99 protein-coding genes and 1 riboswitch (2 of these 100 cut by a window edge) are annotated in these 113,643 nt (G+C 67.4%); of the genes, 60 read left to right on the top strand and 39 right to left on the bottom strand.

Annotation, left to right across the window (positions count from 1 at the left end; all coding sequences use genetic code 11):
• From uvrB to AGI3411_RS02915, 11 genes are all read left to right on the top strand, one after another.
• Positions 1-1,497: the 3' portion of an excinuclease ABC subunit UvrB gene (uvrB, locus tag AGI3411_RS02965; protein ID WP_244240237.1), read on the top strand. It extends 627 nt beyond the left edge of the window; the window shows 1,497 of its 2,124 coding nt (coding positions 628-2,124); its start codon lies beyond the left edge, outside the window; the stop codon is at positions 1,495-1,497.
• Between the two features lie 249 nt (positions 1,498-1,746).
• The gene (locus tag AGI3411_RS02960) at positions 1,747-2,238 is read left to right on the top strand and encodes a low molecular weight protein-tyrosine-phosphatase (protein WP_042794076.1); all 492 of its coding nucleotides are present in this window, start codon (positions 1,747-1,749) and stop codon (positions 2,236-2,238) included.
• 194 nt (positions 2,239-2,432) lie between these two features.
• On the top strand, positions 2,433-2,972 hold the full coding sequence (iscR, locus tag AGI3411_RS02955; RefSeq protein WP_043547640.1) for a Fe-S cluster assembly transcriptional regulator IscR: 540 nt from the start codon (positions 2,433-2,435) through the stop codon (positions 2,970-2,972).
• A 21-nt stretch (positions 2,973-2,993) separates the two neighbouring features.
• A complete protein-coding gene (locus AGI3411_RS02950) occupies positions 2,994-4,205 on the top strand; it encodes an IscS subfamily cysteine desulfurase (RefSeq protein ID WP_129525927.1) in 1,212 nt (403 codons plus the stop codon).
• Between the two features lie 33 nt (positions 4,206-4,238).
• Complete coding sequence (gene iscU, locus AGI3411_RS02945) at positions 4,239-4,643, top strand: Fe-S cluster assembly scaffold IscU (protein ID WP_129525926.1); 405 nt, start codon at positions 4,239-4,241, stop codon at positions 4,641-4,643.
• Between the two features lie 2 nt (positions 4,644-4,645).
• Positions 4,646-4,969, top strand: coding sequence for an iron-sulfur cluster assembly protein IscA (gene iscA, locus AGI3411_RS02940; protein WP_062682797.1), 324 nt, complete (start codon positions 4,646-4,648; stop codon positions 4,967-4,969).
• A gap of 3 nt (positions 4,970-4,972) precedes the next feature.
• Positions 4,973-5,485 (top strand): Fe-S protein assembly co-chaperone HscB, encoded by a 513-nt coding sequence (hscB, locus tag AGI3411_RS02935; protein WP_129525925.1) that lies wholly within the window; start codon positions 4,973-4,975, stop codon positions 5,483-5,485.
• Between the two features lie 64 nt (positions 5,486-5,549).
• Complete coding sequence (gene hscA / locus AGI3411_RS02930) at positions 5,550-7,400, top strand: Fe-S protein assembly chaperone HscA (protein ID WP_129525924.1); 1,851 nt, start codon at positions 5,550-5,552, stop codon at positions 7,398-7,400.
• 9 nt (positions 7,401-7,409) lie between these two features.
• Positions 7,410-7,751 (top strand): ISC system 2Fe-2S type ferredoxin, encoded by a 342-nt coding sequence (gene fdx, locus AGI3411_RS02925; protein WP_129525923.1) that lies wholly within the window; start codon positions 7,410-7,412, stop codon positions 7,749-7,751.
• Positions 7,751-7,945: a Fe-S cluster assembly protein IscX gene (gene iscX, locus AGI3411_RS02920; protein ID WP_129525922.1), complete on the top strand. Its 195-nt coding sequence runs from the start codon at positions 7,751-7,753 to the stop codon at positions 7,943-7,945. The genes fdx and iscX overlap by 1 nt, the downstream gene beginning before the upstream one ends.
• A gap of 627 nt (positions 7,946-8,572) precedes the next feature.
• The gene (locus AGI3411_RS02915; protein ID WP_129525921.1) at positions 8,573-9,457 is read left to right on the top strand and encodes a methylglyoxal synthase; all 885 of its coding nucleotides are present in this window, start codon (positions 8,573-8,575) and stop codon (positions 9,455-9,457) included.
• Here the strand turns inward: AGI3411_RS02915 and AGI3411_RS02910 are convergent.
• Positions 9,450-10,412: a LysR family transcriptional regulator gene (locus AGI3411_RS02910; protein ID WP_129525920.1), complete on the bottom strand. Its 963-nt coding sequence runs from the start codon at positions 10,410-10,412 to the stop codon at positions 9,450-9,452. The two genes, AGI3411_RS02915 and AGI3411_RS02910, sit on opposite strands and share 8 nt — an antisense overlap.
• 122 nt (positions 10,413-10,534) lie before the next feature.
• Here AGI3411_RS02910 and AGI3411_RS02905 point away from each other — a divergent pair, with 122 nt between their 5' ends.
• Genes AGI3411_RS02905 through AGI3411_RS02895 form a run of 3 tightly spaced genes read left to right on the top strand, consistent with a single transcriptional unit; the run spans position 10,535 to position 13,517 of the window.
• On the top strand, positions 10,535-11,506 hold the full coding sequence (locus tag AGI3411_RS02905) for a Bug family tripartite tricarboxylate transporter substrate binding protein (protein WP_129525919.1): 972 nt from the start codon (positions 10,535-10,537) through the stop codon (positions 11,504-11,506).
• A 5-nt stretch (positions 11,507-11,511) separates the two neighbouring features.
• Complete coding sequence (locus AGI3411_RS02900; protein ID WP_129525918.1) at positions 11,512-12,741, top strand: CaiB/BaiF CoA transferase family protein; 1,230 nt, start codon at positions 11,512-11,514, stop codon at positions 12,739-12,741.
• Entirely contained in the window at positions 12,738-13,517 is a 780-nt protein-coding gene (locus AGI3411_RS02895; RefSeq protein ID WP_129525917.1) for an enoyl-CoA hydratase/isomerase family protein, read from the top strand. The genes AGI3411_RS02900 and AGI3411_RS02895 overlap by 4 nt, the downstream gene beginning before the upstream one ends.
• A 2-nt stretch (positions 13,518-13,519) precedes the next feature.
• Here AGI3411_RS02895 and AGI3411_RS02890 read toward each other — a convergent pair whose 3' ends face one another.
• Positions 13,520-14,323, bottom strand: a complete 804-nt coding sequence (locus tag AGI3411_RS02890) for an enoyl-CoA hydratase/isomerase family protein (protein ID WP_129525916.1) — start codon at positions 14,321-14,323, stop codon at positions 13,520-13,522.
• A 285-nt stretch (positions 14,324-14,608) separates the two neighbouring features.
• Here AGI3411_RS02890 and AGI3411_RS02885 point away from each other — a divergent pair, with 285 nt between their 5' ends.
• From AGI3411_RS02885 to AGI3411_RS02850, 8 genes are read left to right on the top strand one after another with little or no spacing between them, the layout of a single operon-like run.
• Positions 14,609-15,433, top strand: a complete 825-nt coding sequence (locus tag AGI3411_RS02885) for an ABC transporter ATP-binding protein (protein ID WP_165359045.1) — start codon at positions 14,609-14,611, stop codon at positions 15,431-15,433.
• Positions 15,433-16,311 carry a branched-chain amino acid ABC transporter permease gene (locus AGI3411_RS02880; RefSeq protein ID WP_129525914.1) on the top strand — a complete coding sequence of 293 codons (879 nt, stop codon included), beginning with the start codon at positions 15,433-15,435 and terminating at the stop codon, positions 16,309-16,311. Before AGI3411_RS02885 ends, AGI3411_RS02880 begins: the two co-directional genes overlap by 1 nt.
• A 3-nt stretch (positions 16,312-16,314) precedes the next feature.
• Entirely contained in the window at positions 16,315-17,352 is a 1,038-nt protein-coding gene (locus AGI3411_RS02875; protein WP_129525913.1) for a branched-chain amino acid ABC transporter permease, read from the top strand.
• A 55-nt stretch (positions 17,353-17,407) separates the two neighbouring features.
• Positions 17,408-18,589 carry an ABC transporter substrate-binding protein gene (locus tag AGI3411_RS02870; RefSeq protein ID WP_129525912.1) on the top strand — a complete coding sequence of 394 codons (1,182 nt, stop codon included), beginning with the start codon at positions 17,408-17,410 and terminating at the stop codon, positions 18,587-18,589.
• A gap of 46 nt (positions 18,590-18,635) precedes the next feature.
• Complete coding sequence (locus AGI3411_RS02865; RefSeq protein ID WP_129526125.1) at positions 18,636-19,430, top strand: ABC transporter ATP-binding protein; 795 nt, start codon at positions 18,636-18,638, stop codon at positions 19,428-19,430.
• Positions 19,427-21,286 carry an AMP-dependent synthetase/ligase gene (locus AGI3411_RS02860; RefSeq protein WP_129525911.1) on the top strand — a complete coding sequence of 620 codons (1,860 nt, stop codon included), beginning with the start codon at positions 19,427-19,429 and terminating at the stop codon, positions 21,284-21,286. Before AGI3411_RS02865 ends, AGI3411_RS02860 begins: the two co-directional genes overlap by 4 nt.
• The gene (locus tag AGI3411_RS02855; protein ID WP_129525910.1) at positions 21,283-22,437 is read left to right on the top strand and encodes a thiolase family protein; all 1,155 of its coding nucleotides are present in this window, start codon (positions 21,283-21,285) and stop codon (positions 22,435-22,437) included. Before AGI3411_RS02860 ends, AGI3411_RS02855 begins: the two co-directional genes overlap by 4 nt.
• Before the next feature lie 27 nt (positions 22,438-22,464).
• The gene (locus tag AGI3411_RS02850; protein WP_208748009.1) at positions 22,465-23,091 is read left to right on the top strand and encodes a TetR/AcrR family transcriptional regulator; all 627 of its coding nucleotides are present in this window, start codon (positions 22,465-22,467) and stop codon (positions 23,089-23,091) included.
• Between the two features lie 9 nt (positions 23,092-23,100).
• Here the strand turns inward: AGI3411_RS02850 and AGI3411_RS02845 are convergent, their stop codons facing one another.
• The 4 genes from AGI3411_RS02845 to prfB form a co-directional block, all read right to left on the bottom strand.
• Positions 23,101-23,421 carry a preprotein translocase subunit TatB gene (locus tag AGI3411_RS02845; RefSeq protein ID WP_129525908.1) on the bottom strand — a complete coding sequence of 107 codons (321 nt, stop codon included), beginning with the start codon at positions 23,419-23,421 and terminating at the stop codon, positions 23,101-23,103.
• A gap of 15 nt (positions 23,422-23,436) precedes the next feature.
• Positions 23,437-24,960: a lysine--tRNA ligase gene (gene lysS / locus AGI3411_RS02840; RefSeq protein WP_129525907.1), complete on the bottom strand. Its 1,524-nt coding sequence runs from the start codon at positions 24,958-24,960 to the stop codon at positions 23,437-23,439.
• A 10-nt stretch (positions 24,961-24,970) separates the two neighbouring features.
• Complete coding sequence (locus AGI3411_RS02835) at positions 24,971-25,726, bottom strand: SDR family oxidoreductase (RefSeq protein ID WP_129525906.1); 756 nt, start codon at positions 25,724-25,726, stop codon at positions 24,971-24,973.
• A gap of 41 nt (positions 25,727-25,767) precedes the next feature.
• Positions 25,768-26,872, bottom strand: a protein-coding gene (gene prfB, locus AGI3411_RS02830; RefSeq protein ID WP_129525905.1) for a peptide chain release factor 2 whose coding sequence is annotated in 2 segments (ribosomal slippage) — positions 25,768-26,790 and positions 26,792-26,872 — 1,104 coding nt in all. Because the reading frame shifts where the segments join, the coding sequence is not laid out codon by codon here.
• A 256-nt stretch (positions 26,873-27,128) separates the two neighbouring features.
• On the opposite strand from prfB, the gene AGI3411_RS02825 reads away from it, so the two are divergent.
• A complete protein-coding gene (locus AGI3411_RS02825) occupies positions 27,129-28,439 on the top strand; it encodes an MFS transporter (protein ID WP_129525904.1) in 1,311 nt (436 codons plus the stop codon).
• 360 nt (positions 28,440-28,799) lie between these two features.
• Here AGI3411_RS02825 and recJ read toward each other — a convergent pair whose 3' ends face one another.
• The gene (gene recJ / locus AGI3411_RS02820; protein WP_129525903.1) at positions 28,800-30,500 is read right to left on the bottom strand and encodes a single-stranded-DNA-specific exonuclease RecJ; all 1,701 of its coding nucleotides are present in this window, start codon (positions 30,498-30,500) and stop codon (positions 28,800-28,802) included.
• Positions 30,482-31,426: a hypothetical protein gene (locus AGI3411_RS02815; protein ID WP_129525902.1), complete on the bottom strand. Its 945-nt coding sequence runs from the start codon at positions 31,424-31,426 to the stop codon at positions 30,482-30,484. The genes recJ and AGI3411_RS02815 overlap by 19 nt, the downstream gene beginning before the upstream one ends.
• Before the next feature lie 200 nt (positions 31,427-31,626).
• On the opposite strand from AGI3411_RS02815, the gene AGI3411_RS02810 reads away from it, so the two are divergent.
• The 3 genes from AGI3411_RS02810 to AGI3411_RS02800 are packed head-to-tail and all read left to right on the top strand — an operon-like array spanning position 31,627 to position 34,399.
• Positions 31,627-32,859, top strand: a complete 1,233-nt coding sequence (locus AGI3411_RS02810) for a lipoprotein-releasing ABC transporter permease subunit (protein ID WP_244240243.1) — start codon at positions 31,627-31,629, stop codon at positions 32,857-32,859.
• A complete protein-coding gene (gene lolD, locus AGI3411_RS02805; protein WP_129525900.1) occupies positions 32,852-33,541 on the top strand; it encodes a lipoprotein-releasing ABC transporter ATP-binding protein LolD in 690 nt (229 codons plus the stop codon). The genes AGI3411_RS02810 and lolD overlap by 8 nt, the downstream gene beginning before the upstream one ends.
• Positions 33,542-33,580: 39 nt before the next feature.
• The gene (locus AGI3411_RS02800; protein WP_129525899.1) at positions 33,581-34,399 is read left to right on the top strand and encodes a TatD family hydrolase; all 819 of its coding nucleotides are present in this window, start codon (positions 33,581-33,583) and stop codon (positions 34,397-34,399) included.
• Between the two features lie 6 nt (positions 34,400-34,405).
• On the opposite strand, the gene AGI3411_RS02795 is transcribed toward AGI3411_RS02800, so the two are convergent.
• Together AGI3411_RS02795 and AGI3411_RS02790 are read right to left on the bottom strand one after the other, a co-directional pair.
• The gene (locus AGI3411_RS02795) at positions 34,406-35,797 is read right to left on the bottom strand and encodes a sensor histidine kinase (RefSeq protein WP_129525898.1); all 1,392 of its coding nucleotides are present in this window, start codon (positions 35,795-35,797) and stop codon (positions 34,406-34,408) included.
• Entirely contained in the window at positions 35,797-36,507 is a 711-nt protein-coding gene (locus AGI3411_RS02790) for a response regulator transcription factor (protein WP_129525897.1), read from the bottom strand. Before AGI3411_RS02790 ends, AGI3411_RS02795 begins: the two co-directional genes overlap by 1 nt.
• A gap of 211 nt (positions 36,508-36,718) precedes the next feature.
• On the opposite strand from AGI3411_RS02790, the gene AGI3411_RS02785 reads away from it, so the two are divergent.
• From AGI3411_RS02785 to AGI3411_RS02765, 5 genes are read left to right on the top strand one after another with little or no spacing between them, the layout of a single operon-like run.
• Positions 36,719-38,734 (top strand): ligand-gated channel protein, encoded by a 2,016-nt coding sequence (locus AGI3411_RS02785; RefSeq protein ID WP_129525896.1) that lies wholly within the window; start codon positions 36,719-36,721, stop codon positions 38,732-38,734.
• 41 nt (positions 38,735-38,775) lie between these two features.
• The gene (locus AGI3411_RS02780) at positions 38,776-39,726 is read left to right on the top strand and encodes a siderophore ABC transporter substrate-binding protein (protein WP_129525895.1); all 951 of its coding nucleotides are present in this window, start codon (positions 38,776-38,778) and stop codon (positions 39,724-39,726) included.
• Between the two features lie 30 nt (positions 39,727-39,756).
• The gene (locus tag AGI3411_RS02775) at positions 39,757-40,746 is read left to right on the top strand and encodes an ABC transporter permease (protein WP_244240236.1); all 990 of its coding nucleotides are present in this window, start codon (positions 39,757-39,759) and stop codon (positions 40,744-40,746) included.
• Positions 40,739-41,722: an iron chelate uptake ABC transporter family permease subunit gene (locus tag AGI3411_RS02770; protein ID WP_208748007.1), complete on the top strand. Its 984-nt coding sequence runs from the start codon at positions 40,739-40,741 to the stop codon at positions 41,720-41,722. The genes AGI3411_RS02775 and AGI3411_RS02770 overlap by 8 nt, the downstream gene beginning before the upstream one ends.
• Positions 41,719-42,477, top strand: coding sequence for an iron ABC transporter ATP-binding protein (locus AGI3411_RS02765; protein WP_129525893.1), 759 nt, complete (start codon positions 41,719-41,721; stop codon positions 42,475-42,477). The genes AGI3411_RS02770 and AGI3411_RS02765 overlap by 4 nt, the downstream gene beginning before the upstream one ends.
• A 3-nt stretch (positions 42,478-42,480) precedes the next feature.
• On the opposite strand, the gene AGI3411_RS02760 is transcribed toward AGI3411_RS02765, so the two are convergent.
• The 4 genes from AGI3411_RS02760 to AGI3411_RS02745 form a co-directional block, all read right to left on the bottom strand.
• Positions 42,481-44,592, bottom strand: coding sequence for a 5'-nucleotidase C-terminal domain-containing protein (locus AGI3411_RS02760; protein ID WP_165359044.1), 2,112 nt, complete (start codon positions 44,590-44,592; stop codon positions 42,481-42,483).
• An 85-nt stretch (positions 44,593-44,677) separates the two neighbouring features.
• Complete coding sequence (gene thiM / locus AGI3411_RS02755) at positions 44,678-45,499, bottom strand: hydroxyethylthiazole kinase (RefSeq protein WP_129525892.1); 822 nt, start codon at positions 45,497-45,499, stop codon at positions 44,678-44,680.
• Between the two features lie 75 nt (positions 45,500-45,574).
• Positions 45,575-45,705: riboswitch (TPP riboswitch) on the bottom strand.
• A 52-nt stretch (positions 45,706-45,757) separates the two neighbouring features.
• Entirely contained in the window at positions 45,758-46,252 is a 495-nt protein-coding gene (locus tag AGI3411_RS02750) for a MarR family winged helix-turn-helix transcriptional regulator (protein ID WP_129525891.1), read from the bottom strand.
• Positions 46,253-47,275 (bottom strand): NADP-dependent oxidoreductase, encoded by a 1,023-nt coding sequence (locus tag AGI3411_RS02745; RefSeq protein ID WP_129525890.1) that lies wholly within the window; start codon positions 47,273-47,275, stop codon positions 46,253-46,255.
• Between the two features lie 136 nt (positions 47,276-47,411).
• Here AGI3411_RS02745 and AGI3411_RS02740 point away from each other — a divergent pair, with 136 nt between their 5' ends.
• From AGI3411_RS02740 to AGI3411_RS02710, 7 genes are all read left to right on the top strand, one after another.
• Positions 47,412-47,864 (top strand): MaoC family dehydratase, encoded by a 453-nt coding sequence (locus AGI3411_RS02740; RefSeq protein ID WP_129525889.1) that lies wholly within the window; start codon positions 47,412-47,414, stop codon positions 47,862-47,864.
• A gap of 49 nt (positions 47,865-47,913) precedes the next feature.
• Positions 47,914-49,080, top strand: coding sequence for an acyl-CoA dehydrogenase family protein (locus AGI3411_RS02735; protein ID WP_129525888.1), 1,167 nt, complete (start codon positions 47,914-47,916; stop codon positions 49,078-49,080).
• Positions 49,081-49,172: 92 nt separating this feature from the next.
• Entirely contained in the window at positions 49,173-50,378 is a 1,206-nt protein-coding gene (locus tag AGI3411_RS02730) for a CaiB/BaiF CoA transferase family protein (protein ID WP_129525887.1), read from the top strand.
• 1 nt (position 50,379) lies between these two features.
• Positions 50,380-51,153 (top strand): enoyl-CoA hydratase/isomerase family protein, encoded by a 774-nt coding sequence (locus AGI3411_RS02725; RefSeq protein ID WP_129525886.1) that lies wholly within the window; start codon positions 50,380-50,382, stop codon positions 51,151-51,153.
• A 10-nt stretch (positions 51,154-51,163) separates the two neighbouring features.
• Complete coding sequence (locus AGI3411_RS02720) at positions 51,164-52,039, top strand: HpcH/HpaI aldolase/citrate lyase family protein (protein WP_129525885.1); 876 nt, start codon at positions 51,164-51,166, stop codon at positions 52,037-52,039.
• Positions 52,040-52,126: 87 nt separating this feature from the next.
• On the top strand, positions 52,127-53,101 hold the full coding sequence (locus tag AGI3411_RS02715) for a Bug family tripartite tricarboxylate transporter substrate binding protein (protein WP_129525884.1): 975 nt from the start codon (positions 52,127-52,129) through the stop codon (positions 53,099-53,101).
• 322 nt (positions 53,102-53,423) lie between these two features.
• Positions 53,424-55,820, top strand: a complete 2,397-nt coding sequence (locus AGI3411_RS02710) for a DNA internalization-related competence protein ComEC/Rec2 (protein ID WP_244240235.1) — start codon at positions 53,424-53,426, stop codon at positions 55,818-55,820.
• 88 nt (positions 55,821-55,908) lie between these two features.
• On the opposite strand, the gene AGI3411_RS02705 is transcribed toward AGI3411_RS02710, so the two are convergent.
• Both AGI3411_RS02705 and AGI3411_RS02700 read right to left on the bottom strand, forming a co-directional pair.
• A complete protein-coding gene (locus AGI3411_RS02705) occupies positions 55,909-57,150 on the bottom strand; it encodes a CaiB/BaiF CoA transferase family protein (protein WP_165359043.1) in 1,242 nt (413 codons plus the stop codon).
• 109 nt (positions 57,151-57,259) lie between these two features.
• Entirely contained in the window at positions 57,260-58,219 is a 960-nt protein-coding gene (locus AGI3411_RS02700; protein WP_129525881.1) for a LysR substrate-binding domain-containing protein, read from the bottom strand.
• Positions 58,220-58,361: 142 nt separating this feature from the next.
• Here AGI3411_RS02700 and AGI3411_RS02695 point away from each other — a divergent pair, with 142 nt between their 5' ends.
• The 4 genes from AGI3411_RS02695 to AGI3411_RS02680 are packed head-to-tail and all read left to right on the top strand — an operon-like array spanning position 58,362 to position 62,001.
• Positions 58,362-59,051 (top strand): glutathione S-transferase family protein, encoded by a 690-nt coding sequence (locus AGI3411_RS02695; RefSeq protein WP_129525880.1) that lies wholly within the window; start codon positions 58,362-58,364, stop codon positions 59,049-59,051.
• A 31-nt stretch (positions 59,052-59,082) separates the two neighbouring features.
• Positions 59,083-60,360: a CaiB/BaiF CoA transferase family protein gene (locus tag AGI3411_RS02690; RefSeq protein WP_129525879.1), complete on the top strand. Its 1,278-nt coding sequence runs from the start codon at positions 59,083-59,085 to the stop codon at positions 60,358-60,360.
• Between the two features lie 33 nt (positions 60,361-60,393).
• Complete coding sequence (locus tag AGI3411_RS02685) at positions 60,394-61,359, top strand: tripartite tricarboxylate transporter substrate-binding protein (RefSeq protein WP_129525878.1); 966 nt, start codon at positions 60,394-60,396, stop codon at positions 61,357-61,359.
• Between the two features lie 24 nt (positions 61,360-61,383).
• Entirely contained in the window at positions 61,384-62,001 is a 618-nt protein-coding gene (locus AGI3411_RS02680; RefSeq protein ID WP_129525877.1) for a 2-hydroxychromene-2-carboxylate isomerase, read from the top strand.
• 67 nt (positions 62,002-62,068) lie between these two features.
• Here the strand turns inward: AGI3411_RS02680 and AGI3411_RS02675 are convergent, their stop codons facing one another.
• The 5 genes from AGI3411_RS02675 to AGI3411_RS02655 are packed head-to-tail and all read right to left on the bottom strand — an operon-like array spanning position 62,069 to position 67,978.
• On the bottom strand, positions 62,069-63,052 hold the full coding sequence (locus AGI3411_RS02675) for a Bug family tripartite tricarboxylate transporter substrate binding protein (RefSeq protein WP_129525876.1): 984 nt from the start codon (positions 63,050-63,052) through the stop codon (positions 62,069-62,071).
• A 48-nt stretch (positions 63,053-63,100) separates the two neighbouring features.
• Positions 63,101-64,189 carry an isocitrate/isopropylmalate dehydrogenase family protein gene (locus AGI3411_RS02670; RefSeq protein ID WP_129525875.1) on the bottom strand — a complete coding sequence of 363 codons (1,089 nt, stop codon included), beginning with the start codon at positions 64,187-64,189 and terminating at the stop codon, positions 63,101-63,103.
• A 60-nt stretch (positions 64,190-64,249) separates the two neighbouring features.
• Positions 64,250-65,698 (bottom strand): NAD-dependent succinate-semialdehyde dehydrogenase, encoded by a 1,449-nt coding sequence (locus AGI3411_RS02665; protein ID WP_129525874.1) that lies wholly within the window; start codon positions 65,696-65,698, stop codon positions 64,250-64,252.
• Positions 65,699-65,724: 26 nt separating this feature from the next.
• Positions 65,725-66,951 carry an iron-containing alcohol dehydrogenase gene (locus AGI3411_RS02660; RefSeq protein ID WP_129525873.1) on the bottom strand — a complete coding sequence of 409 codons (1,227 nt, stop codon included), beginning with the start codon at positions 66,949-66,951 and terminating at the stop codon, positions 65,725-65,727.
• 31 nt (positions 66,952-66,982) lie between these two features.
• Positions 66,983-67,978: an Ldh family oxidoreductase gene (locus AGI3411_RS02655; protein ID WP_129525872.1), complete on the bottom strand. Its 996-nt coding sequence runs from the start codon at positions 67,976-67,978 to the stop codon at positions 66,983-66,985.
• Positions 67,979-68,107: 129 nt separating this feature from the next.
• Here AGI3411_RS02655 and AGI3411_RS02650 point away from each other — a divergent pair, with 129 nt between their 5' ends.
• The 4 genes from AGI3411_RS02650 (at position 68,108) to AGI3411_RS02635 (ending at position 72,294) form a co-directional block, all read left to right on the top strand.
• Positions 68,108-68,830 (top strand): GntR family transcriptional regulator, encoded by a 723-nt coding sequence (locus AGI3411_RS02650; protein WP_129525871.1) that lies wholly within the window; start codon positions 68,108-68,110, stop codon positions 68,828-68,830.
• Positions 68,831-68,888: 58 nt separating this feature from the next.
• Positions 68,889-69,809: a LysR substrate-binding domain-containing protein gene (locus tag AGI3411_RS02645; protein ID WP_129525870.1), complete on the top strand. Its 921-nt coding sequence runs from the start codon at positions 68,889-68,891 to the stop codon at positions 69,807-69,809.
• A 130-nt stretch (positions 69,810-69,939) separates the two neighbouring features.
• Positions 69,940-70,929, top strand: a complete 990-nt coding sequence (locus AGI3411_RS02640; RefSeq protein WP_129525869.1) for a Bug family tripartite tricarboxylate transporter substrate binding protein — start codon at positions 69,940-69,942, stop codon at positions 70,927-70,929.
• Positions 70,930-71,016: 87 nt separating this feature from the next.
• Positions 71,017-72,294 carry a M28 family peptidase gene (locus AGI3411_RS02635; RefSeq protein WP_129525868.1) on the top strand — a complete coding sequence of 426 codons (1,278 nt, stop codon included), beginning with the start codon at positions 71,017-71,019 and terminating at the stop codon, positions 72,292-72,294.
• A gap of 14 nt (positions 72,295-72,308) precedes the next feature.
• Here AGI3411_RS02635 and AGI3411_RS02630 read toward each other — a convergent pair whose 3' ends face one another.
• From AGI3411_RS02630 to AGI3411_RS02605, 6 genes are all read right to left on the bottom strand, one after another.
• Positions 72,309-73,211 carry an energy transducer TonB family protein gene (locus AGI3411_RS02630; protein ID WP_165359042.1) on the bottom strand — a complete coding sequence of 301 codons (903 nt, stop codon included), beginning with the start codon at positions 73,209-73,211 and terminating at the stop codon, positions 72,309-72,311.
• 83 nt (positions 73,212-73,294) lie between these two features.
• Positions 73,295-74,644: a four-carbon acid sugar kinase family protein gene (locus tag AGI3411_RS02625; protein ID WP_129525866.1), complete on the bottom strand. Its 1,350-nt coding sequence runs from the start codon at positions 74,642-74,644 to the stop codon at positions 73,295-73,297.
• Positions 74,641-75,918 (bottom strand): ribulose-bisphosphate carboxylase large subunit family protein, encoded by a 1,278-nt coding sequence (locus AGI3411_RS02620; protein WP_129525865.1) that lies wholly within the window; start codon positions 75,916-75,918, stop codon positions 74,641-74,643. Before AGI3411_RS02620 ends, AGI3411_RS02625 begins: the two co-directional genes overlap by 4 nt.
• A 34-nt stretch (positions 75,919-75,952) precedes the next feature.
• Complete coding sequence (locus tag AGI3411_RS02615; protein ID WP_129525864.1) at positions 75,953-76,492, bottom strand: VOC family protein; 540 nt, start codon at positions 76,490-76,492, stop codon at positions 75,953-75,955.
• Positions 76,493-76,561: 69 nt separating this feature from the next.
• Positions 76,562-78,442 carry a TRAP transporter large permease gene (locus tag AGI3411_RS02610; RefSeq protein ID WP_129525863.1) on the bottom strand — a complete coding sequence of 627 codons (1,881 nt, stop codon included), beginning with the start codon at positions 78,440-78,442 and terminating at the stop codon, positions 76,562-76,564.
• A 9-nt stretch (positions 78,443-78,451) separates the two neighbouring features.
• The gene (locus AGI3411_RS02605; protein WP_129525862.1) at positions 78,452-79,471 is read right to left on the bottom strand and encodes a TRAP transporter substrate-binding protein; all 1,020 of its coding nucleotides are present in this window, start codon (positions 79,469-79,471) and stop codon (positions 78,452-78,454) included.
• 112 nt (positions 79,472-79,583) lie between these two features.
• On the opposite strand from AGI3411_RS02605, the gene AGI3411_RS02600 reads away from it, so the two are divergent.
• The 3 genes from AGI3411_RS02600 (at position 79,584) to AGI3411_RS02590 (ending at position 82,827) form a co-directional block, all read left to right on the top strand.
• Positions 79,584-80,645 (top strand): LacI family DNA-binding transcriptional regulator, encoded by a 1,062-nt coding sequence (locus tag AGI3411_RS02600; protein ID WP_129525861.1) that lies wholly within the window; start codon positions 79,584-79,586, stop codon positions 80,643-80,645.
• A 103-nt stretch (positions 80,646-80,748) separates the two neighbouring features.
• On the top strand, positions 80,749-81,204 hold the full coding sequence (locus AGI3411_RS02595) for a MarR family winged helix-turn-helix transcriptional regulator (RefSeq protein ID WP_208748005.1): 456 nt from the start codon (positions 80,749-80,751) through the stop codon (positions 81,202-81,204).
• A 75-nt stretch (positions 81,205-81,279) separates the two neighbouring features.
• Entirely contained in the window at positions 81,280-82,827 is a 1,548-nt protein-coding gene (locus AGI3411_RS02590) for an MFS transporter (protein ID WP_129525860.1), read from the top strand.
• A 25-nt stretch (positions 82,828-82,852) separates the two neighbouring features.
• Here AGI3411_RS02590 and AGI3411_RS02585 read toward each other — a convergent pair whose 3' ends face one another.
• The 7 genes from AGI3411_RS02585 to AGI3411_RS02555 form a co-directional block, all read right to left on the bottom strand.
• A complete protein-coding gene (locus AGI3411_RS02585; protein ID WP_129525859.1) occupies positions 82,853-84,112 on the bottom strand; it encodes a nitrate- and nitrite sensing domain-containing protein in 1,260 nt (419 codons plus the stop codon).
• A gap of 27 nt (positions 84,113-84,139) precedes the next feature.
• Positions 84,140-84,907 (bottom strand): uroporphyrinogen-III C-methyltransferase, encoded by a 768-nt coding sequence (gene cobA, locus AGI3411_RS02580; protein WP_129525858.1) that lies wholly within the window; start codon positions 84,905-84,907, stop codon positions 84,140-84,142.
• 17 nt (positions 84,908-84,924) lie between these two features.
• A complete protein-coding gene (locus AGI3411_RS02575) occupies positions 84,925-86,673 on the bottom strand; it encodes a bifunctional protein-serine/threonine kinase/phosphatase (RefSeq protein WP_129525857.1) in 1,749 nt (582 codons plus the stop codon).
• A gap of 12 nt (positions 86,674-86,685) precedes the next feature.
• Positions 86,686-87,498, bottom strand: a complete 813-nt coding sequence (locus AGI3411_RS02570; protein ID WP_129525856.1) for a formate/nitrite transporter family protein — start codon at positions 87,496-87,498, stop codon at positions 86,686-86,688.
• Between the two features lie 53 nt (positions 87,499-87,551).
• Positions 87,552-87,902: a nitrite reductase small subunit NirD gene (gene nirD / locus AGI3411_RS02565; protein ID WP_129525855.1), complete on the bottom strand. Its 351-nt coding sequence runs from the start codon at positions 87,900-87,902 to the stop codon at positions 87,552-87,554.
• Positions 87,902-90,451, bottom strand: coding sequence for a nitrite reductase large subunit NirB (gene nirB / locus AGI3411_RS02560; protein ID WP_129525854.1), 2,550 nt, complete (start codon positions 90,449-90,451; stop codon positions 87,902-87,904). Before nirB ends, nirD begins: the two co-directional genes overlap by 1 nt.
• 334 nt (positions 90,452-90,785) lie before the next feature.
• Positions 90,786-91,673 (bottom strand): LysR family transcriptional regulator, encoded by an 888-nt coding sequence (locus tag AGI3411_RS02555; RefSeq protein WP_129525853.1) that lies wholly within the window; start codon positions 91,671-91,673, stop codon positions 90,786-90,788.
• Between the two features lie 210 nt (positions 91,674-91,883).
• Between AGI3411_RS02555 and AGI3411_RS02550 the strand changes: the two genes are divergently transcribed.
• Positions 91,884-93,533, top strand: coding sequence for a GMC family oxidoreductase (locus tag AGI3411_RS02550; protein WP_129525852.1), 1,650 nt, complete (start codon positions 91,884-91,886; stop codon positions 93,531-93,533).
• A gap of 702 nt (positions 93,534-94,235) precedes the next feature.
• On the opposite strand, the gene cfa is transcribed toward AGI3411_RS02550, so the two are convergent.
• Complete coding sequence (cfa, locus tag AGI3411_RS02545) at positions 94,236-95,417, bottom strand: cyclopropane fatty acyl phospholipid synthase (protein ID WP_129525851.1); 1,182 nt, start codon at positions 95,415-95,417, stop codon at positions 94,236-94,238.
• 339 nt (positions 95,418-95,756) lie between these two features.
• On the opposite strand from cfa, the gene AGI3411_RS02540 reads away from it, so the two are divergent.
• The 3 genes from AGI3411_RS02540 (at position 95,757) to greB (ending at position 98,259) form a co-directional block, all read left to right on the top strand.
• On the top strand, positions 95,757-96,692 hold the full coding sequence (locus AGI3411_RS02540) for an alpha/beta fold hydrolase (RefSeq protein WP_129526121.1): 936 nt from the start codon (positions 95,757-95,759) through the stop codon (positions 96,690-96,692).
• Positions 96,693-96,789: 97 nt separating this feature from the next.
• Positions 96,790-97,635 carry a 3',5'-nucleoside bisphosphate phosphatase gene (locus tag AGI3411_RS02535; RefSeq protein ID WP_129525850.1) on the top strand — a complete coding sequence of 282 codons (846 nt, stop codon included), beginning with the start codon at positions 96,790-96,792 and terminating at the stop codon, positions 97,633-97,635.
• 72 nt (positions 97,636-97,707) lie between these two features.
• Positions 97,708-98,259 (top strand): transcription elongation factor GreB, encoded by a 552-nt coding sequence (greB, locus tag AGI3411_RS02530; protein ID WP_129525849.1) that lies wholly within the window; start codon positions 97,708-97,710, stop codon positions 98,257-98,259.
• 349 nt (positions 98,260-98,608) lie between these two features.
• Here greB and AGI3411_RS02525 read toward each other — a convergent pair whose 3' ends face one another.
• From AGI3411_RS02525 to AGI3411_RS02515, 3 genes are all read right to left on the bottom strand, one after another.
• Positions 98,609-99,637 carry a DctP family TRAP transporter solute-binding subunit gene (locus AGI3411_RS02525; RefSeq protein ID WP_129525848.1) on the bottom strand — a complete coding sequence of 343 codons (1,029 nt, stop codon included), beginning with the start codon at positions 99,635-99,637 and terminating at the stop codon, positions 98,609-98,611.
• Between the two features lie 79 nt (positions 99,638-99,716).
• Positions 99,717-101,015 carry a TRAP transporter large permease gene (locus AGI3411_RS02520; RefSeq protein ID WP_129525847.1) on the bottom strand — a complete coding sequence of 433 codons (1,299 nt, stop codon included), beginning with the start codon at positions 101,013-101,015 and terminating at the stop codon, positions 99,717-99,719.
• A complete protein-coding gene (locus tag AGI3411_RS02515; RefSeq protein WP_129525846.1) occupies positions 101,012-101,569 on the bottom strand; it encodes a TRAP transporter small permease in 558 nt (185 codons plus the stop codon). Before AGI3411_RS02515 ends, AGI3411_RS02520 begins: the two co-directional genes overlap by 4 nt.
• Before the next feature lie 362 nt (positions 101,570-101,931).
• On the opposite strand from AGI3411_RS02515, the gene purL reads away from it, so the two are divergent.
• Positions 101,932-105,981 carry a phosphoribosylformylglycinamidine synthase gene (purL, locus tag AGI3411_RS02510; protein WP_129525845.1) on the top strand — a complete coding sequence of 1,350 codons (4,050 nt, stop codon included), beginning with the start codon at positions 101,932-101,934 and terminating at the stop codon, positions 105,979-105,981.
• A 109-nt stretch (positions 105,982-106,090) separates the two neighbouring features.
• On the opposite strand, the gene AGI3411_RS02505 is transcribed toward purL, so the two are convergent.
• Positions 106,091-107,017 carry a LysR family transcriptional regulator gene (locus AGI3411_RS02505; RefSeq protein ID WP_129525844.1) on the bottom strand — a complete coding sequence of 309 codons (927 nt, stop codon included), beginning with the start codon at positions 107,015-107,017 and terminating at the stop codon, positions 106,091-106,093.
• 222 nt (positions 107,018-107,239) lie between these two features.
• On the opposite strand from AGI3411_RS02505, the gene AGI3411_RS02500 reads away from it, so the two are divergent.
• The 6 genes from AGI3411_RS02500 to AGI3411_RS02475 form a co-directional block, all read left to right on the top strand.
• Positions 107,240-108,400: an ABC transporter substrate-binding protein gene (locus AGI3411_RS02500; RefSeq protein WP_129526120.1), complete on the top strand. Its 1,161-nt coding sequence runs from the start codon at positions 107,240-107,242 to the stop codon at positions 108,398-108,400.
• 30 nt (positions 108,401-108,430) lie between these two features.
• Positions 108,431-108,946: a thiamine pyrophosphate-binding protein gene (locus AGI3411_RS02495; protein WP_129525843.1), complete on the top strand. Its 516-nt coding sequence runs from the start codon at positions 108,431-108,433 to the stop codon at positions 108,944-108,946.
• A gap of 13 nt (positions 108,947-108,959) precedes the next feature.
• Positions 108,960-109,556: a thiamine pyrophosphate-dependent enzyme gene (locus AGI3411_RS02490; protein WP_129525842.1), complete on the top strand. Its 597-nt coding sequence runs from the start codon at positions 108,960-108,962 to the stop codon at positions 109,554-109,556.
• Positions 109,557-109,587: 31 nt separating this feature from the next.
• The gene (locus AGI3411_RS02485; protein ID WP_129525841.1) at positions 109,588-111,018 is read left to right on the top strand and encodes an aldehyde dehydrogenase family protein; all 1,431 of its coding nucleotides are present in this window, start codon (positions 109,588-109,590) and stop codon (positions 111,016-111,018) included.
• Positions 111,019-111,070: 52 nt separating this feature from the next.
• Positions 111,071-111,985 (top strand): NAD(P)-dependent oxidoreductase, encoded by a 915-nt coding sequence (locus AGI3411_RS02480; RefSeq protein WP_129525840.1) that lies wholly within the window; start codon positions 111,071-111,073, stop codon positions 111,983-111,985.
• A 103-nt stretch (positions 111,986-112,088) separates the two neighbouring features.
• On the top strand, positions 112,089-113,643 hold the 5' portion of the coding sequence (locus AGI3411_RS02475) for a methyl-accepting chemotaxis protein (RefSeq protein WP_129525839.1). It continues 74 nt past the right edge of the window; only the first 1,555 of its 1,629 coding nucleotides appear in the window; it begins with the start codon at positions 112,089-112,091; the stop codon falls past the right edge of the window.

Here is a 113,643-nt window from a genome sequence, read left to right as displayed (position 1 = left end):
CGCCGTGAGATCCTGGCTCGCCTGGTTGCCATGCAATACACCCGCAACGACGCCGATTTCACGCGCGGCACGTTCCGGGTGCGCGGCGAGACGATCGACATCTTTCCGGCCGAAAGCCCGGAACTGGCGCTGCGGCTGACGCTGTTCGACGACGAGGTCGAAAGCCTGGAGCTGTTCGATCCCCTGACCGGCCGCATCCGCCAGAAGCTGCCGCGCTTTACCGTCTATCCCGGCTCGCACTATGTAACGCCGCGGGACACCGTGCTGCGCGCCATCGAAACCATCAAGGAAGAGCTGCGCGAGCGCGTCAAGCGCTTCATCGACGACGGCCACCTGGTCGAGGCCCAGCGGCTGGAGCAGCGCACCCGCTTCGATCTGGAAATGCTGCAGGAGCTGGGCTTCTGCAAGGGCATCGAAAACTACTCCCGCCACCTGTCGGGCGCGGCCGCGGGCGAACCGCCGCCCACGCTGATCGACTACCTGCCGGCCGATGCGCTCATGTTCATCGACGAAAGTCACGTCACGATCGGCCAATTGGGCGGGATGTACCGCGGCGACCGCTCGCGCAAGGAAACGCTGGTGCAGTATGGCTTCCGGCTGCCGTCGGCCCTGGACAACCGGCCGCTGCGGCTGGAGGAATTCGAAGCCCGGATGCGCCAGTGCGTGTTCGTGTCGGCCACGCCGGCCGCCTACGAGAAGGAACACGCCGACAACGTCGTGGAGCAGGTTGTGCGGCCCACCGGCCTGGTCGACCCGCTGGTCGAGGTACTGCCCGCACGCACGCAGGTGGACGATCTGCTCGGCCAGATCAAGGAGCGCGTGGGGCAGGGCGAGCGCGTGCTGGTCACGACCCTGACCAAGCGCATGGCCGAGGACCTGACGGACTTTTTGAGCGAGCACGGCGTGCGGGTGCGCTACCTGCATTCCGACATCGACACGGTCGAGCGCGTGGAAATCATCCGGGACCTGCGTCTGGGCACGTTCGATGTGCTGGTGGGGATCAACCTGCTGCGCGAGGGCCTGGACATTCCTGAAGTGTCCCTCGTCGCGATCCTGGATGCCGACAAGGAAGGCTTCCTGCGGTCGGAGCGCAGCCTGATCCAGACCATCGGGCGCGCGGCGCGCAACCTGAACGGCCACGCCATTCTCTATGCGGACCGCATCACCGATTCGATGCAGCGCGCCATCGAGGAAACCAGCCGCCGGCGGAACAAGCAGTTGCAGTTCAACGTCGACCACGGCATCACGGCGCGCGGGGTGCACAAGGCCGTACGCGAGTTGATCGACGGGATTGTCGCGCCTGCCCAGCACGATGCGCTCGAGGCGGCGGTGCCGGCGGAATTCATGAAGGACGAAAAGGCCTTGGCGCGCGAGATCAAGCGCCTGGAAAAGCTGATGATGGACCACGCCCGCAACCTGGAGTTCGAGCAGGCCGCTGCGGCGCGGGACGCCTTGACCGCGCTGAAACAGCGGGTGTTGCTGGACGGCGCCGTGTAGCGGCCTGGACGTATCCTGGTGTATCTTTTTGCTGACAGTTAGCTGAATCGCCCGGAAATCTGCTGCGCTGCAATTGCGCTGTCGCAATCCGGGCGAATATCGAAATGCAGACCTCATGTTTTGCATTTAAATATGAGTCCAACTAATTGAATTTATTTGAAAATTCAAAGGGACGTATTCACGTGGTTCTAATTGCGCGGACGCAAAAAAAGCTTGCCTTATCTCGGGTTTTCCCGCACACTTACTTCCATGATGACCAAGGTACTTTTCGTTTGCATGGGCAATATCTGTCGCTCGCCGAGCGCAGAGGGCGTGTTTCGCCATTTGGTGAACGACGCGGGTTTGAGCGATGTTGTTCGCATCGACTCCGCGGGCACGCACGCGTTTCACATCGGCGAGGCGCCTGATGCCCGGGCGCAGGCCGCAGCGCGCAAGCGCGGCTACGAGATCACGCACTGCGAAGCGCGTCAGGTCACCGCGGAAGATTTCCGCGATTTCGACCTGATCCTCGCCATGGATTGGGACAATCTGTCTGCCATGCAGCAGCAGTGCCCCAAGGCCTACCAGCACAAGCTGATGCTGCTGATGCGCTTCGCCAACGAGTTCGAAGAGGCTACCGTGCCTGATCCGTACTATGGTGGCGCCGACGGTTTCGGCAAGGTGCTCGACTACCTCGAAGATGCCTGTCAGGGGGTTCTCGAGCTGGTGCGCAAGCGCGCCACCCAGTACCAGGCGGCTTGATCCGCTGCTGCGGTGGGGCCGCCGGCGTGCGGTTCTCGGAGATGCTTGGCAGTGAAAAAACCGCGCAAATGCGCGGTTTTTTCTAGCCGGGAGCCATACCAAATTAGTCGGGAATAGGCTATACTTGAGCCAATTACTCGGGTATTGGCCGCTGGATTCGCTGGCGGTCATTGCCGAATCACAGGGAACCTACCATGCGGCTAACTACCAAAGGGCGTTTCGCCGTGACTGCCATGATCGACCTGGCTATGCGGCAGCATAGCGGCCCGGTCACGCTTGCGGCCATCAGCCAGCGTCAGAATATCTCGTTGTCCTACCTGGAACAGCTGTTCGGAAAACTGCGTCGCCATGAACTCGTGGACAGCGTGCGCGGCCCGGGCGGCGGCTATTCGCTTGCCAGGCTGGCGCGCAACGTGACTGTCGCCGACATCATCTTCGCCGTCGACGAACCCCTGGACGCCACCAGCTGCGGCGGAAAGCGGGACTGTACGAGCGGCAACGACGGCAAACCCGGCAAGTGCATGACGCACGAGCTCTGGGCAACGTTGAATCGCAAGATGGTCGATTACCTGGATTCGGTGTCCCTGCAAGATCTGGTCGATCAGCAGCGAGTGCGCCAGTTGCAGGAAGCCAACAATCAAGCGCAGGCCTGCGCGGTGCACGTGAGCAGGGTGGGAGGCGCCAATGCCGCCAACGCCCCGACCGCCACCGTCGCTGCCAATGCCACCGTATAAGAAGTATCAGGAGCTGTAGAAATGACCACTCGCCCTATCTATCTGGACTATTCGGCCACGACGCCCGTCGATCCCCGCGTCGTGGAAAAGATGGTGCCCTGGCTGTACGAGAACTTCGGCAACCCGGCCTCCCGCAGCCATGCATTCGGCTGGGAATCGGAAGAAGCCGTTGAGCGTGCCCGCGAGGAAGTCGCCAAGCTGGTGAACGCCGACCCGCGTGAAATCGTCTGGACGTCCGGCGCCACGGAATCCGACAACCTGGCCATCAAGGGTGCCGCCAACTTCTACGCTGAACGCGGCAAGCACATCATTACCGTCAAGACCGAGCACAAGGCCGTGCTGGACACCTGTCGCGAACTCGAGCGCCAGGGGTTCGAAGTGACCTACCTGGACGTAAAAGACGACGGCCTGATCGACCTGGACACCTTCAAGGCCGCGTTGCGCCCCGACACTGTGCTGGTGTCCGTGATGATGGTGAACAACGAAATCGGCGTGATCCAGGACGTGGAAACGCTGGGTGAAATCTGCCGCGAAAAGGGTATCGTCTTCCACGTGGACGCCGCGCAAGCGACCGGCAAGGTGGAAATCGACCTGCAGAAGCTCAAGGTCGACCTGATGTCGTTCTCCGCCCACAAGACCTATGGCCCCAAGGGCATCGGCGCCCTGTACGTGCGCCGCAAGCCGCGTATTCGCATCGAAGCCCAGATGCACGGAGGCGGCCACGAGCGCGGTTTCCGCTCGGGCACGCTGGCAACCCACCAGATCGTCGGCATGGGCGAGGCCTTCCGCCTGGCCCGCGAGGAAATGGGCACCGAGAACGAGCGCATCCGCATGCTGCGCGACCGCCTCTGGAACGGCCTGTCGCAGATCGAAGAGGTTTACCTGAACGGCGACATGGACCAGCGCGTTCCGCACAACCTGAATGTCAGCTTCAATTATGTCGAAGGCGAGTCCCTGATCATGGCGATCAAGGAACTGGCCGTGTCCAGCGGCTCGGCCTGCACCTCGGCCAGCCTGGAGCCGTCCTACGTGCTGCGCGCCCTGGGCCGCAACGATGAACTGGCGCACAGCTCGATCCGTTTCACGCTGGGCCGCTTCACGACCGAACAGGAAGTCGATTTCGCCGTGGAGCTGATCAAGAGCCGTGTCGGCAAGCTGCGCGATATGTCGCCGCTGTGGGAAATGGCCAAGGAAGGCATCGACTTGAACACCGTGCAATGGGCCGCGCACTGAGCGCCCGCGCCAAGAAATCCGTGGAGAAATAGCATGTCTTACAGCACCAAAGTTCTGGATCACTACGAAAACCCGCGCAATGTCGGCTCGTTCGACAAGTCGGACGAATCGGTGGGCACCGGCATGGTCGGCGCGCCGGCCTGTGGCGACGTCATGAAGCTGCAGATCAAGGTGAACGAAGCCGGCGTCATCGAAGACGCGCGCTTCAAGACCTACGGCTGTGGTTCGGCCATCGCCTCCAGCTCGCTGGTGACGGAATGGGTCAAGGGCAAGACGCTCGACGAAGCCATGAAGATCCGCAACACCCAGATCGCCGAAGAACTGGCACTGCCGCCCGTGAAGGTGCACTGTTCCATCCTGGCCGAAGACGCGATCAAGGCCGCGGTGCAGAACTACAAAGAAAAGCACTCGGCTCCGGCCGAAGCCGTGGCGGGCTGAACATGTCCGTTACCCTGACCCAACAGGCCGCCACCCATATCGGCCGCTACTTGCAGAAGCGCGGAAAGGGTATCGGCTTGCGGCTCGGCGTTAGGACGACGGGCTGCTCCGGCATGGCCTACAAGCTCGAGTACGTGGACGACGCCGCGTCGGAAGACGTGGTGTTCGAAAGCTTCGGCGTGAAGGTCTTCGTGGACCCGAAGAGCCTGGCCTACCTGGACGGCACCGAGCTCGACTACGCCCGTGAAGGCCTGAACGAAGGCTTCAAGTTCCGCAACCCCAACGAGAAGGCGACCTGCGGCTGCGGCGAGTCGTTCACGGTGTAAGTCTTGGCTGGAGACGATCACTTCAGCCTGTTCGGCTTGCCGGCTCGCTTCGACCTGGACCCTCAATCGCTGGAAACCGCGTGGCGCACCGTCGCCGCGCAGGTGCATCCCGACCGCTATGCCACGGCAAGCCCCGCGGAGCGCCGCGTGGCCATGCAATGGGCGGCGCGCGCGAACGAGGCCTATCGCCAGCTGCGGGATCCGCTGCTCCGGGCGCGCTACCTGTGCGAACAGGCGGGCGTGGACCTGCAGACCGAAAGCAATACGTCCATGGACGGCGCTTTCCTGATGCAGCAGATGACCTGGCGCGAGATGCTGGACGATGCCCGCGGCGACGCGGCGGCCCTGGCCGCCCTGCAGGCGGAATTGCAGCAGGCACGCGCTTCCATGCGCGCCACGCTCGCCCGCCTGCTGGACCAGGAACGAGATTACGTCACGGCCGGGGTCAAGGTGCGGGAATGGATGTTCGTGGAAAAGCTGGCGGAAGAGCTGGCGCACGCGCAGCCCGCCGAATAGCCCAAGACGCGCCTGGGCGTCCGCGAAGCGGCCGCCGGCGCCTATCGACCAGAAAAACAGAATCATGGCCTTATTGCAGATATCCGAACCCGGTGAGTCGCCCGCGCCCCACCAGCGCAAGCTGGCGGTCGGGATCGACCTGGGCACTACCAATTCTCTAGTCGCGGCCGTGCGCAGCAGCGTTGCCGAAGTATTGCCGGATGCGCAGGGCCACGCCTTGCTGCCGTCCGCGGTGCGCTATTTCCCCGACGGGAAGGTCACCACCGGCCGTGAGCCGCTGGGCCAGCAGGCCCTGGATCCGTTGAACACCGTCGTGTCCGTGAAGCGGTTCATGGGCCGGTCGCTGGAAGAAGCGCGCGCCATGCGCGCACCCTATGAATTCGTAGATGCGCCCGGCATGGTCCGGATCCGCACGGTCCAGGGCGACCTGAGCCCGGTCGAAGTGTCGGCACAGGTTCTGGCGGTGTTGCGCCAGCGCGCCGAAGACGTGCTGGGCGACGACCTGGTCGGCGCCGTCATCACGGTGCCTGCGTATTTTGACGATGCCCAGCGCCAGGCGACGCGCGACGCGGCCCGCCTTGCCGGGTTGAACGTCTTGCGGCTGCTGAACGAACCGACCGCCGCCGCGATCGCCTACGGCCTGGATAATGCCGCCGAGGGCGTGTACGCCGTGTACGACCTGGGCGGCGGCACATTCGATATTTCCATCCTGCGCCTGACGCAGGGCGTGTTCGAAGTGATTTCCACGGGCGGCGACACCGCCCTGGGTGGCGATGATTTCGACTCGCTGATCGCCGACCACGTGGTTGCCGGTGAACTTACCCCGTCGGACCGCCGCGGCCTGCTGATGGCGGCCCGGGCGGCGCGCGAAGCGCTGTCGGACGCCAACGAGGCCAGGCTGCAGCTCACGCTGTCGGATGGCCGCGCGGTCGATGCGGTCCTGACGCGCGCCGAATTCGAAGCGTTGGCCCAGCCCTTGATCGGGCGCACGCTGGACTGCGCGCGGCGCGCGCTGCGCGACGCTTCGCTGACGCCGGCCGATGTGCGCGGCGTGGTGATGGTGGGCGGCGCCACCCGCATGCCTGTCGTGCGCGAGGCCGTGGGGCAGCTGTTCGGCACGCAGCCCCTGACCGACCTGGACCCTGACCAGGTGGTGGCATTGGGCGCAGCCCTGCAGGCCAACCTGCTGGCGGGCAATCGCGCGCCGGGCGAGGACTGGCTGCTGCTGGACGTGATCCCGCTGTCGCTGGGCCTGGAAACCATGGGCGGCCTGGTGGAGCGCATCATTCCGCGCAATAGCACCATTCCGGTGGCCCGCGCCCAGGAATTCACGACGTTCAAGGACGGCCAGACCGCCATGAGCATCCACGTGGTCCAGGGCGAACGCGACCTGGTCGCCGATTCGCGCTCGCTGGCGCGGTTCGAGCTGCGCGGCATTCCGCCCATGGTGGCGGGCGCGGCGCGCATCCGGGTGACGTTCCAGGTGGACGCGGACGGGCTGCTGAGCGTGACCGCGCGCGAACAGAGCAAGGGCGTCGAGGCGATGGTGTCCGTCAAGCCGTCGTACGGACTGTCGGACGACGAGATCGCGCAGATGCTGGCCGACAGCGTGGCGCAGGCGGACACGGACGCGAAGGCCCGCATGCTGCGCGAGCAGCAAGTGGACGCGCGCCAACTGGTGGAATCCGTGCAGGCCGCGCTGGCCGTGGACGGCGACCTGCTGGACGCGGACGAGCGCAAGCGCGTGGACGAGTGCCTGCAGGCCGCCATCGCGGCCCAGGATGCGCCGGACGCGGATACCGTGAAGGATGCGGTGCAGGCCCTGTCGGCCGCGACCGACGACTTCGCAGCACGGCGGATGGACCGGAGCATCCGTGCTGCGCTGGCCGGCCGCAAACTTGATGAGATCGCCTGATAAGACGTTATGCCGAAACTGACTGTATTGCCTCATCCCGACTACTGCCCGGAAGGCGCCGTGATCGAAGACGCGCCCAAGGGCGTGTCGATCTGCCGCGTGCTGCTGGATAACCATATCGATATCGAGCACGCATGCGAACTGTCCTGCGCGTGTACGACCTGTCACGTCGTGGTCAAGCAGGGTTATGCTTCGCTGGAAGACGCCACCGATGACGAAGAAGATTTGCTGGACAAGGCCTGGGGCCTGACCCCTACCTCGCGCCTGTCCTGCCAGGCGGTGGTGGCGGACACCGACCTGACGGTCGAGATCCCCAAGTACACCATCAATCACGCGAAAGAGGGCCATTGATGAAGTGGACCGACACCTACGAGATTGCCGCCGCGCTGGCGGATGCGTATCCGGACGTTGACCCCAAGACGCTGCGTTTCATCCAGCTGCGCGAGTGGGTCCTGGCCTTGCCGGGCTTCAGTGACGACCCGGCCCATTGCGGTGAGAAAATCCTGGAAGCCATACAGATGGCCTGGATCGACGAGGCCGACTGAAAAAAAGCTCCCCGCGGGGAGCTTTTTTTGGCGTCGGCAGGGCGGGGCGGGGACACGGAGAATGGCGTACGAGGACATGGAGAAAAGTGTCTGACACCCTTACGAGACGGTCGCTCATGCTGAAGCTGGCGCTCCCGGGGGGCTGACACCTGATCGTGCCTTGGCTGACACCAGATTCAGTTCCCGGGCCGCCGGCCACGGCGGGAGCCTGGGCCGCGCGGGTCAACGATTGCGGTCCGGAGCCTTCGCTCCGGACTCCCCCATCGTCATCCTCGTCCGCCTTCGGCTCCCTTCGGATTCCCTCGGGCTTATCGACTCCCCGCGCAACCCAGGCCCCCGCCGCGGCCGGCTCGGGCGGCGTTACTTCCTCGATCGCCGGGGAGGGCGGTGTGCTTGGCGTTTTGGTGGACGGTGGTTGCGCCGCGAACGATCTTGCGATGCCGGCCCCAGGCCGGCCGCGCAGGCGGCCTTTTGGGGCTTACGTGGTGTCTTGCGGTTGCGGGGTTTCGTCCGCATCGCGGTTTTGCGTTCGCGGTTCGTCGGTGTCTGACTCCAGCGTCGGTCTGGTCCGTCCACGCTTTCCCGGTATCATGAAGGATCCCGTCGTTCTCCTTCCCGAGTCTATAGATGCCCGCTGCCCAATTGCGTTTTGGCCTGGCCGCCAACCGGCTCCACCACGAAACTCCCGACGCCGCCTTGTTCACCTGGTTGCGCGCGTGCTCGTCCACCATACGCGAACTGGGCGTGCAGTTGCATACGGTGGGCCGCACGCACGACGCGATCGTGCGCGAAGGCATGCTGCAGGGCTACAGCGGGCTGATCCGCTATCCCTATGGCCGCGAGGGCGGCCTGATGAAGCTGGTGGCCCGGGTCACTGAAGGCCGCGACGGAAACGCGCCGTTCGACGGCGCGATCTACCTGATCGACCCGGTGGATCCTTCCTCGATCTTCCCCGAGGCGCTGGCGCTCAAGCGGCAGTGCATCACTCATGGCCGGCCGTTCATCTCGACGCTGGCAGGCGCCATCGAATGGATGGAAGTGGAGCGCGTGCACGCCGGCCTGGCGCCCGACGCTTCGGCTTCGCGGCTGTTCAACTTCACCGGCCAGACCCTGGCGCTGATCGCGCACGATGCCTTGAAAGACGAGATGGTGGCCTTCGCGAGCGAGCATTTCGACGTCCTGTCGCGCTTTGCGCGGCGCGTGGCGACGGGCACGACCGGCGGGCGGCTCAACGATCTGGCGTGGTCGCGCGGATGGCCCAAGGATACGCCGTGGGTACACCGCTACCTGAGCGGCCCGCTGGGCGGCGATGCGCAGATTGCCGAGCTGGTGCTGGAGCACCAATGCCAGCGCGTGATCTTCTTCGAAGATCCGCACGTGGCGCGCCAGCATGAGGCGGATATCCAGTTGCTGGAGCGCGCCGTCCGTGTGGTGACGGAGTCGGCCACCTGCGCGACCTCGCCCGTGGTGGCGCGGCGCTGGGCTCAGGCCGTGGAGAAGCGCGTCATCTGACGCGGGGCCGTGCAGGCGCCGCTTCGGCCGGCCCGCAAGCGGCAATGATCCGGCCGACCTGGTCGGCCACGGCCGAGGCCGCCATCGACAACGGCAGCACATCCGAACGGCACAGAAACACTGGCCGCGTCATGCGCGGCTTGCCGATACGGTGCAGCACGACGTCGCCGCGCTCTGCTTCCTGGCGCACCGCTTCGTACGACAGGATCGTGTGCGCGACGCCAGCCTGGGCCAGCTCGATCAGCTGCGGAATGGCGTTGGCCTCGGCAATGACGCGGAATGCCACGCGCTCGCGCTGTTGGTATTGATCCAGCAGGCGGCGCAGGCTGTGCGGATTGCCCGGCAGCACTAGCGGCAATTCCGCCACCGCGTCGAGGCTCATGGCGGGCAGGGCGCGCAGCGCCGCGGGCCGGGGCTGTCTTGCGCGCCTTGCTGCGGGCGGCGAAACCACCACCAGTTCTTCGTCGATCAGATGCTGGAAGCGCAGGTCGGCCGAGGCGTCGTCGCTGAAGGTCAGGCCCAGGTCGGCATGGCCGGAACTCACGAAGCCCGGGATGTACCCGGTGCTGGATTCGATGATCTTGAGATAGACGCCCGGCCAGTGTTCCAGGCTGAACCGCAGCAGCGGAACGGTCAGCAGCTTGGCCATCGACATCGACATCGCCAGCGAAACGGTTCCGCGCGGCGTGTTCGGATCTTCGCGCACGTCCGCGCGCGCGGCATCGATGCGGCCCAGGATTTCGCGCGCGTGCGCCAGCATGCGCGCGCCGGCCGCGGTGGGGGTGACGCCCCGGGCGCTGCGATGCAGCAGCACCACGCCCAGGTCTTCCTCCAGGTTGCGGATAAGCAGGCTCAGCGCAGGCTGCGCCACATGCAGCGTTTCGGCGGCGCGGCTGATCGATCCGGTGGAAACCACCGCCACGAAGCACTGCATTGCGCGTATGGACATCGACATGGAGAGGCTCCGGACAGGCTGGGATATCACAATTTTATTATGGCCTGCATATTGAAACGGTATTTCTAATATGGACGGTGGCTTCGCATAATTCAGCCCATGACAATGACTATGGAGACATCATGGCGCTGAAGAAAATCCTGGCCGCCTGCCTCGCGGCAGCCAGCCTGTCCGCCCCGGCATTCGCCGACAACTGGCCTTCCAAGCCCATTACGCTGCTGGTGCCGTTCTCGGCCGGCGGCCCCACGGACTTCATTGCGCGCCTGGTGGCCGAGCCCCTGGCGCGCGAGCTCGGGCAGCAGGTCATCGTGCAAAACAAGCCGGGCGCCAGCGGCAACGTGGGCTACCAGAGCGTGCTGAACGGGCCGGCCGACGGCTATACGCTGATGCACAACACCGTGGGCATGCAGGCCATCAACCCGCTGATGTATCCCGGCGCGAAAATGCATCCCCTGCAGGACTACGTGCCCGTGGGCACCACGGGCGCCATGCCCAACCTGCTGGTGGTCAATCCCGAGCGCACGCCTGTCGGCTCGCTGGGTGAGCTCGTGGAGCGCGGCCGCGGCACGGCGAACGGATTGAGCTACGCGACGTTCGGACCCGGCAGCTCGCCGCACGTCTACGGCGCTCTGTTGCAGAAGCTCGCCAAGTTCCAGGCGGTGGGCGTTGCCTACAAGGGCAGCGCCAACGCCGTCACCGACGTGATCGGCGGCCAGGTCGATTTCCTGTTCGACAGCATGTCCACCAGCATCGGCCAGGTCCAGGGGGGCAGGCTCAAGGCACTGGCGATCACCTCGGCCGAGCGTTCGCCGCTGCTGCCCGGCGTGCCCACGCTGAAGGAGGCCGGTTATCCCGGCCTGGACCTCAAGTTCTGGTTTGCATTGCAGGTGCCGGCCGGCACGCCCGCCGAGGTGGTGCAGAAATTGCGGGAAGCCATCGCGCGGGTCGTGGCGAGCGACGCCTACCGCCAGGCAATGCAGGAGCGCGGCGCGGAGGCGCTGCAGGTGGCGCCGGCCGAACTGGACGCCTTCTTCAAGCGCGAGACCGCCCAATGGACCGAGGCGGCCGGCAGCATCGGCCTGAAGGCCGAGTAATCGCCATGTCCGACTCCATGCGCATGACGCCGCTCAAGAACATCACGGTCCTGGATCTGAGCAAGGTGCTGGCCGGCCCGCTTTGCGGACAATACCTGGGCGAACTGGGCGCCAGGGTGATCAAGGTCGAACCGGTGGGCACGGGCGACGACACGCGCGCTTGGCTTCCGCAGGACGCGGGCCAGTCCGCGACGTTCCTGGCGGTCAACCATAACAAGCGCAGCCTGGCCGTGGATTTGAAAACGGCCGAAGGGCGTGGCGTGGTGCACCGGCTGGCCGCGCAGGCGGACGTGGTGCTGCAGGGCTTCGGCGGCCGCACCGCCGCGCGTCTGGGCGTGGATTACGAGACGCTGAGCGCCATCAATCCAACGCTTGTGTATTGCGAGATCTCGGGCTATGGCCGGGAAGGGCCGATGGGCGAGGAGCCGGGATACGACGTCATGCTGCAGGCCTTCAGCGGCATGATCAGCACTATGGGCGAGCCGGACGGAAATTTCGCGCGCGCCAGTTTCTCGCCGGTCGACCTGGGCACGGGTTCGTTCGCGTTGAGCGGCATTCTCGCGGCGCTGCTGGAACGCGGCCAGACCGGCAAGGGCCAGTACCTGGACGTCTCGCTGCTGGATACGTCGCTGGGCCTGATGTCGTACATGGCGCAGAACTACTGGCGCACGGGCCGGATCCCGCGCCGCATGGGCACCGGGCATCCGGCGATGTGCCCGTACCAGGCCTTTCGCGCGGCGGATGGCGACATCATGCTCGGCGTGGGCAATGACGCGCAATGGCAGCGCTTTTGCGCGGTGGCGGGCCTGCAGGATTACGTGGACGCGCCCGAGTTTGCGCGCAATGCCGACCGGGTCGGCAATTTCGACGCGACGGTGGCCCTGGTGCAGTCGCGCATGGAGACACGGACCGTGGCGCAGTGGCTGGAAACGCTGAAGCCGGCCGGCATTGCCTGTTCGGCCATCCATACCTTGGACCAGGCCCTGGCCCACCCGCAGGTCGCCGCGCGCGACCTGATTGTGAAGAGCCGGCACCCGGTGCTGGGCGAGGTGCGGAACGTCGGGCTGCCGGTGCGCTTCGGACGACAGCCGAGAGAAGCCGCGTTGCCGGCGCCCCTGTTGGGCGAGCACAGCCGCGAAATCCTGGCTGAACTCGGCTATGCCGACGCGGAGATCGCTGCGATGCTCGCCGCCGGCAGCGTGCAAGTCCATGCCCCTTCAGGAGAAAATGCATGAAGTTTCTGCGTTATGCGGTCCGCGAGCAGGTCGCGGAAATCCATCTCTGCCACGCGCCGGTCAACGCGCTGGACGTGGAAATGCTGGACGAACTGATCGCCGCGCTGGCGCAGGCCGATGCCGACCCCGGCGTGCGCGCGGTGGTGCTGGCCAGCGATCTGCCGGGCCGGTTCTGCGCCGGCCTGGACATGAAGAAGCTGCTGGATAGCACGCCGGCACGGATCCACCGGTTGCTTTCGACGCTGTACGTCAAGCTGTACGACGCACAGTTCAATCTGAGCAAGCCGTCGATCGCGGTGGTGTCGGGCGCCGTGCGCGGCGGAGGCATGACGGTGGCCGTGTCCTGCGACATGATCGTCGCGGCCGATACCGCCACCTTCGGCTACCCCGAAATCGACGTCGGCGTTTTGCCTGCCGTCCATTACGTGCATCTGCCGGGCGTCATCGGCAAGCATCGGGCGTTCGATCTGCTGTTCACGGGCAGGACCTTCGATGCCGCGCAAGCGCAGGGCCTGGGCCTGGTGGCGCGTGTGGAGCCGGAGGCGGAACTGCTGGAGCAGGCGCGCGGGCTGGCGCGGTCCCTGGCGGCCAAGCCGCCGCAGGTCCTGGCCATGGGGCGGCGCGCCTTCGTCTTCAGCAACGACAATGACTACCGGCGCCGCGTGGCGACGGCGGTGGAGGTGTTCTGCAATGCGGCCGCCACGCCCGAAGCCCGCGAGGGCCTGCGCGCCTTCGTGGAAAAGCGCGCGCCGGACTGGCAGGCCGCGGCGCGGTAGGGTTACTTGCCGGTGAATTGCGGCGGCCGCTTTTCGCGGAAGGCCTTGACGCCTTCCGCGAAGTCGGCGCGCGCGGCGGAATCCAGGAAGCGCGCGGTTTCCTCGGCCAGCTGGGTTTCCAGCGTGGCGCTTGCCGCTGAACGCAGCAGCGCCTTGGCGCCCGCGATGCCGTGCGGCGCGTTGAGGGCGATGTCGCGCGCATAGGCGAGCGTCGCGCCGGCGAGTTCGGCGGCGGGCGCCGTGCGCGTGACGATGCCCCAGGCCAGCGCGTCCGAAGCGGCGAAGCCGTCGGCGCGCAGCAGCAGGTCCAGCGCGCGGCGGGCGCCCAGCACCCGGGTCAGCCCGTGCGTCATTCCGGCGTCGGGCGTGGCGCCGAGCTTGAGATAGGCCGTCATGTAGCGGGACTCCGCCGCGGCGATGGCCAGGTCGCAGGCGAGCACCAGCGACAGCCCGGCGCCCGCCGCGATGCCATGCACCTGCGCGAGCCACACCTTGTCCATGCGCGGGATGCGGGCGATGAAATCGTTGAGCGGGGTGAACAGATCGAGCAGCGTGCCGCGCACCTGCCCGGCATCGCCTTCGAACATGGCGATGTCGCCGCCGGCGCAGAAAGCCTTGCCCGCGGCGCGCAGCAGCACCACCCGGATATCGTTGCGGGCCTCCAGCCATTGGGCGGCCTGTTGCAGGTCTTGCGCCATCGCGACGTCGATGGCGTTCAACGCATCGGGGCGGTTCAGCGTCACGGTCGCGATTGCGCCGTCGATGTCCAGAAGCAGCGTTCGGAAGGCTGGAAGTCCAGGGGTCATGGCGTGTCTCCGTTATCGGGTAAATACCAACTGTCGATCCAAAAACCGCGATGCTATGGTCTGAACCGAGCGCTTGCTTGGTTTTCTTTTAAGCACGCTTAGCGTAACGCATAGAACGATTTTCCGGCGCTGTACTGGCGTAGGTAAAGACAGGTTCGTTGCATCTCCTGCCTCGCGGGTTCGCCAGACTGACGTCCATAAAAAAAGCCTCTATGCCGCGCCTCCGGCTTGTTGCCCTGGCGCGGTCCGGCGGCGAAGAACTTCGCGGCAAAAGCGAGGAGACAGATGGTGGATCAGTCCGATAGCCCTCCCTTGCTGGAGGTCGATGGAGTCACGCTGGCGTTTGGCGGGGTCAAGGCGCTCACGGATGTGGGGTTCCGCGTAGCGCCCGGATCCATCACCACGGTCATCGGTCCCAACGGCGCCGGCAAGACCTCGCTGTTCAATACCATTTCCGGTTTCTACAGGCCCGCCGCCGGGCAGATCCGCTTCCTGGGGCGCGACATCACGCGCGTGGCTGCGCCGGAACGCGCCAGGCTGGGCCTGGCCCGCAGCTTCCAGAACATCGCGCTGTTTCGCGGCATGACCGTGCTGGACAACATCAAGCTCGGCCGCCATGCCCATTTGCGCAGCAACGTGCTGGACGCCTTGCTGTACCTGGGGCGGGCGCGGCGCGAAGAGATGGCGCTGCGCGCCGACATCGAAGAACGCATCATCGACTTCCTGGAGATCGACCACATCCGCCACGCGCCGGTGGCGGCGCTGTCTTATGGCCTGCAGAAGCGCGTGGAGCTGGCGCGCGCGCTGGCGATGAATCCGAAGGTGCTGATGCTGGACGAACCCGTGGCCGGCATGAACCGCGAAGAAACCGACGACATGGCGCGCTTCATCCTGGACGCGCGCTCCGAATGGGGCGTCACGGTGCTGATGGTGGAACACGACATGGGCATGGTGATGGATCTGTCGGACCACGTGGTGGTGCTGAACTTCGGCCAGGTGATCGCCGACGGCACGCCCGCCGAGGTGCAGGCGGATCCCCAGGTGATCCAGGCCTACCTGGGCGCAGGCGACGTGGGCGACCTGCGCCGCCGGCTGACGGAGGCGGCCTGATGGACATGCTGTTCTTCCTGGAGGTCTCGCTGGCCGGCCTGGGCAGCGGCGGATTGTATGCGCTGGCGGCCCTGGCGTTCGTCATCGTCTACAAGGCCACGCGGGTCGTGAACATCGCCATCGGCGAATTCCTGATGCTGGGCGCCTATATTTTCTATGCGTTCGCCGCGGGCATGGATTGGCCCATCTGGCTGGCCATCGCGGGCGCCGTCGTGGCGTCGGGCGTGTTCGGCGCGGTGGTCGAGCGGTTGACCATCCGGCCCATGCTGGGCGAAGCGCCGATCTCGGTTTTCATGATCACGGTGGGGCTGGCGTCCATCCTGGTGGGCGCGGTGGAACTCATCTGGACGGCGGACCAGCGGCGCCTGCCGGAATTCATGCCGCGTTCGCCCGTGATGGTGGGCGAGGCATTCGTCGCGCCCAAGGTCTTCTACGGCTTCTGGGTCGCCGTGGCGCTGGCCTTGCTGGTGCTGGCGGTGTTCCGCTATTGGCGCGGCGGGGTGGCGCTGCGGGCCACGGCGTCGGACCAGGGCGCGGCGTATGCCATGGGTATCAACGTGCCGCGCGTGTTCTCGCTGGCGTGGGTCGCGGCGGGCGCGATCGCCGCGGTCTCGGGCGTGATCGTGGGCGCGATCGGCGGCATTTCCTCGTCGATGGGTGTGTTTGGCCTGTCGGTGCTGGTAGTGGTGATCGTGGGCGGGCTGGACAGCGTGGCCGGCGCTCTGGTGGGCGGCATCTTCATCGGCCTGCTGGAGGCCTGGGCAGGTGCCTACATGGGCGGCGAGTACAAATTGCTGGCTACTTTCATCGTGCTGGTCGTGGTGCTGATGGTCAGGCCATATGGCCTGTTCGGCACCCGTGAAATCGAGAGGCTGTGACCGATGCGCATCGCGACTGCCAAGCAGACCTATCTTGCCGACGAAGCGCTATTCGATACCCGCACGCAGCGGACCTGGCTGGCGTTGCTGGCCGCGTCGCTGGCGACGTTTCCCTTCGTGGCCGACGCCTATTGGCTGTATCTGGCCTGTCTCGTGGCGATCAACGTCGCCAGCGCAACGGGTCTGAACATCCTGACCGGCTATACCGGCCTGGTCAGCCTGGGCCAGGCCGCTTTCATGGGCCTGGGCGCCTACACGGTGGCGGTGATGGAGCTGCGCCTGGGCACGCCCGTGCTGGTCAACCTGCTGGGCGGTGGCGCGGTAGCCATGGCGGGCGGGCTGCTGGTCGGCATTCCGTCCCTGCGGGTGAAGGGGCTGTACCTGGCCATCTCCACGATCGCCGCATCGTTCATTGCGCATTTCATCTTCGCGAACTGGGAGTTCACGGGCGGCACCACGGGGCTGCAGGTGCCGCCGGCGCGGGTGCTGGGCGTGGACCTGGACACGTCATTCAAGATCTATTGGCTGATCGTGCCCGTGACGGCGCTGATGGTGCTGGGCGCCGCGAACCTGTTCCGCACGCGCATCGGACGCGCATTCATCGCCATCCGCGACCGCGACATCTCGGCGGAAGTGCTGGGCATCCGCCTGCTGCGCTACAAGCTGCTGTCCTTCGGCCTGTCGTCGTTCTACGCGGGCGTCGCGGGCGGCCTGTGGGCGTACTTCTTCCGCGTCGTCACGCCCGAGAGTTTTCCGCTGATCATGTCGATCTTCTTCCTGGCGGCCATCATCGTGGGCGGCATGGGCTCCATCCTAGGGTCCATTCTGGGCGCCATCTTCATGACGATGGTGCCGGAACTGCTGAAGCTCATCGTCGGGTGGCTGCCCGTGGGCGGCGACGCGCTGCGGCTGATCTCGCCGGTGCGCACCATTGTTTTCGGCCTGCTGATCGTAGGCTTTCTGATCTTCGAGCCGCACGGGCTCGCGGAAATCTGGCGGCGCGTGCGCCGTTTCTTTCATCTCTGGCCCTTTCGCACCTGAGCCATGCGCGACCGGCGCGGCGGCGGCCACCTATAAGACCCTCAGGAGACAAACCATGAAGCGCATCCGGATCGGCAGCGGTTTATCGAGGTTGTTGGCCCCGCTGGGCCTGGCGGCGGCCCTGGCATCGGCGCCCGCCGCCCAGGCGGCGGAGGACCTGGTGCTGGGCGGGTCGATCCCGCTGAGCGGGGTCTTCGCCTTCGCCGGGCAGGGCATCCACGCCGGCATCACCGACTACGTAAAGATCGTCAACGACCAGGGCGGGGTGAAGGGCCGCAAGCTGCGCTACGTGCCCGAAGACACGGCGTACAAGGTGGACGCGTCAGTGGCCGCGTTCAAGAAGATCACCAGCCAGAACAAGGTCAATTTCTACTACGGCGATTCGACCGGTTTTTCCAAGACGATCAACGCCGAGCTGAACCGCAGCGGCGACATCCTCATGACCGGCGCGTCCTTCGCCACCGAACTGAACGACCCGGCCAAATACCCCGCCCAGTTCATGGTGGGCCCCGACTACACGGAAATGTTCGGCATCCTGCTGCGCTACATCGCCAAGGAACAGCCGGGCGCCAAGGTGGCGTTCGTGTATTCGGATACCGAGTTCGGGCGCGATCCGATCGCCAGTTCGCGCGCGGTGGCCGAAAAACTCGGGTTGAAGGTCGCCACCGAAATCATGACCCCGCCGGGCAGCGTGGACGTTTCGACCGAAGTGATCAAGCTGCGCCGCGCCGATCCCGATTTCACGATCTTCCACGGCTACGTGCTGGCGCCGATTCCGGAGTTCGTGGGGCAGGGTAAGCGCATGGGCCTGAAGACGCGCTACATGGGCACGTTCTGGACCATGGACAATTCGACCGTAATGCAGATGGGCGAGGACGCCGACGGCTTCATGGGCGTGATGCCGTACCGCTACTACTACGACACCGCGGCCGACGCGCCGATGCTGAAGAAGATCCGCGAGATGCGCCCGCAGTACCAGAGCACGGGCTACATGCAGGGTTTCCTGGCCGCCATGCTGTTCACCGAGGTGGCCAAGCGCACGCTGGATGCGGGCAAGGAGCTGACCAGCGCCAACATGAAGGCGGCGCTGGACGGCATCAAGGACTTCGACACGGGCGGCCTGATCGGCGTGCCGATCACCATCAAGGGCAACTCGATTCCCGTGGGCCGGATCTACCGCGCCGACGTGAAGCAGAAGCAGATGGTGCCGGCTTCCGACTGGATCGTGCTGAAGTGAGGCGGCCGTGAACGGACATGACGCGCGCGCGGCGCCGCCTGCGGCGGTGCTCGATATCAACAACATCGAAGTCGTCTACAACAAGGCGGTGCAGGTGCTGCGCGGCTTGTCGCTGTCGGTGCCCACGGGCAGCATCGTGGCGCTGCTGGGAAGCAACGGGGCGGGCAAGTCCACCACGCTGAAGGCCGTGTCCGGGCTGCTGGACCTGGAAGACGGGGCGCTGGTGCGCGGACGCATTGTGTTCGACGGCGGCGACACGGCCGGCGCCCGGCCCCAGAACCTGGTGCGCGCCGGCCTGGCGCACGTGATGGAGGGACGCCGGGTGTTCGAAGACCTGACGGTGGAGGAGAACCTGGTGGCCGCAACCTACGCGCTGACGGGCAGGGCGGGGGCGCGGGCGGACTTCGACCTGGTCTATACGTACTTCCCCCGGCTGTTCGAGCGGCGGCGGGGGCTGGCAGGCTATCTGTCGGGCGGTGAACAGCAAATGCTGGCGATCGGCCGCGCGCTGATCGCGCAGCCCAGGCTGATGCTGCTGGACGAGCCTTCGCTGGGCCTGTCTCCGATGCTGGTGGAGAGCATCTTTTCCATCATCGCGCGGATCAACCGGGAACAGGGGGTGTCGATGCTGCTGGTGGAGCAGAACGCGTCGGTGGCGCTGGCGGTGGCGCACTATGGCTACATCATGGAGACGGGCAAGGTCGTGATCGACGGCAGCGCCGACAGGCTGGCGGCGGACCCGGACGTGCGTGAATTCTATCTGGGGGTGGGCGGCACGGGCGAGGCCCGCGGCTTTCGCGATATCAAGCACTACAAGCGCCGCAAGCGCTGGCTCTCATGATAGACAAGGAACGGAATCCCTCCGCGGCAGATACGGGCGCATGGCCGGCGCTGACGCTGCCGCAGATGCTGCGCGAACAGGCGCGCGGGCAGCCCGGGGGCATCGCCATCCGGCAAAAGGACTTCGGCATCTGGAAGCCCATTTCGTGGTCGGAATACTGGGCGCGGGCCTGCCGTGTGGGGCTGGGCCTGCGAGCGCTGGGGCTGGGCACGGGCGGGCGGGTGGCCATCGTGTCCGAGAACCGCGTGGAATGGCTGCTGGCCCAGATGGGAGCGGGCGCGGTCGGCGGCGTGGCGGTGGGTGTGTATGCCACTAGCCCCGCCGAGGAGATGGGTTACGTACTTGAGCACGCCGACGTGGAGCTGGTGGTATGCGAGGATCAGGAGCAGACCGACAAGGTGCTGCAGGTGGCCGGCCGGCTGCCGCAGCTGCGGCGGATCGTGATGATCGAGAGCAAGGGCCTGCGCTCCTACGCACCCGCCGAGCGCGATCGCATCGTGACGTTCGCCGAGGTCGAGGCCGACGGCGCGCGGCGCGAGGCGGATGAACTTGCCGCGCTGGATGCGATGCTGGACCGCCAGACGCTGGACGACACGGGGCTCATGATTTATACGTCAGGCTCCACCGGCAAACCCAAGGGCGCGATGCTGAGCTACCGCAACATGCGGGGCGTGGCGCCGGGCATCGCGGAGCGCCTGGCGATGAGCCGCGACAGCGTGCACCTGTCCTATCTGCCGCTGTGCCATGTGGCCGAGCAGATGCTGTCGACCTTCGTGCCCATCTATCTGGGCGCACAGGTGAATTTCGGCGAATCGATACGGACGGTGCAGGAAGATCTGCGCGAGGTGGCGCCCACGATCTTCCTCGGGGTGCCGCGCATCTGGGAAAAACTGCATGCCGCCATCTCGATCAAGATGCAGGAAGCGGGGCGCGTGCAGCAATGGCTGTACCGGCGCGCGCTCGCTGCGCGCGCCCCGTTCCTTGAAAAGTCGCCGGCGCAGTACACGGGCGCAGAGCGGCTGACCTATTGGCTGTGGTATTGGCTGGTGTTGCGCGCCCTGCAGAATTTCATCGGGCTGCGCCGGGTGCGCGTGGCGATGACGGGCGCCGCGCCCATCCCTCCGGACGTGGTGCGCTATTTCCGCAAGCTGGGCGTGCCGCTGGTCGAGGTCTACGGGCTGACGGAGTCGGCGGGCATGATCTTCGGCCAGCACCCGGACCGCGTGAAAGTAGGCACGGTCGGCGAACCCATTCTTGGGGTCGAATGGCGGATGGGCGAGGCGGGCGAGCTGCTGGTGCGCGGCGACATGGTGTTCCAGGGTTACTACAAGAACCCGGGCGCCACGGCCGAGACTGTGCGCGACGGCTGGCTGCACACGGGGGACGTGGTGGCGGAGGAGGGCGGACGCGTGCGCATCGTGGATCGCCTGAAGGACATCATGATCACCGCAGGGGGCAAGAACCTGACGCCCTCCGAGATCGAGAACGCGGTCAAGGGCAGTCCCTACGTGAAAGAGTGCATCGTGATCGCGGACGGCCGGAAGTACGTGTCGGCACTGATACAGCTCGAATTCGATACGGTCGGCAAATGGGCGGAGTCGCGCCGCATCGCGTTTACGCACTTCCGTTCGCTTGCCGAGTCCGCGCAGGTGCGCGAACTGATCCAGCAGGAGATCGCACGCGCCAACGCGGGACTGGCGCCGGTGGCGCAGATCAAGCGCTTCCATCTGCTGACCAAGGAACTGGATCATGACGATGGTGAAGTGACCGCGACGATGAAGGTCAGGCGCGCCAGCATTTACCGCAGCTACGCGGGCGAAATCGAAGCGCTCTACATCGAGGAGACGACGGCATGAACGAAGCCGTGATCGTTGAGGCCGTGCGCACGCCATTCGGCCGGCGCGGCGGCTGGTGGGCGGATACGCGGCCGGATGCGCTCCTGGCGCAGACCGTGCGGGGTTTGCTGGGACGCGCCGGCTTGCCGGACGGGAAGGTCGAGGACCTGATCGCGGGCTGCGTCAGCCAGGCCGGCGAACAGGGCGCCAACATCGGCCGGCTGGCGGCGCTGCTGGCCGGCCTGCCCGAGAGCGTGCCGGGCGTGGCCTTGAACCGCATGTGCGGGTCCAGCCAGCAGGCCGTGCATTTCGGGGCGCAGGCCATCGCCGCGGGCGATATGCGCTACGTGGTGGCGGGCGGCGTCGAAAGCATGAGCCGCGTGCCGATGTTCCTGGACGTGACCTTGGGGCGGGAGGCGTTCCGCGGCTTCGAGTCGCTGAATCCCGAGCTGCTGGAGCGCTATCCACTGATACACCAGATCGAGAGCGCGGAACGGATCGCCGAGCGCTGGCAGCTGTCCCGCCAGGAGATGGACGAGTGGGCGCGCGAGAGCCACGCGCGCGCCTGGGCTGCCGTGCAGGCGGGTCGCCATGCCGAATTGCTGCCTGGGCCGCATGCGCAAGCGTGCCGCGACGAAGGCATCCGCGAAAGCACGGATCCCGCCCGCATGGCGGCCATGGCGCCCGCCTTGCGGCCGCCCGGGCAGGGCAGCGTGACAGCCGCCAACGCCAGCCAGCTCGCGGACGGCGCGGCCGCGGTGTTGCTGGCGGACCGCGACGCGGCGCTGGCCGACGGGCTGAGGCCGCGCGCGCGCTTTCTGGCGCGCGTGGCGGTGGGGTCGGACCCGGTGCTGCAGCTGACCGGCGTGATCCCGGCGGCCCGGCAGGCCCTGGCGCGCGCGCGCCTGGATCTGCGGGACATCGACTGGATAGAGATCAACGAGGCATTCTCCAGCGTCGTGCTGGCCTGGCAGCGCGAGATGGGCGCAGACCTGGCGCGCGTGAATCCCTGGGGCGGCGCGATCGCCCACGGGCATCCGCTGGGCGCGACGGGGGCCGGTTTGATGGCCAAGATGCTGGCGGGCCTGGAAGCCTCCGAGGGCGAATTCGGCATGCAGCTGATGTGCATCGGACACGGCATGGCTTGCGCGACCATCATCCAGAGGCAATGAACCGAGATGGAAAAAAACGGAACCGCCATGCCCACCGCCGCCGCGGGGCGGGACGAGCGATCGGATTCCGAGCGCAGGCGAGAAGTGATCATGATGGCGGGCCAGCTTTTCTGCAGGCACGGCTACGAGCGCACCACGGTGCGCGAGCTGGCGCGGGCGGTAGGGCTGCAGTCCGGCAGCCTGTTCCATCATTTCCGCAGCAAGGAGGAGATCCTGGTGGCCGTGATGAACAACGGCATCCAGGAGGTGATCGATGGAGGCGAACAGGCGCTGGCGCGCTACAACACGCCGGCTGACCGGCTCGCCGCGCTGTTCCGGGTGCATATGTGGAGCATGCTGCACGGCGCGGGCGGAGACGCCATGAACGCGCTGGTGTATGAATGGCGCAGCCTGTCGGCGCCCAGCCGGGCCATCGTCAAATCGCTGAGCGACCGCTACGAGGAAATGTGGCAGGAGGCGGTTGCGGCGGCGGTGGACGCCGGCTTGCTCAAGGGCGATGCGCGCGTCATCAAGCGCTGCGTGCTGGGCGCCATGAACCTGACGGTGCAGTGGTACAAGCCCGGCGGCCGCTTGCAGCCAGCGAAGTTCATCGACGCCATGCTGCAGGCGTCGCTGCCGGCGCTGCCGGAGGGGGCGGGCAGGTGGCCGGCTTGAAACAGGGGTTCAGCCACGGCGCTTGAGAAAGGCGCCGACGGCGCAGGCCACGGCCAATGCCAGCAGCGAGCCGGCCACGGGCAGCAGGAAATCCGCTTCGCCGCGATAGCCGCCGCCGGTGACGCCGCCCGCCACGCTGCCCATCCACAACACGACGCTGAGCGCCGCGGCGACCGCCGAGATCGCGGCGGCCACGCACAGGGCGACGAAGGCCGGCCGGCGCGGCCGCGCCGGCGCATAGGGGGCGGCTGCCTGGACGCCGCGGGGTTGCTTGATCCAGTAGATCAGCCCCGCCACGACCAGCAGGAGCATCAGGATCTTGAAGATCATGACGCCGTCCGCTTATCAGTCTTCACGGCGCAGGTGCGGGAAGAGGATGACGTCGCGGATGCTGGGGCTGTCGGTCAGCAGCATGACCAGGCGGTCGATGCCGATGCCGCAGCCGCCCGTCGGGGGCATGCCGTATTCCAGCGCACGGATGTAGTCCGCGTCGTAGAACATGGCCTCCTCGTCGCCGGCGTCCTTGGCCTCGACCTGTGCGCGGAAACGATCGGCCTGGTCTTCGGGGTCGTTCAGCTCCGAGAAACCGTTGGCGATTTCACGGCCCGTCATGAAGAGTTCGAAGCGTTCGGTGATGCCCTCGCGGGTATCCGAGGCGCGCGCCAGCGGGGAGACTTCGACCGGGTAGTCGATGATGTAGGTGGGGTTCCAGAGCTTGGCTTCGGCGGTTTCCTCGAACAGCGCCAGTTGCAGCGCGCCCAGGCCCGCGCGCGACAGCACCGGGCCGTCGGCGTCGGCGCCCAGCTTCTTGAGTTCGGCGCGCACGAAGGCCGGATCGTCGAGCTGCGCCTGGGTGTAGCCGGGGGCGTACTTCAGGATGGCTTCGCAGATGGTCAGGCGGTCGAACGGCTTGCCCAGGTCGAGCTCGCGTTCCTGGTAGGTGAGCAGGGCGCTGCCGGTGGCCGAGATGGCGGCCTGGCGGATCAGCTCTTCCGTGAAGTCCATGAGCCAGCGGTAGTCCGCGAAGGCTGCATAGAACTCCATCATCGTGAATTCGGGGTTATGGCGCGGGCTGACGCCTTCGTTGCGGAAGTTGCGGTTGACCTCGAAGACGCGCTCGAAGCCGCCCACGATCAGGCGCTTCAGGTAGAGCTCGGGCGCGATGCGCAGGAACATTTCCATGTCCAGCGCGTTGTGGTGCGTGACGAAGGGCTTGGCCGCCGCGCCGCCCGGGATCGGGTGCAGCATGGGGGTTTCCACTTCGAGGAAGCCGGCGTTCAGCATGAACTGGCGGATGCTGCCCACGGCCTTGCTGCGCGCTTCGAACGTGCGGCGCGTGGCGTCCGTCATGATGAGGTCCACGTAGCGCTGGCGGTAGCGCAGTTCCTGGTCGGCCACGCCGTGGAACTTGTCGGGCAGCGGGCGCAGCGACTTCGACAGCAGGCGCGCGCTGGCGGCGTGCACCGAGAGCTCGCCCTTGTTCGTCTTGAAGACCGAACCCTCGACCGCGATGATGTCGCCGATGTCCCATTGCTTGAACGCGGCGTAGCTATCTTCGCCCAGCGTGCCGCGGTCCAGGTAGATCTGGATGCGGCCGGTGCTGTCCTGCAGCGTGGCGAAGCTGGCCTTGCCCATGACGCGCTTGAGCATCATGCGGCCCGCGACCTTGACGGCGACGGGGTTGGCGGCCAGGGCTTCCTGTTCTTCGCCGTCGTATTTGTCGTGCAGGGCGGCGGCACGGGCGTCGGGGACGAAGTCGTTGGGGTACGCGACCCCGGTTTCGCGCAGTTTGGACAGCTTGGCGCGCCGTTCGGCGATCAAGCGGTTTTCATCCTGGGCGGGTGCCGGAGCGGTCGAGTTGTCGGTCATGGTAGGGAAATCAGTCGTAATTGCGGATGTCGTCGATCTCGGTCGTGCCGAAATCTTCGCGATCCAGGTAGGCGAGGATGCGGGCGGCCACGTTGGCGGGCGAGGACAGCTTGCCGGTCGCGTGGAAGTCCTGGAACTTGGACAGCGCCGGGAAGTCTTCCGGATCGCTGGAGCGGATGGCGACCTGCATGTCGGTGTCGACGATGCCGGGGGCCAGCGCGACGATGCGCGCGCCGTCGGCGCCTTGTTCCTGTTTGACGACGCGCGTGTACATGTCGAGCGCGGCCTTGGTGGCGCAATACACGCCCCAGCCGGCGTTGGGGTTGCGGCCCGCGCCCGAGGAAATGTTGAGCACGCGGCGGTCGGCCTGGAGGCCCTGTACGGCGGCCAGAAAGCGCGCGGTCAGCAGCATCACGGCAGAGACGTTCAGGTTGAAGGCGGAGGCGATGGCCGCGCCGTCGTTGAGCGCGCCGGTGGCGAGGATGGGGTGCACCGTGCCGGCGTTGTTGATCAGCAGGTAGCGTTTCGCGTCGCGCGGCAGCGAGGCGCAGATGCGCTCGGCGGCCGCTTGCGCCGCATTCAGGTCCGAGAGGTCCACGGACAGCTGGTCAAGCTGTGCGTCCTGGGCGCGCGCGTACGCGGCCAGTTCGGGATCTTCGCGGCGCGCCAGCGTGATCAGGCGCGTGCCCGGTCTGGCCAGGCCGCGGGCCATGGCGGCGCCGATGCCGCGCGATGCGCCGGTGAGAATTGCGATGGTGTCGGACATTCGTGAACCTCAGGGTACGGTGAATGGAAGTGTCGCGAAACTCAGATGCCTTGCTTCAGGCTGGCCTGGATGAAGGGGTCCAGGTCGCCGTCCAGCACTTTCTGCGTGTTGGAGATTTCGACGTTCGTGCGCAGGTCCTTGATGCGGCTCTGGTCCAGCACGTAGGAGCGGATCTGGTGGCCCCAGCCCACGTCGGTCTTGGAATCTTCCAGCTTCTGCTGCTCGGCCATGCGGTTGCGCATTTCCAGCTCGTAGAGCTTGGACTTCAGCATTTGCATGGCTTCGGCGCGGTTGCGGTGCTGCGAACGGTCGTTCTGGCACTGCACCACGATGCCGGTGGGCATGTGGGTCAGGCGGACTGCGGAGTCGGTCTTGTTGATGTGCTGGCCGCCCGCGCCGCTGGCGCGGTAGGTGTCCACGCGCAGGTCGGCGGGGTTCACTTCGACTTCGAAGGAGTCGTCGACTTCAGGGTAGACGAACACGCTGGCGAACGAGGTGTGGCGGCCGCCCGACGAGTCGAATGGGCTCTTGCGCACCAGGCGGTGCACGCCGGTTTCGGTGCGCAGGTAGCCGAAGGCGTACTCGCCTTCGAGCTTGATGGTGGCGGATTTGATGCCCGCGACTTCGCCTTCGGATTCTTCCAGCACTTCGGCCTTGAAACCCTTGCGTTCGGCGTACTTGAGATACTGGCGCAGCAGCATCGAGGCCCAGTCCTGCGCTTCCGTGCCGCCGGCGCCGGCCTGGATGTCCAGGAAGCAGTTCAGCGGGTCGGCCGGGTTGGAGAACATGCGGCGGAATTCCAGCCCTTCCAGCTTTTCCTGGAAGGCTTCGGCGTCCTGTTCGATGGATTCCAGCGTGGCGTCGTCGTCGTCGGAAGCGGCCAGTTCGAACAGTTCGTTCGAATCCGCCAGCCCCGAGCCCAGCGCCGTCAGCGTTTCCACGACGTCTTCGAGGGCCTTCTTTTCACGGCCCAGGTCCTGGGCATGCTTAGGGTCGTTCCAGACCGCCGGGTCTTCGAGCTCGGCGTTTACGACTTGCAGGCGTTCAGCTTTGGCATCGTAGTCAAAGATACCTCCGTAGAGCCTGTTCGCGCTCCGCGTAGTCGGCGAGGCGGGCTGCGAGCTGGTTCTGACGTTCGGCTTCCATGATTGATCCTGTCTTGGTGACTTTTGTGCGAAACCTGGCATTTTAGCGCGCTTGACCCTGACGCGTGGGCCGATATCGGGATGGTAGGGACGGATCATTCCCGATGCGTTTCGCCGGACGAGGAAAAGTTGTTCAGTTTTTTGTCAACTATGTGGTTCTAGCCTGCGGTATCGGCCGCGCGCCCCTACCCGGGAACGCGGACCGCTACCGCGCCGGTCTGCCGCCGGCCTATCCCGCCAGAGGAATGGAGACATAGATGGAAAATACGATGGCCCCCGGGGTCTCGCCGGCGATCCCGGCGACTGAGGAGGACCGGATCTACCGGAAGGTAGGTTGGCGGCTGGTGCCGCTCTTGGTGGTGTGCTATGTCGTGGCCTACCTGGACCGCGTGAATGTGGGCTTCGCCAAGTTGCAGATGCTGCAGGAACTCCAGTTCAGCGAGACGGTGTACGGGCTGGGCGCCGGCATCTTCTTCATCGGATACTTCATTTTCGAGATTCCCAGCAACATCATCCTGCACAAGGTGGGCGCGCGGGTCTGGATTGCGCGGATCATGATCACCTGGGGGATCATTTCCGCCTGCATGATGTTCGTGAACAGCGTGCATATGTTCTACGCGCTGCGTTTCCTGCTGGGCGCGGCCGAAGCCGGGTTCTTCCCGGGCATCATCCTGTACCTGACCTATTGGTATCCGGCGGCGCGCCGCGGGCGCATCACCACGTTCTTCATGACGGCGGTGCCTATGTCGGGGCTGATCGGGGGGCCGATTTCGGGCTGGATCATGAGCACTTTCCACGGCGACCATGGGCTCTCGGGCTGGCAATGGCTGTTCCTGCTGGAGGGGATCCCGTCCGTCATCATCGGGATACTCGTGCTGGTGTATCTCGATGACCGTATCAACAAGGCCAAGTGGCTGACCGCCAGCGAGAAGGCCGTGCTGATCCGCAACATCGCGGCCGAGGAGCAGCAGAAAGAGGACCCGCCGATCCGCGCCGCCCTGGTCAAGCCGCGGGTGTGGGCGATGGCGCTGATCTACTTTTCGTTCGTGATGGGGCTTTACGGCGTGGGATTCTGGATGCCGACGCTGATCAAGAGCACGGGGGTGCAAAGTCCGCTGGTGATCGGTCTGCTGACGGCGGTGCCCAATCTGTTCGCCGTGATCGGGATGATCCTGATTTCCCGGAATTCCGACCGCCACCGCGAACGCCGCTGGCACGTTGCGCTGCCGGCGCTGTTCGGGGCGCTGGGCCTGCTGTTGTCGGCGGTCTGGAGCGGCAATACGGTCCTGGCTATTCTGGCGCTGACGGTGGCGAACATCGGTATCTGCACGGTGCTGCCGCTGTTCTGGAGCCTGCCTACCGCCTTGCTGGGCGGCACCGCGGCCGCGGCCGGTATCGCGCTGATCAATTCGGTGGGCAATCTGGCGGGCTTCGTCAGCCCCTACCTGGTCGGCTGGCTGAAGGACATGACCGGCACCACCAACACAGGGCTGTACATGCTGGCGGGCTGCCTGGTGGTTGGCGCGCTGGTGGCGCTGGCGCAGCCGGCGAGGCTGGTAAACAAGTAGGCGGCGCCGGGCGCGGGGGGTAAACCTACCCTGCGTGTTCGAGTGTCTGACACCCGTACGAGATGCCCGTCAAGCTGAATATGGAGCCCCCCGGGTGTCTGACACCGGGGTTGGCTTCTGGGCCGCCACGGCGGCCGGCTCGGTCGGCGTTGCGTCTACGGTCGTCGGGGACGATCGGTTGCTGCCGTGGGGGTGTCAGACACCCGGGAGCATCGGTTTCAGCTTGGCGGGGCTCTCGTAAGGGTGTCAGACACTTTGTTGGAAAGACGGCCGCCCCGCCGCCGGGCCGTCCCAAGGCGGGGCTACCCCCCCCCTCGGGGGGCAGCTAGCCCGCGTAGCGGGCGCGGCGCGGGAGTAAACCTACCCTGCGTATTCGATGACCAGTTGCACCGACACCATGCCGTTCCAGACATTCTGTTCCAGGCGGTAGGCGGCCTGGATATGTTCCGGGAGGGACTGGTCGTGGCCGAACCAGATGGCGTCGAAGCGCTGGTGGCCGCGTTCGAGCGATAGCTTGAGGTGCTTTTCGCCGACCAGGCGCTGGTTGCGCACGACGAATTCGTCCAGGAAGAGGGGCGCGGCGAAGCCTGCGCCCCAGACCTGTTGCTGGAGCATGCCGGCGACGTCGGCGTTGGCGTAGCCCGATTCCAGGGATCCGTCGGTTTCGATGACGGGTTCGAAGGCGTCGCGTCCGGTGAGTTCGCGCACGGCGGCGTCGAAAGCGGGGGCGAAGGCGGCAAAGTCCGCTTTGCCGAGAGTCAGGCCCGCAGCCATGGCGTGGCCGCCGAATTTGCGGATCAGGTTGGGGTGGCGCTTGGACACCAGGTCCAGCGCGTCGCGCAGGTGCACGTCGGGGATGGAGCGTCCCGAGCCGCGGATCTCGTCGTCGCCCGCGGGGGCGAAGGCCAGCGTGGGCCGCCAGAATTTTTCTTTCAGGCGCGAGGCGACCAGGCCCACGACGCCCTGGTGCCAGCCCGGGTCGAACACGCAGACGGTGGCGCCGGCGGTGGCGTCGGGCGCTTCCATGGCAGCCAGCGCCTGTTCGCGCATTTCGGCTTCGATCGTGCGGCGCTCGCGGTTGATGTTGTCGAGCTCGCGCGCCATTTCCAGGGCCTGGGCTTCGTCGTCGGTGGTCAGGCAGGCGATGCCGAGGCTCATGTCGGCCAGGCGGCCCGCGGCGTTGATGCGGGGGCCGAGCGCGAAGCCCAGGTCGAAGCCGTTGGCGCTGCGGGGTTCGCGGCCGGCGACGGCGAACAGGGCGCGCAGACCCGGTTGCAGGCGGCCCGCCCGCATGCGCTGCAGGCCCTGGGTGACCAGCAGGCGGTTGTTCGCGTCCAGTTTGACCACGTCGGCCACGGTGCCTAGCGCGACCAGGTCGGACAGCGCGTCCAGGCGCGGGCCGCCGTCGGGCGCGTACACGCCTCTGCGGCGCAGTTCGGCGCGCAGGGCCAGCATCATGTAGAAGATGACGCCCACGCCCGCCAGGTTCTTGGACGGGAAGCCGCAGCCGGGCTGGTTGGGGTTCACGATGGCCAGGGCGTCCGGCAGGGTGTCTCCCGGGAGGTGATGGTCGGTGATCACCACGCCGATGCCGGCCGCGTTGGCCGCGGCCACGCCGTCGACGCTGGCGATGCCGTTGTCTACCGTGATGATGATGTCGGGCTTGCCGGCACGGTGCCGGCAAGCCAGTTCGACCACCGCCGGCGACAGGCCATAGCCGGTCTCGAAACGGTTGGGGACCAGGAAATCCACGTCGGCGCCCATGGCGGACAGGGCGCGCAGCCCCACCGCGCAGGCGGTGGCGCCGTCGCAGTCGTAGTCGGCCACGATGAGCAGTTTCCTGCCCGCCTGGATGGCGTCGGCCAGCACGCCCGCGGCGTGGGCGGAATGCGTCAGGCCGGCGGGCGGCAGCAGCGATGGCCAGGCCAGCCGGGTCTGGTCGGGGTGGGTGACGCCGCGGGCGGCCCAGAGGCGGGCCAGCAGCGGATGGATGCCCGAGGCTTCCAGGACGCGGCAGGCGTCCAGGTCGGACGGGCGGACAGTCAAGCGGGGTGAGACCACCAGGCGCTCCAGTTTTTCTTGGGCGCGGGCAGCAAGCCGAGCAGGCCCCCGCGCGGTTTCAGGGTAAGGGCGACCTTGCGGTCTGCGCCCAGCAGCAGGAGCTCGGCGGGTGCGCCGGGCAGGCCGTTCTTGCCGGCCAGCGGACGCAGGCGCTGCGCGTCGAGCGCGGCCAGGGCGTCCAGCCAGGCGGCCCAGTCGCCGCCGCGCTGCGGGGCATCCAGCTCGGTAAATACGTGTTCGGCGCCGGCCGCCGCGACGGGCCAGGGCGATCCGCCGCCGTACAGCCAGAGCGCGTTGACCGGGGGCAGGCCGCGGGCCGCGCGCGCGTCGTTGACGGGGTGGCCGTGCCACGTCATCTGTATTTCATTGAGCAGCCGGCGCCATGGCCGCGTTTGCGCGTCCTGGCGCCACCAGTCGTTCAGGCGCTGCCCGGCCACCGCCAGCGGGCTGGCGGTCTGGGGGCGCAGGCCGTCGGGCAGCCGCAGGCGCCAGCGTTCGGGCGACAGCGGCTCGACGGCGAAGCCCGTGCCCTCGAAGAGGGGGAGGACCGTTTCCAGCAGGGTGGCGGTTTCTTCGGCGCGCAGGTCCATCATGCCGGGATCCAGCAGGGTGGCCTGGTCGGTGCCCAGGGCCAGGTGGACCAGTTCGGCCAGCCAGACGGGCTCGCCGTTGGCGGCCTGCCCGGCGGCCAGCAGCGGGCCGAGGCCGGCGCCTTGCAGCAGGCCGGGTTCGGGGCGGTAGCCCGCGCGGGCCAATTGCCAGGACTCGAAGGCGGTGCAGCCGTGGGCGCGTACGTCGAAGGGCTCGGGGCGGGCGGTGGCGGCCTGCAGCCAGCCATGCAGGGTGGGCGCGCGCTCCGGCAGGAGCTTGGCCAGTTCCGCCGCGACGGGTAGGGTGGGCAGGGCGCCCGGGATGACGATCAGCATGGCGAGGATTGTAAGCCCACCCCCTACCCGCTTGCGCGGGCCCCCTCAAAGGGGGCGGCACTGGAGGACCGGGAAAGCCGGCTCCTTGGTGCCCCCGATAAGAGTCCCCCGGCGCGGGTCGCCTTCCCGCTTGTTAATGCCATAATGCGCACGTGCTGAAAATACCTTACGAACTATGGATAGGCGCCCGCTATGCCGGGTTGGCCCGAATCCGCCAGCGACGCGGCCGCCGCGATCGCTTCATCTCTTTCATCGCCGCCAGTTCCATGGCGGGCATCGCGCTGGGCGTCGCCGCCCTGATCGTCGTGCTGTCTGTCATGAATGGTTTCCAGAAAGAAGTGCGCGACCGCATGCTGTCGGTGCTGCCGCACATCGAGCTCTATATCCCCGGGGCCGTGCCGGAACGCGTGCTGGAAAAATGGCAGGAGTTTTCCACGTCTGCCAAGCAGAACACGGAAGTCAAGGCCGGCGCGCCGTTCGTGGCGGCGCAGGGCATGCTGGTGCGCGGGCAGGCTCTGCGGGGCGTGCAGGTGCGCGGAATCGATCCGCAGGCCGAAGGCAATGTGTCGGACCTGCCCAGGCAGATGGTCTCGGGCAAGCTCACCGACCTGAAGCCGGGCAGCTTCGGCGTGGTGCTGGGCAACGAGCTGGCCGACGGCATGGGCGTGAAGCTGGGCGATACGCTGCTGATGATGGCGCCGCAAGGCTCGATCAGCCCGGCCGGCTTCACCCCTCGCATGCGCCAGTTCACCGTGGTGGGCGTTTTCTCGTCCGGCCACTATGAATACGATTCCTCGCTGGCCTTCGTCGACGACGAGGACGCCGCCCGCGTGTTCCGCGACAGCGGCACCGCCGGCGTGCGCCTGCGCATCGCCGACATGCAGAAGGCGCCCGAGGTGGCGGCCGAGCTGCAGAAGGTGTTGCCGCCCTACGTGATGGCGAGCGACTGGTCCCGCAACAACCGCACGTGGTTCGCGGCGGTGAAGACCGAAAAGCGCATGATGTTCCTGATCCTGGCGCTGATCGTGGCGGTGGCGGCGTTCAACCTGCTGTCGTCGCTGGTCATGGCCGTGAAGGACAAGCAGTCCGACATCGCCATCCTGCGCACGCTGGGCGCCGGCCCGCGGGAAATCGCCCGCATCTTCCTGGTGCAGGGCGCGCTGATCGGCGTCATCGGCACGCTGCTGGGCGTGGCGGGCGGCATTCTGATCGCCTATAACGTGGACGTGATCGTGCCGTTCATCGAGCGCCTGCTTGGCGTGCATTTCTTGCCGCGCGAAATCTATTTCATCAGTGCCTTGCCCTCGGATCCCCAGGTGAACGATATCGTCACCATCGGCCTGACCTCCCTGGTGCTGTCGCTGCTGGCGACCCTGTATCCCAGCTGGCGCGCATCGCGCCTGCAACCCGCCCAGGTGCTGCGCCATGACTGACATCCTGACTCCCGCGCTGCAGGCCGACAACATCGTCAAGGTCTACGACGAAGGCCCCGCGCGCATCGAAGTGCTCAGCAACGTCAGCCTGTCCGTGGCCCGCGGCGAGATGGTTGCCATCGTCGGCGCTTCCGGTTCCGGGAAAAGCACGCTGCTGCATATCCTGGGCCTGCTGGACGTGCCTACCAGCGGTTCGGTGTCGGTGGATGGCCAGCTTGCCGTCGGCCTTTCCGAGAGCCGCAAGAGCGCGGTGCGCAACCGCAGCCTGGGTTTCGTCTACCAGTTCCACCATCTGCTGCCGGAATTTTCCGCGCTGGACAATGTGGCGATGCCGCTCATCGTGCGCCGCCAGGACCGCGACCAGGCCCGCGAGGCCGCCCACGAGGTCCTGGGCCTTGTGGGGCTTGCGGCCCGTGAGGGGCATTTCCCGGGGCAATTGTCGGGCGGCGAACGGCAGCGCGTGGCGCTGGCGCGCGCGCTGGTGACCCGGCCGGTCTGCGTGTTGGCCGACGAACCCACGGGCAATCTGGACCGCCACACCGCGCACAATATGTTCGAGCTGCTGACGCAGGTGAACCAGGAGTCCGGCACGGCGTTCGCCATCGTGACGCACGATCCCGAACTGGCCGCCCGCGCCGACCGCCAATTGCACATGGAAAACGGCCGCCTGGTTTCGGGTTGAGCGGGCCGGGTGGATAATCGAAGCAAGGAGGCCGCGCCCATGCTGATCGACACCCATTGCCACCTGGATGCCGCCGAGTTCGACGCCGACCGCGAGCAGGTGGCCGACGACGCCTGCGAGGCGGGCGTCCAGTCCATCGTGATCCCGGCCGTCGAACGCGCCAATTTTTCCATCGTGCGCGAACTGGCCGGCAAGGTGGCCGGCGGCGCCTACGCGCTGGGCATCCATCCCCTCTACGTGCAGCGGGCCGGCGATGCCGACCTGGATGCGCTGCGCACGGCCGTCAAGCAATCGCTGGGCGATCCCCGCTTCGTCGCCATCGGCGAAATCGGCCTGGATTTCTTCGTGCCCGAGATTGCCTCCGGCGCGCCGCGCGAACGCCAGGAACATTTCTATGCCGCGCAGCTGGCGATGGCAGCCGAGTTCGGCCTGCCGGTGCTGCTGCACGTGCGCAAGTCGCAAGACATCCTGTTGAAGTATCTGCGCCGCCATCCGCGCATCGGCGGCATCGCCCATGCCTTCAATGGCAGCGCCCAGCAGGCGCAGGCGTTCATCGAGCACGGATTCGCGCTGGGGCTGGGCGGCGCCATGACTTATGAGCGCGCGCTGCAGATCCGCCGCCACGCCGTCGATGTCGACCTGGCGCACCTGGTGCTGGAAACGGATGCGCCGGATATTCCTCCCGCCTGGCTGCATCCGCCCCAGCGCCGCAACCGGCCCGGGGAACTCGTCCGCATTGCCCAGACCCTGGCGGATTTGCGCGGGCTGACGGCCGCGCAGGTGGCGCATGCCACCACGGCCAACGCCCTGCGCGTGCTGCCGCGCCTGCCCGCCGCGATCCTGGCCGACGCCGACTGACGCGGATCAGGCGGTCAGCCGGGGCAGTTCCATGCGCACGCTCAGCCCCTGGGGCGACATATTGCGCGCCGACAGGCGGCCTTTGTGCGCGGCCACCGCGGCCTGCGCGATCGACAACCCCAGCCCGGCGCCGCTGCCGGGCTTGCGGGCGCCGCAAGCCGTACGGTAGAACGGTTCGAACAGGGCTTCCAGTTCGTCGTGGGCCACGCCCGGCCCGCGGTCTTCGATTTCCAGGCAGGCCTCGCGCGCGCTCACCAGCAGGCGTACGCGTATCGTGCTGTGCGCGGGAGCGAAGCGCAGGGCATTGCGCAGCACGTTCTCGATGGCGCTGGCCAGGCTGCAGCGGTCGCCGATGAGGGGTACGGGAGGATGCGCGTCCCAGGCGATGCCGACCTGCCGGCCGCCGGCTTCGTAGCGGGCGTCTTCGACGACGGAGGACACGACCTCGGCCAGGTCCAGCGTGTCGGTGGGCACGGGCAGGGCGCCCAGCCGGGCCAGGCGCAGCGTGTTGCCGAGCAGCAGGTCCAGGCGTTCGCATTCGCGTTCGATACGATCCAGCTGCAGGTCCTGGCGTTCGTCCCTGCGCCGCGCCAGTTCGGCCGCGAGCCGCAGCCGCGCCAGCGGCGAACGCAGTTCGTGCGCGATGTTGTGCAGCAGTTGTTCGCGGGTGTCGACCAGGGCTTTCAGGCGGTCGGCCATGGCGTTGAAGTCGCGCGCCAGCAGGCCGAGTTCGTCCTGGCGGCGGGCCAGCCTGGCCGGCGTGTGCGCGCTGAGCTGTCCGGCCGACAGGGCCTGCGTGGCGAGGCGCAGCTGCGCCAGCGGCGAGGTAACGTGGCGGGACAGGGCCCAGCAGAAGGGCGCGGTCACCGCCAACGCGAACAGCAACAGCGCCAGCGCCACCGGCGACAGTGCCAGCACCTCCCAATGCGAGGAGTCGAATGGCAGGAACAGCATCAGCAGTTCGGTTCCGTCCGGCAGCGTCAGCAACTGCGGATCCCACCAGGAGATCCGCTCGCCCGCCGCGTCGGCGGGCAGGTAATCCGCCTGTGCCTGGCGCTCGGGCGCGGCGCGGTAGGAACTCAGCCAGTCGTGCATGCGGGTGGGCAGCCGCCGGTCCAGGATGTCGGTGTCGCGGGCGTCCATGATGTAGATCTTCAGGGCCGAGTAGCGGCGGTCCATGGCCTGGACCCAACGCTCCAGGCCTGCTTCGCCCTGGGTGCGCGCGATCTGGGCGGCGTCGCGCGTCAGGCTGGCGGGATTCAGGCCGTCCAGGGAGTTGAAGCGGTACCAGGCGACCGCGGCGGTGAGCATCATGCCGCACACCAGGATGACGGCCATGGCGCCCCAGAAGGTCAGGAAGGCGCGCCAGAAGAGCGAGCGGGCGGGTAGCCAGGCCATCAGGCGCCGCCGGCCAGCACGTAGCCGAGGCCGCGCAGATTGCGGATCGACAGCATATCGGCGTGGTCCAGGCGCAGCTTCTTGCGCAGGGCGCTGATGTGGGTATCGATGCTGCGGTCGTAGCGGTCCGGCTTGCGGCCCAGCGCGTACAGGCCGATCTGGTCGCGCCCGACGACCTGCCCGGGGGTGCGCATAAGGATCTCGAGGATGCGCTGCTCCGCGCCCGTCAGCGCGATCTCTTCGCCGCCGACCCGCACCAGGCCGGTGGCCGGGTCCAGGGTCAGCGCGCCCAGCGTCAGGCAGGGGCGGCCGGCGTCCGGCGTCTCTTCGAAGCGGCGAAGCACCGCCGTGATGCGGGCCTTGAGCTCGCGCGGGCCGAAGGGCTTGGCCAGGTAGTCGTCGGCGCCGAATTCCAGGCCCAGCACGCGATCGGTCTCGCCGCCGTGGGCGGTGAACATGATGACCGGGCGGCGCGAGCGCTGCCGGTAATGCTTGAGCAGATCCAGGCCGTTGCCGTCGGGCAGCATCAGGTCCAGCAGCACCAGGTCGAAGTCGTCCTGCGCCAGCAGGGCGAGCCCCTGCGCGCCCGTGTGCGCCAGCGTGAGCCGGCAGTGATTGGGTTCCAGGTATTCGCGCAGCATCTGCGCCAGCTCGACGTCATCGTCGATCAGCAGGATGCGGCGCGTCGCCGGGGAATGGGAAAAAGGCATGCGTATCGTCGGTTCTGCACCCGGCAGTGTGGCGGATGGCCGCGGGCGGGAGTGTCAAGAAGTGCAAAGAAGATAAAAGTTGCGGAAAGCGGGTTGTCGGTCTCCGATGCGGTCCATTTTAATATGAGAATAGTTTTCATTCATATATGGAAGCGGGCAAGACGCGGCACGCGGGGTGCAGCGCAAGCCTGGGACGGGAGAAATCGGAATCATGAGCAGGAAAGATCTGGCCGGCGGCAGGCGCGCACCCGGTACGCGTACACGGCTGGCCGTGGCGCTGTGCGCGGCAGGGTTCGGGGCAGGGCCTGTATGGGCGCAGAGCGAGGGGGCCGCCAAGACGATGGAGACCGTGGTGGTGACCGCGTCGGGGTATGAACAGCAGATCCAGGATGCGCCCGCCTCGATCAGCGTCATCACCCGCGAGGACCTGGACAAGAAGTTCTATCGCGACCTGAACGACGCGCTGGTGGAAGTGCCCGGCGTCATCGTCACCGGCGGCGGCGACCGCCAGGACATCAGCCTGCGCGGCATGGGCCCGAAGTACACCTTGATCCTCATCGACGGCAAACGCCAGAATTCCCGCGAAACCCGCACCAACTCGGATTCGACGGGCGTCGAAGGCGGCTGGACGCCGCCGCTTTCCGCCATCGAACGCATCGAGGTCGTGCGCGGACCGATGTCCTCCCTGTATGGGTCGGACGCGATGGGCGGGGTGATCAACATCATCACCCGCAAGGTGCCCGATGCCTGGGGCGGCGAAATCCGCATGGACACGACGATCCAGGAGAGCAGCAAGTCGGGCGATATCTACCAGGGAAATTTCTACCTGGCCGGCCCGATCAAGACCGATCTGCTGGGCCTGCAGATCTATGGCCAGGCCACGCAGCGCGACGAAGACGACATCGTCGATGGCTTTCGCAAGCGGAATTCCGAAAGCGTGACCGCGAAGCTGGCGCTCACGCCCAACCGCGACCACGACATCGTGCTGGAAGCGACCACCATGCGGCAGAAGCTCCACGAAACGTTGGGCAAGACTGTCGCGCCGCTGGCGCCGGGCGAAGCCTGCTCGCGCAATGGATGCCCGGCGTCGTCCGACACCGACTACCGCAGCAATAAATGGGCGCTGTCGCATACCGGGCGCTGGGGCTGGGGCGTCTCGGACAGCTACGTGCAGCAGGAAGAGTTCGATAACCGCTCGCGCCAGATGAAGATCAAGAACCTGGATATTCAGACGAGCTGGTCGCTGCCGCTGGGTTCGCACATGCTGACGCTGGGCGGCAGCTACCTGAACCAGCGCCTGAACGACCAGACCGGCAACCAGCTGGCGGGCGGCCCCAGCAAGGTGGAACGCTATCAATGGGCCCTGTTCGCCGAAGACGAATGGCGCCTGACCGAAAGCTTCGCTCTCACGGCCGGCCTGCGCATGGACGAGGACGAGAACTTCGGCACGCATTTCAGCCCGCGTCTGTACGGCGTTTGGCACATGGCGGAGCGCTGGACCCTGAAGGGCGGCGTCTCCACCGGCTTTCGCGCGCCCGACCTGCGCCAGACGGTGGCCGGCTGGGGCCAGGTCAGCCGCGGCGGCAATATGTACGGCAACCCGGACCTGACGCCGGAGAAGTCGGTGACCGAGGAAATCGGCATCCTGTATGACGACGGCGAGGGCTTCAATGCCGGCCTGACCGTCTTCAACAACGACTTCAAGGACAAGATCACCCGCGTGGCGTGCCCGGCTAGCCAGTGCACGGACGGCCCCAACCAGTTTGGTTCGGACCCCACCACATACATGAACGTGGACAAGGCGAATTCGCGCGGCGTGGAAGCCAGCATGAAACTGCCGCTGTCGCGCGAATGGTCCCTGACCAGCAGCTACACGTTTACGAAGTCCGAGCAGAAGTCGGGCGAGTACAAGGGCCAGCCCCTGAACCAGCTGCCCAAGCACCTGTTCACCACCACGGTGAACTGGCAGGCGTCGGACGCGCTGCAGGCTTGGGCGCGGGTGAACTACCGCGGCAAGGAAAGCCAGCCCATCACCGGCCCGTCCTCGTCGTCGCTGGTGGCGCCTTCCTACACCTTCGTGGACCTGGGCGGCTCCTATCAGCTCAACAAGACCGTGTCGGTGTATGCGGGCATCTACAACCTGTTCGACAAACAGGTCACGTATGACGACTACGGCTACGTCGAAGACGGCCGCCGCTACTGGCTGGGCGTAGGCGTGAAGTTCTGAGACCGGCGGGCGCGCGGCGCCCGCCACATGAAGAGGTACGAATGATGAAGCAAATGCAAACCGGCCGCGCCCGTCGATGGCTCGTCCGGGCCGGGGCTGCCCTGGCACTGGGCGCCGCCGCCACGGCCGCCGCGGCACAAACGGCGGTGACGGTGAAACACGCGCGCGGCGAAACCGCCGTGCCGGCCAATCCGTCGAAGACCGTGGTGATGGACCTGGCCGTGCTGGACACCCTGCACGCGCTGGGCGTGGACGTGACGGGCGTGCCCAGCGTGGCCAAACTGCCGCCGCAGCTTGCACAGTACGGCGACCAGCGCTACCTGAAAGTGGGCACCATGTTCGAGCCCAACTATGAGGTGATCCATGCGGCCGCGCCGCAGGTCATTTTCGTGGCGGGCCGCTCCGCGCCCAAGTACGACGAGCTGGCCAAGCTGGCGCCCACCGTCGATCTGACGGTAAATGCCAAGGACCTGGTGGGCAGCGTGGCGCGCAACACGGAAACGCTCGCGAGCATCTATGGCAAGCAAACCGCCGCCAAGGAGAAACTGGACGCTCTGCGCGGCTCTATCTCGGCCTTGAACGCCAAGGCGGCCGACGCCGGCACGGCGCTGATCGTGCTGACCACCGGCGGCAAGATGAGCGCCTACGGTCCGGGTTCGCGTTTCGGCGTGATCCACGATGCCTTTGGCGTCAAGCCGGCGGCGACCGGGCTCAGCGTGTCCAATCACGGCCAGGCGATTTCGTTCGAATTCATCGCCCAGACCGACCCCGACTGGCTGCTCGTGATCGACCGCGACGCGGCCATCGGCCGCGAAGGCGTGTCGGCGCAGCGCATGCTGGACAACGAACTCGTGCGCCAGACCAAGGCCTGGAAGAACAAGCAGGTGGTCTACCTGAATGGCTACAACTGGTACCTGATGGGTAGCGCGGGCCTGACGGCCATGCAGCAGAACGTGGACGAGATCGCGCGCGCGCTGGCGGCAGGCAAGTAGCGCCGGATGCATGGAGCAGGAGCTGGGCGGGTGAGTTGGAGACAGTCGATTGGCGGTTGGGGCGGCCTGGCGGCGGTGGCGGCATTGCTGTTGCTGCTGTGCGCGGCCAGCGTCAGCCTGGGCGCGGGGCAATTGTCCTGGACCGCACTGTGGGGCGGCGAGGATGCGGAACGCGCCTGGCGCCTGCTTATGGTCAGCCGCGTGCCGCGCACACTGGCGCTCCTGCTGGCCGGCATGTCGCTGGCCGTAGCGGGCCTGATCATGCAGATGCTGGTGCGCAACCGCTACGTAGAGCCCACGACCGCGGGCACGGTTGAGTCCGCGACCCTGGGAATACTCGTCATTACCTTGGTGGCGCCGGATACGCCGGTGATCGGCAAAATGCTGACGGCGACCGGATTCGCGCTTGCCGGCACCTTGCTGTTCCTGGCGCTGCTGCGCCGCGTGCCGCTGCGTACGCCGTTCATCGTGCCGCTGATCGGGTTGATCCTGGGCGGGGTGATCCACGCGGCCACGACCTTCGTCGCGTACCGCTACGACCTGCTGCAATCGCTGCACGCCTGGACCACCGGCGATTTTTCGGGTGTGTTGCGGGGGCGCTATGAACTGCTGTGGATCGGTTTCGGCCTGGCCTGCGCGGCCTACGCGGCAGCCGACCGCTATACGGTGGCCGGCATGGGCCGCGAATTCGCCTCCAACCTGGGCCTGAACCATGCGCGGCTGACGTTGGCCGGCCTGCTGATCGTGTCGGCCATCTCTGCGGTGGTCGTCGTGACGGCCGGCGGTATTCCCTTCCTGGGCCTGATCGTGCCCAATGCCGTCAGCCTGATGCTGGGCGACAACATGCGCCGTTCCATTCCCTGGGTCGCGGCCCTGGGCGGGATCTTCGTGCTGGCCTGCGACATCATCGGCCGGCTGGTGATCCATCCCTACGAGATTCCTATCGGCACGGTGGTCGGCGTGCTGGGCAGCATCCTGTTCCTGTGGCTGCTGCGCACGCGGAGGAACCGCCTTGGCTGAGACCGCAACCCTGGCGCCCGCCGTCCGCGCGCCGCAGGCCTGGCGCCTGGGGCTGCTGGCCGCCGCGGCGCTGGCCTGCGTGGCCGCCTTCATGACTCTGGGGGCCAACGGCCAATGGTCGTTCGTGATTCCGTTCCGCGGCGCGAAGCTCGGGGCGATGCTGCTGGTCGCGTACGCGGTGGCGCTGTCGTCGGTGCTGTTCCAGACGATCACGCACAACCGCATCCTGACCCCGGCCATCATGGGCTTCGATGCCCTGTACCTGCTGATCCAGGCGGTGGTGGTGTTCGGCTTCGGGCAAGCGGCGGTGTCCGTCAATCACCCCGTGGCGGCCTTCCTGCTGGAAGTCGGCGTCATGACGGGGTTTGCCTGCCTGCTGTTTCGCTGGCTGTTCGCCGATGGCGTGCGCAGCCTGCATCTGATGATGCTGGTGGGCATCATCTTCGGGCTGCTGTTTCGCAGCCTGTCCAATTTCGTGGTCCGGCTGATCGATCCCAACGAGTTCCTGGTGCTGCAGGACCGCATGTTCGCCAGCTTCAACACCGTGCGCGTGAGCCTGCTGCCGATCGCGTTCGCGGCCGTCTGCGCGGCATCGCTGCTGGTCTGGCGCATGCGGCATCGCTACGACGTGGTGGCGCTGGGGCGCGAGATATCCATGAACCTGGGCGTGGATTACCGCCGCACGCTGATGCGGACGCTCGCGGCCATCGCGGTGCTGGTTTCCGTGTCGACGGCGCTGGTCGGCCCCGTGACCTTCTTCGGACTGCTGGTCAGCAACCTGGCCTACCAGGCCATGGGTTCCGATCGGCACCGGTACACCATTCCCGCCGCGACCCTGCTGAGCGTGATCTTCCTGGTGGGCGGCCAGACGCTGCTGGAGCGCGTGCTGGGCCTGAACACCACGGTCAGCGTGGTGATCGAATTCGTGGGCGGCGTCATGTTCCTCGTCCTGATCCTGCGCAGGGGGCGCCGATGATAGAAATCCAGCAAGTCAGCAAACAGTATGGCGACAGCGTGGTCGTCGATGGCGTCTCCTTGTCTCTGCCGGCGGGCGGCGTCACGGCCATCATCGGCCCCAACGGCGCGGGAAAATCGACGCTGTTGTCCATGGTCAGCCGCCTGCTGCCCATGTCCGCGGGCCGGGTGCTGGTCGACGGCCTGGACGTCACGAAGGCGGACAGCCGCGAACTGGCGCGCCGCCTGTCCATCCTGCGCCAGGACAATCACCTGCCGCTGCGGCTGACGGTGAAGGACCTGGTGGCGTTCGGCCGCTACCCGCATACCGGCGGCCGCCTGACGCTGGACGACAAGGACCACATCGACCGCGCCATCGCCTACCTGAACCTGGAGCCCCTGGCCGGCCGTTACCTGGACGAGATGTCCGGCGGACAGCGCCAGCGCGCCTTCGTGGCGATGGTGCTGTGCCAGGACACCCGTTACGTCCTGCTGGACGAACCGTTGAACAGCCTGGACATGAAGCATGCCGTGGCCATGATGGGCACCTTGCGGCGGGCGGCGGACGAGCTGGGCAAGACCGTGGTGCTGGTGCTGCACGATATCAATTTCGCGTCCACGTACGCGGACCGGATCGTCGCGATGCGGATGGGCCGCATCGCCCATCAGGGATCTCCGGCCGAACTGATCCGGCCGGAGGTCCTGAGCGCGCTGTATGAACTGCCGATCGAGGTGCACGAGATCGGCGGGCGGCGCATCTGCGTGTACTACCGCTAGGCCCTAGCGGCTGAGGTCTACCGCGTAGCGCGACAGCTGGGTGACCGGATCCGGCGTGGCGTCGTGCACGGAGACGTTGCCGACGCCATGCGCCGCCGCCATGGCCTGCGTGTCCGGCACCGAAGAGAACACCACCGGGCCGGCCAGGGCGCCCACCTGGGCGAAGCGCCAGCTGCGGTCCAGGCCGTAGGTCGCCAGGTCCAGGTCGGGGTGCTTCTTGATGTAGCTGATCAGCACGTCGCGGCTGGCGTCGGGCGCTTGCAGCACGATGTCGCCCTTGCCGCCGGCCAGGCCGGGGAAATCGCCGCCGCCGCTGGCGCGGTAGTTGTTGGTGACCACCAGGAACTGCGCGGCCGGATCCAGCGGGGCGCCCTGGTACGTCAGCTTCGTGATGCGCGAGCCCTTGGGTCTGGTCACGTCGATTTCGTACTGCAGGGCGTTGCCGGCGGCGTAGAGCACGTCGAAGTTGAAGGTCGGGAAGCTCGTGTCGACCAAGTCCTGCGGCGCGACCTGGCCGGGGTCGATCTGCCGGAACTGCTCGGCGGTCTTTTCCAGCCATTGCCGCACGATATCGCCGCTGACCCGGACCACTTGCAGCGTGTTGGGGTACAGGTAGAGATCGGCGGCATTGTTGATGGCGATGTTGCCCTGCTTCACGTAGGTGAAATCGCCCGGGCCGTTGCGCCCGCCCTTGAAGGGCGCGGCGGCCGACAGGACGGGCAGGCCCGCATAGGTTGGCTTGTTCTTGGCGACGTAGTCGGCCAGGTAGTCGATCTGCGCCATGTTCACGATCTGCAACGCCGACACGTCGCCCGCCAGCGCGTAGTAGGTCGCCATATCGAACTGGCTCTGGCCGATGGGCGTCTTGACGTAGGCGATGGTGGCCGCGTGCTCGGCCTGCACCAGTTGCTGGGCGGCGGCGTCGGGCTCGACGTAGGTGGCGGGCGTGGCGCCGTCCTGCACGGTCAGACGTGTGGAGATGCGCTGCACGCGCGTGGCGTCCTTCTGCACCTGCCAGCCCTTGTCGTACGCAAGCTTGAGCGTGATCTGGCCCAGGTTGTTGCCCCACTGGCCGGCCTGCACGGCGGGAACGCCGTTGATGAGCCCTTTCTCCAGGTCGATGCCGGGCTGGCCCGCGAATTGCGACTTGGCATTGGCATCGGGAAACAGCAGGTGCTGGTGGCCCGTGATCAGCGCGTCGATGCCGGGCACCTGGCTCAGGTAGCCGGCGCCGTTTTCCATGGCCGGACTGTACGCGGTGAGCATGTCGATGCCGCCGTGCGCCAGCGCCACCACCAGGTCGGCGCCGGCCGCCCGCAACTCGGGCACGTAGCGCTGCGCCGACTCCTTCCAGCCCGCGACCTCCACATGGCCTTCCAGATTGGCCTTGTCCCATTGCAGGATGGGCGGCGGCGCAAAGCCGATCACGCCCACCTTCAGCGCGACGTCGATCTGCTTGCCGTTGGGATCCGTGCCCGTGAAGGTCTTGTCCAGCACGACCCAGGGTTTGAAGATGGGCTGCTTGCTAGCGGCCGAGATGACGTTGGCGGAAACAATGGGGAAGCCGGGTGCTGCGCAGTCCTTGGCGCCGGCGGGGTTGCTCTGCGCCGTGCCCTTGCCGATGCCGGCCAGCCCCAGGTCCGTATTCGTGACCTGCGACAGGAAGGGCAGGCCGTAGTTGAACTCGTGGTTGCCCAGCGTGGCCGCGTCATAGGCCAGCAGCTTCATCTGCTTGTAGATCGCCAGCATGTCGCTGCATTGCACCGGCGCCACCAGGGCCTGGTAGTCGGACAAGGCGGTGCCCTGGAGGGTGTCGCCGTTGTCGAACAGCAGGGTGTTGGCGTTCTGCTTGCGCGCATTGGCGATCAGCGTGGCCGTGCGGTCCAAGCCGTAGCTCTTGTCTTCGGCCAGCTTGTAGTAGTCGTAACCCAGCACGTTGGCGTGCAGGTCCGTGGTGCCCAGGATGGCCACGTCCAGCGTGGAACCTGCCGGCACGCCGGCGGCCGGCGGTGTGTCGGGCGTGTCGTCGTCATCGTCGCCGCCGCAGGCGGCCAGGCTCGTCAGCAGCGCGGCGCTGGCGGACAGCGCAAAGAGCTTTCCTAGATTCGGCTTCACCGTCTTTCCTCCGGGTTTGAAGGAAAGAAATTCTGGGGAAGGCGTGTGACCCGGCCGTGACACGGGCCATGCGCGTTGCTAGGCCCTAGCGCAGCGGCGATGCGTGCGTGAGGCTGTCGGCTTCCAGGCAAGCCAGCGCATCCAGGAAACGCCATGCGAACGAACCCGGCCCTTCGGCCAGGACGCCCGCGCGCTGGCCGGCGATCGCGAAGCACGACAGGGCGGCCACGGCGGCGGCATAGGGATCGGCGCGCGACACGGCGGCGAATGCGCCGACCGTGGCGGTCAGCGCGCAGCCGGTCGCGGTTACGCGCGGCATCAGCGCGGAGCCGCCCGCGATGCGCACAGAGCGCGAGCCGTCCGTCACGAAGTCCACCTCGCCGGTGACGGCCACCACCGTGCCGCGCGCCGCAGCGATGGCGTTGGCGGACTGCTCGGCCTGGGCCACCGCATTGCCCGAGTCCACACCCTTGCCGGCGCTTTGCCCGCCAGCCAGCGCGATGATCTCCGAGGCATTGCCGCGGATGATGGCGGGCCGCAGGTCCATCAGGCGCCGCACCGCATCGCGGCGGAAGGCGGTGGCGTGATGCGCCACCGGGTCCAGCACCCAGGGCGTGCCGGCCCGGCCGGCGGACTCCGCCGTCGATAGCATGCTTTCGAGCCACGGCGCGGACAGCGTTCCGATGTTGATCACGACCGCGCCGCTCACGCGGGCGAATGCCGGCGCCTCCTCGGCGGCATGGACCATGGCGGGCGACGCGCCCATCGCCAGCAGCACGTTGGCTGCGTAGTTCATCGATACGAAATTGGTCAGGCACTGCACCAGCGGCGCGTCGCGGCGCACGGCCTCCAGCAGGTCTTGGGAAATCCGGGCCTGGGCGGCGGGGGAGAGGGGGCGGGCTTGCATGCCGGGCGGTCCTTGCAGGAAGAACGCGCTGGCGGGGAAGGGCCGGCGGTACGCGGCGCCCGTGAGGCGACGACGCTTGCGGCCGTTGCACCGTCCCTACGCCAGCGTTATCTGGATCAGGTTCGACGGGTCGCCGTGCACTGCGGGTCTTGGCAGGCCCGCCAACGGATTCTCAGCTTCTTGCCGAAGCTCCCCGGGTGGATGCGTTTATGTTCGGAGTGTGGACGGGGCTTGTCAAGTTCCGGGGCGGGCGCGGCGTCAGGCCCGCACGGTATCGAAGGCCAGCAGGTTGCGCTTGACGAGGCTCAGCATGTCGGCCAGCTGGTGACGCTGTTCCACGGTCAGCCCCTGCAGGATGGCTTCGCTCATGGCGTCGCTCTTGACGCGCATGCGTTCGATCATGGCGCGGCCCTCCGGCGTCAAGAGCACCAGTTTGGTCCGCCTGTCCTGCTCGTCCGAGCCCCTGCGCACGAAGCCCAGCGCTTCCAGGCGGTCGACCAGGCCGCCAAGCGCGGCGCGGCCCAGGTCCAGCACATCGGCCAGGTCGCTTTGCGACATGCCGTCGTGCCGCGACAGGTGAGCCATGACCCACCACTGCGATCGGGTGATGCCTTCGGGTTTCATGACCTCGTCGAACACCTTGCGCCGCAGCCTGGACACGTCGTGCATCAGGAAGCCCAGCCGCTGGTCCCAATTTTCCGGCGCGACGCTCTTGGGCGGCGCGTCCTTGCTTACCGCAGCCTTGTTGGCCATTCAGACTTCCTCCAGCCGGATCAGGCGCTTGCCCATGTTCTTGCCTTCATAGAGATCGGCGATGGATCCCGGCGCGGCTTCGATGCCGTCCAGGATTTCCTCGCGGAAGCGCAGTTTGCGCTGGCGCACCAATGGCGCCAGCGCGGCGATGGCTTCCTCGTAGCGGTGCTCATAGTCCCACACCAAAAAGCCCTGCATGCGCGCCGCCTTGTTGAGCAGGTGGCGTTCGACGCGCGGACCGGTGGGCCAGGGATCCCAGCTGGCCACGGACGCGGTGCCGCAGATGACGATGCGCGCGTGCCGGTTGATCAGGGGAATCACGGTATCGCTGATGCGCCCGGCGGTGTTGTCGAAGTAGACGTCCACGCCGTCCGGGCAGGCATCGGCCAGGGCCTGCGCCAGCTCGGGCGAATGGTAATCCACCGCGGCGTCGAAGCCGAATGCTTCCACGCAGAGGCGCGTCTTGGCTTCGCCGCCCGCGATGCCTACGGCTCTGCATCCGTGATGCAGGGCGAGCTGCCCGACGACCGAGCCGACCGCGCCCGCGGCGGTGGAGACGACGACGGTCTGTCCGGCCCGGGGTTCGCCGCAGGCATTGAGCGCGAAGTAGGCCGTGACGCCGTTCAGTCCAAGCACGCCCAGCGATAGGGACAAGGGCAGATCGGTTTCCAGCACGCGCCGCCGGATCGCCTGCCCGTCGGTGACGGCGTAGTCCTGCCAGCCCAGCATGCCCATTACCAGGCTGCCTTCGGGATAGCGCGGATTGCGCGAGGCGACGACGCGTCCGGCCGCGAACGAGCGCATGACCTCGCCGATCGCCACCGGATCCGAGTAGTTGGCGGCGGCGTTGACCCAGCCGCGCATGGCCGGATCCACCGACAGGTACAGATTCCTGACCAGGATTTCGCCTTCCTTCGGTTCCGGCACGGCCGAGGTGCGGATCTCGAAGTGCGAGGCCTGCGGAATGCCCAAAGGCCTTTCTTTCAGTACGACCTGCCGATTCACCAGATTCCCGGTCCGCATTGCTCGTCTCCTTGGGGTTGTTCCCAATATTGTATGGAAGCATACAGTATGTTAGCGTTCATTTTAGCGCGATGGGCCAGGATGTCCATGGCCGGGCAGGGCGGCAGCCCCGCGGCGCGGCACCAAGGAGACGACGATGGCAGGGCTGTACTTTGAGCAGTTCCAGGTCGGACAACGCTTTCGGCATGACGTGCGGCGTACGGTCACCGAGGCTGACAACGTGTTCTTTTCGTGCCTGACCATGAATCCCGCCGCGATCCATCTGGATGCGGAATACGCCAAGTCCACCGAGTTCGGCCGTCCCCTGATCAATAGCGCGTTCACCCTCGGCCTCATGGTCGGCATATCGGTGGGCGACACCACGCACGGCACCACCGTGGGCAATCTCGGGTGGGACGAGGTGCGCTTCCCCGGTCCCGTGTTCGCCGGCGACACCCTGCGGGTGGAGTCGGAAGTGCTGGAACTGCGCGACAGCCGTTCGCGGCCGAAGAACGGCATCGTCGTGTTCGGCCATCGCGCCTACAACCAGCGCGGCGAACTGGTCGCCAGTTGCCGCCGCGTGGCGCTGATGCTGCGGCAGGCCGCCTGAAGCCGCCCGCGGGCTTCCCCCGATTGTTCCCTTACCAGAAAGGCCATCCATGGATTTCGCGCTTACCGAGGAGCAGACCGCCATCCGTCACGCCGTGCAAGACCTGTGCGCGGGATTCGACGATGACTACTGGACCCGCAAGGACAAGGAAGGAGGATTCCCCGAGGACTTCTACCGCGCCATGGCGGGCGCCGGCTGGCTGGGCGTGGCCATGCCGGCCGAGTACGGCGGCGCCGGCCTGGGCATACAGGAAGCCGCGCTGATGATGGAGACGGTTGCGGCTTCCGGAGCCGGCATGGCCGGGGCGTCCTCCATCCACATGAACGTTTTCGGGTTGCACCCCGTGGTGGTGCACGGCAGCGATGCGCAACGCGCCCGCTGGTTGCCGCCCATCATCAGCGGCGAGCAGAAGGCCTGTTTTGGCGTGACCGAGCCCAACACGGGGCTCAATACGCTCAAGCTGCGCACCCTGGCCGTGTGCCGTGGCGACCGCTATGTGGTCAATGGCCAGAAGATCTGGATCTCTACGGCGCAGGTCGCCAACAAGATTCTGCTGCTGGCGCGCACGACGCCGCTGGACCAGGTGACCGCGCCGACGCAGGGTCTCAGCCTCTTTTACACAGACCTGGACCGCAGCCGCGTCAGTGTGCGCGAAATCGAAAAACTGGGGCGCAAGGCGGTCGATTCCAACGAACTGTTCATCGACGGCCTGGAGGTGCCGGTCGCAGACCGCATCGGCGAGGAAGGCGAGGGCTTTTCGTACATCCTGCACGGCCTGAACCCCGAGCGTGTCCTGCTGGCGGCCGAGGCCACCGGGCTGGGGAGGGCGGGCCTGCGCCGGGCGGCCGCCTACGCGGGCGAGCGGATCGTGTTCGACCGCCCCATCGGACAGAACCAGGGTGTGCAGCATCCCCTGGCCGAGCGCTGGGTGGAGCTGGAGGCGGCCGAACTGCTGTACCGCCGCGCCGCCTGGCTGTACGACCAGGGACTGCCCTGCGGCGCCGAGGCCAACGCGGCCAAGTTTTTCTGCGCCGAGGCGGGGTTCCGCGCCTGCGAGACGGCCGTGCTGACGCATGGCGGCATGGGCTATGCAAAGGAATACCACGTGGAACGCTACTTCCGCGAAGCCATGCTGCCGCGCATTGCACCGATCTCGCCGCAATTGATTCTTTGCTACATCGCCGAAAAGGTATTGGGCCTGCCCAAATCGTATTGAGGAGACAAGCATGCGGGCCATGATTCAAACCAAGGGCGGCGACTACGCCGCCTTTTGAGCGCCGCGAGGCGCGTACGTGGGAGACGGATGCAATGGATGCCTTGCAAGGATTGAGGGTGGTGGATTTTTCCAAGGTGCTGGCCGGGCCCTTGTGCACGCAGTATCTGGGCGACATGGGCGCAGAGGTGATCAAGGTAGAACCGCCCAAGGGGGACGATACCCGCCGCTGGCCGCCGTTCAGGAAGGAGGACGGCACGGTGTTCCTGAGCGTGAACCGCAACAAGCGCAGCGTGGCGCTGGATCTGAAATCGCCAGAGGGCCGCGACGCCGCGCAGCGGCTGATCGCCACAGCCGACATCGTGGTCGAGAGCTTCGGCCCAGGCGTGGCGGCCCGCCTGGGCATCGATTACGACAGCGCGGCCGCGCTGCGGCCCGACGTGGTGTATTGCAGCATTTCCGGCTTCGGCAGCAAAGGGCCGTTGAACAGGGGGAAGGGCTACGACGTCATCCTGCAGGCATTCTGCGGCATGATGTCCATCACCGGCGAAGAAGACGGGCCGGCGATACGCAGTCCGATCTCGCCCATCGACCAGGCCACGGGCATGCATGCCGCGACCGGCATCCTGGCCGCGGTGGTGCGCAGGCTGCGCACCGGGAAAGGCTGCAAGGTCGAGGCTTCGCTGTTCGATACGGCGGTCGGCTTCATGGGCTATGTGATGCAGAGCTACTGGGAGCGCGGCAGCGAGCCGCGCCGCTGGGGGTCGGCCCATGAGTCCCTGTGCCCCTACCAGGTATTCGAGGCCAGCGACCGTCCCTTGCTGCTGGGGGTGGCGAATGATTCGCTGTGGCGGGCCTTCTGCGGCGAGGCGGGCAGGCCCGAACTGGCGGACGATCCGCGCTACGCGACCAATGCCGACCGGGTGCGCAATCGTCCTGACGTGCTGGCGCTGGTGTCGGAGATCATGCGCGGGGACGGCCGCGATGCCTGGATTCAGCGGCTGGCGCGCGCGGGCATTCCCTGCGCGCCGATCCAGGGGGTGGGCGAGGTGCTGGCGCACGAGCACATGGCCGCCAGCGAAATGATCCATCGCTTTGCCGATTCCGAGCATGGCGAGCTGAATGTGGTGGCGCAGCCGCTGCGCTTCGATGGCCAGCGGCCCAGGCCCGCGTCGCCGCCGCCCCGGGTCGGCGAGCACACGAAGCAGGTGCTGGCGGAACTGGGCTATGACGAGGCGGCCATCCGCCGCTGCCTGGACGCGCTGGCGCCCCAGGCGGGGCCGGCGGCGGAGGTGGCCTGACATGTCCATCGATTTCCACGATCAGGACGGCGTGGCGCTGATCACCATCAACCGCCCCGAGAAAAGCAATGCGCTGGACCACGAGCACTATGAGGCGCTGTCCGAGGCCTGGCGCCGCGTGCGCGACGACGATGCGATCCGCGTGGCCGTGATCACCGGAGCGGGCGAACGCAGCTTTTGCGCGGGCGCGGATCTGAAGTCGTTCGTTGGCGCGCCGCCCAGTCTGGCGGCGCTGATGCACACGCAGCAGGGGCAGTTGCTGAACCGGGGCCTCGAAGTCTGGAAGCCCGTCGTGGCCGCCGTGAACGGCCACTGCCTGGGCGGAGGCATGACGCTGCTGCTGGCCACCGACCTGCGCGTATGCGTGCCCACGGCCACTTTCGGCCTGACGGAGGTGCGGCGCGGCGTTTTTCCCGCCAACGGCGGCACCCAGCGCGTGGCCCAGCAACTGCCGCATGCCATCGCCATGGAAATGCTGCTGCTGGGCGACGCCTTCGATGCCGACGCCGCCAGCCGCTGGGGCCTGGTGAACCGGGTGGTGCCGCGCGAGGAACTGTTGCCGGCGGCGATGGCGTATGCGCGCAGGCTTGCCGCCAACGCGCCGCTTGCGGTGCAGGCCGCCAAGGAACTGGCGCTGCGCAGCCGCGATGCCGACCTCGCCACCGGCTTGCGGATGGAACAGTTGTTCCTGCGTCTCTTGCAGGACTCGCAGGACGTCGCCGAAGGCACGCGGGCGTTCGCCGAACGCCGTGCCCCCAGATTCGAAGGACAGTGAGGAGCATGCAATGGCATTGAGATCGATGTTGTTCGTCCCCGGGGACAGTGAGCGCAAGCTGGCCAAGGCCCCCTCCGCTGGCGCCGACGCCCTGATCCTGGACCTGGAAGATGCGGTGGATGCGGCGCGGCTGCCGGCGGCGCGCGCCATCGTGCGGGACTATCTGGCGGCGCGTCCCGCGTCCGGGCCGGAACTATGGGTCCGCATCAATCCCCTGGATTCCGGCCTGGCCCTGGATGACCTGGCGGCGGTGGTGAGGGCGGGGCCCGATGCCATTCTGCTGCCCAAGGGACAGGGCGCGCAGGGCATCGTCACGCTGGACCATTACCTGACCGCGCTGGAAGCGCGCGAAGGACTGGAACCTGGCGCCATCGGGATCATGCCGGTCGCGACGGAAACCGCGGGCGCCATGTTCAATCTGGGCGGTTATGCGAATTGCAGCCCGCGGCTGCGCGGCCTGACCTGGGGCGCGGAGGACTTGGCGGCCGCCCTTGGCGCGGCGGGCAATCGGCGCGAGGACGGCGAGTACGAGTTCACCTATGAATTGGCCCGGTCGCTGTGCCTGCTGGGCGCCAACGCCGCCGGCGTGCCCGCGATCGACACAATATGGGGAAATTTCCGCGACGAAACGGGCCTGCGCAGGGATTCGGCGCGGGCGCGCCGCGCGGGGTTCACGGGCAAGATTGCGATCCATCCGGATCAGGTGGCCGCCATCAATGAGGCGTTCACGCCGGACCCGGCGGACATCGCGCGTGCGCGCCGGATTGTCCAGGCGTTCGAACAGGCGCCCGGGGTCGGCACCCTGCAGCTGGACGGCGAAATGCTGGACCGGCCCCATTTGAAGCAGGCGATGCGTATTCTGGCCAGCGTTCCGGCCGGAAATTGAACCGCCCGGGCGGGGCCGGCTGGCCTTCGCCCGGGACTTTCGGCGACCGTCCGCAGACAAGGCCGGCGCCGCTTCAAGGAGAGAGACATGATGCGTTCCTTATTCAAGCCGGCATGCGCGGCCGCGTTGCTCGCGCTGAATCTGGCCGGGCCTGCGAAGGCGGCGGATTATCCATCCCAGCCGGTGAAAATGATCACGGCATTCGGCGCGGGCAGCGCCAGCGATATCGTCGCCAGATTGATCGGCGAACGCCTGCAGGCCGCCTTGGGGCAAGCCGTGATCGTCGAGAACCGCCCCGGCGCGTCCGGCCAGATCGCCGCCGATCTGGTGGCGCGCGCCCAGCCCGACGGCTACACCATCATGCTGGCGACCAACACCACCCATTCGTCCAACCCGTACCTGTTCAAGAACCTGCGCTACGATCCGATCAAGGATTTCACGCCGTTGGTACAGGTCTGCAATTTTCCGTTCGTGCTGGCGGTCAGCGCCAAGCTGCCGATCAATAGCGTCGACGATCTGCTGCGCTACGGCCGGGCCAATCCCCAAGGCCTGAACTATGCCTACGGCAACAGCACGGGCCAGATTTCGGCCGCGTCGTTCGACAAACTGACCGGTTTGAAGGCCACGGCGGTTCCCTACAAGAGCACGCCGCAGGCCATGACGGACATCATCGGCGGGCGGGCCACCTTTATGTTCGTGGACCTGGCCTCGGCGACCGCCCATATCCAGGCCGGCACCCTGAAGGCGCTGGCGGTATCGACCGAGAAGCGCAGCGCCCTGGCGCCGAATCTGCCCAGCGTGTCGGAGGCGCTGGGCCAGCCGGGTTTCGATCTGGCGGCCTGGGTGGGGATTTTCGGGCCGGCCAAGCTGCCGCAGCCCATCGCCAAGCGCCTGGGCGACGAGCTGTACAAGATCGTGTCGTCCGAGGAAATCAAGGGCAAGCTGGTGCAGCTGGGGGCTGAACCCATGCCGGCTCCGGCGTCGGCGTTCGGGCCTTTCGTGGTGCAGCAGGAAAAGGTCTGGGGCGACAAGGTCAGGCAGGCGGGGATTCAGGCCGAATGACGCGGTGGACGGCCGGCATGACCGGTTTGCGGCCGTAGCGATCGGACAGCGCTCCGGTACTCGGAATGGCGACGATCAGGGCCAGCAGCCCGATGGATTGCGCCGTGCTCCCGGACAAGGCGCGCCGCGCCGGCCACGGCCGCATTCATCGAACTTCCGGACCTGGACGTCGTCCAGCACTGGGGAAGGCGATGGTCTGACTGCCGCGTTCACCCGAGGCGGATAAAACCGCCCCGGTTGCGGTCCGCGGCACCGCGCGTCGGCCTACGCTTTCCTGTTTCGGGAGGCGCATATCACAGGCCGTTTTTTCTGCATCGCGTTCGTGGCGGGCTCGGGGCTGGTCCAGGTGGCGCCGCGCCTGCCGGGGGCCGGTGCGGCGTGGCTATTGGCGGGCGCCTGCCTGCTGGCGCTTGCCGCTTTACCGCGCTTGCGGCCCGGCGGCGCGAAGGCTGGCTCGGCCTTGGCGCTGGGCTTGTGCGCAGGGCTGCTCAATGCCGGCTTACAGGCGCAATGGCGGCTGGACGATGCGCTGGCGGACGAGCACCACGATGCCGTATCCCGGCTTGTGCTGCGCATCGCCGAATTGCCGGATGGCGACGCGCGCGGGCAGCGCTTCGTGGCTGAACTGGACGAACCCGCCGGGCCGGGCATCCCGTCCCGGCTCCAGGTCGCCTGGCAGGTGGCGCCGGGCGCGCAGGGCGGGATGCCGGTGCTGGTGCCCGGGCAGGTCTGGCGGATGGCGCTGGTGTTGCGGCGTCCGCACGGGTTGCTGAACCCCGCCGGCCCGGATGCGGAGGGCCGCTACTTCGCGCGGGGCGTGCGCGCGGTGGGAACGGTGCGGGGGCAGCCCCGGTTGCTGGCCGACAGGCCGTGGGCAACGCCGGGCGTGGCGATCGAACGCGCGCGCCACCATGTCAGGGAGGGTCTGCGCGCGGCCCTGGGCGAGCACCGCTACGCGCCGGTGCTGATCGCGCTGGCCATCGGCGACCAGGCGGGCGTGGCGCGCGAGGATTGGCGGCTGTTCAACCGCAGCGGCATCACGCATCTCGTGTCGATCAGCGGCATGCACGTCACGTCGATCGCGGGGATCGCGGGCCTGCTGGTGGCGGCCGTGTGGCGGCGGGCGCGCTGGCGCGGCGTGGGGCTGGCGGAGCATGCGCCCGCGCGCGTGGCGGGCGGGGCCGCCGCCGCGGCCGTCGCGCTGCTGTATTGCCTGCTGGCTGGTTGGGGCGTGCCGGCGCGCCGCACGTTCTTCATGCTGTCGGTGGTGCTGGCGGCGTCCGTTTCGCGCTTGCCCGTATCGGCGGACCGGGTATTGGCTTGCGCGGCCGCGGTGGTGGTGGCGCTGGACCCGTGGGCGCCGGTGGCGCCGGGGTTCTGGCTGTCGTTCGGCGCGGTGGCCGTGCTGCTGCGCATCGCCGATGCGCCCTTCGACGCGGAGGCCGGCTGGCGGGCGCGCTGGGCCGCGCGCCTGGCCCAGGCGACGCGCTTGCAGCTGATGGTCACGCTGGGCCTCACGCCGCTGCTGGCATTCCTGGTGCAGCAGGTGTCGCTGGGATCGCCCCTGGCCAACGCCGTGGCGATCCCGGCCGTGACGTTCGTCGTGACGCCGCTGGCGTTATTGTGCGCGGCCTTGTCGGTGGCGCCTGGCGCGAGCGCCCTGGCGGCGCTCGCGGGAAGGACGGGGCTGCATGCCTTCGACCTGACCATGGCGCCGGTCGCCTGGGTGGGCAATGCCGAATGGTCCAGCTTTGCGGTCGCGGCGGCGCCGTGGCCCTGGCTGGCCCTTGCGGTGGCGGGCATGGCCTGGGCGCTGCAGGCGCGCGGATGGCCGGGGCGGCAATGGGGCTGGGCATGCATGCTGCCGCTGCTGTTCTGGCGTCCCGACAGGCCGGAGGCGGGCTACTGGCGCATGAGCGCCCTGGATGTGGGGCAGGGCAGCGCCATCCTGGTGGAGACGGCCAGCCAGGCCTTGCTGTTCGACGCCGGTCCGCGCCACTACGGCGGCAGCGATGCGGGCGAGCGGGTGGTCGCGCCCTTTCTGCAGGCGCGCGGCATCCGGCAGCTGGACGTGCTGGTCCTCTCGCACGCCGACGCGGATCACGTCGGCGGCGCCCGCGCGGTGCTGGCGGCGGTGCCGGTGCTGCGCAGCCATGCCTCTTTCGACCTGGAAGCGTTCCTGCGGCGCGACGCCCGCATGTGGCCGGACGCGGCCAGCCCGGCTCCGCCGCGCGACATGCAGCGATGCCGGCGCGGGCGCCAATGGGAGGTGGATGGCGTGATGTTCACGTTCCTGCATCCGGCGCGCGACGGCAGCGGGGCGGTGGAAGACCGCAACGCGGACAGCTGCGTGCTGCGCGTGCAAGGCGCGAGCCATTCGCTGCTGCTCACCGGGGACGTGGGCGTGGCGCAGGAGCGCGAACTGGCCGCGGCCGGGCTTCCCGCGACGGACGTGGTGCTGGCCCCGCACCACGGCTCGGCATCCTCCTCGGGGCGGGACCTGGTGGCCGCCACCGCCGCCGGCCATGCGATAGCGCAGGCGGGCCACCTGAACCGCTTCCGCCACCCGGCCCGCGCGGTGGAACTGCGATGGCGGCGCGCCGGCGCGGCCTTCTGGCGCAGCGACCGCGACGGCGCGGTGATCGCGCAGTCAGGCCCCGGTGGGTTGGAGATATGGGCGGAGCGGGACCGCGGGCGGCGGTATTGGCATGGGCGCTGAGGCGCCGCCGCCTGCCGCATTCGCGTTCGGATTGGGTTCGAGAGGCCGCGGGCGCGGGGCGCTCCCGCGGCCTGAGTTCGAGTGACGCTCAGGGCGCGGAGATGATGCCGCGCCGGGCCATGGCATCGACGTCATGAGCCGAAAAGCCGCCAAGATTCATGAGGACCTCCCGGCTGTGCTGGCCAGGAAGCGGGGCAGGCGTGTCGTACGCTGCCTTGCTGGCGCTGAACTTGATCGGGAACCCTGGGCCCTTCGCTTCCACGGTGGCTTGCGCCAACGGATTCCAGAGGGGCATCATCATGTCGCGGTCTTTCAGTTGCGCCCACTCCATGACCTCGCCGATTTCGCGCACCGGGCTGCAGGGCACTTTGACCTCGTTCAGGCGCCGCAGCACCTCGGCGGATTCCAATGGTTCGGTCCAACTCGACATCAGGCTGTCTACCGTGGCATTGTTGGCCAGGCGCCAGGAAAGGCTGTTGATCTGTGGGTTCTCCGCCAGGTCTTCCCGGCCCATCGCGCGCAAAAGCGCGTTCCAGTCGTCCTGCGTGGCGGCGCCGGCCACGACCCACCCGTCCCGCGTGCGATAAGCGTTGAAAGGCGAAAACCGCATGATTCGATTCCCCTGGCGCAGCGGCAACCCCAGCGATCGATAGCAGTCGAAAGGTTCATCGAACATCAGGGCAAACAGGCAGTCGGCCATCGAGACGTCGACCGATTGCCCCTCGCCCGTGCGGTTGCGGTGCAGAAGGGCGGCGAGAATGCCCGTGGCCGCGAACGTTCCGGCGATGGCGTCGGAGAGCGGGGACCCGGCCTTGGCGGGCGGGGCGTCGGGCTGCCCGGTGACGCTCATCATGCCCACGGCAGCCTGGACCATGAGATCGTAGGCCTTGAGATTGCGTTCAGGGCCCGTTGAGCCATAGCCCGTCAGAGAGCAATGAACGATCCCGGGATTGGCCTCCCGCAGGGTCTCGTAGCCGATGCCCAGGCGATCGGCGACGCCCGCGCTGAAGTTGTCGATCACCACGTCGGCGGACCGGACCAGTTTCATGAAGGCCGCGCGCCCCTCCGGGGCTTTCAGATTCAGGCCGACCGATTTCTTTCCGCGCGCACGCTTCAGGTACGCGATGCCCATATCGGCTTGCGTCTTGCGGTGGAACGACACGCCCTCCGGGCCGGCAAACGGAGGAGAAAACGTGGTTGGGTCGCCGGTGGCGGGATCATCGATCTTGATCACTTCGGCGCCCAGCCCGGCCAGGAACAACGTGGCCTGGGGGCCCGAGAAGAAACGGGTCAAATCGAGCACCACGGTCCCTGTCAGTATCTTTTCCATAAGCTCCACCTGGACTGTCATTGGTTGCCAGTCTAAGCAGAACGCGTGGCGGGGACGTCATAGGACTTTCGGCTGGGGGCATACCCAAAAACGATTGCTCCTGGCCGCCTCACAGAAGGCGTGCCCCTGCCCACCGGCCGGAAGCGACCAGGTCGCGCACCAATTCCGGGATCAGGCCGCCAATGACTTCGGCCGCGGCGCCCATGCCCAGCACGTCCGAATTGCACAACGACAACCGTCTGCGCAGCGGCGGTTCGTCCACCGGGCGCACGGACAGTTTTTCCCGAACGCCCGCGCCCACAAGGGCCGACAGCGACAGGATCGTGGCTGCCTGCCCGCTCTCGACGATGGACTGGATCGTCGAGAGGGAATCAAGCTCCATCATGACCGACGGAGCGAGGCCGGCTTCGGCAAAGCGGCGTTCGATGATCTGGCGCGTTACGTTCGCGCTTCCCGGCAGGACCAGGGGTACGCTTGCGGCTTCCTTTAAAACCACCGTCGACGAGTCGTTCCCGCCTTTTGACGGCGCCGCCAGAAGATAAAGATCTTCGTCGATCAAGGGGATCCATTGGATGTTCGCGCCCCGCTGGATCTCCTTGGCGGGCGAACTCGTTGCGGGGACCGCTTCGAACAGGAGCGACATTTCCAGGCGGCCTGTGGCGACGAGCTCAAGCAGATGCCCGCTCAAGCTCTCCACGATGCGCAGCTGGATGTCCGGATATCGTTGCTGCACCGCGGCGATCAGCGGCCCCGCGAGCACGTTGGCCGCGCTGGTCGGAAGGCCAACGGAGACGGGGCCGCCCGGAAGCGCATCCGTGTTCGCCACATCGTATTTCAGTCTTTCGATCTGCCGCAGCACGGCTTGCGCGTGCAGATAGAGCGCATCGCCCGCCCGGGTCGGGCTGACGCCGCGCACGCTGCGGGAGAGCAGGCGTACGCCAAGTTCCGATTCCAGGTTCGTGATTTGGGAGCTGAGCGCGGGCTGCGCAATGTACAGGTCTTTCGCCGCCTTCGACATGCTTCCGAGTTCTACGATCCTCAAAAAATAGCGTAGCTGTCTGAGTTCCATGAGTCTCTTGCCAATTCAAAGGCGATGTCCTGCGCGGCCATAGATTCGTCATATACCGGGATCGCGATGTCCTATTGTCGCTAAAGATTCAATGTCCATACCATGGATCCCAGTCGTTGAGTTTACGTGACGGGGACCGTTGATGATCCAACTTTTCTTTTGGTCTACACCCAATGCCTACAAGGTGTCGATCCTGCTTGAAGAACTGGCCATGCCCTACGAGGTCGTGCCGGTCCACATCGGCAAAGGCGAGCAGTTCGAACCCGACTTCCTGAGCATCAGTCCGAACAACAAGGTTCCCGCGATCGTGGACGAGGAAGGGCCAGGCCAGGCGCCGATCTGCGTGTTCGAGTCGGGCGCGATTATGGTCTACCTGGCCGAGAAGGCGAAAAGCGATCTGTTTCCCGCCGATGCGCGGCGCAGGTCCGCCGTCCTGCAATGGTTGATGTTCCAGATGGGCGGCGTGGGGCCGATGCTCGGCCAGGCCCATCATTTCCGCAAATATTCGCCCGAAACCATTCCCTACGCCATAGACCGGTACACGCGCGAGGCCCATCGCCTTTACGGCGTTATCGACCGGCAGCTTTCCAGGCACGCGTACCTTGCCGGAGACGAATATTCCCTGGCCGACATCGCGACCTATCCCTGGTTGCGGCCCTACAAGTGGCAGGGCCAGGATCTGAACGAGTGGCCGAACATCAGTAGATGGTATTCGGAGGTCAGGGCCCGTCCCGCCGTCCAGCGCGGCCTGGCCGTGCTGGCCGAAAAGGTGGATCGCAGCGGCAAGCCACCGGAAGGCGAGCGCTGGAAAAACCTTTTTGGGCAGTCATGATCGATAACGGAAACCGTGTAGAGGCACCGCTATGAGTACCGCAGCAAATACCGCACTTCCCATGCTCAAGGGCTACCGGGTCTTGGACCTGACCCAGATCGTCGCTGGACCCACCTGCACGCGGATCATGGCGGAGCTGGGCGCCGACGTGGTCAAAGTCGAGCTTGCTCCCTTTGGCGATCGCACGCGCATCGGGGGATTGAAATCGCGAAATCCCGATCACAAGGGCTCGAGCCGGAGCACCTATTACTTCCAGCACAACCATTCGAAGCAGAGTCTTGCGCTGGACATCAAGCATCCCCGGGGGCTGGCGCTCATCAAGCGCATGATTCCGAAGTTCGACGTGCTCGTCGAGAACTTCAGCCCGGGCGTCATGGCGCGGGCCGGGCTGTCCTACGAGGCGCTGCGCGCGTTGAATCCGCGCCTGGTGATGTGTTCGATTTCGCTGGCGGGGCAGACCGGGCTCCTCAGCCAGAAGCCGGGCTACGACTACATCGCGCAGGCGTACGCCGGCATAACGGACCTGATCGGTTCGCCGGACGGCGATCCGTCGCTGATAACGATGGCGATAGGGGACACCGCCACGGGCATGACCGCCGCCATGGCGGTCGGGTTCGCGCTGCTGCACCGCGAACGGACCGGAGAGGGGCAGCACGTCGAGGCCACGCTGCTGGATACCTACTTCCAGATGCATGAGGTTGCCGTGCCGCGCGTCGCCTTGCGCAAGGGCTATGTGCCCCGGCGCACCGGTTCGCAGCATCCCGATGGCGGCCCGACCGGCGTATTCCGGTGCGGCGACGGGACGCATCTTTCACTGGCGATCCTGCCCCATCAATGGAACGCATTCATCAGCGCGCTCGGCATGCCGGAACTGTCGGAGGATCCCCGATTCGCCACGGCTGCATTGCGCCGGGACAACAACGAAGACATCAAGGCGATCCTCGAGGACTGGCTGGCAGGCATGGGGACGCGCGAGCGGGCGATGGCGGCGCTCGATGCCAAGCGGATTCCCTGCGCGCCCGTTCTGACGCTCAACGAAGCCATGGCGCATCCGCATTTGCGCGATCGGGGAACAGTGCGCAAGGTGCGGGATGACGTGATAGGGGAGTTCGACATACCGGGATTCCCGGCGAAGTTCTCCGCCTGGCAGCCGCCGGAGCGGCTTCGCGCCTCCGCGCTTGGAGAGGATAACGAGGTGGTCCTGCAGGAACTGCTCGGCCTGTCGCCCACGGAGGTGCAAGGGCTGTACGACGACGAGGTCCTGGTCCGGGATCCGTTGCTGACGCGAAGGGCGCACGAGAAGGTCTGAGTCTTTTGAACAACAGAATCAAGGAGACAAACGATGATCAGGAAAATGATTGCCGCAGGGTTGATATCCGTATCGGGGCTTGCTGTTGCACAGACCTTTCCCAGCCGTCCCATCACGCTGATCGTGCCGTTTTCGGCGGGCGGGCCGACCGATGTGGTTGCGCGGCAGCTCGCCGCGGCCATGGGCAAGAATCTCGGGCAGGCGGTGATCGTCGACAACCGGCCCAGCTCGGGCGGAATCGTGGGCGCGGAAGCGGTGCTGCGCGCCGCGCCCGATGGCTACACGCTTTTGATCCACAACATCGGGATGTCGACGCTCAAATCGCTATCGCCCGAGATCAAGTTTGATCCCCGGCACGATTTCTCCTATATCGGCGAGGTCGTCGATGTGCCGATGACCCTCGTCGGCAGGAAAGACCTTCCGCCGGACAGCTTTGCCGGCCTGGTCGATTATCTCCGCGCCAACCAGAAGCAAATCAATCTCAGCAACGCGGGAATCGGGACGGCCTCCCATCTCTGCGGGCTATTGCTGATGAGCCGCCTGAACCTGGCGCTGACGACCATTCCGTACAAGGGCGCCGCGCCGGCGATGACGGATCTGCAGGGAGGGCAGGTGGACCTGCTTTGCGACCAGATCACCACGACATTGCAGCCCATACTCGGGAACCGGGTTCGCGTCTACGGCAGCACCACTGCCGGCCGTCTGCAGGCGCTTCCTGACTTGCCGACGCTGGCCGAGCAGGGGCTGGACAACTTCGAAGTCACGGTCTGGCATGGGGTGTATGCGCCGAAAGGCGTGCCCGGTCCCGTGGTGGAGCGGCTGGACCGCGCGCTTCAAGCCGCCATTGCCGACCCGGCGTTCGTGGAGAGCATGAGAAACCTGGGCGCGGCGCCGGTCAGCGCGGAGCGGGCGACGCCAAAGGGGCTGCAGGCGAAGCTGAATGCGCAGGTGTCGGTCTGGGCGCCCTTGATTCAACAGTCGCAGGCTTTGCTGCGATAGATCTTCCAATTACGGAGAATGATGGTGAAGAAAAACCAAATCGAGATGTATTGGGACGTTGGCAGCACCAATACGTATTTCGCATTGAAGCTGATCAAGCCGCTGCTTGACCGGCACGGCGTTGAACTGCAGCTTCATCCGTTCAACCTGGGCTATGTGTTCCGCAACAATAATTATGAGCTGATGAAGGAGTCCAAGGCGAAGCTGCGCAACAGGAAGCGGGACTTGATGCGCTGGGCCGAGAAATACAGCCTGCCCTTCAATATTCCCCGGGAATTCCCGATCAAATCCAGCCGCGCCTTGCGCGGGTCGCTGGTGGCCAGGCGCCACGGGAAAGAACTGGCGTTCGTGCAGAAAGTGATGGACCGCTATTGGGAACAAGGGGATGCGACCATCGCGGAATACGCGGGTCTGCGCCCGGTCGCGCAGGAACTCGGCATCGATCCGGACGCCTTCGAGACCTTGGCCGCCTCCGACGAGGTGGCGGCAGAGCTTGCCGCCGAGACCAACCGAGGCCTGGAGCGCGAGGTGTTCGGCGTGCCCATGATCATCGTGGGCGACGAGCTGTTCTGGGGGAAGGACCGCATGGAATTCGTGGAAGACGAAATCAAGCGCCGAGCCATGGCGGCAAGCACCGTGTAGTGCAAACCGTTCCTGGCGAGCGCGGGGCCGGCCGCCGAGCGGCCGGCCCCGCGCCGCTTCGCCCCGTCTAGTTCGCGCCCAGCAGGTTCGCGCTTTTCACCAGGGAAGACACGCGTTCCGAATCGCGCTTGAGCAGGTCCGAGAAGGCGACGGGGCCGCGCTCGGACGTGGCGGGCGCCTGCGCCGCCAGCTGCTCCAAGCGAGTCTTGAACTCGGGTGTGTCGATGGCCTGCGACAGCGCGGCGGCCAGCTTGTCCACCACTGGCTGGGGCGTGCCGGCGGGCGCGACCAGGCCGTTCCAGATCGCCAGGTCGAACTCCGGCAGGCCGCCTTCGGCGAAGGTGGGTATGTCCGGGCTCTGCGCCAGGCGGGCGGTGCCGGTCACGGCGATGGCCTTGACGCGCTTGTCCTGGTGCAGGGGCAGCATGGTCACGGTCTGGTCGATGACGCCATCGATCATGCCGCTCATCAGGTCGGTCAGCGCCGGGCCCGTGCCCCGGTAAGGGATGAGTTCGCCGCGCGCGTTGGCGAAGTGCAGGAACATGGCTTCGGCCAGGTGCGCCGTGCTGCCCGGCCCGCTGGAACCCAGGTTGAGCTTGACGGCCTTTTCGTCGCGGATGCGCTTGAGCATGGCGGGCAGGTCCTGGATGCCGCTCTTGTTGCTGACGGACAGCACCATGGGCACGGTCGCGACGATGCCGATGGGCGCCAGCTCTTTCTGGGGGTCGTAGTTGGCCTTGGGGTGCAGGTGCGGCAGGATCGCCAGCGACATATTGTTGAAGGCCAGGGTATAGCCGTCCGGCGTGCTCTTCTGCAGCTTCTGCATGCCGATGAGGCCGCCCGCGCCGCCCGAGTTCTCCACCACCACCGTCTGGCCCAGCTGCTTGCCGAGCGAGGTGGCGACGAGCCGGCCCAGCGTGTCGCTGGTGCCGCCCGGGGCGAAGGGCACGATGACCGTGATGGACCGGCTGGGGTAGTCCTGCGCGGCGGCCGGGGCGGCCAGCGATGCGGCAGCCAGGGCGGCGCACAGGATGGGGGCGATTCGCAGCATGGGGTTGTCTCCTCGTAATGTCTTTTTGTGGATGAGTGGGTTCCGCGGTCAGCGGGACAGCGCGCGGCAGACGGCTTGCGTCATGTCCGTGCAGCTTGCGGTGCCGCCCAGGTCGCGCGGCACGTGGTCGCCTTTGGCGAGCACCTGTTCGACGGCGAGCTCGATGCGTTGCGCGGCATCGGTCAGCGCCGCATCGGCATGCTTGTCGCCCAGCCAGCGCAGCATGAGCGCGCCGGAAAGAATGGTGGCGAGCGGGCTGGCGGCGTTCTGCCCAGCGATGTCGGGAGCCGAGCCGTGGGCGCCCTGGAACAGGCCATGCGTGTCGCCCAGTTCCGCCGATGCCGATAGGCCCATGCCGCCGATCGTGGCGGCGCCCAGATCGGAAATGATGTCGCCGAACATGTTCTCGGCCACGATCACGTCATAGAAGTCCGGGCGCTTCAGCATGTGCACCGTAATGGCGTCGGCGTAGGCGTAATCGATGTCGACGTCGGGGTAGGCGGCCGCGACGTCGTCGCAGACGCTGCGGAAAAAGGCGTAGGTGCGCAGGATGTTGGCCTTGTCGCAGACGGTGACGCGGCGTTTGCCGTCGCGCGGGGCGCCCTTGCGCTGGCGTGCGAGTTCGAACGAAAAGCGGGCGACGCGCTCGATGCCCTTGCGGGTGACGACGATCGTGTCGGTGGCTACTTCGTCGCGCAGCACGATGCCGCCGCCGCGGCTTGCGTACAGGCCTTCGGTGTTTTCGCGCACGATGACGTAGTCGATCTGGCCGGGCTTGAAGTGCTTGAGCGGCGAGTCCACGCCTTGATACAGGCGGATCGGGCGGACGTTGGCATACAGGTCCAGCCGGAAGCGCAGGCGCAGGTGCAGGTCGTTGCCGACTTCCGTGCCGTCCGGGTAGGTCACGCCGGGCATGCCCGCGGCGCCGTGCAGGATGGCGTCGGCGGCCTTGCAGGCGGCGTAGGTGTCGTCGGGCAGCACATGGCCCGACTTGACGTAGTGGTCGGCGCCGCCGTCGTGGCCGGTGAAGGCCAGCAGGCCGGAGCCGCAGGCTTCTTTCAGCACCGTGATCGCCGACTGGCAGACTTCCGGGCCGATGCCATCGCCGTCGATGGTCGCAATTTCATATTTAGCCATGTCTGGCTGTCTCCTGAGGTGAACCGTGAAATCGGGTGGGGTGGCCGCTCGCGGGGCGCGTTACCAGTTGGTCGAGATGTATTTGGCTTCCATGAATTCCAGCAGGCCATGGTGCGCGCCTTCGCGGCCCAGCCCGCTTTGCTTCACGCCGCCGAACGGCGCGGCGGGATCGGACACCAGGCCTCGGTTCAGGGCAATCATGCCGCTTTCGATGCGTTCCGATACCCGCATGCCACGCGCGAGATCGCGGGTGTACACGTAGGCGACCAGGCCGTATTCCGTGGCATTGGCCTGCGCCACGGCCTCGTCTTCCGTATCGAAGGCCACGATCGGCGCCACCGGGCCGAAAATCTCTTCGGCCAGCAGGTCGGCGTCGGCGGGCACGTCCACCAGCACCGTGGGCGCGAAGAAGTAGCCGCGCCGGTCCAGCCGCTTGCCGCCTGCGCGGATCCGCGCGCCCTTGGCGACGGCGTCGTCCACCAGCGACGCCACCTTGTCCACCGCGCCGGCATTCACCAGCGGGCCGCATTGCGTGTCCGCGGCGACGCCGTCGCCGGTCTTCAGTTCGGCCATACGCGCCGCGAATCTGGCGCTGAACGCTTCCACCACGCCGCGTTGCACGTAGAAGCGGTTGGCGGCCGTGCAGGCCTCGCCGCCGTTGCGCATCTTGGCGATCATCGCGCCTTCGACGGCGGCGTCGATGTCCGCGTCGTCGAAAACCACGAACGGCGCGTTGCCGCCCAGCTCCATCGAGCAGCTGATGACCGAGTCGGCCGCCTTGCGCAGCAGCACGCGGCCGACTTCCGTCGAACCCGTGAAGGACAGCTTGCGCACGCGCGGATCGTCCAGCACGGCGTTGGCGAACTTGCCCGCCGACGACGTGGTCAGCACGTTGACCACGCCTGCGGGCACGCCGGCCTCTTCCAGCAGGCGCGCGATGGCATAGGCGGTCAAGGGGGTTTCGGTGGCCGGCTTGAGAATGCAGGTGCAGCCGGCGGCGAGGGCGGGCGCGATCTTGCGGGTGGCCATGGCGGCCGGGAAGTTCCAGGGCGTGATCAGCAGCGCGACGCCTATCGGCTGGTACTGCACGATGATGCGGCTGGCGCCGCTGGGCGACACGCTGATGTCGCCGTTGATGCGCACGGCTTCTTCGGAGAACCAGCGGAAGAACTCGGCCGCATAGGCGACTTCGCCGCGGGCGTCCGCCAACGCCTTGCCGTTTTCCATCGAGATCAGGCGGGCTAGGCTGTCGGCGTCGCGCACCATCAGTTCATAGCATCTGCGCAGGATTTCGCCGCGCTGGCGCGTCGGGGTGGCGGCCCAGCCGGCGGCGGCGCGCGCGGCGGCGTCCACGGCCGCCGCGGCATCGTCCAGCGTGGCGTCTGCGACGCTGGCGATGACCTGTTCGGTGGAAGGATCGAGCACGTCGATGCGGCGGCCCGAGGTCGAGGCGCGCCAGGCGCCGTCGATGTAAAGGTCAGTGGAAAGCTTGCTGGCCTCGGTGGTCATGTGTCAGCTCCGGAAGGGGAAGGGGGTTATCGGGATGCGTGGAAAGTGCCGTGTCCGGCGTGGGCGGCGGCCACGATGGCTGCGATGCCGGCCTGGTCCAGCGGGCGGGGATTGTTCGTGACCAGGCGGGCGGACAGCATGGATTGCGCGGCGATCCAGTCGAGCTGGTCCGCGCGCACGCCCAGTCCGGCCAGCGTTGCGGGGATGCCGATCTTCGCGAACAGCGCGTACACGTGGCGCGGGGCGTTGGCGGCCAGCCGGCCGCGGTCCGTTTCCGTGTCGCCCATGGCCTGCGAGATGTCGGCGTAGTCGTCGGCGCAGGCCGGCGCATTGAAATCCATGACGTAGGGCATCAGTGTGGCCACGCCCGCGCCGTGGGCGGTGTGGGTCAGGGCGCCGATCGGGTACTGGATGGCGTGGGCCGCGGCGGTGCCCGCCACGCCGAAGGCCAGGCCCGCGGCCAGCGCGGCGGCCATGACCTGGCCTCGGGCGTGAAGGTCCGAGCCGTCTTCGACCGCGCGCGGCAGATGGGCGGCGAGGGCGCGGATGGCGATCAGCGCCTGCTGGTCGCTGAACGCGTTCTTGCCGACGAAGACGCGCGTCTGCGAGATGTCGGGGTCCGGGCTGCGCCGGACCGCGGTCAGCGATTCGATGGCGTGGGTCAGCGCGTCCGCGCCGGCGATCGCGGTCAGCCCCTTGGGGCAGGTCAGCGTCAGTTCCGGATCGCAGATGGCCGTGTGGGGAATCAGGTGCGGGCTGGACACGCCGACCTTCAGGTCGCGGGCGCTGTCGGCCAGCACGGCCACGGGCGTGACCTCGGAGCCCGTGCCCGAGGTGGTGGGCAGCGCGATTACCGGGATCGTGGGGCCGGGCACCTTGTATTCGCCGTAGTAGTCGGACGCTTCCCCGCCGTGCGCCAGGAGCAGGCTGACGAGCTTGGCCATGTCCAGGCAGCTGCCGCCGCCCAGCCCCACGATGGCGTCGGGCTGGAAGGCGCGGTGCGCGGCTACGCATTCGTAGACCCCCTCGACGGGGAGATCGGGCTGGGTGCGGTCGAATACCTGGACGCGCACGCCGGCGCTTCCCAGCGCGGCCAGCAGCCCGGACATTTCCGGCGTGCCGGCAAAGCGCTCGTCGGTGCAGACCAGCACGCGCTGGCCCAGGCCGGCGGCGACGCGGCCCAGCGCGTGGCGCTGGCCGTTGCCGAACAGCACGGCGCGCGGCGTGCGCATGATTCCAAACAAATCAGTCATTGCGGATCCTTGAAGGGGAGTCGTATGGCGTTCAGGCGGCGCATTGCGCCAGGTCGAGAATGCGGTGCCAGACTTCGTCGGCCAGTTCGATGCCGGTGTCCAGGCGCTGGCGGCGTTCGGCGCGGGCCCGGTCGCCCGGCACGGCGACGGGCCGTTGGGGCAGCAGGGCGGGGCAGGCGCGGATGTCGTCCAGATAGTCGGCAATCCGGCTGGCGACCGCGCCGGATCCCGCTTCGATGACGATGAAGACGTCGCCCTTGTTGCAAACCGCGCTGGAATCCAGCGTGCCCTTGACGGCCGTGCCGAGCGCGGATGACGTCAGGCTGGTGACCAGCAGTTCGAACGCCAGCCCCAGCGCGTAGCCCTTGGCTTGGCCGAAGGGCGCGAGTGCGCCGGCCTTGGCGGCCACGGCGTCCGTGGTGGGATTGCCGGCACCGTCCAGCGCCCACCCGGGCTCGAGCGCCCGGCCGTGGTTGGCGTAGTCATGGATCTTGCCCATGGCGACCTGGCTGGTGGCCATGTCGAGCACGAAGGGCTCGCCCTCGGCGGGCACGCCGATCGCGATAGGGTTGGTGCCGATCAGCGCGCGGCGTCCGCCCCAGGGATGGACCAAAGCCTCGCTGGTCGACAGCGCCAGCAGGATCTGGCCTTCGCGTGCGACCTGTTCCGCATAGAGCGCCAGCATCCCGATATGGTTGTTGTTGCTCACCGCCGCGACGGCAATGCCGGTCTCGCGGGCGCGTTCGCGGACCTGATCCAGCGCCGCCAGCGCGATCACCGGGCCCAGGCCGCGTTCGCCATCCATATCCAGGAAGGAGGGCGAGCGCCAGACGGCATTGCCGCGCGTCTTCGGATCCGCCACGCCGTTGTGGATGCGCTCGATGATGCGCGGCAGACGCAGCAGCCCGTGCGAGGCGCGGCCCCGCAATTCGGCTTCAAGCAGCAGGTTGGTCTGCGTGGCGGCGTGGCCCGGCGGGGTGCCGGCCTGTTCCAGCGCACGGATGCAGACCTCCCATGCCTCCCCCATTTTTATCGTTGTCGTCATAGTCTTGGTTAGTTGTTAAATCCGATCGGATCTGAAATACGATCTGATTTATGCTAACCTCGTAACAAATTGGACGTCAACACATTGTTGGCAAACCTAGGGGAAACAACCATGACGACACTCTCCCTCGGCGCTGCCGCCGCAGCCTCGACCGCACCGGCCGGCGGCCAGCGTTTGGGCGAGCGCGTGCGCTCATTGGGCGATGAGGTCTATGAAGCGCTGTTGTCGCAACTCATCTCCTTGAAGATCGCGCCCGGCATGCGCATCGCGGTGGACGCGCTGGTCCGCGAACTGGGCGTGTCGCAAACGCCGATCCGCGCCGCGCTCATCCGCCTGGAAACCGAAGGCCTGGTGGTCAAGACGCACCATGTGGGCTATAGCGCCGCGCCTATGCCGTCGCGTCGGCGTTTCGAACAAATGTACGAATTGCGGCTGCAGCTGGAGCCGTTCGGCGCGGGCCTGGCCGCGCAACGCATGACGGACGCGTCGCGCCAGGAACTGGCGGCGCTGTCCGCCGCGATGAGCGCGCCGAGCGCCGACGACGCGCGCGTGGCCTACGGCAAGTTCGCCGTGCTCGACGCGCAGTTCCATTCCTGGATCGCCGAGCAGAGCGGCAACGAACTGCTGGCCGAAGCGCTTGCGCGGCTGTACGCGCACACGCATCTGTTCCGGCTGCGCTTCCATTCGCGCGTCACAGAAGAGGCCGTGACCGAACACGCGCGCATCGTGCAGGCGCTGGAACGGCGCGACGCCGAGGGCGCGCAGGCCGCCATGCGCGACCATATCCTGCGGTCGCGCGAACGCATGGCGCCGTTCTTCGAAATGCTGGATTGATGATGCAAGCCGTGGCTGACGGTTTGCCCCGGGCCCGCGCCCGGCGGGCGAGGGCGGCATGAAAGGCTCGCGGAATTCGCTGGTTACGCTGCGGATTTTCCTGTCCGCGGCCCGCAGCCTCAATTTCAGCCGCAGCGCCGAGGAACTGCACCTGACCCAGAGCGCGGTCAGCAAGCATATCGGCGCGCTGGAAGACCGCCTGGGCACGGCGCTGTTCAAGCGCCTGCCCAATGGGTTGCGGCTGACGCACGCCGGCGCGCTGTACCTGGAACGGATCAGCGCGGCCCTGCGCCTGATCGACGAAGCCGACGCGCTGGTGGCGCATCCCCTGTCGCGGGTGGCGCTGAACGTGGCGGTATCGCCGTCGTTCGCGCAGTTCTGCCTCATTCCCGGACTGGCCGGGTTCTTTGCCCTGCACCCGGAGGTGCGGGTCAATGTGCGGCCGCGCCTGCTGCACGGCCGCGACCCGAGCGAACGCTTCGATGCCGAGATCCAGCTGCATACCGGCCATGTGGCGGGCATGTCGGCGCAATACCTGTGCGGCCGCGAGATGACGCTGGTCGCCGCGCCGTCCTTGCTGGCGCGCCATCCCGTGCGCACGGTCGAAGACCTGGACGGGGTGCCGCTGCTCAAGCGCGCGCAACGCGGCTACAGCTGGGATGAATGGCGCGCCGACGTGGCGCCGCTCTGGCCGGGCGCGCCAGCCACGGCGCCGGAGTACGAAGGGTTTTCCGTGCTGCTGCCCGCGGTCCTCCACGGACTGGGCGCGGCCATCGTGCCCGTGTGCATGGTCCTCACGCATCTGGAGGCCGGGCAGTTGGTGCGGCCTTTGGGCGAATCGGTCGATGGCCGTTACGGCTACTACCTCATGCAGCCTCGCCCCAATGTGGGCGGCGCCTACGCGGACGCCTTCTGCGACTGGGTCGCAGAGCGGGCAGCGGCGTTCAACGCGCAGGTAAGGGCGTATCTGGCGCGCTGACCGGGCGCGGGCGGGGGGCTGAGGCGGTATTCCGCTGTGGAATGGCCCATGCGCATACGTCCTTTGCGCAGGCCGGACAGGAGCCGCCAGAATGGCCGGACCCTACTGACCTACTGGTTCGATCCCCACCATGAACACGCCCAAGTTCTTGCAGATTGTCCGCATGCTGCCCGCGCTGGCCGTTGCCGCGCTCTTTGCCGGCGCGCCGGCGCGGGCCGAGTATCCCGACAAACCGGTCCGCCTGATCGTGCCCTATGCCACGGGAGGCAGCTCGGACGTGATCGCGCGCGGCATCAGCGACCAATTGAGCGGGGTGCTGGGCCAGCCCGTCGTGGTGGAAAACCGCGCCGGGGCGGGGTCGATGATCGGCACGGCCTACGTGGCGGGCGAAGCCGCCGACGGTTATACGCTGCTGCTCGCCGACGTGCCGTTCACCATCGTGCCCGCGCTGTACGGCGACCGCGTCAAATACGATGCGCGGAAGGATTTCGCGCCGGTCTCGCTGCTGGGCGTGTCGCCCATGTACCTGTTCGTCAACCCCCGGTTCGAAGGCAAGACCGTGCCAGCGCTGATCGCCGCCGCCAAGGACAAGCCCGTCTCCATTTCCATCGGATCCGGCGGCAACGGCTCGCTGACGCATTTGATGGCCGAGCTGTTCATGCTGAATACCGGCATCCGGCTCGTGCACATTCCCTATAAGGGCGCATCGGCGTCCGTCAACGACCTGGCCGGCGGACAGATCCAGGTGAGCTTCACCACCATGCCCACGGCCGCCGCGCTGTTCCAGGGCGGCAAGATCGCGCCCATCGCCGTGTCCTCGCCGGCGCGCGAGGCCGCCACGCCGGAGGTGCCGACGTTCGGGGAGCTGGGCCTGCCCAAGCTGACGGTGCAGAGCTGGTGGGGGCTGATGGCGCCGGCAGGCACGCCCAAGCCGGTGCTGGACAAACTGGAACGCGCCATGGCGACCGTCATGCAATCCGCGCCGGTCAAGCAGCGGCTGGGCAGCGTGGGGGTGGAGCCGCCGGCCGATCCTAGCGCGCAGGCGCTGACCCGCTTGCTGGCCGCCGATTTCGACCGCTGGCAGGACGTGGTCAAGCGCGCCGGCATCAAGTTCGAGTAAGGCGCGGCCCAGGCGGCCCGCCCATTCCCATCAACGCGGCCGCCGCCGTCCCGACGGACGCCGGCGCCGGAATATGAGAGATTCAAGATGGAACCCTGGCTTCATGCCGCCGCCAATGACGCGGCGCTGATGAGCGATTTCAAGATGGTCTGCGGCTTTGGCGGACGCATGTCCGGCAGCGGGCAGGACGATGCCGCCATGGCGTGGGCCATGGCCCGCGCGGGGGAAGCGGCGTCCGCGGTCCAGACGCTGACGGTGCCCTACGACGCCTGGCGTTGCGTAGCGGCCAGCCTCGACCTGCTGGGGCCGGCGGGCCGGCCGCTGGCTTGCCGCCCTTTGCTGCGTTCGGCCTCCACCCCCGAGGGTGGGCTGGAACTGGACGTGGCCGACGCGGGGCGCGGGCGTCCTGAAGATTTCGAGCGGCTGGGCGAGGGCGCGCGCGGCCGGGCCGTGCTGGTGCGCCACGAATACCCGTTCACCGGCGACCACGTGCACCGGCGCCGCAAGTACGACATGGCGGTGGAAGCGGGCGCTGCGGCATTCCTGATCGCCAACAATGTGCCGGGGCAGGGCGTGCTGTCGGGTTCCTCGGGAAGGCCGCGCGGCGTGGCGGGCATTCCCGCCGCGTATATCGAGCATGAAGGGGGCGAGGCGCTGGCGGCGGCCTGCGCGGCTGGAAACGGGCGCGTGCGCATCGTGGTCCGCGGCGCCGAGATCGAAGACGCGTGCGCCAGCGTCGGCCTGGCGGAAGTCGCGGGCGGCCGTGACGGCGTGATCGTCATCAGCGCCCACATGGACGGGCATGACCTGGGCGTAAGCGCGCTGGACAATGGCACGGGCGTGGCGGTGGCGCTGGCCGCGTTCCGGGCCCTGGCGGCGCGGGTAGGACCGGATACGCCCAGCCTGCGGCTGTGTTTCTTCTGCGCCGAGGAATGGGCGCTGACCGGCTCGGCGCGCTACCTGGCGGCGCTGGCGCCCGCCGAACGGGCGCGCATCAAGTTCGATATCAACCTCGACACGGTGGCGGGCGATGCGAGCTTGACGGCGCTGATCAGCGATTTTCCGGCGCTGGAGACGGTCGTGGAAGCGGCCGCCGGCGCCAGCGGCGTGCCGGTGGGCATCTGGTTGCCGTTGATGCCGAACTCCGACCATGCCAACTTTGCGCGCCACGGCATTCCGGCCTTGCGCCTGCTGGCCGGGTTCGGCAAGCCCGAGTCGCGCGTCAATAACATCCTGTCGGCGGGCGACGTTCCCGCCATCATCGAGGAAGCCGAACTGCGCCAGGCCGTGGCGGTCACGTGCGCTATGGCGGACGCCGCCCTGCGGATGAGCGACGCGCAACTCGATTCGCTGGCGTCGCGGTAGCCGCCTGCGGCGCTCTACCGCCCGCCCAAGCGGATCCCGTCCCGGATCTGCCGGAAGGCGGGCAGCGCCGCCGCCATGCCGTCGCGCGTCGTGGTGCAGGTCAGGGCGACGCGCAGCGTGGGCGTATCCAGCAATGCGGTGTACTGCAGCAGGCGATCGCTGTCCGGGGCATCGGCGGGAGCGGCGACGTAGTCGACGCCCCGGGTTCCCTGCACTTCGAAGGCCTGCCGTTGTTCCAGCATCCGGCCTTGGCCGGCCTGCATGGCTTCGGCAGCCGCCAGCCGGCTGGCGGCCGAGCGCGGCGTGTCCGTGCCGGGGCGGGCCTTCAGCGTTTTGCGCGGGCGGTTGAAGCCGACGCCGCACAGGTAATCGCCAGCGCCGCCCGCGGCGGGCGGCGCGCCGGCGGCGCTGGCGATCTGGACCAGCACGTCGAACTCCGGCGTCTTGCCGCTGCGCAGGATTTGGTACGGGGCGGGCACGGTCACGCCGAAGCCGCGCGTCGGGTCGGCGTACCGGCGCCTGGCGCTGGCCTCGGACCGCGGCGCCTGGCCCTCGGTTTCGAACCGCACCGGCAGCATCACGATTTCCTTGTCGGCGGCCATATCGGCGGCGAAGACGGGCAGCGGGCTGGCCCGGCGGACCATGCTGGCGGCCGCCTTGTCCACGGCCGCATCGCCCGAAGAACTGGCCAGCTCCACTGCGTCGATTGTGCCATTGCGCAGAACGGTCAGGCGCAGGCGCAGGCTGAGCGGGCCTTCCAGATCACGCGCCGCTTCGGGCATGCTCAAGTGGCGCTGCAGTTGGCGCGCCACGGCGCCGCTCCATTCGGCGCGGGTGGCCGGCGCGGCGGCCAAGGCAGTAGCGGATGCGCACAGCATGATCGCGGCCATCGTCGAGGCGCGGAGCGGCCAGTTCATGTCGGGAATTCTCCTGGGTGGCTGGCGCCCGGTGGACGGCAGGGCGCGTCGGCGCAGCATAACCCGGCCGCGGGCCCGCGCCTTCAGGCCTGGCCCAGCGCGAGATCGTCGAACAGGAAGTCGCCGCCCATCTGGCCGCCCTTGAGCATCAGTTCCACGCCGTCGATGCGCGGATCGTCGCTGCGGGCGATGCTGACGGTGACGCCGGGCGCGAGCACGCAGCGAAATGCCAGGCCCCACAGGCCGAGCGCGAGGGTGGCCTGGCTGGAGGTGTCGCCGCCCGCGATGCCGATGCGGTCCAGCCGCTTGCCGGCCTGCGCGCTGCCTTGCACGATGGCGGCGGCGAGCTGCGCGGTGGCGCGGGCGGTGGCCGCGGTGTGTTCGGCGGCGGGCGCATGATCGGGGCGGTCGGTGTGCACCAGCACGTTTCGCCCCTGGACCAGCGCGGCGATGGCTTGCCGGGCCTGGTCCGCCGCGTAGCCGGCGTCGCCGAGCAGCCGTTCCACGCGCAGCGGCTGGCGTGTGTAATGCAGGCAGGCGGCGATCTGCCGCGCCGTAACGGGCGACAGGCTGCCCGCCACCGCCAGCACGGGTCCCGATGCCGGCGGCAAGGGGGGCGGGGCGTCGCTCGCGCACGCGCCCGGGATGGCGCGCGCGAGCGCCTGCTGCACGCTGCTGGGGCCGACGGCAAGCAACGGCAGGCAGGCGGCGGCGCGCCAGATCAAGCGGCCGATGACGGCCAGTTGTTCGTCGTCTACCAGGTCCAACAACAGGGGGCCGTCGGCGGTCTCGATGACTTGATCGATCCAGCGCTCGGCCGCCGGGGCGTCGGCGGCCTGCCGCAGGCGGGGGTAGGCGGTGTGCGGCACCGAACGGATGTCCTGCAGCCCCTGCGCCGCTAGGTGCAGCCGGAGGTCCGCTTCGTGCATGGGCGTGACCGGATGCACGCGCATGACCGGATGGCGGTCGATGCGGTGGATCTCGGGGGCGGAGCCTGCGCGGGCGAACAGCTGGGCGAAACTGCAATAGCGTCCGATGCTGGGCTGTCCGCCCACGATGGGCACCAGCGGGTTGGGCATGTGACGGCGCAGTTCCTGCACGGCGACGCCGATATTGCCGACGTGGGGCGCGCTGTCGAAGGTGGAACAGCATTTGTAGTGCAGCACGCGGGCGCCGGTGCCGGCCATGAATCGGCCGATGCCGCGCAGCTCTGCCTGCATTTCGGCGGGCGCCATGCCGCGGGCCGCGCCGGCGATGCCCAGGGCGTCCAGCCGGCCTGCCCGCCGCAGCTGCTCCGCCGTGGGCACGCCCAGGAACAGCAGGCTGCGCAAGCCGGCGCGGGAAACTTCCGCGAGCGTATCGGTGGCGCCGGTGAAGTCGTCGCCGTACCAGGCGACCCGCGGCGGGGCGGGGCCGCGCTCGCTGCCGTTCATGCGCGGTTTCCGAAGAATTCGATGGCGCGCCGCAGTTCGGGGGCATGGCGCGCGTAGTCTTCCAGGTGTTGTCCTTCGCGCATCGCCTGCCAGGCCTGCCGGATGCTCAGCACGCCGGCGGCCGGGCCGTCCGGGTGGGCGAGGATGCCGCCGCCGGACATGAACAGCAGGTCGTCGCTGCGCACGGCCGACCAGGTGGCGGGCACGGTGCCGGCCCATTGGCCGGACGAGAAGGCGGGCATGACGGGGTCGTCGATGCCCAGCGTGAGAGACGCCAGGCAATCGCGCGCGGAGTCCACGACTTCGCGGTCGTCCTGCGAGAACTTGCCCTGCAGGCCATGGACGTGCATGTGGTCCACGCCGGCCAGGCGCCAGAGCGTCTGGTAGGCCTGGAATCCCACGCCCAGCATGGCGTGGCGGGACAGCGCGCCGTAGCCGTTGCGGTGGCCGTGCAGGGCCAGCGGGGTGCTGCGGCGCAGGGTCTGGATCGCGGAGTAGCCGCAGTGGTTCAGGCTGGCCATGACGCAGGTGCCTTCCTCGCGTTCGATCAGGTCGGCGTGGCGGCGCATGGCGTCGGTCTCGTCGCTGATGTTGAAGGCCACCATGACCTGGCGGCCGGTGCGTTCGCGGTGCGCGCGCACCACGGCCATGACGGCCGCCACGCGTTGCGCCAACGGCGCGTGGGCCGGATTGGCGCAAACCTCGTCGTCCTTGATGAAATCGACGCCCGCGGCGCACAGCTGGGCCACCAGGTGCGCGGTCTGTTCCGGCGAAAGGCCCACGTTCGGCTTGATGATGGTGCCCACCAACGGTCCGTTCGCCACGCCCGTCAACGCGCGCGTGCCGGCGATGCCGGCCCGGGGCATGTCGAACTGCGCGCGGTAATTCGCCGGCAACTCCATGCTTTCCAGGCGCAGGCCGGTCACTTCGCCCAGGTCGTACAGGTTGCCGCCGACGGTGGCCGCCAGTGTCGGCAGGTTGGCGCCGACATTGGCGACCGGGAAGGCGATGCGCACGCGGGCGCGCCGGTACGCGGCCGGCATCCCGCCCGGCTGGCGCGCCAGCCAGGCATTCGGCAGGCTGGGGATGGGGGTGGAGTCCAGTTCCTCGATGGACTCGATCCGCGCGCGGGCGCGGGCGCGCAGCTCATCGGTTTCGCCCTGCACCCGCGTGAAGGTGCCGCAGGACTGCTCGCCGGCCATGACCTCCGCGACCCGGCCGGGGTCGAGCGGGGTTTCGATCAGGTAGGTGGCGGTAAACGATTGGGAATTCATGGTGGCGGTATGCGGCGGTGGCGGGAGGGACGGGTCAGAGCCGGCTCAGATCGGGGAAGGGGCGGACGGGATCCTTGCCGTCCCAGTCGCGGGCGCTGTCGCGGATCAGGTCGAACATGCGGCCCTTGGGGCCCGCCACTTCGGACAGTTCGATCACGGTGCCGGGGTGGTATTCGGTATCGAAGTAGATGAAGCGGCCCTTTTCGCCCACTTCGCCGCTCATCTTGGGCTTGAAGCCCTGCGCCAGCAGGCGCTCCAGGTCGGCGTCGTAATCTTCGGTCCAGTAGGCCACGTGCTGCAGGCCGGTGCGGCCGGCTTGCAGGAAGTCGCGGTACATGGAGGGCACGTCGTTGCGGGTCTGGATCAGCTCGACCTGCACGAAGCCCGAATTGGCCAGCGCCACCGAGTTGTGGGGTTCATGGCTGGCGCCGTCGTACCGGTAGTTCACGATGGGCACGCGCGGGTTGTAGTACCAGGGGCCCACGCCCAGCGTGGCGCTCCAGTAGTCCATGGCGGCTTCGATATCGTGGACCACATAACCGAGTTGGCGGATTTCGCCCAGGAAACGACTCATGATGGATCTTTGCAGGAATAAGGGTTGGAGAGTGCGGGGCAGGCGCGGCCCGGATCCGGGCCGCGGGCCTCACAGGAAACCGATGGAGAACCAGGGAAAGGCGGCGACGATGACCAGGCCCACCAGCAGGGCGGCGACATAGCCCCAGATCGGGCCGATCCCTTCGTTGGGATCGACGCGGCTGATGGCGCAGGCGCCGTAGTAGCCCACGCCGAAGGGCGGCGCGAACAGGCCGATGCCCATCGCGAAGATCACCACCATGGCGTAATGGACTTCATGCACGCCCGCCTGTGCCGCGATCGGGAACAGCAGCGGGCCAAACAGCACGATGGCGGGAATGCCTTCCAACACGCTGCCCAGGATGATGAACGCCACGATGGAGACGGCCAGAAAGCCGTAGGCGCCGCCCGGCATGCCGGCCATCAGGCGGGCCAGGTCGCCCGAGAAGCCCGATTGCGTCAGCGCCCAGGCCATCGCCGTGGCGCAGCCCACGATGAGCATGATGGCGCCGGATAGCGAGGCGGTCTCGATTAGCATGGGCTTGAGCCGGGCCCAATCAAAACGCCGGTAGACCAGCAGGCCGACGAGCGCGGAATACACGATGCCGATGGTGGAAACCTCGGTGGCGGTCGCCACGCCTTCGACCACCGCCGCACGGATCACGAAGGGCAGGGCCACGGCGGGCAGGGCGATCACGAAGTAGCGGCGGATCTCCTTGAGCGTGAAGCGCTGGGCCAGGCTCAGGTCTTCCTTGCGGTAGCGCCACCACACCACCGAGCACAGCGCCAGGCCCAGCACCACCGCGGGCAGCAGGCCGCCGGTGAACAGCGCGGCGATGGACACGCCCGTCACCGAACCGATGGTGATAAGCACGATGGACGGCGGAATGGTCTCGGTCTGCGCGCCGGTGGCCGACAGCAGCGCCACCAGGTCGCCCGGCTTGGCGCCGCGCTTCTGCATCTCCGGAAACAGCACCGGCGCGATGGCCGCCATGTCGGCGATCTTGGAGCCCGAGATGCCCGACACCAGGTACATGGCGCCGATCAGCACATACGACAGCCCGCCGCGCACGTGGCCCAGCAGGCTGGCCAGGAACTGGATCATGGCGCGCGCCATGCCCGTCATTTCGATGAGCGACCCCAGGAAGATGAACAGCGGCACGGCCAGCAGCATCAAGTGGGACATGCCTTCGTCCAGCCGGCCCACCATCACGACCATGGGGGTATTGGTGGCCAGGATCAGGTACGAGAACGTGGCTAGCGCGAACGAGAACGCGATCGGCACGCCGGCGAAGACGGTGGCCGCGACGACGCCGACGAAGAAGATCAGCAGGTTCAGCTTGCCCAGCGACGTGAACAGCGGCTGCGCCAGCCAGAACAATCCGACGACGGCCGCCGCGCCCGCCAGCGCCACCAGCATCTGGGGCAGGGTCTGCGTGCGCACCAGGCGCAGCAGGGCCACGACGGACATCAGCCCCATGCCGACCGGAATGGCGGCGGCGCGCCAAGCGTTGCTCAGTTCCAGCGCGGGCGTGATGATGAAGTGTTCCTCATGCGCATATTCGACGGCGGGCGCGAGGATCAGCGCCAGGAAGGCCAGCGACGCGGCCGTGGCCGCCGTCTCCAGCTGCGCGCGGCGCGCGGGGCTGATGTTGTTGACCAGCGCCGTCATGCGCATGTGTTCGCCGCGCCGCAAGGCGACGACCGCGCCCAGCATGGACAGCCACAGGAACAGGATGGAGGCGAGCTCGTCGGACCAGACCAGCGGGCTGTGGAACGCGTAGCGCGCCACCACTCCGGCGAATAGCACGGCGATCTCGACCAGGACGATGGCGGCGGCCGTGTGTTCGACAATGCAGCCCACCAGCCCGTCCAGGGCGCCGGCGGCCCGGCGCAAGGGGTGGGCCGGCAGCAGCGGCGGCGCGGCGTGGGGGGCGGACAGGGAGGACATGGCGCGACCTCAGGCCAGCTTGCCGACGGCCTGCTCCAGCAGGGTCCAGGCCTCGTTGCCGAAGCGGCCCTGCCATTCCTTGTAGAAACCGGCGCTGCGCAGCTGTTCGCGGAAACTGTCGGCGGACGGCTGGTTGAACAGCAGGCCCTTGCCCTCCAGGTCCGACTGCACCGAGGCATTGAGCTTCTTGATGTCTTCGCGCTGCGCCAGGCCGGCTTCATTGATGCCGCGCGCGACGATCGTCTTCAAGTCCTGCGGCAGGCCTTCCCACATGCGGCCGTTGGCGATGAACCAGTAGCCGTCCCAGATGTGGTTGGTGAGCGAGCAGTACTTCTGCACTTCGTACAGCTTGGCCACCTGGATGATGGGCAGCGGGTTTTCCTGCGCGTCCACCACCTTGGTCTGCAGCGACGAATAAACCTCGCTGAACTGCAGGCTGGCCGGCGCGGCGCCCAGGCCCTTGAACATGGAGATCGGCAGCGAGCTCACCGGCACGCGGATCTTCAGGCCCTCCATGTCGGCCGCGGTATTCACGGGCGCTTTGCTGCTGGTGGTCTGGCGAAAGCCGTTGTCCCACATTTTCTCGAAGGCGTAGAGCCGGCGCTGTGCGATGGCGGCGCGCACGTGCGCGCCCAGCGCGCCGTCCATGGCGCTCCAGACCTGGTTGTAGTCCTTGAAGGCGAAGCCCACCGCGTTGATCGCCGCGACCGGCACCAGGGTCGCGATGACCAGGGCCGACGGCGTGAAGAAGTCGATGCCGCCGGAGCGCACCTGCGCCAGCATGTCGGTGTCGCCGCCCAGCTGGTTGTTCGGGAAGATCTTGATGTCCACGCGTCCGTTGCTTTCCTTGAGGATGCGTTCGGCCGCTTCCTGGGCGCGGATGTTCAGCGGATGGGTAACGGGCAGGTTGTTGCCGTACTTGAGCGTGTAGTCGGCCGCGCGGGCGATCAGCGGAAAGCCGCTGGTCAGGGCTAGGGCGGGAATCGCGCCAAGGCGGCGCAGGGCGGTGCGGCGTGTCAGCAGCTTCATGGTTGTCTCCATAATCATGGCTATGATGTTTTTTGATGTGCCACAAAAGCGCCAACCCCATGCGGCAGACTGGACAATAGTGAATTGGCGCTATCATCGTCAAACTTCTTTCATGATGGTTTTTGATGTGAATAGAGCGCCTTCCGAACGCAAGCTGGCGCGCCTGGCGGATGTCGCGGCGCGCGCCGGCGTTTCCACGGCCACAGCCGACCGCGTGCTGAACCGCCGTTCCGGCGTGCGGGCCAGCACCGCGCAAAAGGTCTTCCGGGCCGCGATCGAACTGGATTACCTGCCCGAGCAGGAACTCCGCTCCGCCGCCGCGCCCGAGCCGATGCGGCTGGTCTTCCTGCTGCCGCGCGGCAGCAACCGGTATCTCCGCATGCTGGGCGATACCGTCAGCTACGCGCACGAGCATTTCGCGCCCCTGAACGCCAAGTGCCAGGTCGAATATGTCGAAAGCTTCAACCCCGACGCGCTGGCCCAGGCGCTGGCCAAGCATGGCAAACGCGCGGACGGCATCGCGTTCATGGCGCTGGAGCATCCGGCGGTGCGCGAAGCCGTCGATGCGCTCGCGCAGCAGGGCGTGCCGGCGGTGACGCTGATCTCCGATATCGCCAACAGCGCGCGCGCGGCCTACGTGGGGCTGGACAACCGCGCCGCCGGGCGCACCGCGGGGTATTTGATCGCGCGCTTCATCGGCGCGCGGGCGGCGCACGTAGCGCTGATCGCCGGGTCGCGCCACTACCGGGCGCACGAGGAGCGCGAGGGCGGTTTCCTGCAGCTATACGCCGAACAATTCCAGGCTATGCAGGTGGTGGATTTGCGGGAAGGCTACGACGATGCGCAAAGGAACTACGAACAAACACGCCAACTGCTCGAGCAGTATCCGCAACTGGCCGGCATCTACAACATCGGCGGCGCGTCGGACGGCGTGGCGCGCGCCCTGAAAGAGGCGGGCCTGCAGCATCGCGTCGTCTTCATCGGCCATGGCCTGACCCCCGACACCCGCTCGCTGCTGATCGACGGGACCATGGACGCCGTCATCACGCAAAGCCCGATGGAGGCGCTGATGAGCTGTGTGCGCATTTTCTGCAACCTGCGCGACAAGCGCAGCGCGATGAACGGGGTGGAACTGGCCCGCAGCCAGGTGATATTCCGCGAGAACCTGCCCTAGACGGACAGAAAGCACGGGCGCGCGCGACACTGTTCTTGCATATTTGCTGCCTAGGCAGTTAATATGCGGAAATCGATCCCGATGAGCAGACGGCAAGACCATCGTGAATAACGCCAAACCTTCCGTGCTGGACGAGTTTTGCACCGGTGACCTCGGTTTCATGGTGACGTCCGTGCGCAACGGCATCCAGGACGCGCTGGAACGCGAGCTCGCGCCCCTGCAGATGACGGTGCCGCAGTACGTGGTGCTGAATTGCCTGGCGAAAGGCTGGGGACGCACGCTCAGCGATTTCTGCCGCGTGCTGGCGTATGACTCCGGCGCCATGACCCGGCTGCTGGACCGCATTGCCGCCAAGGGTTTCATCCGCCGTGTGGAAAACGAATCCGACCGGCGCAGCTTCCTGATCGAGCTTACGGCGCTGGGGCAGGCCGCCCTGCCGCAGGCGCGGCAAGTGACCGAAGTGGCGTTTCGCCGGTTGTTGACGGGGTTCTCGGAAAAGGACGCCGAGACGCTGCACAAGCTGCTGTCGCGCATCCTGATCAACGCGAAATCGGACTGACACTCATCGGTCCGCTTTTTTTTGGTTATTTATCTGCCTAGGCATATACAGCCTGGGCATACAAAACCTCACATCATGCATGAACCATCACGCGCATCAGGAATTCCGGCGGCCCGCGCTTCGCTGCTGCTCGTCATAGGCGCCCTGACCCTCATCGATTTCCTGCAGAACGGCATGGTGACTTTCGCCGCCGCGCCCATCATGGGCGAGATCGGCGCCAGCCCGGAGGAGTATTCCACCGTGGCCGTGATTTACGCCTGCGTGGCCGTGGTGATGATCGCGCTGCAGGGCTGGCTGGTGCATCGCCTGGGCTTGCGGCGCTATTTGCTGGCCTCGCTGGCCGCGGCGGCCGCGGGCGCCGCGGTTTGCGCGCTGTCGCGCAGCGAGGCGGGGTTTCTGTGCGGCAGGATCCTGATGGCCATGGGGTGCGCGGCCATGCTCACGTCGTCGCGCCTGAGCGTCAACCTGATTCCGCCCGGACCGGCGCGCTTCCACGGCATCAAGGCGTTGGCGACCGGCTTGTGCGTGGGCACGGCGCTGGCGCCGTGGCTGGCCTCGATGGCGGTGGACCGCGACGGTTGGCCGATGATGTTCTGGCTGGTGGCGGCGCTGTCTCTGCTGGCGATGGTCCCCGTCGCGCGCGCGATGCCGGGCAAGGATGCGGAGGCGGTGCTGGCCGGCCAGGCGCGCCCGATGCCGATCGCCGCCTTGGGCGCGGGCAGCTTCCTGGTGCTGCACGCCCTGCAGCGGTCCTATTACGACTTCTTCAGCGACCGCCATCTGCTGGTGCTGTCGGCGGTCGCGGGCACTGCGGCGATGGGCTACTTCGTGCGGTCGGAAACGCGCAATGGCGCGCCGCTGCTCAAGCTGGGCGGCATGAAAGAGGTGCGCTTCATCTGCGGGCTGGCGCTGTTCATGGCGTGCTACCTGATGCTGGGTGCAAATGGCTACCTGGTGCCGGTGATGCTGCAGCGCGCGCTGGGCCAGTCCTGGTCCACCACCGGCGAGTTCTTCGCCATGGGCCTGGGGGCGGGCGTGCTGACCTGGGCGGTGATGTCGCAATTGCTGCCGCGCTGGCCCGCGCCGCGCAAGTTCTTCGTGACGGGATTCCTGGCGCTGGCGGCCTTCGGCGGGCTGATGTCGCGGCTGACGCCCGACGCCGATTTGTGGACCGCAGTATTTCCCGCGCTGGCCTGCTATGGCGTGTTCATCATGATTGTCATGCCCACAACGGCCATGCAGACGTTTACCGGGCTGACCGGGGATCCGGCGGTGTTCGCCCATGCGCAGCAGGTAAAGAACATGCTGGCGCAGATCGGGCAGGCGCTGGGGATCATGCTCGCCACCATCGGCCAGCAGTGGTTTACCTCCGAGCATTACGACCGGTTGCGCGGCGGCATCGTGGCGGGCAATGCGAATTTCGAGTCGGCGATGGCCCGGTTGACCGACTATTTTTCCGCGGTGGCGGGGCCGGCGCAGGCCCGCGAGCTGGCGATGGAGCAGATCGCCCAGATGGTCTCCCGGCAATCGGTGCTGCTGGCCAGCCTGGACCATTTCCATGTGGTGATGGCTGTGGCGTTGATAGCGGCCGTGGTGAGCCTGACCCAGCGGGTGTTCCGCTAGCCGGGCGCCGGGGACCGCGCCGGCATCAGTTTTCGTCCTGTTCGACGATCAGCCGCGCGACGTCCGCCAGGGACAGCCCGCCGTCCATGGCGGCGCGTTGCAGGCGTTCGTGCGCGGCCTGTTCCGTCAGGCCATAGCGGCCGATCAGGAGCAGCTTGGCGCGGTCGATGCGCTTCGTCTCGTCCAGCGCGCCGCGCGCGGCGGCCAGCGCATCGTCGGCGTGCTGCATGCGTAGCGCCTGTTCGCGCATCATGTCCAGAATGGACCGTTCCAGCTCCTCGCCCACGCCGTCGGGCGGCGGTTCGTCCATGACGCGGCCCTGCACGCTGTACACCATGCTGGGCGTGCGGCCGCTGGCGTGGTCGGCATAGCGGCTCAGCAGCAGACGGCGGTCGTCCAGTTCCTGCCGGGTGTCGGCGATGCGTTGCGCGCAGCGTTGCGCCAGCGCGTCGGCGAGCAGGCTTTCCAGCCCGCGCATGGCGTCGATGCGGGCCGTGTAGAGTTCGAACCACAACTCGGCCAGGCTGGCGTCCACGCGCTGCCCGTCCGACGTGCGCTGCGCCATGCCGCGCAGGCGCCGCACTGGCTGCCCCTGTTGCTGGATCTGCTCCCAGCGTTGCTGGGCGCCGGCTTCGGCGTATTGCGCGAAGATGCCGAAGCTGCGGTCCTGGCTGGCGGCCAGGCCCAGCATGCGCGCCTTCTGCGCATCGGTGAAGCAGCCGGCGGTAAAGCCCATGACGCCGCAGGCGCGCTCCTGGCCGCTCAATTCCTTGCCCTGCATGAAATTCAGCAGCGCCACCAGGTTACGGGTGACGCCGGGATCCGTTGCGGTGTCCGCGGCCTCGAAGACGATGGCCAGCAGGCTGCCGACGGCCCGCGTGAAGCGCGCGTCGGCATCTTCGGCGGGCACGCGCCGGTCGCGGACCTGCCGCCGCAAGCCGGCCAGTTCTTCCAGCCGGAAGAGGGAATAGGCGATGGCGTTGAGCAGCCGGGCGCGCACGTTGCCTGGCGCCGGGTCCGCCGCCAGTCCGTCCAGCCTGTGGCGGACGTCGGTTTCGACCGCCTCGGACTGCCGGCTCAGGTCGGCCAGTGCCGGCAGCAGGCGCGCATCGCCGCTGCACAGGTATAGATTGGAATAGCCGCGTTCCTTTTGCAGCGCGTGCGCCAGCGCGCCGATGCGCACGACCAGATCGCAGCCGCGCGCCAGGGCTTCCAGGCCATGGAGTTCGCTGCGGCGCGCGGCGAGCAGAAAGCGCAGCGGCGGTGGCATGTGGCGTTCGGCCATAAGGATTCCGGTCTCGGTCGGATTGGGTCAGGCGCTGCGGCGCAAGCGGGTTTCGGCCAGGGCTGGGGCGTCGGGAGCGCCGTACATACGGCAGGCGGCGACCTGGCCGATCACCAGCACCGCGGGGCTGCGCAGCCGGAAAGCGTCTGCGTCGTCAGCCATGGCCGCGACCGTGGAGGCGCATTCACGCTGTCCGGGCAGGCTGGCGTTCTCGATCATCGCCACGGGGGTGGCGGCATCCATGCCCGCCGCCAGCAACTGGCCGCGCATGTCTTGCAGTTTTGCGACTCCCATGTAGACCACCAGTGTCGTGCCGCCTCGCGCCAGCGCGGACCAATCGGGCATGCCGCCGTCCTGCGTATGGGCCGTGACCAGTGTAACGCCCGTCGCCAGGCCGCGTTGCGTGAGCGGGATGCCGACGGCGGTCGCGGCGGCCAGGCCGGCGGTGATGCCGTTGACGACCTCGCAGGCGACCCCGTGCGCGCTGAGCCACTGGGCCTCCTCGCCGCCCCGCCCGAAGATGCAGGGATCTCCGCCCTTGAGCCGGGCCACGCGCAGCCCTTGCCGGGCATAGCGCAGCATCAGGCGCTGGATGAAGTCCTGCGGCGTCGAGCGGCAGCCGCCGCGTTTGCCCACGCGCACGATGCGCGCGTCGGGGCAGTAGTCGAGGATGCGCGGGTCGACCAGATCGTCGACCAGGACCACGTCGGCCAGGCCCAGGGCCTTGACCGCTTTCATCGTCAGCAGCTCCGGGTCTCCGGGGCCTGCGCCGATCAGCCAGACGGCAGGATTCATGATGGGCGTCCTTGCGTTCATAAGGGGAGGGAAAGGGCGGCGAGCGCGATCGCCAGGACCAGGCTCAGCCCCTTCCAGAAGGCCAGCGGATTGCGTTCCAGCAGGGGCAGGCGTTCGCCCTGCCGGGCGGTCTCGGCAGGATGGCGCAGCGCATAGGTGAATTCGGATAGCTCGGGCGTGCGCGAGCACGGGTCGGGATGCAGCGCGCGGCTGAGCACGCCGTCGATCCAGGCGGGAATCTCGCGGTCGCGGCCCAGGACGGAAACGTAGCTCAGGCGCAGCTGCGCGGCGCGGCTGCGGGCCCGGGCAGCGTCCGGCCCGTAGGGCAGGCGGCCCGACAGCATCTGATAGAGCATCGCCGCCAGCGAGTACAGATCGGACCTGGGCGTGCCGGCCTCGCCCAGGAAGTACTCGGGCGCGGCGTACTGGGCCGTGCCCAGCACCGGGCCGGCGTGGCCGCCGGCGTGCATCAGCTCGTCGATGCCCGCAACCTTGGCGGACCCCAGGTCGATGATCTTCGCCGTGCCGTCCGGCGTGATGAGAATGTTGTCCGGGCGCAGGTCCTGGTGCACGAGCTCCAGCCGGTGCAGGGCCTGCAGGCCGCGGGCGATCTGCTCGACGATCGCGATGGCGGATTCCAGCGAGGGCCTGGGATTGGCGGCCATCCATTGCATCAGGGTGCGGCCTTCGATGTATTCGCTGGCGGTATACAGGTAGCGGCGCGGGCCCTTGGCGGGCCAGGCGCGCACCACGTGGCGGCTGTCGATGCGGCGGGCGATCCACTCCTCGGTCAGCAGCCGTTCCAGATAGGCCGGATCGTGGCGCAGGTCCAGCGAGGGGATCTTGATGACGGCCTGTCCGCCGCTGGCGAGGTCGCGCGCCAGGTAAACGTGGCTGCGGGAGCTGGCGCGCAGTTCGTCCAGGATGCGGAAGCCCTCGAAGTCCTGGCCCGCGGCCAGCAGCGGCGGGCAGGGCAGGTCGAGGCTGTAGCGGCCCAGTTCGCTGGCCTGGCGGCCGGGCAGGGCGTCGATGCGCACGATCTGCACCGTCAGGTTGTCGCCGCTGCCGCGCTCGTAAGCCAGCGCGGCCAGCGCGCGGGCGGCATCGTCGAGGCTGCCGGGATGCGCGGCGACGGCGGCGGCCATGTCTTGCGCGTCCACATGTTCGTAGACGCCGTCGGTCGCCATGAGAAACACGTCGCCCTGTTCCAGCGGCTGGGTGTGGTAGTCGATCTCGAGCTGCGGGGCCAGCCCCAGCGCCCGGCTCAGGCAGCTTTTGCCGCGAGCGACCCAGACGCGATGGTCTTCGGTCAACTGCTCCAGCGCGCCGTTGCGCAGGCGGTAGAGGCGGGCGTCGCCGACGTGGAGAATGTGCGCGGTGGTGGACTTCAGCACCATGACCGTCATCGTGCACACGTAGCCGCGGTCGCGGTCAGGGTCGTGGCGCTGACGGGTCTGGGCATGCAGCCAGGCGTTGGCCGCGCCCAGCACCTTTTGCGCCGATTTCCGCACCGACCAGGTTTCCGGCGTGCAGTAGTAGTCCTCCAGGAAGCTCGCGACCGCGGTCTCGCTGGCGATGCGGCTGACGTTGCTGCTGCTGATGCCGTCGGCCAGCGCGACCGCGATGCCCTTTGAGCCCAGCAGCGGCTCGCCGGGCAGGCACAGGCCGTGGAAGTCCTGGTTGACCGGTTTCCTGCCGGGCTCGCTGTGCTGGCCCGCCGCGACCTTCAGGGAGGCGGCGCATTCGCGGGGCGCGTAGCGGTCCATGGCCGGCGGGTCTCAGTTGAAGCTGCGCTTGGGCGCGGTCTTCATGTGCGTGGTGTAGAGCGTCAGGCCGGTGAGCGACAGCCCGCCGATCAGGTTGCCCAGCACCACGGGGATTTCGTTCCAGACCATATAGTCCATGATCGAGAAATTGCCGCCCAGGATCAGGGCCGAGGGGAACAGGAACATGTTCACCACGGAATGCTCGAACCCCATGGCGAAGAACAGCATGATGGGCATCCACATGGCGATCACCTTGCCGCTGACCGTGGTGGAGATCATGGCGCCGACGACGCCCAGCGACACCATCCAGTTGCACAGCACGCCGCGCACGAAAATCGTCAGCATGCCGCCCGCGCCGTATTCCTTGTAGCCCAGGGTGCGGTTCTCGCCGATGTGCGAAATGACCTCGCCGACCTTGCTGGGCGGCGTCGAGAAGCCGTAGGTGAACACGATGGCCATCAGGAAGGCCACCGTCAGCGCGCCCAGGAAGTTGCCGACGAAGATCACGCCCCAGTGCCGCAGGACGGCCTTGAGGGTAACGCCGGGCCGGCGGTCCATGAGCGCCAGCGGCGTCAGGACGAACACGCCGGTCAGCAGGTCGAAGCCCATCAGGTAGAGGATGCAGAAGCCGACCGGGAACAGCGCGGCGCCGAGGATGGGCGAGCCCGTCTGCACGGATACGGTAACGGCGAACACCGCGGAGAGCGCCAGGATGGCGCCGGCCATGTAGGCGCGGATGAGCGCGTCGCGAGTGGCCATGTAGATCTTGGATTCGCCGGCGTCCACCATCTTGGTGACGAATTCGGCAGGGACAATGTAGGACATGATGGCTTCCTGTTTCTGGAGGAATATCGGGAATTGGAGGGCAGGCAGGCGCTTCAGCGGATCTCTACCGCGTCGGCGTTGAAGCGCGCGCGCCAGGCACGCAGCCTCTGGTCGGGGTATTGCACGCAGCTTCCGTCCGCCAGGCGGAAGTGCTGCTTGTAGAGCGGCGAGGCGACCACGAGCTCGCCGCTCAGGTGGCCGACGATGCCGCGGCCGATGACGTTGGCGCCGGACTTCGGGTCGCGGTTCTCGATGGCGTATACGCCGCCGTCTTCGTCCTGAGGCACGTAGAACAGCGCGATCTGCACACCCTCGACCAGCGCCACCACGCCGGAATTGGGCACCAGGTCCTGGCGGCGGCATACGGGCCGCCAGGGTTGCGGGTCATGGGCAAGGGCGTCCATCAGGCGATCTCCTCGGCAATGGGAATGACGCGGGCGGGGGCGGGCCGGGGCTGGCCGCGTTCCTCCACGAACTGGATATCGGGGTCCGGGCGGCTGTCGTTCACGAAGGTACGGAAGCGCCTGAGCTTTTCCGGATCGTTCAGGGCGTTGGCCCATTCGCATTCATAGCGGTCCACCACCAGCTGCATCTGCGCTTCCAGCTCGGCGCACAGGCCCAGGCTGTCTTCCAGCACCACTTGCTTCAGGTAGTCCAGCCCGCCTTCCAGCGACTCGCGCCACACGGAGGTGCGCTGCAGCTTGTCGGCCGTGCGGATGTAGAACATGAGCAGGCGGTCGATGATGCGGATGAGCGCGGCGTCGTCCAGGTCGGTGGCGAAGAGCTCGGCATGGCGCGGGCGCATGCCGCCGTTGCCGCAGACGTACAGATTCCAGCCGTTCTCGGTGGCGATGACGCCGATGTCCTTGCTCTGGGCTTCGGCGCATTCGCGCGTGCAGCCCGAAACGGCGAACTTCAGCTTGTGTGGCGAGCGCAGGCCCTTGTAGCGGTGCTCGATGTCCAGCGCCATCCGGACGCTGTCCTGCACGCCGTAGCGGCACCAGGTGCTGCCTACGCAGGACTTCACCGTGCGGGTCGACTTGCCATAGGCATGGCCGGTCTCGAATCCCGCGGCGATCAGTTCGCTCCAGATGTCGGGCAGTTCATGGAGCTGCGCGCCGAACAGGTCGATGCGCTGGCCGCCCGTGATCTTGGTGTACAGGCCGTACTTCTTGGCGACGGCGCCGATGGCGATCAGGCCGTCGGGCGTGATCTCGCCGGCCGGGATGCGCGGCACCACCGAATAGGTGCCGTTCTTCTGCATGTTGGCCATGAAGGTGTCGTTGGTGTCTTGCAGCGGCACCAGATGGGGATCCTGGATGGGACGGTTCCAGCAGGATGCGAGGATGGAGCCGACGGCGGGCTTGCAGATATCGCAGCCGAGCTGGCCGTGCCCGTGGCTGGCCAGCAACTGCTCGAAGGTCTCGATGCCGCCCACGCGCACGATCGCGTAGAGCTCCTGGCGGGTGTAGGCGAAGTGTTCGCACAGGCTCTTGTCCACGGCGACGCCGCGCGCGGCCAGCTCGTGTTCCACCACTTGCTTGAGCAGGCCGGCGCAGCCGCCGCAGCCGGAGGCCGCCTTGGTGCAGCCTTTGACCGAGGCCAGGTCCGTACAGCCGCCGTCGATGGCGTCGCGGATGGCGCCCTTGCTGACGTTGTGGCACGAGCAGACAGTGGCCGAGGCGGGCAGCGCGTCCACGCCCAGCAGCGGGGCGGCCTGTCCCTGGGGCAGGATCAGACTGGCCGGGTCGGCGGGCGGCGCGATGCCGTTCTGCACGTATTGCAGCAGCGTGTCGTAGTAGCTGTTGTCGCCGACCAGGACGGCGCCCAGCACGCGCTTGCCATCGGCCGACACGACCAGGCGCCGGTAGCCTGCGCCGGCCTCGTCGATGTAGCGGTAACTGCGCGCGCCCGGCGTTGCCCCGTGGGCGTCGCCGATCGAGCCGACGTCGACGCCCAGCAGCTTGAGCTTGGTGGACATGTCGGCGCCCGCGAAAGGCTGGGCGGATTCGTCGCAAAGCGCCGCCGCGGCGATGCGCGCCATCTGGTAGCCGGGCGCCACCAGGCCGAACACGCTGCCGTTCCAGGCCGCGCATTCGCCGATGGCATAGATGTGTTCGTCGCTGCTGCGGCAGAAGTCGTCGATGGCGATGCCGCCGCGCTCGGCCAGCGTCAATCCGGCCTTGCGCGCCAGCGTGACCTGCGGCCGGATGCCGGCGGAGAACACGATCAGGTCGGTCTCCAGCGGGGCACCTTCGGCGAAGCGCATGCGGTAGCGGTATTGCGTGCCGGGGCGGATGTCCTGCGTGGCGCGCGACAGGTGCACGCCCACGCCCAGCGATTCGATCCGCGCGCGCAGCGCCGCGCCGCCTTGCTCATCCAGCTGCACCGGCATCAGGCGCGGCGCGAATTCCACCACGTGCGCCTCCAGGTCCAGCGACTTCAGCGCATTGGCCGCCTCCAGGCCCAGCAGCCCGCCGCCGACGACCACGCCGCGGCGCGCGCCGTGGGCGGCTTCGCGGATCCGGTCCAGGTCGTCGAGCGTGCGGTACACCAGGCGCGAGGCGCCTTCCGCGCCCGCGATCGGCGGCACGAAAGGATGGGAGCCCGTGGCCAGGACGAGCTTGTCATAGGCGTGGTTGCCCTGGGCAGTGACGATCTGGCGATGGCGCCGGTCTATCTCCAGGACGGGGGTGTCCAGGTGCAGGGTCACGCCCTCGTGCTCGTAGAGCGCCGCTTCGCCCAGCGCCATCGAATCGGCATCCCGTCCGTTGAGGTATTCGGACAGGTGCACGCGGTCATAGGCCCGGCGGCTTTCTTCGCCGAACACATGTATGCGGTAGCGCGCCAGCGCGCCGCGGGCGATCAGCTGTTCGACGCAATGGTGGCCCACCATGCCGTTGCCGATGACAACGAGGGTCTGCAGGGAGCCGGATGTGGCCGATACGTTCATGGGATATCCCCGGGGCTTGGATATTCAGGTTTCGGAAGGCGAAAGGCGCCCTGGACCTTGCGGTCGGGGCGCCTTTGCCGGTATTGCTCAAGTTGTCGTGCCGGCCTTGCGGCCCGCATGCCAGACATCAAGCAAAGTCCGTGCCAGGATTCTTGGGCGGGGAGGCGCAAGGCCGGAATGCCTGGGCACGCCGAGGAGGACGGGCATCGAAATCAGGCGCGGGCGGGCTGCAAGGCGCCGGCGGCCGGCGGGGCCGCTGCGTCAAGCCGGTGCATAGTCCTGTGCGCGCTGCACCCGTTTGGCGCAGCGCAGCAAATTGGTGCGGCGCGGGCTGTCAGCCGAACGCCGCCCGCACGGCGGAGAAGGCGGCGGCCACCAGCGGGTCGTCGCGCCGCGCGGCCTGGGTGATGAAGGAGAGTTCCGCCTGGATCGACAGCCCCTTCACCAGCAGCAGGCCGTTGGCCTGGGATTCGCGCAGGGCGATGGAGTCGCGCGCCAGCGATAGGCCGACGCCTGAGCGCACCAGGTCCAGCATCGACGATTCCTGGTCCACTTCCGCCACGGCGTTGGGCGCGATGCCCAGGGCGTCGAACTGTGCGCAGAGCAGGCGGTGATGCACGGAATCCGGCGGCGTCCAGATCCAGGGCAGCGCGGCGATCTCGGCCCAGCCGCGGCCGGCCACCTGCGCGCCCCAGCCCTTCGGCGCAACGACGCAATAGGCGAACGAGGCCAGCGGCAGCGCCTCCAGGCCGGGCGTGCCGCCCGCGCTGCCCTGCGGCCCCAGCGAGAAACCCACGTCCAGTTCGCCCGCGCGCACCTGCCGGCCCACCGAACCGGACATGCCGTGGCGCAAGGTGGGCCGGATTTTCGGATAGTGCTCCACCAGGTATTGCAGGGTGGCGCCCAGCCGCAGGAACTCCGGATCGAGAATGGTGCCGATGCGCAGCTCGCCCTGGACGGTGTCGCGCAGGGCGCCGATGGCGCGCTGGAAATCGTCCAGCGCGTCCAGGATGCGCTGCGCCGACGGCAGCAACGCCCGGCCGTCGGCATTGGGCGCCAGGCCCTGGGCGGTGCGCGAGAATAGCGTCAGGTCCAGGGATTCCTGGAAGTTCTTCAACTGCAGGCTCAGCGCGGGCTGGGTCAGGTGGAGGTGCTCGGCCGCGCGCGTCAGGTTGCCTTCGCGGGCGACGGCGGCAAAAGTGCGGATGTGCTTCAGATCCATGGGATATCCAATAGAAGGGCTTCCGGGCGCGGCAGGAAATACGCAGCATTATTAGAGTTGCTTATAAGGCGTTTTTCAACAATTCATTGGACAGTTTCGGGCGGCTGGGCGAGAGTCACACTAGATACCCGGTGCGCGCCCCGTGCCGCAACCGGGCTGGCTCACCCCGCCGGCGGGCGCATCGCCCCGGCAAGCAGATAAGAAGAGCTTATGGAGACATACGACTACATCATCGTGGGCGCGGGATCGGCGGGCTGTGTGCTGGCCAACCGGCTAAGCCAGGATCCGGCCGTGCAGGTGCTGCTGCTGGAGGCGGGCGGCCCCGACAACTACCACTGGATCCATATCCCGGTGGGGTACCTGCATTGCATCGGCAACCCCCGCACGGACTGGATGTACCGGACCACGGCGGAGCCGGGGCTGGGCGGCCGTTCGCTCATTTACCCGCGCGGCCGCGTGCTGGGAGGCTGCTCGTCGATCAACGGCATGATCTACATGCGCGGCCAGCGCCAGGACTACGAGGATTGGGCTGCGCTGTCGGGCGATCCGGCGTGGGGCTGGGACCAGGTGCTGCCGGTCTTCAAGCGCAGCGAGGACCATCACCGCGGCGCCGACGCGCACCACGGCGCGGGAGGCGAATGGCGGGTGGAGCCGCAGCGCCTGCGTTGGGACATCCTGGAAGCCTTTGCCGCCGCGGCGGAGCAGGAGGGCATTCCGCGCGTGCAGGATTTCAATCGCGGCGACAACTTCGGCAGCGGCTATTTCGAGGTGAACCAGCGGCGCGGCTGGCGCTGGAATACGTCCAAGGCGTTCCTGCGTCCAGTGCGCAGTCGTCCGAACCTGCGCGTGGAAACCGGCGTGCTGGCCGAACAGCTGCTGTTCGACGGCAAGCGCTGCGTCGGCGTGCAACTGCGCCGCGGGGCCGCCACCGCCACGGTGCGGGCGCGCCGCGAGGTGGTGCTGGCCGCGGGCGCGGTGAACACGCCGCAACTGCTCGAACAGTCTGGCGTGGGCGAGCCCGCCCGCCTGCGCGAAAGCGGCATCGCGCTGCGCCACGCCTTGCCGGGCGTCGGCGAGAACCTGCAGGATCATCTGCAGCTGCGGGTCATCCTTAAGGTAAGCGGCGTCAAGACGCTCAACCGCATCGCTTCCACGTGGTGGGGCAAGGCGGGCATCGGTCTGGAATACCTGATCAACCGCAGCGGTCCGATGAGCATGGCACCGTCCCAGCTGGGCGCGTTCGCCAAATCCGATCCTGGCCAGGCGCGCGCCAACGTCGAGTTCCACGTCCAGCCCTTGTCGCTGGGCGCCTTCGGCGAACCGCTGCACGGCTTCGACGCCTTCACGGCCAGCGTATGCAACCTGCGGCCGACGTCGCGCGGCAGCGTGCACGCGCAGGGTCCGCAGGGCGCAGGCCTGGCGCCCGCCATCACGCCCAACTATCTCAGCACCGAGGGAGACCTGCGCGTAGCGGCGGACTCCATCCGCCTGGTGCGGCGGATCGCCGCGGCGCCCGCGCTGCAGCGCTACCAGCCGCAGGAGTGGCTGCCGGGCCCGGCATTCCAGACCGATGCCGAGCTGCGGGAAGCGGCCGGCAAGATCGGCACCACGATCTTCCATCCGGTCGGCACTTGCGCCATGGGGCGCGATGCAGACGGCGGCGCGGTGGTGGACGCGCGCTTGCGGGTGCATGGGCTGGAGGGCCTGCGCATCGCCGACGCATCGGTGATGCCGCTGATCACGTCGGGCAACACCAATTCGCCCACGATCATGATCGCCGAGCGCGCGGCGGACATGATCCGCGAGGACGCGGCGCGGGGCGCCGGCGTAGCTGCAGAGGCAGAGGTAGCCAGGGTCTGACATCTGGAGGCAGGGCCTCAGGAGCAGACCAGTGTCTGACATCCTTACGAGATGGTTTTTCAGGCTGGAGACTTGTGCTTCCGGGGTGTCAGACACCCGGAAACAGTGCTACAGCCTGACGGGCGGCGCATAGGGGTGTCAGACACTGAGATGGATGGTTTCCAGACGCGCCCGACGGGGCATGGTCAGTGTCTGACACCCTTACGAAACGGTCTTCAGGCTGGAGGCGGTGCTTCCCGGGTGTCTGACACCCGGAAACAGCGCTACAGCCTGACGGGCGGCGCATAGGGGTGTCAGACACTGGGACGGGCGGTTTCCAAGCGCGCTCGACGGGGCATGGTCAGTGTCTGACACCCTTACGAAACGGTCTTTCAGGCTGGAGGCGGTGCTTCCCGGGTGTCTGACACCCGGAAACAGCGCTACAGCCTGACGGGCGGCGCATAGGGGTGTCAGGCACTGGGACGGGCGGTTTCCAAGCGCGCCCGACGGGGCATGGTCAGTGTCTGACACCCTTACGAAACGGTCTTCAGGCTGGAGGCGGTGCTTCCCGGGTGTCTGACACCCGGAAACAGTGCTACAGCCTGACGGGCGGTTCATAGGGGTGTCAGACACTGGGACGGGCAGCCCATAACAGTGTCAGACACAGGGGCGGGCAGCCCATTCAGACACCGAGACGACCAGTGCATAAAGGCAGCACCGCACTCAGCGCAGCGAACGGTACGTGTCCTGGCGCTGCGGATGGGTCAGCATCACCTGCCAGAGCTGGCCCTCGCGTGACCGGAAGAAACCGGCGCAGCACATCAGATAGTATTTCCACATGCGGTAGAAGCGCGTGCCGTAGCGCGATTCCAGCTCGGGCCAGGCCCGTTCGAATTTCTCCCACCACGCCATCAGCGTGCGGTCGTAGTCGGCACCGAAGTTGTGCCAGTCTTCGATGATGAAGCGGCCTTCCACCGCCGTCGCGATCTCGCGGGCCGACGGCAGCTTGCCGTTCGGGAAGACGTAGCGGTCGATCCAGGGATCGGTGCTCTGGCTGGTGGAGGCGATGCCGATGGTGTGCAGCAGGAACGCGCCGCCGGGCGCCAGCAGGCGCTGCACGTGGGTGAAGTAGGTGTCGTAGTTCTTGGGGCCGACGTGCTCGAACATGCCCACCGACACCACCTTGTCGAAGGTGCCTTGAAGGTCGCGGTAGTCTTGCAGCAGCAGCTCCACGGGCAGGCCCTTCACGCGGTCCTGCGCCAGCGCCAGCTGTTCCTTTGAGACCGTCACGCCGGTGACCTTGACGCCATAGCGCTCGGCCGCGAACTTGGCCAGCCCGCCCCAGCCGCAGCCGATGTCCAGCAGGGTTTCACCCTGCTTGAGCTGCAGCTTGCGGCAGATCATGTCCAGCTTGGCAAACTGCGCCTCTTCCAGTGTCTGGGCGTGTTCCCAGTAGGCGCAGGAATAGATCATGCGGCTGTCCAGCATGGCTTCGAACACGTCGTTGCCGGCGTCGTAGTGCTGTTTCCCGACTTCGAAGGCGCGGTTCTTGGATTGCAGGTTGAACAGCTTGTGGCGCAGGTGCTCGGCGATCAGCTTGACGCGGGCCAGGCCCAGCGCCGCGGATCCCATGTCGGCGCGCAGCAGCCGCGTGAATAGTTCGTCCAGCTCGTCGCAATCCCATTCGCCGTCCATGTAGGACTCGCCCAGGCCCAGCGACCAGCTCGCGAAGACGCGGTCGTACATGTGCTTGTCGTGCACGTGGATGTCCCAGGGACGCGTGCCGTTGATCTGGACGTCGGCGCGGGCCAGGACATCCTGCAACACTTTGGGGGGTTCGGGGGGAGGGATGCTGACGGCGGTGTCGTCGGTGGTCAGCGGAGAGACGGGACTGCTTTGCTGCATACGGACTCCATATCAATTTTGGGAAGACTGATCTGGCAATGCTCGAGACTGCAAACTGTGGCGCGAAAAGGCGGGCAACTCCAATTTAATGATTGGATCGCGCCGATAGGCAACCGCAATTCCCTGGCCGCCGCAGGGGCGGGCGTCGATCCGGATGGGATGATCGTAGCGACGACCGGGCCGATAGTCCAGGACCGTGGCCGCGGCGCCGCTGCCTGCCCCGGCTGTCATGCGCGCGCAAGTTGGCCGCGATTACACTACTGGGCCCGTTCGCCGTCCTATAAGATACCGGCCTGGCACGCCGCCGTATCGGCGCGTGCAGACTTGTGGAGTGTATCGATAGTGAACGCCAGTCTGGAACCCCGTTTGGAATTCGTCACTTGCGCCAGCCCGGCCGGTCTGCACCGCATGGCCTACTGGGAATGGGGCGATCCCGCCAACGATCAGGTGTTGGTCTGCGTGCACGGCCTGACCCGCAGCGGCCGGGATTTCGACACGCTGGCCCGCCGCGTGGCGGGCCGCTACCGGGTGGTCTGCCCCGACGTGGTGGGCCGGGGCCGCTCGGACTGGCTGGCCAATCCGGCGTTCTACACGGTGCCGCAATACGTGTCCGACATGGTCACCCTGATCGCCCGCCTGCGGCCAGCGCGGCTGGCGTGGCTGGGCACTTCCATGGGCGGCCTGATCGGCATGGCGCTGTCCGGCGCGGCAGTGTTCGCCCGCGCCATGCTGGCCATGCGGCCGCATGCGGGCATGCTGCCGCCCGGAGAAGGCGTGCGTCTCGACAAGCTGGTGCTCAACGACGTCGGCCCGAAGCTGGAAACCGGCGCGCTGGCCCGCATCGGCCAGTACGTGGGCGAGCCGGGCGAATTCGCGTCGTTCGAAGAAGCCGTGGCCGCCATGCGCGCCAATTCGGAAACCTTCGGGCCGCACACGGACGCGCAATGGGCCGATCTTGCGCGCTACCTGTATCCCGAACAAGGCGGAAAATGGGTGAAGCACTACGATCTGGCGCTGTCCCAGGCCCTGGCCGCGCAGACGCCCGAAGAATTGGCCGCGGGCGAACAGATCCTGTGGCGCTCCTATGACGCCGTGGACTGCCCGGTGCTGATCGTGCGGGGCGAGCAATCCGACCTGCTGACGCGCGCGACGGTCGACGAGATGCTCCAGCGCAACCCGCGCGCGCAGGCGCACGAGGTGCGGGGCGTGGGCCACGCCCCTACGCTGATCGCCGACGAACAAGTGGAGCCGGTGGCGGCCTTCCTGCTGGCTTAGGGCCGGTTCGCTCGGAAAAGCGCCTTGCGCCGTCCCCGGCAAACCAGGGACGGACACGGCGCTATCCACGCTGGCGGGCCTTCCCTACAATAGCCCCATGAACACGCGCACCCTGAACATCGATCTGCATTGCCATTCCACCGTCTCGGACGGCGCGCTCGCGCCTCGCGACGTGGCGCAGCGCGCGCACGCCAACGGCGTGGACGTCTGGGCGCTGACCGACCACGATGAAGTGGGCGGCCTGGTCGAGGCCGCCAGCGCGGCGCGCGAACTGGGCATGGCGTTCGCCACCGGCGTCGAGATCTCCGTGACGTGGGCCGGCCTGACGGTGCACATCGTCGGGCTGCGGTTCGATCCCGAAAACACCGTTCTGGTCGACGGCCTGCGCAAAACCCGCGCCGGCCGCGCGGAACGCGCCAAGCGCATCGGCGAGCGCCTGGCGGACATGGGCATGCCGGGCGCCTATGAGGGCGCGCTGCCGTTCGCCGGCAATCCCGAACTCATCAGCCGCACGCACTTCGCGCGCTATCTGGTCCAGGCCGGCTACTGCCCGGACGTGCAGACCGTATTCAACAAGCATCTGGGCGACGACCGGCCCGGCCACGTCCCCATGCAATGGGCCACGCTGGCAGAGGCGGTGGGCTGGATACGCGGCGCGGGCGGCCTGGCCGTCATTGCGCATCCGGGCCGCTACAAGTACACGCCCCTGCAGTTCGCCGCGCTGTTCGACGAATTCCTGCAACTGGGCGGCGTCGGCATCGAGGTCAACACGGGCAGCCATACCGCCGAGGAAGCCCGCCAGTATGCGGACGTGGCCCGCCGCTACGGTTTCCTGGCGTCGCGCGGCTCGGACTTCCATAGCCCGAAGGAAAGCCGGATGGACCTGGGCCGCCTGCCGGCATTGCCGTCCGACCTTAAACCGGTCTGGCACGACTGGTTCTGATGCGGGCAGCGGCCCCGCCGCCTTGCCCTCCAAGACGATCGACTGTGACCGCGCCCAACCGGCGCAACCGCCATGAATAAAGCATTTGTTAAAGAGTCCGACCAAGAGGACGACGACGACCTGCCGCAAGCCCAGGCGCTTCCGGCAGGCACGAAGAACTACATGACGCCCGGTGGCTACGAACGCCTGCGCGGCGAACTGACGCACCTGATGAACGTGGAGCGTCCCTCCGTCGTGCAGGTGGTGTCCTGGGCCGCGTCCAACGGTGACCGCTCGGAGAACGGCGACTATCTCTACGGCAAGAAGCGCCTGCGCGAAATCGATCGCCGCATGCGCTTCCTGACCAAGCGGCTCGACATCGCGGAGGTCGTCGACCCCGCCGCCCAGCCCAACCGCGACCAGGTGTTCTTCGGCGCCACGGTCCTGTATTCCGACAAGGCGGGCACGGAGCACAGCGTGACCATCGTCGGCGTCGACGAGGCCGAGCCGCTGGCCGGCAAGATCAGCTGGATCTCCCCGGTGGCGCGCGCCCTGATCAAGGCCAAGGAAGGCGACACGGTGGTCTTGCGCACGCCGGGCGGGATCGAGGAACTGGATATCCTGGAGGTTCGGTACCCGGAGTAGAGGTTTTTTGCGAGGGTGCCAGACGTTTAGAGGGTGTTTTTTTCGAGGGTGTCTGACACCTGGGGGGCGTTGCTTCAGGCAGGGGCGGCAGCGCGTACGGGTGTCAGACACAAGAAATGGGCAGGGCGTCAGATACCTCGGCATCAAAACAGTGTCTGACACCCGTACGGCAAGCCCCGCAGACTTGCGCCATTGCTCCCCGGGTGTCTGACACTCCCCCCAAGAAACCCAAAAAATTACGGGCGCCAGCTTTTGGCCGGCGCCCGTTGGTGGGCGGGATCTGGCGTCCCTGCCTCGGTTGGCGGCTTGCGCCGCCGGTTCCCCTGGGGCTTGCAGTGTTCTTGCGGGCTTACTTCTTACGGTTGGCGATCGACTTCTCGGCCAGGTTCACCAGGTCTTCGCCGATCTGCTTCTTCCACTTGTCGTAGACGGGCTTGGTGGCTTTCACGAAGGCGTCGTGGTCGGCCTGCGACAGCGAGGTCACCGTGACGCCGTGGCCCTCGATTTCCTTCAGCAGGGACGGGTCTTCGGGCGTCACGCCTTTGCGCGCGATCACGATCTGCTGTTTGCCGGCGTCCAGCGCGGCCTGGCGCACGATGTCGCGGTCCTTTTCGGACCAGGAGTTCCAGACTTCGCGATTGACCACGAAGACCAGCGGATCGGCCACGTAGTTCCACAGGGTCAGGTACTTCTGGCCCACGGTGTAGAGCTTGGAGCCGGTATAGATGGACAGGGGATTTTCCTGGCCGTCCACGGCGCCGCTGGCCAGCGCGGGCTGAGCGTCGGCCCAGCTCATCTGCGTGGGGTTGGCGCCCAGCGCGGTGAACGTGTCGATGTACAGCGGCGAGCCCACCACGCGCAGCTTCATGCCCTTCATGTCCTCGGGCTTCTTGATCTCGTGCTTGGAGTTGCTGAGCTGGCGGTAGCCGTTTTCACCCCAGGCCAGCGGCACCACGCCGGCCTTCTCGATGAGCTTGAACATTTCCTTGCCCACGTCGCCCTGCACCAGCGAATCGATGGCGGCATAGTCGGGCATCAGGAAGGGCAAGGAGAACAGGTTCAGCTGCTTGACCTGCGGCGACCAGTTGATGGTGGAGCCGACGGCCATGTCGATCACGCCCTGGCGGATGGCGGTGAACTCGCGGGTCTGGTCGCCCTGGACCAGCGAGGTGCCGGGATAGACCTTGATATTGATGCGGCCTTGCGTGCGCTCGCGCACCAGGTTCGACCAGATTTCAGCGCCCTGGCCCCACGGGAAGGTGGTGCCGACGACGATGGAGAGCTTGTACTCGGGCTTGTAGTTCTGCGCATGCGCGGGCGCCATGCCCACCACTGCCGCGGCGCACAGGGCGGCGCCGATCAGGTTGCGGAATTTCATGTTGCGTCTCCTCTCTTTGCAAGTCTTTCTGTTGTTGTGTAATGCGTACGCGTAACGCTTGGGGCGGGGGGGCGCCCGTTCAATAGCCCAGCTTGTGAGGCAGCCACAGCGCCAGCTGCGGGAAGGCCAGCACCGCGACCAGCACCAGAAACATCGCGCCCAGCAGCCACACCACCCAGCGCACGGTGGACTCCATGGGCACCCGCGCGATGCGGCACGACACCATCAGGTTCACCGCCAGCGGCGGGGTGAACTGGCCCAGCGCCACCTTCAGGGTGAGGATCACGCCGAACCACACCGGATCCCAGCCATAGGCGTTGGCGATGGGCATGAGCAGCGGCACGAAGATCAGGAAGATGGAGATGCCGTCCAGGAACATGCCCACGGTCATCAGCAGCAGGATCAGCAGCGCCAGCACGCCCCATTCGCCCAGGCCCGAATTGACGATGGCGTGCGTGATGGGGTCGATCACGCTGAGGGTGGACAGCGCCCAGGCGAAGATGCCGGCCAGCGTCACGACCAGCATGATGACGGCGGACAGTTCGGCCGCTTCGCGCAGGATGGTGAAGAGGTCGCGCAGCTTGATGGTGCGGTGGATGAATATGCCGACGAACAGACCGTAGAACACCGCGACCACGGCGGCTTCCGTGGGCGTGAACCAGCCCATGCGCATCCCGCCCAGGATCAGGACCGGCGCCGCCAGGCCCCACGAGGCCTCACGCAGGCTGGTCCAGAAGGGCGGGCGCGGCAGGTGCGATTCCAGCGCGCCCATCTTGTGCTTGCGGGCCAGCCATACGGCCGGGATGATCAGCGCCAGGCCGGCCAGGATGCCGGGCACCATGCCGGCGGCGAACAGGGCGGGCACCGAGGCCCCGGGCACCAGCACCGAGTAGATGATGAAGGCGACCGACGGCGGGATCAGGATGTCCGTGGCGGCGCCGGCTGCCACGACGGCGGCCGAGAACGAACCGGGATAGCCGGCGCGCGACATCGCGGTGATCATCACAGCGCCCACGGCCGCCGCGCATGCCGGGCCGGAGCCGGAGATCCCGCCCAGGAACATGGCGACCGCGATCGACACCAACGGCAGCATGCCCGGACCGCGTCCGACGATGGCGATCGCGAAGTCCACCAGCCGCTTGGCCACGCCGGAGCGGTCGAAGATCGACCCCACCAGCACGAACATGGGGATCGCCAGCAGCGGGTACTTCGCCAGGCCCGCGTAGAAATTCTGCGGCACGGTCAGCAGGCCATACCAGGGCGTGTCCAGGTTGGACAGCACGATGGCCACGGTGCCGCCCAGGCCCAGCGCCACGCCGACCGGCACGCCGATCAGCATCAGGACGATGAAGACGGTGAAGAGGATGCCCGCGATCATGGACGTTCCTGGGAAGCCGTGCCGGCGGGGAGGGGCGCGCGCGCGATGCGGCGGATGATGCCGATGGTGCGCAGTGAAATCGACGCGGCCATGACCGGCAGCCAGATCGAATACCACCAGGTCGGCACGCCGATCGCGGGGGAGGTCTCTTCGTAGACGTATTCGTCGACCACCAGCTTGACCGACAGCACGGTCAGCAGCAGGAAGAACGCCAGGACGCAGCTATTGGAAATCAGCGCCAAGATGCGCTGGCGGCGCGGCGAGCCGGAGTCCGCCAGGATTTCGATGCGGATATGGTGGTTGCGCACGAACGCCACGCTGCCGCCCGCCATGGTCAGGACGATCAGCAGGAATACCGAGATTTCTTCCGTCCATGCGAACGACTGGTCGGTGAAGTAGCGCACCAGCACGTTCAGGAAGGTAATGATGGCCAGGGTCGCCAGCAGGATCACGGCCAGCCAGTCCTCGATGGCCAGCGGCACTTTTACGGCGGGATCGGTTTCTGCGGGGATGATCGGTTCGACGGGCTCGACGGGGGCTTCGGGGCGGGACATGTGAGGCAACGGCCAGCGCGCGGGTCGGCGCTTTGCTTTTTATTTGTTGGGTGGCTGCATCCTACCGTCGCGTCGTGGGGGCGGAAGTTCGTGTTTTCCCGCGGTGCGGGATCGCTGCAACATGATGCGACGCACCATAAACGTGCCGGATCACCCGCCAGCTTGAGATGTAAAGGCAGAATCCATAAAGGAATCAAGCCGAATATTGCGTTGCACCATCATTGTGTCGCCGCGCTGGAATTCTTTTGTAACAATGGCCGAAATCGGACGTTCGCGGGCGGATTGAACGGCGGCTCCGGGAAAACCCCCTAAACGGGTAAAATCACGTTTTGCTCCTCTCTTCCTTATACGGCGCCCGCATCGTGTCCCTAGTTCAGCATCTGCCTGGTTCCTCCGTCCTGTCCTCCTTTCGTCGCGAACGCCTCCTGGCGCAGTTGAAGGAAGCCGGCCTGCCGGTGGCCGACATATCCGCCCGCTACGAGCACTTCGTCAGCACCGACGCCGCCCTGACGGCCGAGCAGCAGCAACAGTTGACCCAGTTGCTGGACTACGGCACGCCCGCCACGGGCGAAGCGCCGGCCAAGAGCCTCGCGCTGCTGGTGATCCCGCGTCTGGGCACGATTTCCCCGTGGGCCAGCAAGGCCACCGACATCGCCCACAACTGCGGCCTGTCGTCCGTCCACCGCATCGAACGCGGCGTGCGCTATGTGATCACGCCGGAACGCGGCCTGCTGGGCGCCAAATCTTTCGACGACGCCATGCTGGCGCGCGCGGCCGACTGCCTGCACGACCGCATGACCGAAACCGTGGTGGACGCCAGCTTCGACGGCCAGGCGCTGTTCCAGGCGCTGGCGGGCAAGCCCATGCGCACCGTGGACGTCCAGGCGCGCGGCGCCCAGGCGCTGGTCGAGGCCAACTTCACGCTGGGCCTGGCCCTGTCGGACGACGAAATCGAATACCTGGCCAAGTCCTTCGCCGATCTGGGGCGCGACCCCACCGACGTGGAACTGATGATGTTCGCGCAGGCCAACAGCGAGCACTGCCGCCACAAGATCTTCAACGCCGAATGGGTGATCGACGGCCAGGAACAGCCCAACACGCTGTTCGGCATGATCCGCGCCACCCACAAGGCGCAGCCGGCCGGCACGGTCGTCGCCTATTCGGATAACGCCGCCATCATGGAAGGCGGCCCCGCGCAGCGCTTCCAGGCGGGCGTTCCCGGGGTGACGGGCGAGGGCGCCGACGGCGCCCGCTACATCCGCCGCGACACCGTCGTGCACACCCTGATGAAGGTGGAAACGCACAACCACCCGACCGCGATCGCGCCGTTCCCCGGCGCCTCGACGGGCGCCGGCGGCGAGATCCGCGACGAAGGCGCCACCGGCCGCGGCTCCAAGCCGAAGGCCGGCCTCACGGGTTTCACCGTGTCGCACCTGCGTTTCGACGACGCCGTGCAGCCCTGGGAAGCCGACCACCACGGCCTGCCCGAACGCATCGCGTCGCCGTTGTCCATCATGATCGACGGCCCCATCGGCGGCGCCGCGTTCAACAACGAATTCGGCCGGCCCAACCTGCTGGGGTATTTCCGCTCGTTCGAGCAGACCGCCGGCGGTACGCGCTGGGGCTACCACAAGCCCATCATGATCGCGGGCGGCCTGGGCAGCATCGATGCCGGCCTGACGCACAAGGAAGTCATCCCCCCCGGCGCGCTCCTGATCCAGCTGGGCGGCCCGGGTTTTCGCATCGGCATGGGCGGCGGAGCCGCGTCCAGCATCAGCATGGGCAGCAACTCGGCCGAACTGGATTTCGATTCCGTCCAGCGCGGCAACCCCGAGATCGAACGCCGCGCGCAGGAAGTCATCGACCGCTGCTGGCAGCAGGCCGAGAACAACCCCATCATCGCGATCCACGACGTGGGCGCGGGCGGCCTGTCCAACGCCTTCCCGGAACTGGTCAACGACGCTGGCCGCGGCGCCATCTTCGATCTGAAGCGCGTGCCGCTCGAAGAGTCCGGCCTGTCGCCCGCCGAAATCTGGAGCAACGAATCGCAGGAACGCTACGTCCTGTCGATCCTGCCCAAAGACCTGGAACGCTTCGACGCCATCGCGCGCCGCGAACGCTGCCCGTACGCGGTGGTGGGCGTGGCCACCGAAGAGCGCCAACTGCGCGTGGTGGACGGCGAGGGCCTGCCCGGCCTCGACACGATCCGCCCGCAAGGCGAAGCCGAGGTGCGCCCCGTGGACGTGCCGATCGACGTGATCCTGGGCAAGCCGCCGCGCATGACGCGCGACGTGAAGCGCCTGCCCGGCGTGTCCGCGCCGCTGGACCTGGCCGGCATCGACCTGACCGAAGCCGCCTACCGCGTGCTGCGCCACCCCACGGTGGCCAACAAGTCCTTCCTGATCACGATCGGCGACCGCACGGTGGGCGGGCTGTCCAGCCGCGACCAGATGGTCGGCCCGTGGCAGGTGCCGGTGGCCGACTGCGCCGTGACGCTGGCCGACTACGAAGGCTTCCGCGGCGAAGCCATGTCCATGGGCGAACGCACGCCGATCGCCATGCTGGACGCCCCGGCCTCGGGCCGCATGGCGGTGGCCGAAGCCCTGACCAACCTGGCGGCCGCGGACGTGGCGCGCCTGGAAGACATCAAGCTGTCGGCCAACTGGATGGCGGCCTGCGGCGTGGACGGCCAGGACGCCGCGCTGTACGACACCGTCTCCGCCGTCAGCGAACTGTGCCAGGCGACCGGCCTGTCGATTCCGGTCGGCAAGGATTCCCTGTCCATGAAAACGTCCTGGGAACAGGACGGCGAGCAGCGCCAGGTGGTGGCGCCGGTGTCGCTGGTCGTCACGGCGTTCGCGCCGGTGGCCGACGTGCGCGCCAGCCTCACGCCGCAGCTGCGCACCGACGCCGGCGACAGCGTCCTGATCCTGATCGACCTGGGCCGCGGCCGCCACCGCATGGGCGGCTCGATCCTGGCGCAGACCTACAACCAGGTCGGCGAAACCGTGCCGGACATCGACGCGCCGCAAGACCTGCGCGCGTTCTTCGTCACGATCCGCACCCTGGCCGAGGCCGGCACCATCCTGGCCTATCACGACCGCTCCGACGGCGGCCTGTTCGCCACGCTGACCGAAATGGCTTTCGCCGGACGCACCGGCATCTCGGTGAACCTGGACATGCTGACCTTCGATCCGCAATCGGCGGATTGGGGCGACTACAAGATCCGCCCCGAACAGGTGGCGGTGCAGCGCGAAGAACTGACGCTGAAGGCGCTGTTCTCGGAAGAAGCGGGCGCCGTGATCCAGGTGCCGGCCTCGCAGCGCGACGCCGTCATGCAGGTGCTGCGCGGCGCGGGCCTCTCGGCCCACTCGCACGTCATCGGCGGCCTGAACGGCGCGGACGAAGTGGAGTTCTACCGCGACGGCAAGAAGGTCTGGGGCCAGCCGCGCGCCGATCTCGGCCGCGCCTGGAGCGAAGTGTCCTACCGCATCATGGCCCGCCGCGACAATCCGGCCTGCGCGCAGGCCGAGCTGGATGTCTGGAACGACGCCAAGGACCCGGGCATGAGCCCGAACGTCGCCTTCGATCCGCAGGAAGACGTGGCCGCGCCCTTCATCAACACCGGCAAGCGTCCGCGCGTGGCGATCCTGCGCGAGCAGGGTTGCAACAGCCAGGTGGAAATGGCCTGGGCGTTCGACACCGCCGGCTTCGAAGCCATCGACGTGCACATGACCGACCTGCTGTCCGGCCGCGTGGACCTGGCACAGGCGCAGGGCCTGGTGGCCGTGGGCGGCTTCAGCTATGGCGACGTGCTGGGCGCGGGCGAGGGCTGGGCGCGCACCATCCGCTTCAACAGCAAGCTGTCCGATCAGTTCGCCGCGTACTTCGCGCGTCCCGACACCTTCGCGCTGGGCGTGTGCAATGGCTGCCAGATGATGGCCGCGCTGGCGCCGATGATCCCGGGCGCCGAGCACTGGCCGCGCTTCACGCGCAACCAGTCGGAAAAGTACGAAGCGCGCCTGTCCATGGTTGAAGTGGCCAAGTCGCCGTCGATCTTCTTCGCCGGCATGGAAGGCGCCCGCGTGCCGGTCGCAGTGGCTCACGGCGAAGGCTATGCCGACTTCTCGCAGCAGGGCGACGCCGGCCGTGTGCTGGCCGCTGCCCGCTTCATCGACAACGCGGGCCGTGCCACCGAGGCCTATCCGTTCAACCCCAATGGCAGCCCGGACGGCCTGACCTCGGTCACCACCGCGGACGGCCGCTTCACGGTCATGATGCCGCACCCGGAACGCGTGACCCGCAACGTCATGATGTCGTGGGCGCCCGAGAAGTGGGGCACCGCCGATACCGGCGGCGCGTTCAGCCCCTGGATGCGCATCTTCCGCAACGCCCGCGTCTGGCTGAAATAAGGCCGCCCGGCAGCCGGGGCTGATGCCCCGCGCCTGCCTGGAACGCCCCGCCGCCTGGACCTCGTGTCCGGCCCGGCGGGGTTTGTGTTTTCGGGTCCTGGAGCCGCGCCTATTTTTTCTGCGGCTTCAGCGATTTCATGAACCGCTGCGCCCGCGTGACGGCGTCGTGGGCCTCGGCCGCGAGCGCGGCGACGAAGCGCTGCGCCGCGAGGCTGAGCGGGCGGCGCGGATGATTCACCACCACCAGTTGCCGCTGCATGTCGGCGTGGATCCGGCGCACCGACAGGGCCCCGGCGTCCAGCTCGTGCGCGATCGCGCTGATCGGCAGGATGGTGGCCCAGGCGCCTGATTTCACCAGCTCCAGCGTCGGGGTCAGGGCATCCATTTCGAGGCGCGGGCGCGCCGCCGGGCCGCGCTTCTTCAGCACCGGATCGATGATCGCGCGCAGGCCCTGGCCCAGCGTAGGCACGATCAAGGCGTCGATGGACAGGTCGTTGAATTCCACGCTGCGCAACGGGCTGTCCGACGCCGTGACCAGCACCAGCTCCTCGCTGACCAGCGGCGCCGTTTCCAGGCTGCGCACCGGTTGGATCAGGTTGACGATGGCCACGTCGAGCTCGCCCGCATCCAGCCGTTCCACCAGCCCCGCGCTGTAGGCCTCTGTCAGCCGGATGGTCACGTCGCGGTTCTCGGCGCTGTAAAGCGCAAGCGCCCGCGGCACGATGCTTGCGCCTAGCGACGGCACCGTGCCGATCCGGATCAGGCCCGACGTGCCGCCGCTGAGATCCAGCATGCGCTGGCGCACGCTTTCGACCTCCTTGGAAAGCGGCAGCAGCATCTTGTAGAGATCGGCCCCCGCGGCCGTGGGCGTAACCCCCCGGCTCGAGCGTTCGAACAGCTGGACCTTCAGGGTTTTTTCCAGCTTGGCCAGTTGCGTGCTCAGGGCGGATTGGACGATGCCCAGCTCGGCGGCCGCGCGCGTCATGCCGCCGTTGCGATACAGGCAGAGAAAGCACTCGATCTGGCGTAAATCCATAGTGTGTGGCGTGGGTTGGCGATACCGGATTATAGGGATCGGAAACCGCGGCCGGCGCCCTTTCTAGGGGTAAACGATATGATCAAAATAGATCGTATGTGAATATATTATTAAAAATAGAGATGGCTTTGGCGATCCTGCGGCAAAGCCGACACAGCGAGGAGACAAGACGTGGAGACCAGGACGAAAGTGTTAGGTGCCGTCGCGTTGGCGGTAGTCGGCATGTGCGGGGCGGGAGGCGCGTCCGCGCAGAGCGACAAGGTGAAGATCGCCTTTGTCACCGACATGAGCGGGCCGTATTCGGACTTCGATGGCGCGGGCGGGCTGGACGCCATCCGCATGGCGGTTGCCGATTTCGGCGGCAAGGTGCTGGGCAAGCCGATCGAGATCCTGTCGTCCGACCATCAAAACCGGGCCGACATCGCGTCGAACCGCGCGCGCCAGTGGTGGGACCAGGACAAGGTGGACCTGGTGATCGGCGGTTCGAATTCGTCGGCCTCGCTTGCCATCAGCACGATCGCCGCCGAGAAGAAAAAAGTCTTCATCAGCGCCGGCGCGGGCGCCGACAGCCTGACCGAGGAAGCCTGCACGCCCTACACGGTGCGCTACACCTATTCCACGTCGGCGCAGGCCCGCGGCACGGCGGCGGCCATGGTCCAGCAGGGCGGCAAGAGCTGGTTCATGCTGACCGCCGACTACGCATTCGGCTATTCGCTGGAAAAGGCCAGCATGGACGTGGTCCAGGCCAGCGGCGGCTCGGTCTCGGGCTCCACGCGGCATCCGCTGAACACCTCGGATTTTTCGTCCTACCTGATGAAGGCGCAGGCCTCCAAGGCGCAGGTGCTGGGGTTGGCCAACGGGGGCGGAGACCTGATCAATTCGATCAAGACGGCCAAGGAGTTCGGCGTCAGCGACAAGATGCGCCTGGCTGGCCTGATGGTGTTCATCACCGATATCCACAGCCTGGGCCTCGACACCACGGGCGGCATGTACCTCACCGACGGCTGGTACTGGGACCTGGACGAGCGTTCGCGTGAATTCAGCAAGCGCTTCTACGAACGCAACAAGAAAATGCCGACGACTTTCCAGGCCGGCGACTATTCCGCCGCCACGACCTACCTGAAAGCGGTGGAGCGCGCCGGCACCACGGACGCGGACGCGGTCATGAACGCGCTGAAGTCCATGCAGATCGACGACATGTTCACCAAGGGGTACATCCGGGCCGACGGCGCCATGGTCCACGACATGTACCTGATGCAGGTCAAGACGCCGTCGGCTTCCAAGGGCGAGTGGGACTACTACCAGAAGGTAGCCACGATCCCGGGCGAAGAGGCCTACGCGCCGACCAAGCCGGGCGTCTGCAAGCTCAAGGCGAAGATCTGAACTTCATCCACACACCAAAGGCAGGGAATCATGGCAGAGAGTTGGCCCGAGTTGGTCTATCGAAACTTGAAAGAGGCCGGGATTACGCAGATGGCGTACGTGCCCGATGCGGGGCATAGCCAGCTGATCAAGCTGTTCGAGGCGGATCCCGAGGTGGAGGCGGTATCCCTCACCACGGAAGAAGAGGGTGTGGCCATGCTGGGCGGCGCCTGGCTCGGCGGCGCCAAGGGCGTGCTGCTGATGCAGTCCAGCGGCGTCGGCAACTGCATCAACATGCTGGCGCTGATACAGGAATGCCGCATGCCGTTCCTCTGCCTGGTCACCATGCGCGGCGAATGGGGGGAATTCAATCCGTGGCAATGCCCCATGGGCCAGTCCGCCGAGGCCGCGCTGCGCGGCGCCGGCGTGTACGTGCAGCGGGTGGAGCAGGGCGACGACGTGCCCGAAACGGTGCGCGCCGCCAGCCTGCTCGCGTTCAACTCGAACCGGCCGGTCGCCGTGGTGATTGCCCAGCGCATCCTGGGCATCAAGAACTTCAGCAAGTAGGACGGGCAACGATATGAACGCGACAGCGACGATGAACCGGCGGGCGGCGGTGGCCCGGATACTCGAAAAGCGAGGCGACGCCCTGGTGGTGGCCAGCCTGGGCAATCCCACGTATGACACCTCGGCCGCGGGAGACGACGACCGCAATTTCTATGTGTGGGGCGCGATGGGCGGAGGTTGCATGGTGGCGTTCGGCCTGGCGCTGGCGCAACCGGCGCGCCAGGTGCTGGCCTTCGTCGGCGACGGCGAAATGATGATGGGACTGGGGGCGCTCGCGACGATCGGCGTGCGCGCGCCGTCGAACCTGAAAATCATCGTGATCGACAACGAGCACTATGGCGAAACGGGCATGCAGGCCGCGCACTCCGGGCGCGGCGTCGACATCGCCGGGGTGGCGCGCGCCTGCGGCATCGCGGACTCGGCCACGCTGCGCGACGAGGCCGAACTGGCCGACCGGATCCCCGGCCTGAGCCAGCCCGGGCTGCAGTGCCTGGTGTTAAAAGTGTCTTCGGCGCCGGAGCCCGGCAGCCTGCCATCGCGCGACGGCCCCTACCTGCGCTCGCGCTTCCGCGAGGCGGTGCTGGGCAAGGGCAAGGGCGGCCACGCATGATCAATCAACGATTCATGACCAGGAGCAGACAGTGACGCAGAAAGCGAACTACATCGGCGGCGCATGGGTGGAAGGCGGCACCGCGCTGGAGAACCTCAACCCGGCGGACCCCCAGGACGTGATCGGCCAGTACGCGTGCGCGGACGAGGCGCAGATGCGGCAGGCGGTGCAAGCCGCCCGCGCGGCCGCGCCCGGCTGGGAACGCAGCACCACGCAGCTGCGCAGCGACATCCTGTTCCGCGCCGCCAATGAAATCCTGGCGCGCAAGGAAGAGCTTGGCGCCCTGGTATCGCGCGAGGCCGGCAAGACGCAGGCCGAGGGGATCGGCGAGGTCATGCGCGCCGGCCAGATATTCCAGTTCTTCGCCGGCGAGGCGGTGCGCTACGGCGGCGAGAACCTGCCGTCCGTGCGTCCGGACATCGGCGTGCAGATCAGCCGGCATCCGGTCGGCGTGGTGTCGATGATCACGCCCTGGAATTTCCCTATCGCGATTCCGGCCTGGAAGATGGCGCCGGCCCTGGCTTTCGGCAACACCCTCGTGCTCAAGCCGTCCGAACACACCCCCGGCGCGGCCTGGGAACTCTTCGCCATCCTGGAGCGGGCGGGCCTGCCGGCGGGCGTGGCCAACCTGGTCAACGGCGAAGGCGCGGCGGCGGGCCGGGCGCTGCTCGACGGCGTGGACGCGGTGAGCTTCACGGGCAGCGTCGCCACCGGCCGCAAGATCGCCGCCGGGGCCTCCGAGCGCATGATACGGGTGCAACTGGAGATGGGTGGCAAGAATCCCCTGGTGGTGCTGGACGATGCAGACCTGGACGTGGCCGTGGAATGCGCACTGAACGGCGCCTTCTATTCGGCGGGCCAGCGCTGCACGGCTTCCAGCCGGCTGATCGTGGCCGACGGCATCCACGACCGCTTCGTGCAGGCGCTGACGGACCGGATGCGCAAGTTGACGGTGGGCGACCCCCGCACGGCCGGCACCCAGATCGGCCCGGTCATCAATGCCGCCCAGCTGGAAAAGATCCTGGGCTATATCGAGCTGGGCCGCGCCGAAGGCGCCACCCTGGCCGAAGGCGGCAAGCGCGCCGAGGCGTCCACCGCGGGCCACTTCCTGCGTCCGACCCTGTTCACGGAAAGCAGCAACGCCATGCGCATCAACCGCGAGGAGATCTTCGGCCCGGTGGCCGCGGTGATCCGGGTGTCGGGATACGACGAGGCCCTGGAGGTCGCCAACGATACGCCCTTCGGGCTGTCGTCGGGGATCTGCACCACCTCGCTCAAGTTCGCCAACCACTTCCGGCTGAACGTGCGCAGCGGCCTGACGATGGTGAACCTGCCCACCGCGGGCCTGGATTATCACGTGCCGTTCGGCGGCGTGAAGGCGTCCAGCTTCGGCCCCCGCGAACAGGGACGCTATGCCGTGGATTTCTACACCTCCACAAAGACCGCCTACATCGGCTATTGATCAATCGCGCCACATCGCCGGCGCTCGATTGCCGGCACGAGAGGAGACAGGCATGGAAAAGATCGGTTTCATCGGTTTGGGGCGCATGGGCAAGCCCATGGCGCTGAACCTGCGCAAGGCGGGGTTCGAACTCGTGGTCCTGGACATCAACAAGCAGGCCATGGAAGAACTGGCCGTAGCGGGGGCGGCGCTGGGCAAGGATGTGGCCGACGTGGCGCAACGCTGCGGCATCATCGTGACGATGCTGCCTTCGTCCAAGGAGGTCGAGCAGGTCGCCCTGGGCGGCGGCGGGATCTTCGAGAGCGCGGTCCGCGGCAGCCTGCTGATGGACATGAGCACCATCGACCCGCTGGCGACCGACCGCCTGCAGGAGCAGGCGCTGGCGCATGGCATGACGGTGGTGGACGCGCCCGTCGGACGCCTGGCCGAACACGCCGACCGGGGCGAATCGCTGTTCATGGTGGGGGCGAGCGACGCCGACTTCGCCCGGGTCAAGCCGCTGCTGGACGCCATGGGCACGACCACCTACCACTGCGGCCCGGTGGGGGCGGGCGGCCGCACCAAGCTGGTCAACAACTATGTGGCGGTCACGCTGTGCCAGGTCAACGCCGAGGCGCTGGCGCTGTCGCAGCGCTTCGGGCTGGACATTACCAAAACCCTGCAGGTGCTGTACGGCACGTCCGCCTCCAACGGCCAGCTGCGGATGAACTTCCCCAACAAGGTGCTGGTCGGCGACACCACGCCGGGCTTCACCATCGACCTGGCCCATAAGGATATGTCCCTGATTGTTGGCGCGGCGCATGCGGCCAGGGTGCCGATGCCGGTGGCGGCGGCCGTGCACGAATCGTTCAGCCTGGCCCGGGCGGGGCAGTTCGGCGGAATCGACTTCTCCGGCATCGCCGACGCCATCTGCCACTTCGCCCAGATCGAGAAGCCGCGCGTGCCGGAGGGCTGGAAGCCGGCCTGAAAAGGGGGGCGGATAACGGCGTGTAACTCAATGAGATATTTAACTTTTCATTGCAGCGCGCCGTTATAGGGGGGAGCTTTACGCAACCCCCGGAGTGCCCCCCATGTTCAAGAATTTAAGTATCCGCGCGGTCTTGACGACCGCTTTAGTCGTTTTCTTCACGCTTTTCCTGGCAACCGGCATCGCGGTCCACCAGCAGCTCACTTCCAACCGCAGCTCGATCGAGCTGCTGCTGGACACCAATCTGGTACGCGCCAACGCCGTGGACGGCGCGGGCTCCGAACTGCTGCGCGCCCGGCTGGTGCTGCTGGCGGCGCAGACGGCGCTGATGGAAGGCAAGCGCATCGACAACCTGGCCAGCATGCAGCGCCTGGACGGCTATACCAAGAAGGCCGCCGACATGATCCAGACGGCGCGCCAGACGCCCGAGACCTCGGCCGAAGGCAAGCCGCTGTTCGACGCCGCGCTGGCGGCCTATGACGTCTACCACCGCGACGCCATCGTCCCCATGATTGCCGCCATCCGCGCCGGCAATGCGCAGGAAGCCGGCCGCCTGAATCTCGAAAAAGTCACGCCGCTGGGCCTGACTTTCACCGCCGGCATCCAGAAGTACGTGGATTACGCCGACGAGGTCGGCCAGCGCGTGGCCCGCGACGCCTCCACCAGCATCAACGGCGCGATCGCGCTGCTGGTCGGCCTGCTGATCGTCGTGGGTGTCCTGGTGGTGGGGCTGTACGCCGTGTTCGCGCGCTCGGTCTTCCGTCCGCTGCACGAGGCCGGCCGCTTGTTCGACCGCATCGCCGCCGGCGACCTGACCAACCGCATCGAGCAGCGCGGCAACAATGAAATCGGCGTGCTGTACGGCGCCGTCAAGCGCATGCAGGACAGCCTGGCCCGCACCGTGTCGGCCGTGCGCCTGGGCGTCGAAGAGATCCACACCGGCTCGCGCGAGATCGCCGCGGGCAACATCGACCTGTCCTCCCGGACCGAGCAGCAGGCGGCGTCCCTGGAAGAAACCGCCGCCAGCATGGACGAGCTGTCGTCCACGGTGCGCAACAACGCCGAAAGCTCGCGCAGTGCGTCGGAGCTGGCGATGGCCGCTTCCGAAGTGGCCACGCGGGGCGGCCGGGCGGTGGGCGACGTGGTCGGCACGATGCGCGGCATCGCCGACAGCTCCAACCGCATCGCCGACATCGTCGGCGTGATCGACGGCATCGCCTTCCAGACCAACATCCTGGCGCTGAACGCCGCCGTGGAAGCGGCGCGCGCGGGCGAGCAGGGCAAGGGTTTCGCGGTCGTGGCCAGCGAAGTGCGCGCCCTGGCCCAGCGCAGCGCCGCCGCCGCCAAGGAAATCAAGGGCTTGATCGACGACTCGGTGCAGAAGGTGTCGGTCGGTTCCGACCAGGTGGAGGCCGCCGGCGCCACCATGCAGGAGATCGTGACGTCGGTGCGCCGCGTGACGGACATCATCAACGAGATCTCCAGCGCGTCGGAAGAGCAGTCGCAAGGGATCCAGCAGGTGAATCAGGCCGTGTCGCAGATGGACAGCGTGACGCAGCAGAACGCGGCGCTGGTCGAGCAGGCCGCGGCTTCGGCGGCATCGCTGGAAACCCAGGCGCAGCGCCTGCGCGAAGCCGTGGCGGTGTTCAAGCTGCAGG

It is taken from the genome of Achromobacter agilis (assembly GCF_900496965.1).
Lineage (GTDB): Bacteria > Pseudomonadota > Gammaproteobacteria > Burkholderiales > Burkholderiaceae_B > Achromobacter > Achromobacter agilis.
The sequence above is the reverse complement of the archived record's forward strand: the minus strand, read 5'-3'. Positions and strand labels throughout refer to the sequence as shown.

What these genes read in the sequence shown, in the direction of transcription:
- AGI3411_RS02875 (WP_129525913.1), top strand. Translation starts at nt 16,315, where the DNA reads ATGCGCATCGCGACTGCCAAGCAGACCTATCTTGCCGACGAAGCGCTA.
- AGI3411_RS02670 (WP_129525875.1), bottom strand. Translation starts at nt 64,189, where the DNA reads ATGGCTAAATATGAAATTGCGACCATCGACGGCGATGGCATCGGCCCG.
- AGI3411_RS02685 (WP_129525878.1), top strand. Translation starts at nt 60,394, where the DNA reads ATGATCAGGAAAATGATTGCCGCAGGGTTGATATCCGTATCGGGGCTT.
- cfa (WP_129525851.1), bottom strand. Translation starts at nt 95,417, where the DNA reads ATGCAGCAAAGCAGTCCCGTCTCTCCGCTGACCACCGACGACACCGCC.
- lolD (WP_129525900.1), top strand. Translation starts at nt 32,852, where the DNA reads ATGACTGACATCCTGACTCCCGCGCTGCAGGCCGACAACATCGTCAAG.
- AGI3411_RS02610 (WP_129525863.1), bottom strand. Translation starts at nt 78,442, where the DNA reads ATGTCCTCCCTGTCCGCCCCCCACGCCGCGCCGCCGCTGCTGCCGGCC.
- nirB (WP_129525854.1), bottom strand. Translation starts at nt 90,451, where the DNA reads ATGAACGTATCGGCCACATCCGGCTCCCTGCAGACCCTCGTTGTCATC.
- AGI3411_RS02890 (WP_129525916.1), bottom strand. Translation starts at nt 14,323, where the DNA reads ATGACCCCTGGACTTCCAGCCTTCCGAACGCTGCTTCTGGACATCGAC.
- AGI3411_RS02625 (WP_129525866.1), bottom strand. Translation starts at nt 74,644, where the DNA reads ATGAACGGCAGCGAGCGCGGCCCCGCCCCGCCGCGGGTCGCCTGGTAC.
- AGI3411_RS02835 (WP_129525906.1), bottom strand. Translation starts at nt 25,726, where the DNA reads ATGTCCGACACCATCGCAATTCTCACCGGCGCATCGCGCGGCATCGGC.
- cobA (WP_129525858.1), bottom strand. Translation starts at nt 84,907, where the DNA reads ATGAATCCTGCCGTCTGGCTGATCGGCGCAGGCCCCGGAGACCCGGAG.
- AGI3411_RS02480 (WP_129525840.1), top strand. Translation starts at nt 111,071, where the DNA reads ATGGAAAAGATCGGTTTCATCGGTTTGGGGCGCATGGGCAAGCCCATG.
- AGI3411_RS02855 (WP_129525910.1), top strand. Translation starts at nt 21,283, where the DNA reads ATGAACGAAGCCGTGATCGTTGAGGCCGTGCGCACGCCATTCGGCCGG.
- AGI3411_RS02905 (WP_129525919.1), top strand. Translation starts at nt 10,535, where the DNA reads ATGGCGCTGAAGAAAATCCTGGCCGCCTGCCTCGCGGCAGCCAGCCTG.
- AGI3411_RS02780 (WP_129525895.1), top strand. Translation starts at nt 38,776, where the DNA reads ATGATGAAGCAAATGCAAACCGGCCGCGCCCGTCGATGGCTCGTCCGG.
- AGI3411_RS02695 (WP_129525880.1), top strand. Translation starts at nt 58,362, where the DNA reads ATGATCCAACTTTTCTTTTGGTCTACACCCAATGCCTACAAGGTGTCG.
- AGI3411_RS02705 (WP_165359043.1), bottom strand. Translation starts at nt 57,150, where the DNA reads ATGGAAAAGATACTGACAGGGACCGTGGTGCTCGATTTGACCCGTTTC.
- AGI3411_RS02880 (WP_129525914.1), top strand. Translation starts at nt 15,433, where the DNA reads ATGGACATGCTGTTCTTCCTGGAGGTCTCGCTGGCCGGCCTGGGCAGC.
- AGI3411_RS02860 (WP_129525911.1), top strand. Translation starts at nt 19,427, where the DNA reads ATGATAGACAAGGAACGGAATCCCTCCGCGGCAGATACGGGCGCATGG.
- AGI3411_RS02615 (WP_129525864.1), bottom strand. Translation starts at nt 76,492, where the DNA reads ATGAGTCGTTTCCTGGGCGAAATCCGCCAACTCGGTTATGTGGTCCAC.
- AGI3411_RS02800 (WP_129525899.1), top strand. Translation starts at nt 33,581, where the DNA reads ATGCTGATCGACACCCATTGCCACCTGGATGCCGCCGAGTTCGACGCC.
- AGI3411_RS02600 (WP_129525861.1), top strand. Translation starts at nt 79,584, where the DNA reads ATGATGGTTTTTGATGTGAATAGAGCGCCTTCCGAACGCAAGCTGGCG.
- greB (WP_129525849.1), top strand. Translation starts at nt 97,708, where the DNA reads ATGAATAAAGCATTTGTTAAAGAGTCCGACCAAGAGGACGACGACGAC.
- AGI3411_RS02655 (WP_129525872.1), bottom strand. Translation starts at nt 67,978, where the DNA reads ATGGGGGAGGCATGGGAGGTCTGCATCCGTGCGCTGGAACAGGCCGGC.
- AGI3411_RS02915 (WP_129525921.1), top strand. Translation starts at nt 8,573, where the DNA reads ATGCCCGCTGCCCAATTGCGTTTTGGCCTGGCCGCCAACCGGCTCCAC.
- iscA (WP_062682797.1), top strand. Translation starts at nt 4,646, where the DNA reads ATGTCCGTTACCCTGACCCAACAGGCCGCCACCCATATCGGCCGCTAC.
- AGI3411_RS02555 (WP_129525853.1), bottom strand. Translation starts at nt 91,673, where the DNA reads ATGGATCTGAAGCACATCCGCACTTTTGCCGCCGTCGCCCGCGAAGGC.
- AGI3411_RS02620 (WP_129525865.1), bottom strand. Translation starts at nt 75,918, where the DNA reads ATGAATTCCCAATCGTTTACCGCCACCTACCTGATCGAAACCCCGCTC.
- AGI3411_RS02735 (WP_129525888.1), top strand. Translation starts at nt 47,914, where the DNA reads ATGGATTTCGCGCTTACCGAGGAGCAGACCGCCATCCGTCACGCCGTG.
- AGI3411_RS02520 (WP_129525847.1), bottom strand. Translation starts at nt 101,015, where the DNA reads ATGATCGCGGGCATCCTCTTCACCGTCTTCATCGTCCTGATGCTGATC.
- hscA (WP_129525924.1), top strand. Translation starts at nt 5,550, where the DNA reads ATGGCCTTATTGCAGATATCCGAACCCGGTGAGTCGCCCGCGCCCCAC.
- iscR (WP_043547640.1), top strand. Translation starts at nt 2,433, where the DNA reads ATGCGGCTAACTACCAAAGGGCGTTTCGCCGTGACTGCCATGATCGAC.
- AGI3411_RS02535 (WP_129525850.1), top strand. Translation starts at nt 96,790, where the DNA reads ATGAACACGCGCACCCTGAACATCGATCTGCATTGCCATTCCACCGTC.
- AGI3411_RS02575 (WP_129525857.1), bottom strand. Translation starts at nt 86,673, where the DNA reads ATGGACCGCTACGCGCCCCGCGAATGCGCCGCCTCCCTGAAGGTCGCG.
- AGI3411_RS02570 (WP_129525856.1), bottom strand. Translation starts at nt 87,498, where the DNA reads ATGTCCTACATTGTCCCTGCCGAATTCGTCACCAAGATGGTGGACGCC.
- AGI3411_RS02825 (WP_129525904.1), top strand. Translation starts at nt 27,129, where the DNA reads ATGGAAAATACGATGGCCCCCGGGGTCTCGCCGGCGATCCCGGCGACT.
- AGI3411_RS02590 (WP_129525860.1), top strand. Translation starts at nt 81,280, where the DNA reads ATGCATGAACCATCACGCGCATCAGGAATTCCGGCGGCCCGCGCTTCG.
- AGI3411_RS02630 (WP_165359042.1), bottom strand. Translation starts at nt 73,211, where the DNA reads ATGAACTGGCCGCTCCGCGCCTCGACGATGGCCGCGATCATGCTGTGC.
- AGI3411_RS02660 (WP_129525873.1), bottom strand. Translation starts at nt 66,951, where the DNA reads ATGACTGATTTGTTTGGAATCATGCGCACGCCGCGCGCCGTGCTGTTC.
- AGI3411_RS02640 (WP_129525869.1), top strand. Translation starts at nt 69,940, where the DNA reads ATGAACACGCCCAAGTTCTTGCAGATTGTCCGCATGCTGCCCGCGCTG.
- AGI3411_RS02665 (WP_129525874.1), bottom strand. Translation starts at nt 65,698, where the DNA reads ATGACCACCGAGGCCAGCAAGCTTTCCACTGACCTTTACATCGACGGC.
- AGI3411_RS02505 (WP_129525844.1), bottom strand. Translation starts at nt 107,017, where the DNA reads ATGGATTTACGCCAGATCGAGTGCTTTCTCTGCCTGTATCGCAACGGC.
- AGI3411_RS02845 (WP_129525908.1), bottom strand. Translation starts at nt 23,421, where the DNA reads ATGATCTTCAAGATCCTGATGCTCCTGCTGGTCGTGGCGGGGCTGATC.
- AGI3411_RS02785 (WP_129525896.1), top strand. Translation starts at nt 36,719, where the DNA reads ATGAGCAGGAAAGATCTGGCCGGCGGCAGGCGCGCACCCGGTACGCGT.
- AGI3411_RS02495 (WP_129525843.1), top strand. Translation starts at nt 108,431, where the DNA reads ATGGCAGAGAGTTGGCCCGAGTTGGTCTATCGAAACTTGAAAGAGGCC.
- AGI3411_RS02720 (WP_129525885.1), top strand. Translation starts at nt 51,164, where the DNA reads ATGGCATTGAGATCGATGTTGTTCGTCCCCGGGGACAGTGAGCGCAAG.
- AGI3411_RS02745 (WP_129525890.1), bottom strand. Translation starts at nt 47,275, where the DNA reads ATGCGGACCGGGAATCTGGTGAATCGGCAGGTCGTACTGAAAGAAAGG.
- AGI3411_RS02910 (WP_129525920.1), bottom strand. Translation starts at nt 10,412, where the DNA reads ATGTCGATGTCCATACGCGCAATGCAGTGCTTCGTGGCGGTGGTTTCC.
- lysS (WP_129525907.1), bottom strand. Translation starts at nt 24,960, where the DNA reads ATGACCGACAACTCGACCGCTCCGGCACCCGCCCAGGATGAAAACCGC.
- AGI3411_RS02645 (WP_129525870.1), top strand. Translation starts at nt 68,889, where the DNA reads ATGAAAGGCTCGCGGAATTCGCTGGTTACGCTGCGGATTTTCCTGTCC.
- AGI3411_RS02850 (WP_208748009.1), top strand. Translation starts at nt 22,465, where the DNA reads ATGCCCACCGCCGCCGCGGGGCGGGACGAGCGATCGGATTCCGAGCGC.
- AGI3411_RS02740 (WP_129525889.1), top strand. Translation starts at nt 47,412, where the DNA reads ATGGCAGGGCTGTACTTTGAGCAGTTCCAGGTCGGACAACGCTTTCGG.
- AGI3411_RS02700 (WP_129525881.1), bottom strand. Translation starts at nt 58,219, where the DNA reads ATGGAACTCAGACAGCTACGCTATTTTTTGAGGATCGTAGAACTCGGA.
- AGI3411_RS02675 (WP_129525876.1), bottom strand. Translation starts at nt 63,052, where the DNA reads ATGCTGCGAATCGCCCCCATCCTGTGCGCCGCCCTGGCTGCCGCATCG.
- iscU (WP_129525926.1), top strand. Translation starts at nt 4,239, where the DNA reads ATGTCTTACAGCACCAAAGTTCTGGATCACTACGAAAACCCGCGCAAT.
- AGI3411_RS02815 (WP_129525902.1), bottom strand. Translation starts at nt 31,426, where the DNA reads ATGCTGATCGTCATCCCGGGCGCCCTGCCCACCCTACCCGTCGCGGCG.
- thiM (WP_129525892.1), bottom strand. Translation starts at nt 45,499, where the DNA reads ATGCAAGCCCGCCCCCTCTCCCCCGCCGCCCAGGCCCGGATTTCCCAA.
- AGI3411_RS02725 (WP_129525886.1), top strand. Translation starts at nt 50,380, where the DNA reads ATGTCCATCGATTTCCACGATCAGGACGGCGTGGCGCTGATCACCATC.
- AGI3411_RS02690 (WP_129525879.1), top strand. Translation starts at nt 59,083, where the DNA reads ATGAGTACCGCAGCAAATACCGCACTTCCCATGCTCAAGGGCTACCGG.
- AGI3411_RS02730 (WP_129525887.1), top strand. Translation starts at nt 49,173, where the DNA reads ATGGATGCCTTGCAAGGATTGAGGGTGGTGGATTTTTCCAAGGTGCTG.
- AGI3411_RS02605 (WP_129525862.1), bottom strand. Translation starts at nt 79,471, where the DNA reads ATGAAGCTGCTGACACGCCGCACCGCCCTGCGCCGCCTTGGCGCGATT.
- AGI3411_RS02715 (WP_129525884.1), top strand. Translation starts at nt 52,127, where the DNA reads ATGATGCGTTCCTTATTCAAGCCGGCATGCGCGGCCGCGTTGCTCGCG.
- AGI3411_RS02870 (WP_129525912.1), top strand. Translation starts at nt 17,408, where the DNA reads ATGAAGCGCATCCGGATCGGCAGCGGTTTATCGAGGTTGTTGGCCCCG.
- AGI3411_RS02795 (WP_129525898.1), bottom strand. Translation starts at nt 35,797, where the DNA reads ATGGCCTGGCTACCCGCCCGCTCGCTCTTCTGGCGCGCCTTCCTGACC.
- AGI3411_RS02790 (WP_129525897.1), bottom strand. Translation starts at nt 36,507, where the DNA reads ATGCCTTTTTCCCATTCCCCGGCGACGCGCCGCATCCTGCTGATCGAC.
- AGI3411_RS02765 (WP_129525893.1), top strand. Translation starts at nt 41,719, where the DNA reads ATGATAGAAATCCAGCAAGTCAGCAAACAGTATGGCGACAGCGTGGTC.
- AGI3411_RS02525 (WP_129525848.1), bottom strand. Translation starts at nt 99,637, where the DNA reads ATGAAATTCCGCAACCTGATCGGCGCCGCCCTGTGCGCCGCGGCAGTG.
- AGI3411_RS02750 (WP_129525891.1), bottom strand. Translation starts at nt 46,252, where the DNA reads ATGGCCAACAAGGCTGCGGTAAGCAAGGACGCGCCGCCCAAGAGCGTC.
- AGI3411_RS02500 (WP_129526120.1), top strand. Translation starts at nt 107,240, where the DNA reads ATGTGCGGGGCGGGAGGCGCGTCCGCGCAGAGCGACAAGGTGAAGATC.
- AGI3411_RS02885 (WP_165359045.1), top strand. Translation starts at nt 14,609, where the DNA reads ATGGTGGATCAGTCCGATAGCCCTCCCTTGCTGGAGGTCGATGGAGTC.
- iscX (WP_129525922.1), top strand. Translation starts at nt 7,751, where the DNA reads ATGAAGTGGACCGACACCTACGAGATTGCCGCCGCGCTGGCGGATGCG.
- AGI3411_RS02490 (WP_129525842.1), top strand. Translation starts at nt 108,960, where the DNA reads ATGAACGCGACAGCGACGATGAACCGGCGGGCGGCGGTGGCCCGGATA.
- nirD (WP_129525855.1), bottom strand. Translation starts at nt 87,902, where the DNA reads ATGGACGCCCTTGCCCATGACCCGCAACCCTGGCGGCCCGTATGCCGC.
- AGI3411_RS02515 (WP_129525846.1), bottom strand. Translation starts at nt 101,569, where the DNA reads ATGTCCCGCCCCGAAGCCCCCGTCGAGCCCGTCGAACCGATCATCCCC.
- AGI3411_RS02585 (WP_129525859.1), bottom strand. Translation starts at nt 84,112, where the DNA reads ATGGCCGAACGCCACATGCCACCGCCGCTGCGCTTTCTGCTCGCCGCG.
- AGI3411_RS02550 (WP_129525852.1), top strand. Translation starts at nt 91,884, where the DNA reads ATGGAGACATACGACTACATCATCGTGGGCGCGGGATCGGCGGGCTGT.
- AGI3411_RS02895 (WP_129525917.1), top strand. Translation starts at nt 12,738, where the DNA reads ATGAAGTTTCTGCGTTATGCGGTCCGCGAGCAGGTCGCGGAAATCCAT.
- AGI3411_RS02900 (WP_129525918.1), top strand. Translation starts at nt 11,512, where the DNA reads ATGTCCGACTCCATGCGCATGACGCCGCTCAAGAACATCACGGTCCTG.
- AGI3411_RS02950 (WP_129525927.1), top strand. Translation starts at nt 2,994, where the DNA reads ATGACCACTCGCCCTATCTATCTGGACTATTCGGCCACGACGCCCGTC.
- AGI3411_RS02960 (WP_042794076.1), top strand. Translation starts at nt 1,747, where the DNA reads ATGATGACCAAGGTACTTTTCGTTTGCATGGGCAATATCTGTCGCTCG.
- fdx (WP_129525923.1), top strand. Translation starts at nt 7,410, where the DNA reads ATGCCGAAACTGACTGTATTGCCTCATCCCGACTACTGCCCGGAAGGC.
- AGI3411_RS02635 (WP_129525868.1), top strand. Translation starts at nt 71,017, where the DNA reads ATGGAACCCTGGCTTCATGCCGCCGCCAATGACGCGGCGCTGATGAGC.
- AGI3411_RS02650 (WP_129525871.1), top strand. Translation starts at nt 68,108, where the DNA reads ATGACGACACTCTCCCTCGGCGCTGCCGCCGCAGCCTCGACCGCACCG.